The organism is Paenibacillus zeisoli (genome assembly GCF_003994465.1).
GTDB lineage: Bacteria > Bacillota > Bacilli > Paenibacillales > Paenibacillaceae > Fontibacillus > Fontibacillus zeisoli.
On sequence record NZ_RZNX01000008.1, the window covers coordinates 1 to 115,083 of the forward strand.

114 protein-coding genes, 1 rRNA gene and 1 riboswitch (1 of these 116 only partly in view) are annotated in these 115,083 nt (G+C 49.2%); of the genes, 30 read left to right on the plus strand and 85 right to left on the minus strand.

The features are described 5' to 3' along the window. Positions 1-228, minus strand: a 16S ribosomal RNA gene (locus tag EJP77_RS15995); the annotation flags it as partial. Positions 229-562: 334 nt separating this feature from the next. Next, positions 563-1,441: a nucleotidyltransferase-like protein gene (locus EJP77_RS16000; RefSeq protein WP_127200258.1), complete on the minus strand. Its 879-nt coding sequence runs from the start codon at positions 1,439-1,441 to the stop codon at positions 563-565. Between the two features lie 123 nt (positions 1,442-1,564). On the opposite strand from EJP77_RS16000, the gene EJP77_RS16005 reads away from it, so the two are divergent. After that, on the plus strand, positions 1,565-1,951 hold the full coding sequence (locus tag EJP77_RS16005; RefSeq protein WP_127200259.1) for a DUF2614 family zinc ribbon-containing protein: 387 nt from the start codon (positions 1,565-1,567) through the stop codon (positions 1,949-1,951). A 101-nt stretch (positions 1,952-2,052) separates the two neighbouring features. Here the strand turns inward: EJP77_RS16005 and EJP77_RS16010 are convergent, their stop codons facing one another. From EJP77_RS16010 to uptA, 12 genes are all read right to left on the minus strand, one after another. Then, positions 2,053-3,783: a glycosyl hydrolase family 18 protein gene (locus EJP77_RS16010; protein WP_246021915.1), complete on the minus strand. Its 1,731-nt coding sequence runs from the start codon at positions 3,781-3,783 to the stop codon at positions 2,053-2,055. 94 nt (positions 3,784-3,877) lie between these two features. Then, a complete protein-coding gene (perR, locus tag EJP77_RS16015) occupies positions 3,878-4,303 on the minus strand; it encodes a peroxide-responsive transcriptional repressor PerR (RefSeq protein WP_127200260.1) in 426 nt (141 codons plus the stop codon). A 118-nt stretch (positions 4,304-4,421) separates the two neighbouring features. Continuing rightward, a complete protein-coding gene (locus EJP77_RS16020) occupies positions 4,422-6,233 on the minus strand; it encodes a DUF4097 family beta strand repeat-containing protein (protein WP_127200261.1) in 1,812 nt (603 codons plus the stop codon). Positions 6,234-6,424: 191 nt separating this feature from the next. Next, a complete protein-coding gene (locus tag EJP77_RS16025) occupies positions 6,425-6,883 on the minus strand; it encodes a GNAT family N-acetyltransferase (protein ID WP_127200262.1) in 459 nt (152 codons plus the stop codon). A gap of 1 nt (position 6,884) precedes the next feature. Beyond that, positions 6,885-8,324 carry an Asp-tRNA(Asn)/Glu-tRNA(Gln) amidotransferase subunit GatB gene (gene gatB, locus EJP77_RS16030; RefSeq protein WP_127200263.1) on the minus strand — a complete coding sequence of 480 codons (1,440 nt, stop codon included), beginning with the start codon at positions 8,322-8,324 and terminating at the stop codon, positions 6,885-6,887. Between the two features lie 25 nt (positions 8,325-8,349). After that, positions 8,350-9,804 carry an Asp-tRNA(Asn)/Glu-tRNA(Gln) amidotransferase subunit GatA gene (gene gatA / locus EJP77_RS16035; protein ID WP_127200264.1) on the minus strand — a complete coding sequence of 485 codons (1,455 nt, stop codon included), beginning with the start codon at positions 9,802-9,804 and terminating at the stop codon, positions 8,350-8,352. A 27-nt stretch (positions 9,805-9,831) separates the two neighbouring features. Beyond that, on the minus strand, positions 9,832-10,119 hold the full coding sequence (gene gatC, locus EJP77_RS16040; RefSeq protein WP_127200265.1) for an Asp-tRNA(Asn)/Glu-tRNA(Gln) amidotransferase subunit GatC: 288 nt from the start codon (positions 10,117-10,119) through the stop codon (positions 9,832-9,834). A 198-nt stretch (positions 10,120-10,317) separates the two neighbouring features. Further along, positions 10,318-10,701, minus strand: a complete 384-nt coding sequence (locus EJP77_RS16045; RefSeq protein WP_127200266.1) for an ATPase — start codon at positions 10,699-10,701, stop codon at positions 10,318-10,320. Between the two features lie 109 nt (positions 10,702-10,810). Next, complete coding sequence (locus tag EJP77_RS16050) at positions 10,811-11,005, minus strand: hypothetical protein (protein ID WP_127200267.1); 195 nt, start codon at positions 11,003-11,005, stop codon at positions 10,811-10,813. Positions 11,006-11,220: 215 nt separating this feature from the next. After that, the gene (locus EJP77_RS16055; RefSeq protein WP_127200268.1) at positions 11,221-11,847 is read right to left on the minus strand and encodes an MBL fold metallo-hydrolase; all 627 of its coding nucleotides are present in this window, start codon (positions 11,845-11,847) and stop codon (positions 11,221-11,223) included. 3 nt (positions 11,848-11,850) lie between these two features. Beyond that, entirely contained in the window at positions 11,851-12,420 is a 570-nt protein-coding gene (locus EJP77_RS16060) for a thioredoxin family protein (protein WP_127200382.1), read from the minus strand. 2 nt (positions 12,421-12,422) lie between these two features. Continuing rightward, entirely contained in the window at positions 12,423-13,040 is a 618-nt protein-coding gene (uptA, locus tag EJP77_RS16065; protein ID WP_127200269.1) for an undecaprenyl phosphate transporter UptA, read from the minus strand. A gap of 138 nt (positions 13,041-13,178) precedes the next feature. Between uptA and EJP77_RS16070 the strand changes: the two genes are divergently transcribed. Continuing rightward, complete coding sequence (locus EJP77_RS16070) at positions 13,179-13,490, plus strand: dehydrogenase (protein ID WP_127200270.1); 312 nt, start codon at positions 13,179-13,181, stop codon at positions 13,488-13,490. Here EJP77_RS16070 and EJP77_RS16075 read toward each other — a convergent pair. From EJP77_RS16075 to yyaC, 5 genes are all read right to left on the minus strand, one after another. Next, positions 13,468-16,095, minus strand: a complete 2,628-nt coding sequence (locus EJP77_RS16075) for an O-antigen ligase family protein (RefSeq protein ID WP_127200271.1) — start codon at positions 16,093-16,095, stop codon at positions 13,468-13,470. The genes EJP77_RS16070 and EJP77_RS16075 overlap by 23 nt on opposite strands. A 186-nt stretch (positions 16,096-16,281) precedes the next feature. Then, a complete protein-coding gene (locus EJP77_RS16080) occupies positions 16,282-17,454 on the minus strand; it encodes a class I SAM-dependent methyltransferase (RefSeq protein WP_127200272.1) in 1,173 nt (390 codons plus the stop codon). Positions 17,455-17,507: 53 nt separating this feature from the next. Beyond that, a complete protein-coding gene (locus EJP77_RS16085; RefSeq protein WP_127200273.1) occupies positions 17,508-18,152 on the minus strand; it encodes a DUF6483 family protein in 645 nt (214 codons plus the stop codon). A 194-nt stretch (positions 18,153-18,346) separates the two neighbouring features. After that, positions 18,347-19,138: an alpha/beta fold hydrolase gene (locus EJP77_RS16090; protein WP_127200274.1), complete on the minus strand. Its 792-nt coding sequence runs from the start codon at positions 19,136-19,138 to the stop codon at positions 18,347-18,349. Positions 19,139-19,184: 46 nt separating this feature from the next. Next, positions 19,185-19,769, minus strand: coding sequence for a spore protease YyaC (gene yyaC, locus EJP77_RS16095; RefSeq protein ID WP_127200275.1), 585 nt, complete (start codon positions 19,767-19,769; stop codon positions 19,185-19,187). A gap of 118 nt (positions 19,770-19,887) precedes the next feature. Here yyaC and EJP77_RS16100 point away from each other — a divergent pair, with 118 nt between their 5' ends. Next, a complete protein-coding gene (locus EJP77_RS16100; RefSeq protein ID WP_127200276.1) occupies positions 19,888-20,109 on the plus strand; it encodes a DUF1128 domain-containing protein in 222 nt (73 codons plus the stop codon). A gap of 122 nt (positions 20,110-20,231) precedes the next feature. Here the strand turns inward: EJP77_RS16100 and EJP77_RS16105 are convergent, their stop codons facing one another. Further along, positions 20,232-20,951: a pirin family protein gene (locus tag EJP77_RS16105; protein WP_127200277.1), complete on the minus strand. Its 720-nt coding sequence runs from the start codon at positions 20,949-20,951 to the stop codon at positions 20,232-20,234. Positions 20,952-21,197: 246 nt separating this feature from the next. Continuing rightward, positions 21,198-22,211, minus strand: a complete 1,014-nt coding sequence (locus EJP77_RS16110; protein WP_127200278.1) for an asparaginase — start codon at positions 22,209-22,211, stop codon at positions 21,198-21,200. Between the two features lie 224 nt (positions 22,212-22,435). On the opposite strand from EJP77_RS16110, the gene EJP77_RS16115 reads away from it, so the two are divergent. The 3 genes from EJP77_RS16115 to EJP77_RS21095 all read left to right on the plus strand — a co-directional run bounded on the left by EJP77_RS16115 (position 22,436) and on the right by EJP77_RS21095 (position 23,586). Further along, positions 22,436-22,918, plus strand: a complete 483-nt coding sequence (locus EJP77_RS16115) for a YtxH domain-containing protein (protein ID WP_127200279.1) — start codon at positions 22,436-22,438, stop codon at positions 22,916-22,918. Between the two features lie 90 nt (positions 22,919-23,008). Beyond that, positions 23,009-23,332 carry a DUF5665 domain-containing protein gene (locus EJP77_RS16120; protein WP_127200280.1) on the plus strand — a complete coding sequence of 108 codons (324 nt, stop codon included), beginning with the start codon at positions 23,009-23,011 and terminating at the stop codon, positions 23,330-23,332. Between the two features lie 29 nt (positions 23,333-23,361). After that, positions 23,362-23,586, plus strand: coding sequence for a hypothetical protein (locus EJP77_RS21095; protein ID WP_127200281.1), 225 nt, complete (start codon positions 23,362-23,364; stop codon positions 23,584-23,586). An 83-nt stretch (positions 23,587-23,669) separates the two neighbouring features. Here EJP77_RS21095 and EJP77_RS16130 read toward each other — a convergent pair whose 3' ends face one another. The 11 genes from EJP77_RS16130 to EJP77_RS16180 all read right to left on the minus strand — a co-directional run bounded on the left by EJP77_RS16130 (position 23,670) and on the right by EJP77_RS16180 (position 35,633). Further along, a complete protein-coding gene (locus tag EJP77_RS16130; RefSeq protein ID WP_127200282.1) occupies positions 23,670-24,644 on the minus strand; it encodes a magnesium transporter CorA family protein in 975 nt (324 codons plus the stop codon). Between the two features lie 113 nt (positions 24,645-24,757). Beyond that, positions 24,758-25,528 carry a sigma-70 family RNA polymerase sigma factor gene (locus tag EJP77_RS16135; RefSeq protein WP_127200283.1) on the minus strand — a complete coding sequence of 257 codons (771 nt, stop codon included), beginning with the start codon at positions 25,526-25,528 and terminating at the stop codon, positions 24,758-24,760. Continuing rightward, positions 25,525-25,977, minus strand: coding sequence for an anti-sigma B factor RsbW (rsbW, locus tag EJP77_RS16140; protein ID WP_127200284.1), 453 nt, complete (start codon positions 25,975-25,977; stop codon positions 25,525-25,527). Before rsbW ends, EJP77_RS16135 begins: the two co-directional genes overlap by 4 nt. 18 nt (positions 25,978-25,995) lie before the next feature. After that, positions 25,996-26,334 carry an STAS domain-containing protein gene (locus EJP77_RS16145; RefSeq protein ID WP_127200285.1) on the minus strand — a complete coding sequence of 113 codons (339 nt, stop codon included), beginning with the start codon at positions 26,332-26,334 and terminating at the stop codon, positions 25,996-25,998. A 112-nt stretch (positions 26,335-26,446) separates the two neighbouring features. After that, the gene (locus EJP77_RS16150) at positions 26,447-28,117 is read right to left on the minus strand and encodes a response regulator (protein ID WP_127200286.1); all 1,671 of its coding nucleotides are present in this window, start codon (positions 28,115-28,117) and stop codon (positions 26,447-26,449) included. A 28-nt stretch (positions 28,118-28,145) separates the two neighbouring features. Continuing rightward, positions 28,146-29,018, minus strand: a complete 873-nt coding sequence (locus tag EJP77_RS16155; RefSeq protein WP_127200383.1) for a CheR family methyltransferase — start codon at positions 29,016-29,018, stop codon at positions 28,146-28,148. Between the two features lie 72 nt (positions 29,019-29,090). Continuing rightward, positions 29,091-32,729, minus strand: a complete 3,639-nt coding sequence (locus EJP77_RS16160) for a response regulator (protein ID WP_127200287.1) — start codon at positions 32,727-32,729, stop codon at positions 29,091-29,093. Beyond that, a complete protein-coding gene (locus tag EJP77_RS16165; RefSeq protein WP_127200288.1) occupies positions 32,713-33,894 on the minus strand; it encodes a PP2C family protein-serine/threonine phosphatase in 1,182 nt (393 codons plus the stop codon). The genes EJP77_RS16160 and EJP77_RS16165 overlap by 17 nt, the downstream gene beginning before the upstream one ends. 220 nt (positions 33,895-34,114) lie before the next feature. Next, positions 34,115-34,456 carry a YflT domain-containing protein gene (locus EJP77_RS16170; RefSeq protein WP_127200289.1) on the minus strand — a complete coding sequence of 114 codons (342 nt, stop codon included), beginning with the start codon at positions 34,454-34,456 and terminating at the stop codon, positions 34,115-34,117. 107 nt (positions 34,457-34,563) lie between these two features. Beyond that, a complete protein-coding gene (locus EJP77_RS16175) occupies positions 34,564-35,100 on the minus strand; it encodes a hypothetical protein (protein ID WP_127200290.1) in 537 nt (178 codons plus the stop codon). A gap of 35 nt (positions 35,101-35,135) precedes the next feature. Then, a complete protein-coding gene (locus tag EJP77_RS16180; protein ID WP_127200291.1) occupies positions 35,136-35,633 on the minus strand; it encodes a DUF948 domain-containing protein in 498 nt (165 codons plus the stop codon). A 251-nt stretch (positions 35,634-35,884) separates the two neighbouring features. On the opposite strand from EJP77_RS16180, the gene EJP77_RS16185 reads away from it, so the two are divergent. Then, entirely contained in the window at positions 35,885-36,058 is a 174-nt protein-coding gene (locus tag EJP77_RS16185) for a DUF1328 domain-containing protein (RefSeq protein WP_127200292.1), read from the plus strand. 302 nt (positions 36,059-36,360) lie between these two features. On the opposite strand, the gene EJP77_RS16190 is transcribed toward EJP77_RS16185, so the two are convergent. Then, positions 36,361-36,921 carry a hypothetical protein gene (locus EJP77_RS16190; protein ID WP_127200293.1) on the minus strand — a complete coding sequence of 187 codons (561 nt, stop codon included), beginning with the start codon at positions 36,919-36,921 and terminating at the stop codon, positions 36,361-36,363. Positions 36,922-37,073: 152 nt separating this feature from the next. Here EJP77_RS16190 and EJP77_RS16195 point away from each other — a divergent pair, with 152 nt between their 5' ends. After that, on the plus strand, positions 37,074-37,442 hold the full coding sequence (locus tag EJP77_RS16195) for a hypothetical protein (RefSeq protein WP_127200294.1): 369 nt from the start codon (positions 37,074-37,076) through the stop codon (positions 37,440-37,442). A 182-nt stretch (positions 37,443-37,624) separates the two neighbouring features. Here EJP77_RS16195 and EJP77_RS16200 read toward each other — a convergent pair whose 3' ends face one another. After that, on the minus strand, positions 37,625-38,425 hold the full coding sequence (locus tag EJP77_RS16200; RefSeq protein ID WP_127200295.1) for a C40 family peptidase: 801 nt from the start codon (positions 38,423-38,425) through the stop codon (positions 37,625-37,627). Positions 38,426-38,651: 226 nt separating this feature from the next. Continuing rightward, on the minus strand, positions 38,652-39,572 hold the full coding sequence (locus tag EJP77_RS16205) for a cation diffusion facilitator family transporter (protein ID WP_127200296.1): 921 nt from the start codon (positions 39,570-39,572) through the stop codon (positions 38,652-38,654). A 108-nt stretch (positions 39,573-39,680) separates the two neighbouring features. Here EJP77_RS16205 and EJP77_RS16210 point away from each other — a divergent pair, with 108 nt between their 5' ends. After that, the gene (locus EJP77_RS16210) at positions 39,681-39,869 is read left to right on the plus strand and encodes a hypothetical protein (protein ID WP_127200297.1); all 189 of its coding nucleotides are present in this window, start codon (positions 39,681-39,683) and stop codon (positions 39,867-39,869) included. 55 nt (positions 39,870-39,924) lie between these two features. Here EJP77_RS16210 and EJP77_RS16215 read toward each other — a convergent pair whose 3' ends face one another. From EJP77_RS16215 to EJP77_RS16230, 5 genes are all read right to left on the minus strand, one after another. Next, on the minus strand, positions 39,925-41,559 hold the full coding sequence (locus EJP77_RS16215) for an ABC-F family ATP-binding cassette domain-containing protein (RefSeq protein WP_127200298.1): 1,635 nt from the start codon (positions 41,557-41,559) through the stop codon (positions 39,925-39,927). A gap of 140 nt (positions 41,560-41,699) precedes the next feature. Next, the gene (locus EJP77_RS16220) at positions 41,700-42,674 is read right to left on the minus strand and encodes an MBL fold metallo-hydrolase (protein ID WP_127200299.1); all 975 of its coding nucleotides are present in this window, start codon (positions 42,672-42,674) and stop codon (positions 41,700-41,702) included. Positions 42,675-42,809: 135 nt separating this feature from the next. Next, positions 42,810-42,914, minus strand: a complete 105-nt coding sequence (gene cydS / locus EJP77_RS21100; protein WP_425464259.1) for a cytochrome bd oxidase small subunit CydS family protein — start codon at positions 42,912-42,914, stop codon at positions 42,810-42,812. 4 nt (positions 42,915-42,918) lie between these two features. After that, positions 42,919-43,953: a cytochrome d ubiquinol oxidase subunit II gene (locus EJP77_RS16225; protein WP_127200300.1), complete on the minus strand. Its 1,035-nt coding sequence runs from the start codon at positions 43,951-43,953 to the stop codon at positions 42,919-42,921. Continuing rightward, positions 43,950-45,299 carry a cytochrome ubiquinol oxidase subunit I gene (locus EJP77_RS16230; RefSeq protein WP_127200301.1) on the minus strand — a complete coding sequence of 450 codons (1,350 nt, stop codon included), beginning with the start codon at positions 45,297-45,299 and terminating at the stop codon, positions 43,950-43,952. Before EJP77_RS16230 ends, EJP77_RS16225 begins: the two co-directional genes overlap by 4 nt. A gap of 302 nt (positions 45,300-45,601) precedes the next feature. On the opposite strand from EJP77_RS16230, the gene EJP77_RS16235 reads away from it, so the two are divergent. Beyond that, positions 45,602-46,747, plus strand: a complete 1,146-nt coding sequence (locus EJP77_RS16235) for a conserved virulence factor C family protein (protein ID WP_127200302.1) — start codon at positions 45,602-45,604, stop codon at positions 46,745-46,747. 134 nt (positions 46,748-46,881) lie between these two features. Next, positions 46,882-47,078, plus strand: a riboswitch (Lysine riboswitch). A 105-nt stretch (positions 47,079-47,183) separates the two neighbouring features. Beyond that, positions 47,184-48,647 carry an amino acid permease gene (locus EJP77_RS16240; RefSeq protein ID WP_127200303.1) on the plus strand — a complete coding sequence of 488 codons (1,464 nt, stop codon included), beginning with the start codon at positions 47,184-47,186 and terminating at the stop codon, positions 48,645-48,647. A gap of 161 nt (positions 48,648-48,808) precedes the next feature. Here EJP77_RS16240 and EJP77_RS16245 read toward each other — a convergent pair whose 3' ends face one another. Beyond that, a complete protein-coding gene (locus EJP77_RS16245; protein WP_127200304.1) occupies positions 48,809-49,933 on the minus strand; it encodes a transglutaminase domain-containing protein in 1,125 nt (374 codons plus the stop codon). Between the two features lie 296 nt (positions 49,934-50,229). On the opposite strand from EJP77_RS16245, the gene EJP77_RS16250 reads away from it, so the two are divergent. Further along, the gene (locus tag EJP77_RS16250; RefSeq protein ID WP_127200305.1) at positions 50,230-50,427 is read left to right on the plus strand and encodes a hypothetical protein; all 198 of its coding nucleotides are present in this window, start codon (positions 50,230-50,232) and stop codon (positions 50,425-50,427) included. A gap of 161 nt (positions 50,428-50,588) precedes the next feature. Here EJP77_RS16250 and EJP77_RS16255 read toward each other — a convergent pair whose 3' ends face one another. The 15 genes from EJP77_RS16255 to EJP77_RS16320 form a co-directional block, all read right to left on the minus strand. Next, the gene (locus EJP77_RS16255; RefSeq protein ID WP_127200306.1) at positions 50,589-50,822 is read right to left on the minus strand and encodes a glutaredoxin family protein; all 234 of its coding nucleotides are present in this window, start codon (positions 50,820-50,822) and stop codon (positions 50,589-50,591) included. 51 nt (positions 50,823-50,873) lie between these two features. Further along, positions 50,874-51,815: a thioredoxin-disulfide reductase gene (gene trxB, locus EJP77_RS16260; RefSeq protein ID WP_127200307.1), complete on the minus strand. Its 942-nt coding sequence runs from the start codon at positions 51,813-51,815 to the stop codon at positions 50,874-50,876. Positions 51,816-51,994: 179 nt separating this feature from the next. Next, positions 51,995-53,932 (minus strand): heavy metal translocating P-type ATPase, encoded by a 1,938-nt coding sequence (locus EJP77_RS16265; RefSeq protein WP_127200308.1) that lies wholly within the window; start codon positions 53,930-53,932, stop codon positions 51,995-51,997. 587 nt (positions 53,933-54,519) lie between these two features. Next, positions 54,520-55,446, minus strand: coding sequence for a fumarylacetoacetate hydrolase family protein (locus EJP77_RS16270; protein WP_127200309.1), 927 nt, complete (start codon positions 55,444-55,446; stop codon positions 54,520-54,522). Between the two features lie 355 nt (positions 55,447-55,801). Next, positions 55,802-57,094 (minus strand): homocysteine synthase, encoded by a 1,293-nt coding sequence (locus tag EJP77_RS16275; protein WP_127200310.1) that lies wholly within the window; start codon positions 57,092-57,094, stop codon positions 55,802-55,804. A 114-nt stretch (positions 57,095-57,208) separates the two neighbouring features. Beyond that, positions 57,209-59,263 (minus strand): ABC transporter ATP-binding protein, encoded by a 2,055-nt coding sequence (locus tag EJP77_RS21020; protein ID WP_127200311.1) that lies wholly within the window; start codon positions 59,261-59,263, stop codon positions 57,209-57,211. A 73-nt stretch (positions 59,264-59,336) separates the two neighbouring features. Continuing rightward, positions 59,337-60,221 carry an ABC transporter permease gene (locus EJP77_RS16285; RefSeq protein ID WP_127200312.1) on the minus strand — a complete coding sequence of 295 codons (885 nt, stop codon included), beginning with the start codon at positions 60,219-60,221 and terminating at the stop codon, positions 59,337-59,339. Then, entirely contained in the window at positions 60,222-61,163 is a 942-nt protein-coding gene (locus EJP77_RS16290; protein ID WP_127200313.1) for an ABC transporter permease, read from the minus strand. It lies immediately after the preceding gene. 20 nt (positions 61,164-61,183) lie between these two features. Beyond that, on the minus strand, positions 61,184-62,833 hold the full coding sequence (locus tag EJP77_RS16295; protein WP_342773030.1) for an ABC transporter substrate-binding protein: 1,650 nt from the start codon (positions 62,831-62,833) through the stop codon (positions 61,184-61,186). Positions 62,834-62,902: 69 nt separating this feature from the next. Beyond that, entirely contained in the window at positions 62,903-63,397 is a 495-nt protein-coding gene (locus tag EJP77_RS16300) for a DinB family protein (RefSeq protein WP_127200315.1), read from the minus strand. A 175-nt stretch (positions 63,398-63,572) separates the two neighbouring features. Next, complete coding sequence (locus EJP77_RS16305; protein ID WP_127200316.1) at positions 63,573-64,637, minus strand: LLM class flavin-dependent oxidoreductase; 1,065 nt, start codon at positions 64,635-64,637, stop codon at positions 63,573-63,575. A gap of 22 nt (positions 64,638-64,659) precedes the next feature. Beyond that, the gene (locus tag EJP77_RS20730) at positions 64,660-64,827 is read right to left on the minus strand and encodes a hypothetical protein (RefSeq protein ID WP_185897378.1); all 168 of its coding nucleotides are present in this window, start codon (positions 64,825-64,827) and stop codon (positions 64,660-64,662) included. A gap of 70 nt (positions 64,828-64,897) precedes the next feature. Further along, positions 64,898-66,172: a M20 metallopeptidase family protein gene (locus EJP77_RS16310; protein ID WP_127200317.1), complete on the minus strand. Its 1,275-nt coding sequence runs from the start codon at positions 66,170-66,172 to the stop codon at positions 64,898-64,900. Beyond that, positions 66,172-67,500: an LLM class flavin-dependent oxidoreductase gene (locus tag EJP77_RS16315; RefSeq protein ID WP_127200318.1), complete on the minus strand. Its 1,329-nt coding sequence runs from the start codon at positions 67,498-67,500 to the stop codon at positions 66,172-66,174. Before EJP77_RS16315 ends, EJP77_RS16310 begins: the two co-directional genes overlap by 1 nt. A 153-nt stretch (positions 67,501-67,653) precedes the next feature. After that, a complete protein-coding gene (locus EJP77_RS16320; RefSeq protein WP_127200319.1) occupies positions 67,654-68,535 on the minus strand; it encodes a LysR family transcriptional regulator in 882 nt (293 codons plus the stop codon). 215 nt (positions 68,536-68,750) lie between these two features. Between EJP77_RS16320 and EJP77_RS16325 the strand changes: the two genes are divergently transcribed. Further along, a complete protein-coding gene (locus tag EJP77_RS16325) occupies positions 68,751-69,431 on the plus strand; it encodes a GGDEF domain-containing protein (protein WP_127200320.1) in 681 nt (226 codons plus the stop codon). 77 nt (positions 69,432-69,508) lie between these two features. Here EJP77_RS16325 and EJP77_RS16330 read toward each other — a convergent pair whose 3' ends face one another. The 9 genes from EJP77_RS16330 to EJP77_RS16370 form a co-directional block, all read right to left on the minus strand. Next, entirely contained in the window at positions 69,509-69,787 is a 279-nt protein-coding gene (locus EJP77_RS16330) for a hypothetical protein (RefSeq protein ID WP_127200321.1), read from the minus strand. 3 nt (positions 69,788-69,790) lie between these two features. Then, entirely contained in the window at positions 69,791-70,108 is a 318-nt protein-coding gene (locus EJP77_RS16335) for a hypothetical protein (protein ID WP_127200322.1), read from the minus strand. 40 nt (positions 70,109-70,148) lie between these two features. Further along, positions 70,149-71,663 carry a nitrate/nitrite transporter gene (locus EJP77_RS16340; protein ID WP_127200323.1) on the minus strand — a complete coding sequence of 505 codons (1,515 nt, stop codon included), beginning with the start codon at positions 71,661-71,663 and terminating at the stop codon, positions 70,149-70,151. Further along, a complete protein-coding gene (locus tag EJP77_RS16345) occupies positions 71,660-71,848 on the minus strand; it encodes a hypothetical protein (protein ID WP_127200324.1) in 189 nt (62 codons plus the stop codon). Before EJP77_RS16345 ends, EJP77_RS16340 begins: the two co-directional genes overlap by 4 nt. After that, a complete protein-coding gene (locus EJP77_RS16350) occupies positions 71,838-72,407 on the minus strand; it encodes a Rieske 2Fe-2S domain-containing protein (protein WP_127200325.1) in 570 nt (189 codons plus the stop codon). Before EJP77_RS16350 ends, EJP77_RS16345 begins: the two co-directional genes overlap by 11 nt. Before the next feature lie 34 nt (positions 72,408-72,441). Next, positions 72,442-73,005 (minus strand): 4Fe-4S dicluster domain-containing protein, encoded by a 564-nt coding sequence (locus EJP77_RS16355; RefSeq protein WP_127200384.1) that lies wholly within the window; start codon positions 73,003-73,005, stop codon positions 72,442-72,444. Continuing rightward, the gene (locus EJP77_RS16360; RefSeq protein WP_127200326.1) at positions 73,005-75,227 is read right to left on the minus strand and encodes a molybdopterin oxidoreductase family protein; all 2,223 of its coding nucleotides are present in this window, start codon (positions 75,225-75,227) and stop codon (positions 73,005-73,007) included. Before EJP77_RS16360 ends, EJP77_RS16355 begins: the two co-directional genes overlap by 1 nt. Continuing rightward, the gene (locus EJP77_RS16365; RefSeq protein ID WP_127200327.1) at positions 75,214-76,254 is read right to left on the minus strand and encodes a hypothetical protein; all 1,041 of its coding nucleotides are present in this window, start codon (positions 76,252-76,254) and stop codon (positions 75,214-75,216) included. The genes EJP77_RS16360 and EJP77_RS16365 overlap by 14 nt, the downstream gene beginning before the upstream one ends. Positions 76,255-76,578: 324 nt before the next feature. Continuing rightward, positions 76,579-77,343 (minus strand): carbohydrate-binding protein, encoded by a 765-nt coding sequence (locus EJP77_RS16370; protein WP_127200328.1) that lies wholly within the window; start codon positions 77,341-77,343, stop codon positions 76,579-76,581. 420 nt (positions 77,344-77,763) lie between these two features. Here EJP77_RS16370 and EJP77_RS16375 point away from each other — a divergent pair, with 420 nt between their 5' ends. The 8 genes from EJP77_RS16375 to EJP77_RS16410 all read left to right on the plus strand — a co-directional run bounded on the left by EJP77_RS16375 (position 77,764) and on the right by EJP77_RS16410 (position 84,905). Then, entirely contained in the window at positions 77,764-78,225 is a 462-nt protein-coding gene (locus tag EJP77_RS16375) for a GAF domain-containing protein (protein WP_127200329.1), read from the plus strand. Between the two features lie 70 nt (positions 78,226-78,295). Next, a complete protein-coding gene (locus EJP77_RS16380) occupies positions 78,296-78,949 on the plus strand; it encodes a response regulator transcription factor (protein WP_127200330.1) in 654 nt (217 codons plus the stop codon). Beyond that, positions 78,942-80,072, plus strand: coding sequence for a PAS domain-containing sensor histidine kinase (locus tag EJP77_RS16385; RefSeq protein ID WP_127200331.1), 1,131 nt, complete (start codon positions 78,942-78,944; stop codon positions 80,070-80,072). The genes EJP77_RS16380 and EJP77_RS16385 overlap by 8 nt, the downstream gene beginning before the upstream one ends. Positions 80,073-80,354: 282 nt before the next feature. Then, the gene (locus EJP77_RS16390) at positions 80,355-81,248 is read left to right on the plus strand and encodes an ABC transporter ATP-binding protein (RefSeq protein WP_127200332.1); all 894 of its coding nucleotides are present in this window, start codon (positions 80,355-80,357) and stop codon (positions 81,246-81,248) included. Then, a complete protein-coding gene (locus tag EJP77_RS16395; RefSeq protein ID WP_246021916.1) occupies positions 81,248-81,988 on the plus strand; it encodes an ABC transporter permease in 741 nt (246 codons plus the stop codon). The genes EJP77_RS16390 and EJP77_RS16395 overlap by 1 nt, the downstream gene beginning before the upstream one ends. Continuing rightward, a complete protein-coding gene (locus tag EJP77_RS16400) occupies positions 81,989-83,134 on the plus strand; it encodes a sensor histidine kinase (protein WP_127200333.1) in 1,146 nt (381 codons plus the stop codon). It begins immediately after the preceding gene. Beyond that, positions 83,131-83,733: a response regulator transcription factor gene (locus EJP77_RS16405; protein WP_127200334.1), complete on the plus strand. Its 603-nt coding sequence runs from the start codon at positions 83,131-83,133 to the stop codon at positions 83,731-83,733. The genes EJP77_RS16400 and EJP77_RS16405 overlap by 4 nt, the downstream gene beginning before the upstream one ends. A gap of 272 nt (positions 83,734-84,005) precedes the next feature. Next, positions 84,006-84,905, plus strand: coding sequence for an NAD(P)/FAD-dependent oxidoreductase (locus EJP77_RS16410; RefSeq protein ID WP_127200335.1), 900 nt, complete (start codon positions 84,006-84,008; stop codon positions 84,903-84,905). Between the two features lie 91 nt (positions 84,906-84,996). Here EJP77_RS16410 and def read toward each other — a convergent pair whose 3' ends face one another. After that, positions 84,997-85,578: a peptide deformylase gene (def, locus tag EJP77_RS16415; RefSeq protein WP_127200336.1), complete on the minus strand. Its 582-nt coding sequence runs from the start codon at positions 85,576-85,578 to the stop codon at positions 84,997-84,999. Between the two features lie 253 nt (positions 85,579-85,831). On the opposite strand from def, the gene EJP77_RS16420 reads away from it, so the two are divergent. Beyond that, the gene (locus tag EJP77_RS16420; RefSeq protein ID WP_127200337.1) at positions 85,832-86,458 is read left to right on the plus strand and encodes a LysE family transporter; all 627 of its coding nucleotides are present in this window, start codon (positions 85,832-85,834) and stop codon (positions 86,456-86,458) included. 10 nt (positions 86,459-86,468) lie between these two features. Here the strand turns inward: EJP77_RS16420 and EJP77_RS16425 are convergent, their stop codons facing one another. Further along, complete coding sequence (locus EJP77_RS16425; protein WP_127200338.1) at positions 86,469-87,842, minus strand: amino acid permease; 1,374 nt, start codon at positions 87,840-87,842, stop codon at positions 86,469-86,471. A gap of 295 nt (positions 87,843-88,137) precedes the next feature. On the opposite strand from EJP77_RS16425, the gene EJP77_RS16430 reads away from it, so the two are divergent. Continuing rightward, entirely contained in the window at positions 88,138-88,701 is a 564-nt protein-coding gene (locus tag EJP77_RS16430) for a type II toxin-antitoxin system PemK/MazF family toxin (RefSeq protein ID WP_127200339.1), read from the plus strand. Between the two features lie 393 nt (positions 88,702-89,094). On the opposite strand, the gene EJP77_RS16435 is transcribed toward EJP77_RS16430, so the two are convergent. From EJP77_RS16435 to EJP77_RS16450, 4 genes are all read right to left on the minus strand, one after another. Next, a complete protein-coding gene (locus EJP77_RS16435) occupies positions 89,095-89,661 on the minus strand; it encodes a TetR-like C-terminal domain-containing protein (RefSeq protein ID WP_127200340.1) in 567 nt (188 codons plus the stop codon). Continuing rightward, a complete protein-coding gene (locus EJP77_RS16440; protein ID WP_127200341.1) occupies positions 89,654-90,394 on the minus strand; it encodes an MBL fold metallo-hydrolase in 741 nt (246 codons plus the stop codon). The genes EJP77_RS16435 and EJP77_RS16440 overlap by 8 nt, the downstream gene beginning before the upstream one ends. 148 nt (positions 90,395-90,542) lie before the next feature. Next, positions 90,543-91,523 (minus strand): GGDEF domain-containing protein, encoded by a 981-nt coding sequence (locus EJP77_RS16445; RefSeq protein ID WP_127200342.1) that lies wholly within the window; start codon positions 91,521-91,523, stop codon positions 90,543-90,545. 364 nt (positions 91,524-91,887) lie between these two features. Then, on the minus strand, positions 91,888-92,145 hold the full coding sequence (locus EJP77_RS16450) for a YqkE family protein (protein ID WP_127200386.1): 258 nt from the start codon (positions 92,143-92,145) through the stop codon (positions 91,888-91,890). A 141-nt stretch (positions 92,146-92,286) separates the two neighbouring features. Between EJP77_RS16450 and EJP77_RS16455 the strand changes: the two genes are divergently transcribed. Then, the gene (locus EJP77_RS16455; RefSeq protein WP_127200343.1) at positions 92,287-93,027 is read left to right on the plus strand and encodes a YwaF family protein; all 741 of its coding nucleotides are present in this window, start codon (positions 92,287-92,289) and stop codon (positions 93,025-93,027) included. A 1-nt stretch (position 93,028) separates the two neighbouring features. Here EJP77_RS16455 and EJP77_RS16460 read toward each other — a convergent pair whose 3' ends face one another. After that, a complete protein-coding gene (locus EJP77_RS16460) occupies positions 93,029-93,793 on the minus strand; it encodes an MBL fold metallo-hydrolase (protein ID WP_127200344.1) in 765 nt (254 codons plus the stop codon). Between the two features lie 121 nt (positions 93,794-93,914). Between EJP77_RS16460 and EJP77_RS16465 the strand changes: the two genes are divergently transcribed. Beyond that, complete coding sequence (locus EJP77_RS16465) at positions 93,915-94,343, plus strand: Lrp/AsnC family transcriptional regulator (protein ID WP_127200345.1); 429 nt, start codon at positions 93,915-93,917, stop codon at positions 94,341-94,343. 20 nt (positions 94,344-94,363) lie between these two features. On the opposite strand, the gene EJP77_RS16470 is transcribed toward EJP77_RS16465, so the two are convergent. From EJP77_RS16470 to EJP77_RS16480, 3 genes are all read right to left on the minus strand, one after another. Further along, positions 94,364-95,596, minus strand: coding sequence for an MFS transporter (locus EJP77_RS16470; RefSeq protein WP_246021917.1), 1,233 nt, complete (start codon positions 95,594-95,596; stop codon positions 94,364-94,366). Then, positions 95,597-96,049 (minus strand): MarR family winged helix-turn-helix transcriptional regulator, encoded by a 453-nt coding sequence (locus EJP77_RS16475; protein WP_246021918.1) that lies wholly within the window; start codon positions 96,047-96,049, stop codon positions 95,597-95,599. 143 nt (positions 96,050-96,192) lie between these two features. Continuing rightward, the gene (locus EJP77_RS16480; protein ID WP_127200347.1) at positions 96,193-98,475 is read right to left on the minus strand and encodes a PAS domain S-box protein; all 2,283 of its coding nucleotides are present in this window, start codon (positions 98,473-98,475) and stop codon (positions 96,193-96,195) included. 215 nt (positions 98,476-98,690) lie between these two features. Here EJP77_RS16480 and ytxJ point away from each other — a divergent pair, with 215 nt between their 5' ends. From ytxJ to EJP77_RS16495, 3 genes are all read left to right on the plus strand, one after another. Continuing rightward, positions 98,691-99,029 carry a bacillithiol system redox-active protein YtxJ gene (gene ytxJ / locus EJP77_RS16485; protein ID WP_127200348.1) on the plus strand — a complete coding sequence of 113 codons (339 nt, stop codon included), beginning with the start codon at positions 98,691-98,693 and terminating at the stop codon, positions 99,027-99,029. A gap of 146 nt (positions 99,030-99,175) precedes the next feature. After that, positions 99,176-100,303, plus strand: a complete 1,128-nt coding sequence (locus EJP77_RS16490; protein ID WP_221886019.1) for a permease — start codon at positions 99,176-99,178, stop codon at positions 100,301-100,303. Between the two features lie 37 nt (positions 100,304-100,340). After that, on the plus strand, positions 100,341-101,237 hold the full coding sequence (locus EJP77_RS16495; RefSeq protein WP_127200349.1) for a TIGR03943 family putative permease subunit: 897 nt from the start codon (positions 100,341-100,343) through the stop codon (positions 101,235-101,237). 131 nt (positions 101,238-101,368) lie between these two features. Here EJP77_RS16495 and EJP77_RS16500 read toward each other — a convergent pair whose 3' ends face one another. The 3 genes from EJP77_RS16500 to EJP77_RS16510 form a co-directional block, all read right to left on the minus strand. Next, complete coding sequence (locus EJP77_RS16500; RefSeq protein ID WP_127200350.1) at positions 101,369-103,252, minus strand: LTA synthase family protein; 1,884 nt, start codon at positions 103,250-103,252, stop codon at positions 101,369-101,371. A 235-nt stretch (positions 103,253-103,487) separates the two neighbouring features. After that, positions 103,488-104,420, minus strand: coding sequence for a manganese-dependent inorganic pyrophosphatase (locus EJP77_RS16505; RefSeq protein ID WP_127200351.1), 933 nt, complete (start codon positions 104,418-104,420; stop codon positions 103,488-103,490). A gap of 108 nt (positions 104,421-104,528) precedes the next feature. After that, a complete protein-coding gene (locus EJP77_RS16510; RefSeq protein WP_127200352.1) occupies positions 104,529-104,999 on the minus strand; it encodes a GNAT family N-acetyltransferase in 471 nt (156 codons plus the stop codon). A 501-nt stretch (positions 105,000-105,500) separates the two neighbouring features. Between EJP77_RS16510 and thrS the strand changes: the two genes are divergently transcribed. Continuing rightward, positions 105,501-107,423, plus strand: coding sequence for a threonine--tRNA ligase (thrS, locus tag EJP77_RS16515; RefSeq protein WP_127200353.1), 1,923 nt, complete (start codon positions 105,501-105,503; stop codon positions 107,421-107,423). Between the two features lie 80 nt (positions 107,424-107,503). On the opposite strand, the gene EJP77_RS16520 is transcribed toward thrS, so the two are convergent. Together EJP77_RS16520 and EJP77_RS16525 are read right to left on the minus strand one after the other, a co-directional pair. Further along, a complete protein-coding gene (locus EJP77_RS16520) occupies positions 107,504-108,364 on the minus strand; it encodes a VOC family protein (protein ID WP_127200354.1) in 861 nt (286 codons plus the stop codon). A gap of 46 nt (positions 108,365-108,410) precedes the next feature. Further along, entirely contained in the window at positions 108,411-108,812 is a 402-nt protein-coding gene (locus EJP77_RS16525; RefSeq protein WP_425464260.1) for a DoxX family protein, read from the minus strand. A 214-nt stretch (positions 108,813-109,026) separates the two neighbouring features. Here EJP77_RS16525 and EJP77_RS16530 point away from each other — a divergent pair, with 214 nt between their 5' ends. After that, positions 109,027-109,572 carry a helix-turn-helix domain-containing protein gene (locus EJP77_RS16530; protein WP_127200390.1) on the plus strand — a complete coding sequence of 182 codons (546 nt, stop codon included), beginning with the start codon at positions 109,027-109,029 and terminating at the stop codon, positions 109,570-109,572. A gap of 404 nt (positions 109,573-109,976) precedes the next feature. On the opposite strand, the gene EJP77_RS16535 is transcribed toward EJP77_RS16530, so the two are convergent. The 5 genes from EJP77_RS16535 to EJP77_RS16555 all read right to left on the minus strand — a co-directional run. Further along, positions 109,977-110,951 carry a ring-cleaving dioxygenase gene (locus tag EJP77_RS16535; RefSeq protein WP_127200355.1) on the minus strand — a complete coding sequence of 325 codons (975 nt, stop codon included), beginning with the start codon at positions 110,949-110,951 and terminating at the stop codon, positions 109,977-109,979. A gap of 171 nt (positions 110,952-111,122) precedes the next feature. After that, complete coding sequence (locus EJP77_RS16540) at positions 111,123-111,872, minus strand: YheC/YheD family protein (protein WP_127200356.1); 750 nt, start codon at positions 111,870-111,872, stop codon at positions 111,123-111,125. Between the two features lie 105 nt (positions 111,873-111,977). Beyond that, a complete protein-coding gene (locus EJP77_RS16545; protein ID WP_127200357.1) occupies positions 111,978-113,159 on the minus strand; it encodes an aminotransferase class I/II-fold pyridoxal phosphate-dependent enzyme in 1,182 nt (393 codons plus the stop codon). 118 nt (positions 113,160-113,277) lie between these two features. Then, positions 113,278-113,835, minus strand: coding sequence for a glutathione peroxidase (locus tag EJP77_RS16550; protein ID WP_127200358.1), 558 nt, complete (start codon positions 113,833-113,835; stop codon positions 113,278-113,280). 184 nt (positions 113,836-114,019) lie between these two features. Beyond that, a protein-coding gene (locus tag EJP77_RS16555; RefSeq protein ID WP_127200359.1) for a heavy metal translocating P-type ATPase crosses the window boundary here: on the minus strand, positions 114,020-115,083 show its 3' portion. 1,369 nt of this gene lie beyond the right edge of the window; 1,064 of the gene's 2,433 nt are visible here — the last part of the coding sequence; the start codon falls outside the window, past its right edge; its stop codon occupies positions 114,020-114,022.

The following is a 115,083-nucleotide window of genomic DNA, read 5'->3' on the forward strand; positions in this document are numbered from 1 at the left end:
ACAGATTGCTCCGTCTTTCATCAATTCACCATGCAGTGAAATGAATCATCCGGTATTAGCTACCGTTTCCGGTAGTTATCCCAGTCTTACAGGCAGGTTACCTACGTGTTACTCACCCGTCCGCCGCTAACCATCAGGAGAGCAAGCTCTCCATCAAGTCCGCTCGACTTGCATGTATTAGGCACGCCGCCAGCGTTCGTCCTGAGCCAGGATCAAACTCTCCAAGAAAGTTGATAGCTCATTTTGAAACTGACGAGAAACTTAATTCTCTTCGGATGAATTGCTTCATCCTTTATTTTTGAATCTCACCGAAGTGAAATTCACTCACTCGTTGTTCAGTTTTCAAAGATCAAACTCTTCATTTCGTTACCGCGTTGTCTCAGCGGCGACTTTTATAATATATCATGTTAGCCAGCTATCAGTCAAGAACTTTTTTTAATCTCTTTTGAGATGATTATTCATCCAAAAGTTCATGTCCTTTTTAGCAGCGAGTTATAATTTATCATAGATTCAATAAGTAAGTCAACTACCTTAATAAAATCCGTCTCCCCCATGGACTAACTTAATTAGCCCAATAACGGATTTGTCTCAGGGCCGCATTACTGCTCTGATGACCTGAGGGTGTCTCTCTTACTAATGAACGGTAGACAAGTTTTCTTAAAACCATAGGCAGCTCTTCACGGACAAGAACGAGATCAGGATGCTTTAAAAGCTCTTGAATCGTCCACGGCTCATGTCTACTGTTTAAAATTTTGAGCAAATACCTACAGCATTCTGCCATCTTGGACATCACAGAGAATTCACAAGCGAGCAGGACGAGCTGAACTCTTTGCTCCAAGGTCTCCTTGCTCTCAGTTAATTCTTCATAAAGCTTATAGACCACAGAACTGTGATGACTAAGCTGATCCCATACCCTCTGACCTGGCTGGATCCCCTTCTCGATCAGTTCAATGCAGGCATAGTGATACAATGCGTCAACCACACTGCGGTAAGCATCCATGAAATGTCCATCTTCACTGTATCTCTTGGCTTCTAGATATCTGCGAAGAAATCTGGAGAACTCTCTGAACATATATTGCTCCTGCAACGTCTGTTCCAACTCCATTATCTGTGAACGCAGACCAACCACCCTCCTTTGTAAATCCCAAATGATCTCACCCTGCAAAAAACAATTAATGATCTCTTGATGCTCTCCGTCGGCAACCCAGCCTAACAGATCCTCGCTGCTGATGTACATCATCTGATACTTCAAATTACCTTTAATGCCGTGTTCTATCTGCATCCTCAATTCCTCACCACTGCAGATTACGATAACCAGAAGCTCAAAGTCATGCAGAAGCGAACCATGAAATCCTCCGCCGGAATGTCGGTAACCGATGGCGCCTATCGCATGTTGTCCTACCGTTTGCTCATTCACTATAGAAAAAAAGGTAGATTCCACAGCAACCTCCAACCTTGGCGAGCTCTCGCCGATTCGATATAATATAGTTCTACACGCCAATGGAGTTTCCTTCTTCTTGGAATAAAAGTGAATCTAATCTATTTAGAATTGAGGGTATTAACTATGTTGTTTAAATCTAGCAAGATTAATGAGTTCCGGCTATGGGGGCTGCTGCTCACGATGCTGGGAATGGGACTGATGGTTCTAGGTACAGCAGGAATCGTATTCTGGGGGCATTCAGGCAGAATTGTAGCAGCAATTGGACTTGTGGTCGGTCTGATCAGTATGATGGGGAGCCTCGGGATCTACTTTTGGGCGGGAATGCTCTCTACTACAGCGGTTCAGCTTGAATGCCCCGAGTGCCATAAGCTCACAAAAATGTTGGGAAAAACGGACAGATGCATGTTTTGTAAAACTATTCTTACTCTCGACCCTGCCAAAGCCAACATTACCGCTGATGAACTCGAGCTTCGCCAATCAAAATCTGCTCAGGATGTAACAACGAATTAAACAACGAAAGACTACTTTCAATTTCAAATTGTATAAAAAAGGACAGGCTGCAGCGGTGCAGACCTGTCCTTTATTCTGAAGAAATCATTTATAATTGCTGATTACTTTAGTATTTCTTTCAATTCCACCCAAGCTTCTGGAGAGGCAAATCCCCGTGTCCATGACGCCACACCAGCCAAGTTGAGCTCAGCCGCAAGTTCTACCCGCTGCTTGATAGAATAGGAGTCCTCCAACCAAATTTTCTTAAGAATTCCGTTCTCTGTATACTCCACATAGTTCTGGCCGGTAGACTCGTCCAGGGTTGGAGTCAAGCTGAAGTTCTTGACAATATCCTGAGCCTTCTTCATTCCAATCGCTTTAGAGCTAACGGTTGTCTTCCCGTTCTTCGTTTCCTCACTCCAAACCCGTGTATAGAGTGGAACACTCAATATTAACTTATCAGGAGAAACCTCATCTTCTTCGAGCAAACGATCCACAGCTGCACGCGTCCATGGCAGCGAGGCGACCGAGCCTGCTTCCGGACTTGCCGCCCAGTGCTCGTCGTAGGCCATGAGCATCATGTAATCGACCATTCCTGCCAAAGCCTTTCTGTCCATAAATTTGGACCACATCTCACTATTTGACTTGGGCGTAACGTCAATGGAAATCACAAGACCCTGCTCTTTGGCCAGAGGCATGAGCTCCCGAACAAACTGGGTTACATTATCCCCGTCCTTAGTATATACATTCTCGAAGTCGATATTAATTCCGTCTAGTTGATATAGTTTCGCATAATGAAGAATTTGAACTATGGAACGAAGCCGATTCTCAAAGCTGGAGAGGGCTTTGGTTGTTCGGTCAGCATCAAAGGCGTTGCTGAACAGCGCCCAAACATGCATCTTATTCTTGTGAGCCCATTTCACGTAGAGGTCGTCGGCCTTACTTTGAACATTTCCGCTTCCGTCCATAATTTGAAACCAGGTGGGGCTTACAACATTCACCCCTGGCAGACTGCCGATCGCACTTGAATCAGGCTGCTTCTGGTACACAGCTTCCCAGGTAAGGTTCACCTTCTTATTGTTCCACTTCTTGCGGGCAGTATTCGGTATTTCCTTAACTCCAGGAATCTTTCTTGTGCCAGTAAGTGTTAGATTCTTCCCCGGAACATATCCTGCGTAGCCGTTATCCAATTGGATGAATGTCCAATCTCCTTGAATTCTGAGCACCCTAACTTGAGTCCCTGGAATGATGTCCTGCAATATAGGCGAATGAATACTATCTTCTGTTCTAAGAGCAATGGTATCCGATGATGATCCTCCGCTTACTTTTGCCGATTGAATCTCTTCTCCTGCCTTAAACAGCATAACTGCACCTGTAGACTTGTCCTCTATCCATTCAATTCCGTATATTTGCTTGAGTAGAGAGATAGGCAGATACTGTGTTCCCTTCACGGTTACAGGAGCGAACATAAGCTTAATGGGCTTGTTATTGAGTTTGGCATCCTTATGGTCAATCTTGAGATGAACCAGCTCTTTGGAGGTGGTTATGATGACCGACTCTGTCTTCTCCTCATACCGTATATTAGGATCAATCTCCTGCTGGATCACGGGCAGGGGGAGCTTAAGACTGTCACCAGAGCCCGAAGCCGAATACTTCTTGACCGCCCCTTGGACAAAAATAGGCTTCTTCATCGATCTCCAATCCGGCTGGGTATGCTGCCAATTGGGAAACATAAAATATAAAGCTGCCAACGCTATTAAGGCAATGGCCACGAAGGAGAGGAGCACCCTTGCCTTAGACCTGCCCCTTCTCCGGCCGGGCTTGAAGCCTTGTCGATTTGGACCTTTTTTCAATATGTTGTACCTCCATTAATGGTGTAGCTACTGGAAATAAAAAAAACGTGGAGAATTCCGAGTGGAATTCCGCACGTTATATTGGCTGCTGCGCTTAGGGGTTCCTGCAATCATCACAAACACCATAGAACTCCATCCGGTGTCCAAACACCTGAAACCCGGTGCTTTCTTCCGCTTTACGTTCTACTTCTGTCAAAGGTTCATAGGAGAAATCCTTTATCTTACCACAAGTCTCGCAGATCACATGATAATGATCGGAAACATCGGCGTCAAATCGGCTGGAGTTATCCCCATATGTGAGTTCTCGAACCATACCAGCCTCAAGAAACATCTTAAGGTTGTTATACACCGTCGCTACACTCATACTTGGAAAACGCGGCTCTAATGCCCGGTAGATCTCATCCGCAGTTGGATGCCCCATGGATTCCATCAAAAAAGACAAAATGGCGTGACGCTGCGGCGTGATGCGGACACCGTTGATTTTCAGTTGGTCTAGTGCATTCTGAACGCGCGTAGTCATGAAGTCCACCGCCTTATCTACTACTTAAGTCCTGCTTAACTTTTTTTACTATAACTTTATTGTACGTTTACACGAATTCGTTTGTCAACGGAACATGACACACGGCGTAGGCTGCAATTTAATTCGTAAATTTCCGGACATTCAGATCGCTGTTGCCCTCTACATCAATTTTGTACTTCCCCTCTGCCGCCTCGCCCTTAATCGTCTTGTTATCGATATCAAAAGGCAAATTCGTTTTGATCTCTCCATATCCGCTTGATCCTGAGAGAGAATAATCCCCAAGTTCGGGAATCTGCAGATCAATCTCTCCGACTGCGCTATAAATGGTCCAATCCCCACCAACGATAGGGGAGCGAATCACGATTTGACCGTTTAAGGACTCCGCCCGCAGCTTGTAATAGGCTCTGTCTACTGAAATGTTACCATTCCTCGTATTGACACTGATCTCATTATCCGCATGGACGATTGAAATATCACCGATCATCGTATCAAATTTGACGGGGCCAAAAATCCCCATCCCGATCATTTTGCCGCCCAGGGTCTCGAAATCTACCTTCCCCGTGACATTATGAAGTTCAACTCTACCGCTTAGAGTCTTCCCTGTAACATCTCCCGTCACGTTATTCAAGTAGAGATTCCCTCTCCCGGTCTGGAGAGTGATATCGGAGGTGGCCTGAAGGTTAACCAGTGATATCCCTCCATTGGTTGTACTTACATTAAAGTCAAATTTCCGATTCTCCGGAATGACGACCGTTAAATTCACTCGAGGGTGCCGGCTACCAGATGCCCCGTAAGTGCGATCCTTCACCGTTATGTCTACCTTTGCTCCTTCAGAAGTCTGAACTTTGATATCCTTGGCGATTTTCACAGCGTCCTCATCCTGGACACCATCGATCCATATCACAGGTTTTACGATAATATCCTGAACAGGCCCCCGCTCTATGGCAATCCGTCCGTTAATTCCATCGATGACTACTTCAGAAGATTTGATATCAATAGGAATCAGGATAGGGTCCTGGACCTCAGTATATCCTTTCTCATCACTAAACTCGGAGCCTGCTGCTGTCAGGTCCAGGCTGACCCGGTTCCACAGATGCAGATACTGATCCTGCTGAGTAACAGCAAATACAGAGATTCCTAGCAGCAGCGAGATCAAAAGACCACTCAGATCAAAGCGAAGTCTTCGATCCTGATTGGGCCGGCTAACCCTTTTCCATAAATAAAGAGCGATATACTCCATCCCGATCAGGACCAGCACGACAGGCCACCATTTCAACAAGGAAAGGAGGTAATCCTGCTTGATCCATTGATCCAGTATAAGCAGAACTCCCAGTGCTACAAGAATTAATGAGGCCGTGAAGCGGCCTGTGCGAATAAGCCTGCGAGGCAGCTCATGAACAATCATCCACAAGCCCGAGACGATTAACACGGCTGCTGTAAAGTATCCGGCATTATATTGAAAAAAAACATTCAGCCAGGGGGGCTTAAGGTGAAAAGCAAATACCATCAGACCTCCGGCGATCAGCAAAAGCCCGAACCCCAGATGGCTCATGATACCCGACTTGGGTTCTGCCGTATCCTTACGAGTACTTCTCCCGTTCAGTGCATCGGTATTCTGCAAAACGCTATATACACTGTAGAAATATACCACTGGAATGAGGAGCGCCAGCAAAATGAGCAGCGGCACGTTAACCCCAAAGCGCACGGAAGAAAAGTACAAGATTGCGGAGACATCTATCACAATGAAATAAATTAAAAGAATACCTTTGCGAAACATACGCAGATAAAGATGACCGAGGCCTGGAAAAAGTGCTGCAAGGAGTCCGGCAACAAACTTACGCTTACGCCGTCTTGGCTTAAAGCCCGTGCTGCTCTTGGCAGGAAGACCCGTCACTTCTTCTTCAGACAACGGTGGAAGGTTTAAGGACATGCTACTTTACTCCTCTCCCGAGTAATGACTCTCTCTTCGTCTCTCTCCCTATAGATCATACCCGATTGTAATCATGCAAGTAACTTGGAATTCACTGGAGAATATAGAAAAAACCCCGGAGGTGAGCATAACACGGAGTAGTTCAAGTCCTCCTTGCTATATTCCCGCCAGGGAGATTATAGATTACACGCTTATCCATCCCGCTGCATCAAGCTAAGTTCAACGCCCGGTTCAGCCATATAGGATTCAATAGGAGCAAATCCGAATTTCTGATACAGCGCTATGGCTGGAGTATTGCGAGTACCGGCATTCACCATAAACCGCTTGATGTGGGAATGGTGCTCTATCACATGCCGCAGCAGCGCACTTCCAATTCCCTCCCGGAGATGATCAGGCTGAACCATCAGCCTGGTAATCATCAATCTGTCCGGGGATTCCTCAGCAACTGCGATAGCACCCAGTAGCTCTCCATCTTCAGTAATATCACCGTAAAATGTCTCCGCCGACTGTGAAAGCGAATCAAAGGTCTCCGGCAGCGGCGGTATTTGGCGTAATCCAACAGCCTGTGCCTCAAGGCGGAAGGCCAAATGCTGGAGCCGCCAAACCTGCTCCACCATGTCTGGGTCCTGCAGCGAGATTTGGGATATCATGTTAAGACTTCAAGACATCCACCAGAAGCTTATTAACCAGTCCTGGATTGGCTTTGCCTTTACTGCGCTTCATTACTTGTCCTACAAGGAATCCAATCGCTTTATCCTTACCGGCTTTATAGTCTTCAACGGATGCCGGATTCTCGGCAACGACTTCATTCACAATTGCGAGTATCGCACCTTCATCGCTAATTTGAACAAGTCCCTGCTCTTCAACGATAACCTGCGGGAGCTTACCGCTACTGAGCATTTCCTTAAACACGGTCTTCGCGATCTTGCTGCTGATCGTCCCTTTCTCAATGAGTCCGATCATTTCGCCCAATCCTTGTCCGGTGAGCTTCACTTCAGACAGCTCTTGGCCTGTGCTGTTCAAATGTCCGAGCAGATCACCCATGATCCAGTTGGCAACAGATTTAGCGTCGGAGGTATATTTAAGACTCTCCTCAAACAAATCAGCCACAGGCTTGGATGAGGTAATTACCCCGGCGTCATAGCTCGGAAGACCAAGCTCAGTCGTGTAGCGGGCTTTGCGCGCATCCGGCAGCTCAGGAATGGTCGCACGAATCCGGTCTTTCCAATCCTGATCAATATAAATCTTCACGAGATCCGGATCCGGGAAATAACGGTAGTCATGAGCCTGCTCTTTACCGCGCATGGACAGAGTCTTGCCCTGGGCTTCGTCCCAGCGACGGGTCTCCTGAACAATCGCTTCACCTTCATCCAAGGCTTCAGCCTGGCGGAACTGCTCATATTCAAGACCGCGCTGCACGCCGCGGAAGGAGTTCATGTTCTTGAGCTCGGCCTTGGTGCCAAGCTCCTTTTGCCCATGAGGACGAAGGCTGATGTTCGCGTCACAGCGAAGCGATCCTTCCTCCATTTTGACATCGGATACGTCACAGTACTGCATAATTGCGCGCATTTTCTCGAGATAGGCCCGTGCTTCTTCTGGAGAAGAGATCTCCGGCTCGGATACAATCTCAATCAACGGAGTACCTACCCGGTTGAAGTCAACCAAGGAAGCATATCCTCCATCCACATGCGTCAGCTTACCGGCATCTTCTTCAAGATGCAGACGGGTAATTCCAATTCGCTTCGTAGTTCCGTTCACTTCAATATCGATATAGCCATTCAGGGCAATCGGCTGATCGAACTGTGAGATTTGGTATGCTTTAGGTGAATCGGGATAAAAGTAATTCTTCCGGTCAAATTTGCTGACATCGCCGATCTCACAGTTCAGCGCCATCGCCGCCTTAATTGCGTAATCTACGGCCTGACGGTTCAGGACAGGCAGCACGCCGGGATGTCCAAGACATACGGGACACGTATGGGTGTTAGGGGGAGCGCCGAATTCAGTAGAGCAGCCGCAGAAAATCTTGGACTTCGTATGCAGCTCCACGTGAACCTCCAGCCCGATCACCGTTTCATATTTCGATGTTGACATGGGATACCTCCTAAATACCTCTGTATTATAGAACCGGGCGCTTCTTATGGTGCTCGGTGTGAACTTCGTAAGCGTGAGCGGTACGTAGAATCGTACTCTCATCGAACGCCTTGCCGATAATTTGCAGTCCGACAGGAAGCCCGTCTGCAAATCCGCATGGAACACTTAGCGCAGGAACTCCTGCGAGACTCACCGGTATAGTCAAAATATCATTCAGATACATCGTAAGCGGATCATCTACCTGCGATCCAAGTGGGAATGCGGTGGTTGGTGCTGTAGGTCCAATAATAACGTCGTACTTCTCAAACGTCTGATCGAAATCTCTCTTAATTAGAGTCCGCACCTTCTGGGCTTTCAGATAGTAAGCGTCATAGTAACCGGAGCTGAGCGCATAGGTTCCCAGCATAATCCGGCGTTTCACCTCAGGGCCAAAGCCCTGACTTCTGGATTCATGATATAGATCGAGCAGATTGCCGGCATGATCAGCACGAACGCCGTATCTTACCCCGTCGAATCTGGAGAGGTTCGAAGACGCCTCGGAAGAAGCGAGCAAATAGTAAGCGGCAACCGCATATTCGGTATGCGGCAGGGAGACCTCTTCCCATACAGCACCAAGGCTTTCAAGCACACGCAGGGCTTCAAGGACCGTTTCTTTAACTTTCGGATCGATGCCTTCAAGGTACTCCTTCGGCACGGCAATGCGCAGCCCTTTGATGTCTCCGGTTAATGCGCTGATATAATCCGCAACCTCTACGTTCGCAGAGGTGGAATCCTTGGAATCATAACCTGCGATAGCTTGAAGAACGTAAGCGGCATCTTCTACATTCTTCGTAACAGGACCGATCTGATCCAGAGAGGATGCAAAAGCAACCAAGCCATACCGTGACACGCGTCCATAAGTCGGCTTAAGGCCAACTACACCGCAATAGGATGCTGGCTGTCGAATAGATCCACCGGTATCAGAGCCTAGTGTGAAATAGGCTTCACCCGCAGCAACCGCAGCAGCAGAACCTCCGCTGGACCCTCCGGGTACACGGCTTAAATCCCAAGGGTTGCGCGTAGGCTGGAAGCTTGAATTCTCATTCGATCCCCCCATGGCGAATTCATCCATGTTCAGCTTGCCGATCGTGACGGAATCAGCCTGCTTCAGCTTAAGCACGGAGGTAGCATCGTAGATCGGATTGTAATTAGACAGAAATTGGCTGGCACATGTCGTGCGCAGACCTTCGGTTACCATATTATCCTTGATTCCAACCGGTAGCCCAAACAGCAGGCCCTTCTCTTCCCCAGATACGAGCTTATTGTCCAAACGAGCAGCTGCGGCCCGCGCTCCTGCTTCATCCAGCGTAAGATAAGCCTGAATCCGTTCGTCTCTCTCTCCAATCGCAGCAAAGGCTTCCCCGACCAGATCGGTAACAGACAGCTCCTTAGCATGAAGCTTGTTATGTATCTCCTGCAAACGCAAATCAAATAATGACACGTTAAATGCCTCCCTTCATTCTTCCTTCTATTCGAGTACCGCCGGTACTTTAAACTGTCCATCTTCTTCGTCAGGCGCGTTCAGGAATACCTTCTCTGACGGCAGACTTTCCTTCACGACATCCTCGCGCATCACATTGCTGAGATGCAGAACGTGTGTGGTTGCCTCAACGTCTTCCGTGTTCAGTTCATTTAATTTCTCAGCATATTGTAAAATGGAGTTAAGCTGCTCTGTGAATGTCTCTTTCTCCTCTTGAGTCAGATTCAATCTTGCCAGCCTAGCTACATGTTCAACATCTTTTGTCGTGATACTCATTTCGGTCGTTCCCTCCTAATGATTTCTGATCGGCCGAGCCTGCTTCATATTGTACAGCATGTCCATTCTCAAAGTCTTTAGCGCAATCCTTATAATCCGTATAATTATATTGTAGATAAGCCTATTTTTCAATTGAAACCCGCTCTAGTTATCCCTACACAACAAAAAAAGAGCCCGCATCAGCAGGCCCTTCTTAAATTAAATCCAAGCACGCAAATTTACCTGTTTGATAAATTCCGCCTGAGACATAGCTTCCTGTACCGCTTCCTCTTCTTCTTCCGACCGCTCTACCTCTCCATTCATAACCTGAAAGAAAAGTTTCTCATTATGAGTGCTAAGAGCGAAATCAATCAGCGCTTCACGTTCTACGCGATCTACTTCCAGTTGAATCAGATATTGTTCTGACTCAATATCGCTCGATGGAACGAAATAATTCCGATTGGTCTTTGGAGATCGGACGACATAATCGAATGCGTTGTCCGGATTACGATCGTAAGCAATGATATAACCGTATCCTCCGACAGGAAGATTCTGCTCAAAGGCGTCAGCGACGATAACAATTTTCTCTCCTAAACGCAGCATCGTCTACCTCCCTGATATGATGTTCGTGTTATTACATTATCCTACTAAAAATAAATAGGAATGTCCACGAAAAAGGAAGAAAGATGTCGGCTATTTTTTGAACGTTATATTAACGTTTATACGATGGGGCGTTCCGGTTAACCTCCAGCCTCTCATACCATGGCTGTGCAATTCCCTTACTCGTACGAGCCGTCTGCCTCCACCCGGGCATCTGCTTATCCACAGCGGTTGGAACCAATCCCCTGTTCCAGGTCCGATCCATCGCCTTCCGCCAATCAGATGAATATGTTCCTTCAAATTTCAAAATGACTCCCCCAATAGAACATCCATTATTTTACATAATAAAATCTAGACAAAAAAAGAACGCAAACCGGGATTGATTCCACAGCTTGCGTGCTTCGCGTAGTTAATAACATTTAATTAATATACATTCTAACAAAGGATGCCAGGGCTGTCCACCCTTTTTACCCTATTTTGACAAATGAAAGGCGTAAAATGACACCAAACCCCTTTCGTCTGCTAGGAAACATACGGATTATTAGACTTCTCAAAGCCAATCGTGGTCTTTGGTCCATGTCCTGGGTAGACCTTAACCTCGTCCGGCATACGGAAAAGCTTACCTTTGATCGAATCATACAGATCACGCTCACGGCCGCCTGGCAGATCAGTGCGTCCAACGCTCATTTTGAAGAGTACGTCGCCTGAGAACAGATCGTTCCCCGAGAGAAAGCTCACGCTTCCTGGAGAATGTCCAGGAGTATGATATACAGTGAATTCATGTCCAACCAATGTAAGCTTCTGTCCTTCAGCCAGATCAAACTCAGCGGGAGCTGTTGTTATTGGATCCGTAACCTCCGTCCAGCGCATCGACCCGTTCAGCTTGGCATTGATGAGCCATTCGGCTTCCAGCGGGTGAAGATATACCGGACAGTTCTTTGCTTTGCGGATTTCATCGACTCCGCCAATATGATCAAAATGCGCATGAGTCAGCAGAATAGCTTCAATCTCAAGATGCTCAATCCGGCGCACCAGCGCGGCAGGATTCATTCCAGGGTCAATGATAATGGCTTTGTTATCGTCTTCCCCTCGGATAAGGTAGGCATTGGTCTGCAGGGGGCCAAGGGAAAAGCTCTCAATTCTCAGCATGGCTTATAACCCGGATACAAGGTCACGCAGCTCAGAAATAATCACAGCATGGACCTCATTACCTTCCCCGTATTTCTCCAACATCAGCTTGCGGGCCTGTAAAATATTCTCTTCGTAAGTAGGAGCTTCACGGTCCGGATTCTCCTGCTTGAACTTAATCATGACTTCCTGCACATGCTTAGGCCGGGGTCCCCACTGTCCGAGCACATGCCCACCTGTATCTGCAAAGATCACGACTGGCACGGAACGACCGCCCATAGTCAGGAAGTTATCCATGATATCCAAATTTTCTTCAAGGATCAGAACCTCAACTGGCCATTCCGATACTTCAAGCGCCCGAAACACTACTGGAATATTACGTACCACATCTCCGCACCAATCCGCTGCAAGAATCAGCACCCGGATGTCGTCCCGGTAATTCAAGCTTTCAAAAAACTCTTTGTCCTCTTCACTCGGCCATTCAAACTGGTTATACCCGGATTCAAAGGCCTCCTTGTTCTTGGTCATACCCTCCATGAACTGCTGCGGGGTTAAGCCTGTCCGGAATTTATAGCTTACATTATGCTTGTTGATGCTCATACTGCATCTCCTCTCTTCTTCTTATTGGAATACCACTTATAAAGTACATACACGATCAGAATCGCGATCGCAACAAGCAGAATTGGCGTTACGTAAGGTGCAGCCTTCTCATGGATATGTTCCCATTGGTTCCCAAGGGCCTTGCCCAGGTATACAAACAAGAATGACCAAGGAATAGAGGCCAGCACGGTTAATAGGGAGAACCGCAAAAGTGACATTTTGGCGATACCAGCCGGAATTGAGATGACCTGCCGCATGACTGGAACAAACCTAGCGGTAAATACAATTCCCGATCCATACTTATTGAACCAATTCTCTGCAATATCCATATGATGAGGCTTTATCTTGATGTACTTACCGAACTTATCCAGGAAGGGACGTCCCCCGAACCGACCGATAAAGTACAGAATCCACTGCTGTATTAAAGCCCCTACTGTACCAAAAAATACGGCCCAATAGAAGTTGAGGTCTCCCTGATACACCAGGAATCCTCCATAAGCCAGAACAATTTCACTTGGAATGACTTCAATGGCCAGACCCAATACAATTCCAAAGTAGCCTAGTCCCCGAATCACTTCAAACAAATGCTGAATTACGTTAGATATGATATCCACTTTCGACCCACTCTCTCATTATTTTCTATTTAAAGTTTATTCTATCATAGCGCGGTACATGCATTCTACTTCGTAAGCAGGCGAGCGGTATCCACAAGAAAGACGGGCGCATATGCTGTGGAGAGAGGAGTCGATCACATGCCAACTTTCCCCGATAAGCATAAATCCGCCCTGCCTTCTCCGCGCAGGATACGCCGCGGCTGCAGTAAAGAATTGTACCGGACCGTCAAACGAATGAAAACCTACATTCCCGAATCCAAGATTAAGGAAGGCGAAGAAATCTATTATCGTAAAGTCATCGGGAACCTGCTGTGGATCCATGAGAACAGCAGCAACCGGAAGGTGCTGGCCAACTGGTGGGATGAACAAGTCAGCCAGGAGCTTGCAGAACTATGGGAAGTTGACCGGCTGAAGCTGTCTGAGGCATTCAGGGATGCATTTGGCGGATAGCAGGCTGGCTAAAAGGCAGGGGTGCTTTTGAAGAAGAGCTGCTCTCAAGGAGTAACGCTTGCTGCCTTTCCGCTTCCGTTATACGAAATTTGCGGTCATTGCGGACGTTCTTCACAAGTCCAAGTGTATGAGCCAGAAGTTGATCCCGGCGGTACAAAGCAAGACCGGTCTGAGCTGCACAACTGGCCCCGCTTATACGGCCTGCTCTGTTCAGTCTTAGGACCAGTGCGTTAAATTCCCTCAGGACGGCTGTATGCCGACCGCTGTTGTAACGATCCAGCAAGACCGCCTTCTCCAAAGCGAGAATGGCGGCAGGGTTCCCCTGCTTCGATTGAATCCGTCCCATACCCCACCAAAGCTCCGGCTGGACCGGATTATATTTGATCCCCTCACGCAGCAGTTTCTCCGCATCGGCTGAATCCGTTACGGACGAGAGAACAAGCCTTGGAATAGAGCGATAGGGTGCCAGCTGGATAGCTCTCTTGAGCAGGTATACCGCCTCGGGATTATTCTTCATTGTGATTAGTTGAAGTGCCTGTCCGGTTAACCGTTCACTCTGCATCAAGCTTAAGCTCACCATACTTAGCAAAAGAAAGAGCATTGCAGCTGGTCCTGCAATCAGGCGGGGTGCGTAATTCAAGGAACGCTTCCCCTTCACCCTCTCCTGCTCAGGAGGTCTAGGTATGTCCGGCAGGGTATGGGATGGGCTGTTTCTGTTATAGAGCCGGGTGACCAGATGAATCCAGTAGGTGTGGGCAGGAGTAGGAATTTGCCCCGGCAGCAGAAAAATACGGGACTCCATGGACAAAGCTCTCATCCGCCGAACGGGAATCCCGTTCGTTCCAAGCACTGGTATCCAGATCAGGAGCAGCCAGATGAGACCATAGCTCATATCAAAATCGATCCCCGCATGCAGGGTTAGTACAATAAAAGGCGCAAGCCATGGGCTTCTCCTTCGGTACAGCAGAAGTCCTGCTGCTGTTATCCAAGTCAGAATGACGATCAGACCGATGACTCCAAGATTAAGCAGAATATCGATATATCCGCTATGCACCTGGGCACCTACATAGGGCTGGCTCTGGATGCTGCGGTATACTGACCTCCAGACGTCACCTCCGCGGCCCCATAGCGGGGTGTTTCTGATCTGTTCTATGGCGTCACGATACATGAGCAGCCGGGCCGATACCGTACTCGTTCCGGTGCGGACAAGCCCCGCTCCACCGCTGCCCGGCACGGAAAGAGCCAGCGCCAGACCCACCCATGCGCAGCAGGCGGCTGTCACCACCAAGCGGCGCAGGCGCTGGGGCGCGAACGGGCCGGGGCGGCGCGGGCGTAGGGGCGCGAGCAGGCCGGGGCGGCGTTGGCGCTGAGGCGCGAGCGGGCCGAGGTGGCGCGGGCGCTGGAACGCAGGCGGGCCGGGGCGGCGCGGGCGCTGGGGCGCGAGCGGGCCGAGGTGGCGCGGGCGCTGGAACGCGGACGGGCCGGGGCGGTGCTGGCGCTGGGGCGCGAGCAGGCCCAGGTGGTGCAGGCGCTGGGGCGCGGGCCGGCCGGGGCGGCGCGGGCGCTGGGGCGCGGACGGGCAATAGCCCCGCGCCACGAGGGAGAGCGCCAGCGTGCAGGTGGCTGCGCCCGCCAGCTCCGCAAGCCCCGGCAGCTGCGCCGGGGCAAGGCCAGCTCCAGCGAGCTGGCGGTACACCCACAGACCGCCGCCGCCCAGGATGGCGGTCTGAAGCAGCAGCTGCTGCCGGGCTGCGCGCCCGGCAAGAGCAAGCGCGGCGGTCCATCCGGCCGCCGTGCACAGCCAGGCGCCGCGCGACTCCGTCAGCAGCAGGCTGGCGGCGCAGCCCAGCGCAAGTGCGGCGCCGAGCGCCTGGCGAAGCTTTGCAGCGCGGGGATTCGCGCGCGAGAGCGAGGCCAGCCGCTCGAGCAGCAGGGCCCCGAACACAGCGCCCAGCGTGTTCGGGTACTCAAGCAGTCCGCCGAGCCGTGCTCCGGCGGCGGACAGCTCTGCACTTGCGGTGCGCAGCACCGCGTGCGGCAGCGGCAGCAGGCCGTACACCGCCGCAAGTCCTGCGGCGGTAAGGATGGCGGCGCAGGCCGCCGGGCCGGTGCGCAGCACGGCCCGGGCCTTGGGCAGCTTGGCGGCCGAAGCGAGCCCGGCCGCGAAGACGCCATAGAAGGCCCAGCGCAGGGCCTGATCCAGCGTTCCCTGCATAGACACCGGAGAGGTCAGCAGGTGCGCACCGTATAGGACAGCCATGATAAATGGCACTGCCACTACTAGAAGATTGGCATATGAAGCCCGCCGGCTTGGAGTGCAGGCTGAGTCTAAGCCTCGCTTTTGGTCACAGGAGTCCGTACACTTACCGGTATCTGATAATATTCTTTTCTCCTCCAGATCATAAAGGCTCCGCTGTCCTTCGGATCTATGCTTGTCTCTCAGCTTTCTCCCCCAGTGGACTGTCCCCACAGCCGTAATGAGGAATGCGACGGCCATCCACGAGTACATGCCTCTGCCCTCATAAAATCCGGTATAGATACAAGCAACAACCAGAAGAAGTATGTACCCTGCCGCTATCGACACTTGCAGCTGCCTGCTTCCCATTTTACTCCCTCCAACTAAATCTCAACTGAATGTTTCGCACAAAAAAGGCCAACCCTGTTTCCAGTGTTGACCTTAAGCCGGACTCGCAAACGGCGACTCTTATTTCGTTAATCCCGTGCATTACTTCTACTCTACAAGATTAGAACTTTGTTAATTACCTGCATTGTATAACTAGTCATTCGTCGTCTATTGCCCTTCCCCTGGCAGCAAATCACGGCAGGCCTTCTCCAGATAAGGAGAAGCATGCAGGAAGTCACGGAATGCGGTATATTCCGCCCACAGCTTTGCTGTATCTCCAGACGAACCCTTCACGGCACGAATCAGAATATTCTTAGGTGTATGTTCCATGTCAATAAATTCAAGCAGCTGTGTCTTGTATCCCATAATATCCAGCAGCTTCGCCCGAATCGCGTCCGTAGCCAGTGCGGAGAAACGCTCCTTCAATATTCCATGAGATAACAGCGGGTCCAGCACCGGAGAATCGACCTGGGCGAATAACTCATGTTGACAGCAAGGTACCGACAGAATGACTGAGGCATTCCAGCGGATGGCCTTCTCAAGCGCAGCATCTGTAGCCGTGTCACAGGCATGGAGTGTCACAACCATGTCCACCTGGGACAGCTCGTCATATTCGGCAATATCGCCGACCAGGAAACGCAGATTGGAATAATTCAGCCGGGCAGCCAGGGCATTGCAGTGTTCAATTACATCCGCCTTTAGATCAAGCCCCACCACATTCAGGGTTCTCCGCTGTTCTACAGACAGATAATGATATAAGGCGAAAGTCAAATAAGACTTGCCGCAGCCAAAATCGACGATGGTAAGCGGTCGGTCCTCCGGCAGATGAACGATGATATCCTGAACCATCTCCAGGAACCGGTTAATTTGCTTGAACTTATCGTATTTCCTTGCAAGAACCTTGCCTTCCTCGTTCATAATACCGAGCTCGACAAGGAAAGAAACTGGACGACCTTCCTCAAGAATGTACTGCTTCTTACGGTTATGAGCCAGTGAGACGCTTTTCTTGGAAGGCGATTTGGTCAGGATGGATACTTTGAATTTCTTACTGATCAGCACTTGATAATCCGCTTCTTCTGTACAGATCAGACCTTGGCGAAAGGTTTCCTCAAACATAGTAATTAACCGAGGCTCCAGCTCCGCAGCTGGTATATTCTCATGAGTCACTTTATTCTCATAATAAAAAGCGAACTGGTAATGCAGCGACTTCTTAAGCTCTACAGGTTTGATCACTACTTTGGTATAGGCTACCTCCCCCGCTTTGCGGCGCTGACTGAGCGTAGCAGAAATCAGACTCTTATCCTCTGCTAATTGGTGTACAAGTTTCCGCAACGATTCCATTATGATTGACAGCTCACTTTCCCATTATCATTAATTGTATTCCCAGATTATTTCTAAATACGGCTAAGGCCCGCAAGGCCTTCTTCCACCTCGCTCAGCGGCAGTCCTCCGGAGGCCAGCTGCTCAGGGTCAAGCTTAAGCAGGCGTTCATAGAATTCCCGTGCCTCTTCCGGCTGTATTATACTCCGTTCAAGCATACGGTACAATGCATTCTCCGCAAGATCATAACGTCCGCGCTCCTCTTCATATCGCAGCAGCAACAGCTCTGTCTCTGAGGGTAGCCGGTATCCCTTCACCATGGATTCCAGCTCACTTACCTGGTTCTCCAGGTTCCATAAGGTGCGGTCTGCCCCTTCAAGGGCCGCGTAGAGAAACAAATGAAGGGCTTTGATAGAACGGATAAGGCCTTTATCCTTCTCCTGATTGTCTATGTAGACAAGTGCCTCTTCCTTCATTAAAAGAGCTGCACTCTGCAGCTTATCCACTTCCAGAATGCCTCCATAGCGGAAGATGTCGATGAGATCACGGATAGACAGAGAATTCAACAGCTCACTGTTCAGCCGGAAATGCTTCTTGTATTGTTCATCCAGCTGCCAGAGTATTTCTGTGCGCTTCTTCTGCTGCTTCAAACCCAGGAATGTACCCATCACTTCCGACATCTCTTCGATCATCCGAATGAGATAATCTCTTCTCAACATCGCTCTCGTCCGCCTCTCAAGCTCAATCCAATCTGCCCAATACTTTATATTATAAAAATTTTAAGTTATTTTCGCGGTGATTGCCAGTTTCTCAAAACTGCCCTAAATTACAAAAAGCCGGGAACCCCTTCGGGTTACCCGGCTGCCTATGAATTAACCTCATATATCTTGGATTACGTAAACTATTCTTCAGATTAAGCATGGACCTGCTTCATAAATTCCAAAATGACCTCAGCAAGCTTCTCAGGTGCTTCGTACATACTCATATGTCCAGCGCCTTGAATAAGCGCTTCGGTCACATTGCCTCCCTTGGCTGTGAACGTCTTCTCGGAAGGAATTAGATGATCCTTCTCACCTGCGATCAGAAGACGAGGCAATGTCGAGGCGGACAACACGTCCGTACGGTCTGGACGCTCCCGCATGGCCAAAGCCGCACCCGCAGCTCCTTGAGGAGGAGTCCTGTACCCGATCTCTTTGGCCCGGGTTACTTCACTCTCCATCTTCTCCACATTCTCCTGTGCGAATAATCCCGGCACAAGGCCATCGATAAAGGTTGTAATTCCCTCGGTTTGAATCGTAGAGACTGCCTTCAGCCGTTTCTCCTTGGCCTCCTCACTGTCCGGATAACCTGTAGAATGAAGCAGGCCAAATGCATTCAGCCTTGAGGCATATCTCTGAGCAAGTGAAAGTGTAACATAACCGCCCAGCGAGTGTCCGATCAAGGTATACTTGCTTACCCCCAAGGATTCGAGCAGACCTGCAATATCATCAGCCAGCTGCTCCATCGTATAAGCACCGAGAGGGGCATCCGAAAAGCCATGTCCCCGCAGATCGGGAGTGATTACGCGGTACGACTTCGACAGTAGTGGACCAAGTCGTTCAAAGTATGCTGAGCTTCCGCAGAACCCATGAACCAACACCAATACTTCACCTTCTCCACGGTCGTCGTAAGCGATTACTGTTCCGTTCACATTTGCTTTATCCATTGTATATTCCTTCTTTCACTTATAGGTAATGGGATTATGATTACTATTAATCTAATACCGCCGGCTCTGAACCATGCTTGGTTGCCAAATTGGGAATCTTGCCGAAGGCAGATGCCGCAGCAGTGGCAATTTCCTCTGCCATACACATGACTTGATACAGCGATGTCATCTGTAGTGAAGTGTATGGCTTAGGCCCTTTCACATTTACAATCGCAGCAACACTATAATCTCCAACTGGTGGAAGCATACCGCCAACAGACTGAGCAGGCAGCAGGGGCTGCCGGGCCAGAATATAATGGCCTACAGAGGGAGCTGTGCCTAGGCAAGCATCTATCGCAACTATCTGGTGATTCTGCGGGATCGCTTCCAGCCGGTCTTTGAAATTCAAGGAATCACAAGGATGATCCAGGGAACCAATCACATGGCGGAAGCCATATTTAATCAGCTTACTTCCGACCAAGGGACCCAGTGCATCCCCGGAAGATCGGTCTGTACCGATACACAGAAAGGTAAGGTTATCACCCTGATTCTGACTCCATACTTCCTTGAAGAATTCGTTCAATTCGCTTCCCGCCGACCATTTCCGTCCTGCCAGAGCCTCATCCAAGAGGCGGCGTTTGCTTGTTCCCATCCTGTTCTGTTCTCTCCTTAAGCCTGGATCACTATACTGCTATTGTACCTTATCTTCACTGGGTGCCGCAAAAGTGATACAATACCCTGTATTACGCTGCAATGAGAGGATGAGAAGTATGGACTTGACCCAGAAGACCCAGGAGAACGTTGAATATATGATTGAAGCCATCAAGAATAAATTAAGAATGGCTACAGGTGCTGCGATGCAGGCTTCCGCCTTCTCCGTCGAGCGTTACGATGATATTTATGAAGTGTATGAAATCGTAATGAGCAAGGAACGTCTCAGCATTTCGGAAGTTGAAGCGGTGGCTTCTGAACTGGGTAATCTAAGAGGTTGAGTTTGGAAGCATATTAATGAAGCAAAAAAACAAGAGTCCACTCCGAATGTCTTATTTGACAAACCTTGGAGCGGACTCTTTTTCATAGTTATATATCATGAGTGCGTATCGTAAGCTTCGTATTATGGCATGTCCACGATCAGTAAATTGGCCGGACTGTCGCTGCTTGTACCCTTGAAGGTAATTTCGCAGCTTTTTTTGATCCGGGTAGCATCTCCGGGTCTCAGAGACAGCTGCTCATCTCCACAGTTCAAATCTGTATTCCCGTCAATTAGGAACACATAAGTCCTGCGTTCATCCCGATGAGGGAGGCTGACTTCCTGCCCCGTCTCCAGAGTGCTTAGGAAGATGGTTACCTCCTGATTAATAGGGAGCGTACCTTCCGTCCCATTACCGGATATTACAGGAAGCAGCTTGTTGAGTTGATCTTGTCTATCAAAAGAAAGGGCTCTCCAGGCTGGAGACTCACTCCTTTGATCCGGCAAAAACCACATTTGGATAAAACGGACCTCTTCATTACTTGAAGGGTTCCGCTCCTCGTGTTGTACCCCAGTCCCCGCACTCATTACCTGAATATCTCCTGGCTTAAGCTGATGAGAGTTACCCAGATCATCACGATGTTCCAGTGTTCCCGACACTACATAAGTCACTATCTCAAGATCATGATGGGGGTGTCTCTTGAACCCTTGTTCTGGCTTCAAGATATTCTCATTATGGGCGAGCAGGCATCCGAAATGAGCATTACTTGGATCTTCATAGTCAGAAAATGAAAAACTGAATTCACTATGAATCCATCCACGGTCTGAAGTATGGCGTTCATCCGAAGTTATCACTTTAATCATTTTTTTCGACCTCCACGATCCTAGATTAGACTTCATATATGAGAGATGAGAGTCCTGAAATGCTATCTGTAGGGCACTTTCTTGCTATTCCTTACCCTTAAGGCTTAAGGACTAATCATGGGCATTTGACAGCCAGAAAATGCAGAACAGCGCTCCTCCATTTACAGGAGAAGCGCTGTTCTGTTTCGCATAAGGTATGAAACATTCTTACTTGTATCACTTAATAAGGGGCAGCTTACATGCTATTTATAATTGTGCGGCTGTTAATTCAAAACTGGCCTCGGCATATCCCACTTTCCTGCCGGCATCGTTGAAGATATCTTTGCTGAATGCTGTTCTCATCCGTTCCAATGTCGCTTGGTTCTTGTAATTGAGCTGCTCCAATATCCTCAGAACCACCAGCCCCCACTCCTCTTCAGATCCATCCAGAATCTTCAAAGCGACCCCAAGCCGTTCTTTCTTCAAGCTGAAGCAGTAAACCCCTTTGAAGCCGCCTTTCGCAACGATGTTGGAATCCTCCAGCAGGATGGAATCCACTCTGTCCGTACCCCCAACCAGAACGGGGTGAGTGTTCATCGCGCCCGTAATCTGAATCACAGCTTCACGTGTAGCCTCATCCTTAATTAGATCCGGACAAGCCAGCTTCAAATAAGCCATAGCCAAGGAAGATAGAGGAAGCGCAAATACAGGGAACCCGCATCCGTCGGTTCCAAGACCAATCTCTTCACGCTTCATCTCAGCAAACGACGCCAGCGTGGTCAAGATCTCCTGCTGGACCGGATGTTCTAGCTTGTCGTAACCTTGAACCGGATAATCCATCATTTTGGCGTAAGCCAGAACCCCAAAGTGCTTACCTGAACAATTATGGAACAATCTGCGCCGATGACCGTTCGAGCGCAGCAGCTCCTCCTTGGCTATCTCATCTAGCGGCAGGCTTGGAGCACAGACGAGACAGTGTTCTTCAATACCGATTTTGCCGCTTAACCGCTCAAGTGTCTCTACGTGTACTTCTTGTGAACGATGGGAAGCCGTCATAATCGCTACTTCCTCTCGCGTAAGCTGGTAATGGCGGGTCACACCGGCCCGTACAGCCGGAATAGCCTGGAAAGGTTTGGCGGATGAGCGTGTGAAAGCTGTAAAATCAGGATCTCCTGCTGAATAGATCACGTTCCCCTTCTCATTCACTATGCTTATATGACCCGAATGCGCACATTCCAGAATGCCCGCACGAAACTCCTGAACCAGGACAGCTTCTTTCATATCTGTTCGTCTCCTTATCGTCTAGCGCATCTCTAATCCGGCTACTACAGTATATTATACCAATTTGTTTCAGCCAAAGGCATGAAGTTTATATACAAAGTAAGCTGAGCAACAATCAGAGCCCTTAAGACAAAAGCTTCTCAAGATACAGACTGGACTATACCAATCTGGCTCAGATTACTTAGTTCGGCTGTATAACATAAATCCATTAAGGAGTGATTAGAATGAATAAAGCAGAAACAGATTATCCGGTACAAAGCGGTTCGACTTTCACAAAAGGTTTGCTGATTGGCGGTCTTCTAGGTGCAGCTGCAGCTCTTCTCTACGCTCCAAAGCCAGGTCGTGAAATGCGCAGCGATTTGTCAGAAAAATGGGGCACTGTATGCGATAAATCCAAGGATGTAGCATCAGTTGTGACTGAAAAAGCTACAGATCTGGCTAAGAATGTTACGGCTAAAACTACAGATTTGGCTAAAACCGTAGGATCAAGTGCTAGTACACTTGTATCCAGTGTGAAGACAGCCTCTTCCATGGTTGGCGAAGAAGTGAAACAGGCAGCTGCTAATGTATCGGAAGATGCAAAAAACTCTGCCAGTGAAGTAGCTAGCGAAGCAAAGGATACTTCGAACGAGCTTTCGAGCGACATTCGCAAGGCTTCTCAAGACACTGCCCGTGAAGTTCATAACAAAACAAGCGCATCTTATTAATCCTTATAAGATGTTCCTTGTGAAATAGCCAGCCTTCTTCAGCTGGCTATTTCTTATCCCTACTTTTGCAGAAAGGACGTGAATTTCCATATGGGAGAACTGAAGCAATATGATACCAAAGACCATCCCTTTGAGCTCAGGCATGAGGTGAAGCGCCTGAATTCACGCCTGGATGATATTGCAGATGCACTGGAAAGATCTGACTTCAAGGATATTATCGAGAATTATACAAACCCTAAGAAGCGGCTGTTCTCGAACTTCACCGCAGGTCTGGCTCGGGGGCTTGGACTAACGATAGGAACAGCGCTGGTCCTGGCGTTATTCGGTTGGATCACAAGTTTCTTCGTGTCCATGCCGCTGATCGGTGAGTTCCTGGCCAATATTCAGCATTATATGGATGCGTATAAGAAATAACATTTTAACCGGGAAGAGAGGCCTTTAGCATGAGTTCAAATAATCCCAAAGACGAACAAGAGAAGTATACCCGTGACCAGATCATCGATGCGGCAGCAGGTAATGTACCTAAACACAAAGACATTGACGAAGCTGAGAATGGGTCGATGGTTAATGACATGAAAGACCTGAAGCGCCTAGGCAAAGAGATGGATGAAATGAACACGGTCACTGAAGATAAAGAAAAGGGTCTGGAGAATGACCCCAAACAATAAGAAAAGAGCACCTCACTGGTGCCCTTCCTAGGCCTGAGCTACTGCGCAGGCTTAATTTTATTTGTCCCATCGACTAGGTGAATTTACAAATTCGACTCTTCATCTTCAACCTCAAGCAAATCCCCGGTCCATCCCTTGGCTTTCAGCCAAATTCCCAGACCTATCGTACTGAGTAAGATGATAGCCATGATTAGAGCAAATCCCCATACTCCAGTTTTGATCCAGGGTAAATAGTCAAAGTTCATGCCCCAAATAGCTCCAATCACTGTAGCTGGTGTGAATATAGAAGCAATAATGGTAAGCGTCTTCGTGATCTCATTTCCCCGGAATGCCGAGATCGCATCATCAATGGAGATCAAGGTATCGATCTCTCGTTCATAATGAAAGAACAGCTGTTCGACCCTTTCAAGCCGGTAATAATACCTCTTAAAATACATACTGCTGTCAATTTCATCTAAATAGGCTTCGCGCGATGCCGTCAGAAGCTCCTGAAAGGGAATGAACAAATTGTGCCAATAAAGAAGCTCAAACCGGGCATTGAGTATCCGGTCCATAATATTCTTCTTATTCCGCTTCCGCATCGTATCCTCGACCCGCCGGAGATTGGCCTCAAAGTTATCCATTCCAGTATGAAAATAATGAATCAGGGTTCTGCCTAGAATAAACAATCCATCGCTAGGATGAGAACACCTTCTTAGAACTTTCAAGCGCTCTTCCGATGTCATAATGGCGCGGGTATCCTCATCAAGATTGATCGTAATAAATACCTCATCGCTCAGAAAAAAATGAAATTTGCTGCAAGATTCGGAGGAATCAATCTCCAGCTTTACGGAGTACAGCAACGTACCGAATATAATCGGACGGTCATTGTCCGTCAGGCGAACGGATAGATAGCTGGTCTTTACCCGTGGGATCTCATGCAGCCACTCGTCTGCCAAATGATATCGCTCTTCTATTTCCTTTATTTCTGCCGTATCCCAGTTCTCAATGTTCAGATCGATCCACTTCCAGCCTTGCTCCATGGTCCATTCCTGGTGTGCCTTTGATGTTATCTTCATTCCAAGGCGCCCCCTCTCTCCGCTTCCCTATATACTCTCTTCAAAAAAGACACGCCTCATTCTTAAAAAGAATGGCGTGTCTTCATGAGTTATTACAGTCGATAAAGAACATATTAGGAACCCGAATTTGACATGATCTGCTTAAGCTTCTCGGTTGCGCGTTTTTGAATACGGGATACACTCATCTGAGATACTCCAAGCTTCTGGGCAATTGCACGCTGGGACTGACCGTCCTGGAATGCCAGAAGCAGAACACTTTGCTCCTGCTCCTTCAGTTGGCTGAGCGCCTGCTGGAGGTCCATTCTCTTCTCCACCGTATCATAGTCATTGGCATCGGAGCTGATTAATTCTCCGAGTGTTGCCGTACTCTCATCCTGAGAGAGCGGTGAGTCCAATGAGACATAATGGTAGCATTCCCGGCCGGCAAGGACTTCAATCGTCTCCTCCACAGAAAGATCCAGGAATGATGCAATCTCCTTCACATCCGGAGACCGTTCGAGCTTCACGGTAAGCTCATCAATGGCCTGCTGGACCAAAGCACCCTTCTCTTTGATTCGGCGCGGCACCTGGATATACCAGGATTTATCTCTTAGGAAATTCTTCATATGGCCGATCATACTCTTCATGGCATAGGGCTCAAAGGGAATACCAAGCTCAATGTCATACTGCTGAAGAAGCCGAATCAAGGCCATCTGCCCTACCTGATATAGATCCTCGTATAAGTCCGGACGGTTGCGGGCAATCTTACCGGCAGCCATCTTCACCATGGGCTCATATTTCTTGATGAGTACGGTGGCAATTTCATTATCTTTGGTCTGCTGGTATTCCCAGATTAGACCGATTGCTTCGTTCATCGACTCTGGGGGAGTCAGTCTATCCGTCATACCTTCTCCTCACTGCGAGCGAGATTGCGGATGAGGACCACTTTTGTTCCTTTCCCTGCCTCGCTCACTACGCTTACGTCATCCATAAGCGCCTGCATTAAATAGAAGCCGAGACCACCGATTTGGGCATCGTCCAGATTTTTATCGTGAAGTGTTACCCGATCGTCTGTTTTGTCCCACGAATCAAAGCTCTCCCCTTCATCTTTGACCGTAATTGACAATGAATCCGGCTTGACTTCAAAAGTAACTTCAACCGTGCCATCCTCCTGCTTGTAGGCATAAAGAACAGAGTTGTTACAGGCCTCAGAGACCGCAACCTTCATATCTTCAATATCCTCATAGGAGAAACCCATCTTGGAAGCAATCCCGTATAAATTCAATCTAACAATATCGACATAATCCGCTGTTGCCGGTAAGTGTAATATAACTCTTTGAACTTCGTCTTTCATTCTAACTTCGATCCTTTCCTATTGGGGATTCTCCTGTGAAGCAAAAAACTTAGCTATTCCGGTCATGTCAAACAACTTTTGAATTTGGGCCGGAACTTCCCGAACAAGAAACTGTGCACTCATACCATGTCTAGCTTTCAGTATAGATAACAAGATTCCAATACCTGTACTATCAATGTATTTCAGATCTTTAAGGTTAATCACCAAGTCAAGCTCCCCATCCTCGACAAGAGGTTCCATTACCTGTCTGAAGTCCGGGGCCACGGATAAATCTAATTCTCCTCTTAAATAAACCGTGCACGTACCGTCTTCTACCTGGGTAGTCGCATTGAACTTATCATTCTTATTTGTATTCATAGACACTCTCTCCTGAATTATGTTTTCTTTTTTTAAAAATAACAGCCCATTCTACATTCATTAACCCAAAAGTGAGCTTGTGAAACAAAATGAAAAAGGATCGCGCCCCCACTCAGCTGCCTTTCAACTGTTCTAATTCATCCATGGAAACCACCGTTTCCGTATATTTGGTCAGTATCTTCTTCAGGCTGCTAAGCTTGACGGGTTTGCTGACATAGTCGACCATCCCGGCATCCAGACACCGGTTCTTCGTACCTTCCATGACATTCGCGGTCATGGCAATAATCAGCGGTGCGTTATCTTCCTGAGCCTCCGCACAGATCCGGCGGGTAGCTTCCAGCCCATCCATAACCGGCATCTGCAGATCCATAAAGATATAGTCATAGCCTCCCGGCATTTGAGCCATCTTGATTGCACATTCGCCATTCTCGGCAACATCTGCCGTATAGCCAAGCTTTCGCAGCATACTTAGCATCAGCTTCTGATTAATAGGGTGATCATCTACGATCAAGACCCGTCTGGGAGACAGCAATTGGACTACTTCGGCCCGATTCTCCAAATTTTCATTGTTAAAGTCCTCAGGATGATCCTCATACTTCCCCACATTAACAGTGAAAATAAAGGTTGCCCCATTCTCTTCCATCGATTCCACACGGATATCTCCGCCCATCATCTGAACCAGCGTACGACAGATCGCAAGTCCCAGCCCGGTTCCTCCATACTTGCGGGTCATGGAGGAATCAAGCTGAGAGAACGGCTTGAACAGCTTGTCGATCTTCTCAGCCGGAATACCGATACCTGTATCTTTTACCGTGAATTCAAGAGACATACGCTCAGCTTCCACATATTTTGGCGTAACTACCAGATATATTCCGCCATGGTCTGTAAATTTGATTGCGTTTGAGATCAGATTGATCAGGATCTGGCGCATACGGCCCTGATCACCGTAGATCACCGAAGGAATCTGCTCATCTATGAAGTAGACCAACTCTAGATTTTTACGACCTGCATCCACCGAGAACAGGTTGAATACCTCCTGGATGCCGCTCTGAAGCTCGAATGGAGTCTCTTCAAGCTCCATCTTGCCTGACTCCATCTTCGTGAAATCAAGAATATCATTGATCACGGTTACCAGAGCATCCGCACTCTTGCGAATAATATCCGTATATTCTTTCTGTTCGTCCTTAAGTTCAGTCTCCATTAGAAGATCAACCATGCCAATAACCCCGTTCATCGGCGTACGGATCTCGTGACTCATCATGGCGAGAAACTCCGTCTTCGCTTTGGCGGCGATCTCTGCAGCTTCCTTGGCCTTGATCAATTCCTCATTAATCTTCTCAAGCTCCAAGGTCTTCTGGTGAAGCAGCATAGACTGGGTCTTATGCTTCTTATTCGTCAGATACATGCTGACAAAGCCTTCAATTTTGGATCTTAGAATCTGGGGAATGAACGGCTTCACCATATAATCGATAGCACCTGCTGAGTACCCTGCGAACAATTGGTCCGCTTCTTTGCTGTTGGCCGAAATGAAAATAATAGGAATATCCTTCGTCTTGTCACGGGCTTTGATAAGCTTGGCCGTCTCGATCCCATCCATACCCGGCATTTGCACATCAAGCACGATCACGGCGAATTCATCTTTCAGCAAGTGTCTAAGAGCCTCTTCCCCCGAGGTTGCTTTAACCAGATTGTACTGCTCACTATCGAGCACCGCCTCCAGAGCGAGCAAATTCTCGGGGCGGTCATCTACCAGCAATATGTGAATTGGTTCGTGATACCCCATGGAATCCTCCTCAATAATGGTGACAAATTTATTTGATCTTGCGATAAATTTTCTCTGTCATGTCCATTGGCTCATAGCAGTCAGCAAAGTCTGTAAAATGAATAGATTCTTTCGAGCCTAACACCAGAACACCAAAGTGATTTAAACTTTCGTGGAACAATTTATGGACATGATTCCGCAGCTTGTCGTCGAAGTAGATCATAACATTGCGGCAAAAAATAACGTTGAACTCATTAAAGGAACCGTCTGTCGCCAAATTATGTTCGGCAAATATCAAGTTCTTCCTTAAGAACGGTTGAAAAATTACCGAGTTATATTTTGCTGTATAGTATTCTGAGAACGACCGGGTGCCCCCAGCCGCCAGATAGTTCTTTGTGTAGAGCTGCATCTTCTCAATATTGAAAATACCTTCCTTCGCCTGGGCAAGGGAACGGTCATTCATATCGGTCGCGTAAATTCTTGACTTCTCATACAGGCCCTCTTCATGCAGCATAATGGCCATGGAATATACTTCTTCTCCCGTCGAACATCCCGCGTGCCAGATCCGGATATAAGGATACGTTCTAAGGATCGGGATGATTTTCTTACGGAAAGTCTTGAACAGCTCAGGGTCTCTGAACATTTCTGTTACCGGAATCGATAAATTATATACCAGTCTATCAAAACAATCCCGATTATGCAGCACCTTTTCCTGCAGGCTTGAAACAGTCTTCAAATTCTCAGCATGGACGCAGTGCCATATGCGCCGCCTAAGGGAGGGCATGGCATAATTCCGGAAATCATAGCCATAGAGTCGATGAATCCCCTCAAGCAGCAGTTCGATCTCGATGCTCTCTCGTTCATGGATATCTACTTCTAGAGGGGAGTGAATATCACCTTCGAATGAATGGTCTGGTGTCATGAATTTCATCCCCTGCCTCCTAATTCATCTCTTCACCTAATCAAGTTACTCCTTATTACCCTTTAAATCCGCTTACGAATACAACCATACTCTCATTAATGATAAAAGTTGATCGGTCTGAATCGGCTTCTTCATATAATCCGAAGCACCAGCTTCGATACATTTAAAGCGGTCATCCTTCATCGCTTTCGCTGTGAGGGCAATAATCGGGAGCTTCTCGAACTGCGGCATCTCCCGAATAAGGCGCATGGCTTCATAGCCATCCATCTCCGGCATCATCATATCCATTAAGACCAGATCGAAGTCGCCCTGCTCTTCCAGCAGATCAATAGCCTCCCTGCCATTCTCGGCAAAGACAACCTCCATTTGGTATCCTTCAAGCACACTGGAAAGTGCGAATACATTGCGGACATCATCATCGACCAGCAGAATCTTCTTGCCCTCGAACAGCTCCTCCTTGTTATGGAGCTTCCGCAGAATTTCACGTTTCTCCTCAGGAAGATTAGCTTCTACCCGATGCAGGAACAACGTCGTCTCATCAAGGAGACGCTCCGGCGACTTCACGTCTTTGATGATGATGGATTCTGCATATTTTCGCAGCTCTGTCTCTTCCTTGCTGTCAAGTTCCTTCCCGGTGTAGATAATGATCGGCAGATCATGAAGGTTCTCATCATCGCGGATCTGATCAAGCAGAGCAAAGCCGGTCATATCCGTCAGCATCAAATCGAGCACCATACAGTCATAATGCTTGCTATGAAGCTCGCGAATCGCTTCCTCTCCGGAAGAGACAGCCGTAATGATGACATCATCATGTCCGACCAGCTCGATAATCGCCTGCCGCTGTACTTCATCATCTTCTACCACTAACAGGTGTTTCAAACTCTTGTCCATATAAGATTCTATGTGCGAGAACGCCCGCTCAAGACTTTCCCTTGAAGAAGGCTTCTGCAAATAAGCAATGGCCCCCATCTTCATGCCCTGCTTCACATCATCCACAACCGAGATGACGTGGACTGGAATGTGGCGTGTATCCGGGTTGCCTTTGAGCTCTCCGAGAATGGACCACCCATCCATGACAGGCAGCTGGATATCAAGGATTATAGCATCCGGCAGATAGGTTCTTGCCAGCTTCAGCCCTTCATCGCCCTGGGATGTAGTTAAAGTTTTGAACCCATAGGCCTTAGCCATATCGATGAGTATCTTCGCGAAATTGAGGTCATCCTCGACGATGAGCATCACTTTATCCTGGGAGGTAATGCTATTTCGATCATCCGGCAAGCTGAAACCAGCATTTCTCACTTCGTCTTTGCTTCTGTTATCCTTCTCTTCAGGAACTGGCTCTATCCTTGGTGAGCTGGCTGGTTCAGGAGTACGGGATTTCACAACTGGCCTAATCCCGCCCTTCGGAAGATATAAGATGAACTCACTGCCTTCCCCTTCCTTTGTCTTCAAGGAAATCGCTCCGCCGAGCAGAGAAGCCAAGCCCCGGCTGATGGACAATCCGAGACCCGTACCTCCAAATCTGCGGCTGGTAGTGCCATCCGCCTGCTGGAACGCTTCAAAGATCAGATCCGTCTTATCCTTCGGTATCCCAATCCCTGTATCCTTAATGCTTAGAGCCAGGTATTCTTGTTCATGATCCAGATAATATGGAAGCTCCTCCGGCTTAGCTGGAGCTACTTTAAAGCTCACTTCGCCTTCGGTTGTAAATTTAAAAGCATTGGACAGCAAATTCCGCAGAATCTGCTTCACCCGGTGTCCATCTGTATTGATGGCCTCCGGCACATTCTCCTGAATTTCTAAAAGCAGCTGAAGGTTCTTCTTCAGTGCCACTTCACTAAAGTTAGTCTCTACAAACCTCTCCAGCTCAGAAATGCTGACAGATTCCTCATTGATCTCCATCTTGCCGGCATCCACTTTGGACAAATCAAGAATCTCATCAATCATCTTGAGCAGATCCGCACCTGACATATAGATTGTCTGCGCGTATTCCTTCTGCTTGACGGTCAGATTCTCTTCCTTATTCTCAGACAGAAGCTGGGAAAGGATCAACAGACTGTTAAGCGGTGTCCGCAGTTCATGCGACATATTCGCCAGGAATTCAGACTTATATTTACTTGTAAGAGCAAGCTGGCTGGCCTGCTGCTCTAGCTGAATCTTAGTCTTCTCGATTTCTTCGTTCTTCTCTTCCACTTCCTGCACCTGCTCCTGCAGGGCATGTGTCTTCGCAAGGAGCTCCGTATTGAAATGCTCCAGCTGTTCCTCCGAACGCTTGAGAGCTAGGGTCTGCTCCTCCAGATTTTCATTGGAGCGGCGAAGCTCCTCCTGCTGGCTTTGCAATTCTTCTGACTGACATTGAAGCTCCTCAGCAAGGGTCTGGGATTCCCGCAGCAGTTCTTCTACTCTTAAACGACCAATAATATTATTAAGAATGATACCAAGACTTACAGCCAGTTCCTTCAACAGCTGCTTCTGAAGGTGGTTGAAATGAAGGAAATTAGCAATTTCGATGACACCTAGAACCTGATCTTCAAATAAAACAGGGTAGATCATAACTTCCGCAGGCTCGGCCTCACCGAGTCCGGAGCGGATCGAGAGATAGCTTTCCGGCAATTTGACAAGCGTCAGCGGCTCTTTCGAGAGAGCTACCTGGCCGACAAGGCCTTCACCCAGCTTGAACGACTTGTTAGGGCGTCCCACTTCATCCATGGCATAGGCCGCTGCAAGATGAACTTCATTCGGACTGTGTTCATCACTTCGGGTATACAGGGCACCGTATCGGCCCCCAAGAATGGGAGTAAATTCAGTAATGAACATTTGCGACACCTGTTCAAGCGAATTGACTCCCTGGAACAGCTCGGTAATCCGGGCCAAATTGGAATTAACCCAGGCCTGATCCTGCTGGGCCTGCAGATATTTCCTCTCCAGCTCCTGCTTCTCCTCCAAATCCTCGGATAACTCCTGAAATACCCGCGCAACATCTCCAATCTCATCCGTGTTAGCAATCTTTATACGCCTAATCGCCTTAAGTTTACCATTGCTGAAGCTGGTCATCATTTGTGACACGGTATTGAATCCTCTGGTGATGCTCGGTATGATCCACAGCATGACTCCAAGAGCCAACAGCAGGCCGGCGGCCATCACGGCAACGGTAATCTGCACGGACTGTTCGTATGCATCCCGGGCAGATTGAACTTCTTCCTCAATTTTCAGATCTTGATAGGTTCTCAGAGAGTTGACGCTATCTACAATTTTGTTCTGCAGATCTACTCCGTTAGCATTCCGGAAAGTAACCGCCCGGGATCTATCACTCTGGCTCAGTAATGACAGCTGCTTGTCTAAATAAGCTTTGTACTGACCCCACGCTTTACTCACATTAGATAAGATAAGCTTTTCTTCCGCACTGGAATTCTTATTCGTGGTTAGGGCCGCCAAGCTTGCATCCGCCTTACTCACATTGTCCATAATCTCAGGCGTGGTACTCTCTACGGAAAGGGATGGGTTGAGCAGCAGATCCGCCAGCTTCTTGGTCACCTCGTTAACCTGCCCGCGCACATCTCCCGAACTCCGTATGTTCATATATCTTTGTTCATATACTTGATCAATCTGCTTCCGCATGAAATCCATTCGATCATAACCGATAAAGGTTAAGACAAGCAGGATTGCCATAATTGATCCAAAGCCAATGACCAGCTTACTCTTGATTCTCATTCCGGCCTTCCCCTTTTTTTAGTGATATCCATACTAGACATTTATCGTCTTCGCGCTCCTGTGGCCCGCTATCGTCAAAGAACATTTCCTGCATTCTCTGCAGGTCCATTCTATGATTAGACGCAAGATTGGTAACGAGATATTCAATCTGATCATCCTGAGTGCCTTCCACGGCCTCAAGCAGCCCATCCGTATACAGAACAATATGCCCTTCTTCCTCATACGTGATGGAACGGGTCTCCGCCTCGATTTTATCAAACAGCCCCACCGGCGGACATCCGGTCCCCAGCATGTTCACTGACCCGTCCTTCATATAGAGAAGTCCCGGCGGATGTCCCGCATTCACATAATCGATACGTTTGAATTTAGTGTCCACCACCAGATAGATCGCAGTGAAGTAATACTGGACTAACTGACTGTCAATATGAAGCTGGCTGAATCTTCGATTGAGCTCCTGAATGACCTTTTCGGGCTCAACATAAGTATTTACTGTATCTTTCAAGACAGAGGCAATGAACATACAGAATAAAGATGAAGAAATTCCGTGTCCCATCATATCCAGCAAAATAATCCCATATCTGCCCTCGCCCAGCGGATACCAGGCATACAAATCGCCGGCCAGCTCGAATGAAGGCTTATAAATGGCACTGACCCCAAAGAATGGATCATCAATAGGCGCGCTGAGCACTGCATTTTGCACTAGGCCCGCCAGCTTTAGCTCCTCTTGAAGTCGCTGATCGCGTTCTTTGTGCCAATCCTTCTCCTGCTTCAATCGAAGGGCAAGCCGGATACGGGCCATAAGTTCAACTTTATTAATCGGCTTGGTGACGTAATCGACAGCGCCTGCATCCAGCGCTTCGGCTAATTTCTTGGAATCTCCTACAGCGGTAACCATAATAATAGGAATATCCTTAAGCTCCTCATACTGCTGAACAATACGGCAGGCCTCTATACCATCCATTTCTGGCATCATCATATCAAGCAGAATCAAATCTATATCAGTAGGTGCGGTCACCGCTCCCTGCCCGGTATGATCCAGACCTAGCTGCTGGAACATTTCGAACGCGGATGAGACGGCCACCGTATTCCGGTAATCTTCTTTTTTCAGGATTTCACGAACAATGATGATATTCGTCGGATTATCGTCCACAATTAAAATTTTCATATCCCTCTCCTTAGCCTCGGTGAAGATTTGCACAAACCAGCAATTTACTTTCTACCTTGGACATCAATCATTTCAACTATATCATTTTCCCTACAAGCAGCTCAAAAAACTTACGAATCATTAACAGTCAACCACATATATCCCAAAATATAGATAAGGAATGAGGGAAATTCCCCATTCCTTATCTATAAAACGACAAATTTGTCGTCATGCTCTATTCTTATTTCCGGACAGCAATGACAAGCACTTTGCCCAGATCCAGTTCTTTCTCATAAAATTCAGCCTCAGTCTCCGTGAAGCCTAAGGATACAATCTTGGAGCGCAGTTCGTCTCCCCGGGAGCGGAACAGATTCGCCAAGGAATGGAAAATTCCTTCTTCCTTTATCCCAACCTCTTGGGCATCGGCAGCATCAATAATTCGGTCTGTGCGATCCTGATCATGGGCCAGTACATATATATTCTCAGCGAGATAACCGGTGGCGCCAAGCTCTCTGATCGTCTCAACCGCCTGAACCCCGTTTTGCACAACTTTTGCATAAGATTTAGTACTTTCTATACTCATGATTTTTTACGCACTCCTTTACTAAGTACTGTTCATACTCTGAATACCTAAATAGCCATTAACCCAATCTGGCGTAAGGTGAATCACTTTTCCAGCATTTTACTACCTCAATCAAAGGCTGCTGCATCGAACAGATCGATGCCCAGTATAGCTCCTGCAGCGTCCCTGTAAATTTTGATCGCACTATATCCACGGGTATAGACATCGCCATCCTCGGCGGTGTAATCCGCGGGACCGAAAGCCCGGTTCAAAGAGGAGGATTGAAGTGCAATCCACTGCTTATTCACTTTCATCTCCTTAGCATTAGCACCCAGATGTACATAGTAAACCTGGTCATCGTACAGCCCGACTGTGACATCTTTATAATGATACTCGGTATAACCGGTAAGCTTGTCGCGGGTTACCTTATCAGGCTTCCCTTTCTTACTGATTACATCCTTTGTCTGATCACTTAGTGAAATGTCGCTCAGCGTATTGAATTCATTCACCCGTTCATACCTCGTTCCAAGGGGGTTCCATGAAGCCTGAACCACTTGCGAAGATTCCGACTGGGCAAATGAATTCATTACCCTGCCATCAGCTGTGGGCGATGGCCCGTTAAGGGGAGAAAGTAGTCCGATTAGCAGCAGAATTGCATTCAACATAAGCTCACCCTTTCTTTAAGCTGCCAGCCTTACGATTAGTGACGAAATTTGTGCCAGGCGCCTGCAGCAAGATCAATCCATTTCATCCAATTAGCTGAGTTCTTCTTGGAATAGGTCGCCTCATAGCTTTGCACCGTTTTCTCGGAAGGCGTCTGCAGCGCAGCTCGTGCAGCATCTTTAGTAGAAACTCTCACCTCAGTCGGCTTCTTGAATCTCTCAATTAAAGCGGTAGATACTTGTTTGGCGCTGAGTGTAACCTCATTCAAAATTTCGCCAACATTCTTCACCGTTTCAATGACAGGATCAATCTGTTTCATTTTGTACTGTACATCCTCTGTAATCCCGTTCGCATGTCTAAGCACTTCTTTCACTTCATACGTAAGCTCATCAATCGTCTTCTGGACCTCCTGAAGCGTTTGAGATGTTTTATCAAGGGAATTCTCTGCTGCCTTCAACGTTTTGATTAGGAAGATAACCAAGGCTACAAACGCTAAAGCAATAACTGCTACACTAAGCTGCCAAATAAGTGACATCAACATTACCTCTCTTTCTTTCCTCGTAAGCTTTGTTACCCCATAGTTACCCCGAGCCGTTTTGGACGAAACAAAGGAAAATGTTGCCTGAATCCATGCGGCATGCGCAATTGTTTCATTCCTAAACAGCTCGGTTAAAAATCATTACGAGGCGGGAACAACCCGCACCGAAGCGTTCTTGAAAGCCCGGATCCAAACCGGATTCACGAGAAGCGCCTTTACTAATCTTCTATGAAAGAAGGTGGATCTTCATGTTAAAATGGTCCCTTATTTTTCTGGTCGTTGCCTTGATTGCAGGTATCTTCGGTTTCTTCAATCTTGTGGTGGCAGCAACAGCTTCTATAGCAAAAATATTGTTCTTCGTCTTCCTGGTTCTGTTCATTATCTCTCTCTTCACGGGTCGTAATGGACGCAGATCGCTTTAACTTGAAAAAATCGCGGATAGCTCAGTAAGTTGGATTATTGAATTCCTTATAAGGCAGCCGCGTGAAATGTTCTTCCGATCGCTGTTGTTCCCAGATTTCTTATTTGAATTTTTAAGGTAGAAATCTGGGAACAAAGGCGAGCGCTCCGCTTTTCCAGAATCATTTCACACTCTTGCCTAGAGGTAATTCTTAAGTTCAACTTCAACAGCGTATTACATTGCAAAAAGGCGGTAATGACCAAGTATCCCGAGGACCTTGTCATTACCGCCTTTTTGATCTGCTAACCTATCCGATCTTATAAGTTATAATAACCGCATAATTTCCAGCCAGTTCAAGGACAACCTCGCTTCAATGGAGTCCTCATGAAAGATCATATCCTTAACTTTAATCATCTCGGGCAGCTCCTTGCCCGGCGGTACACTCACCTGCTTCAGCCCAAGCTGCTCAGGGGTTAGCTTGATCCCCTTAATCTGCACAGAGACCGGAGTCAATACAACAAGTCCCCCGGAGAAGTCCATATTATAGACTGCTTTTGCTCCGAAGGGGATAATTCCCCACTTTCCGTTGATGTCCGCATCGATCCGGTTTCCATGCTGCTTAAATTCCGCGCCTGTAACATCAACCGGAAGTTCTCCCTTGGCTAAATATTTGACCAGCTTCTGCTTGGCCAATCTGTTGAATTCCTCGGCGTTAATTTGGATCACCGGTTCACGGGTTTCGATCATCTGCGTTATCTTTGCTTTCCAATCGAGCTCTGTGTAATTGAGATCCAGTTCTTGGGTTGGACGGATGTATAGAATAACAGCTGTAACTGCCACAATAATCAAGATGAACGGGATTAGAAACAACCATTTTTTTCTCATACTCTCCACTCTTTCTCTATTAATCTTTACACTCCGTTAACAAAAATCCTTTAGGCTCAAAAAAAATTTTCCATAATTTGATTCTGAGGTCGCTTGGCTGGTTATTTAAAATATACAAAGCAACACCAAACATATCCTAGGGAGGAAATACAATGAAAAAACTAGCAGCCATCACAGCAACACTTGCTCTATCCGCAGCTTTCGCAACTGCAGCTTCTGCTGAGACAGCTCCTGTAACCACAACAAATTCTACAGGAACGTCGACAACTACGTCCACACCTGTAGTCACTTCAACTACGGTAAGCTCACCTATTATCGTTAATGACCTTATTGTAGCTAATCCCCCTAAGAAATGGGAAGTCTTTAAAGTGACTACATTTTATAAAGACCCTAACGGCAAAGCATGGGGCAAGCTGGATCCTCAAGTGCTTGAGCCAACTGGCCAAATCATCGGAGATTGGGTGGAAATCTACACTTGGCTCGGTAAAGGCTGGGTATGGGCACCAAATTATACTAAATAATATAACATAAAGCCAATACCAACCAATAACAGCCTCCCGGCGTTTACATACACTGAAACCAACCGGCCGGCTCCCATAAAGAACGCCCTGCTCTGGCAAGAGACTGAATCTCTCTGCAAAAGCAGGGCGTTCTTTATGAAATACAGATATAATCAATAATGTGAAATTCTATATAAGCTGTACTATTGAAGCACACTTCCTCCAAATAAGAACCGCTTCGCCCACGACCCGGTTAACGTATCGATACGTACGCCTCCCGAGCTGACCGAATAGGTCTGGATCATTTGTCCGTTGCCGAGGTATACCCCCACATGGTTAATCCGTTCTGAATCCTTATTAATTCCCTGATACGCGGCATCCGAGGATCCCTTATAACCCATGAAGAAGATCAGATCACCCGGTTTTAGTTCATTCATATTGTATACAGCTTTGCTGTTCGACTTAATCCACTCGCCCTGTGATCTTGAATCGGCTGGCAGAATAATATTCAGGGCTTCCTTGTATATTTGTCTGGCGAAATCAGAACAGTCGAATGTGGTTGTCGTATTTCGGTCCGAACCAAATTCATAGGGTGTACCCAGATACTTCTTGGCCGTTTGGAAAAGAAGCTCCAGCTTACGGTCCCGCTCAAGCTGAGCGTCTGACTGCTGGGTATCCTCCGATTTGACAACCGTCGTATCAGAGTTCAGCTTAATGTATTTCTCCGATTTACTGACGTATCCCACCTGCCCGCTAGACGTAAGCACTTTATAGAAATAAGGATTATCCTTCGCCGTGATGCTGACAGTCTCTCCGGTCTCCAGCATTTTAATAATACGGGTAGAGGTTGATGGACCCATCCGAAGGTTCACACCATATTGAATGGTTCCCGTAAGTCCGGCCTTCTGGACAGAAGCGGCAGCCTGCACGTGAGATGAAGCAAGTATACCTGAGTTACCTAATAATAGGGTGGTGATAATTCCAATCGCTAAGCTCTTCTTCATGTTGAATCCTCCCGGGGATGTTCTGAGTTGTATGCCTAAAAAGGGGCTTGTCCCCTTTATCGGCATTCCGGAGAGAACTCAATATATGTCTTATTGCACAAAACTCAGGGTAATGCTAACTACCTATCTTCGCACACAAACAGGCCCTAATACCTAACACACAAAAAAAGCTATCCCCCGGTCAAATGACCCGTGAATAGCTTCAGATTGTGTTCCTGCTCCTCATCTATAGCATCTCGCCTTTACCAACACCTGCTGGATCCTCTTCCAGCTGCGCGCCCTCCTGTTTGGGTTCCACATGGACATGAACATTCATGACATTGTGGCGCTCTCCCATCCGCGCTTCAATGAGATCGCTGATCTCATGGCTTTCCGTTACGCTAAGCCTCGGGTCCACCTCAATAACGACATCGACCAGCACATGATTTCCATGCACTCTCGCTTTCACATCCTTAAGTCCCTCCACACCCGGGATACGGGCAATAGAGCTTCGCAGATCCTGCAGCTCATTCTCATCGAAGCCGTCAGTAAGACGATAAGTGGCATCCTTGAAGATATCCCAGGCTGTCTTGCAGATAAGCAGCCCCACGGCAATAGCCGCTACCGTATCCAGCCAAGGCAACCCGAACTGTGCCCCGAAGATCCCGATTGCTGCTCCAATACTTACAAATGCATCCGACAAGCTGTCTTTGGCGGTTGCCATTAGCGCCTGATTGTTAATTCTCTTGGCGAGTCTCCGGTTATACACATAGACTCCGAACATGCCGGCTGCACTCACAAGCGCGATAACCGCTGACAAAGGATCGGGAGCAGCCTTTCTCCCTTCATACAAACCTCTTCCCGCTTCAATCAGCACCTGAATCCCTACCGTGGCCATGATGAAGGAAGCCAGCAGTACAGCAACGGTCTCAGCTCTGAAATGTCCATAGGCATGGTCAGAATCCGGCGGTTTCCTGGAAATACGTAGACCGATCAGAATGGCGGTTGACGCAATAATATCGGTAACATTGTTGAAGCCATCCGCAAGCAGGGCGCTGGAATGAAATAAATATCCACTAATCAGCTTAAGGGCGGACAGCACTAGGTATGCAGCAATACTGATCATTGCGCCGCGCTCTCCCTGCCTGATCTCTTTGTATGTATCCATTCCAATAGCACCTCCAAAATCCAATATAACCATTATTCCCGTTGTCCAATGTTTTAAAAACGTTTAAAATGAGATCAGCGCTCCCATCACGCAAAGGAGATGATAACGATGACAGAAGAGAATAAAGAGCCTAAGAAAATCGACCTCGCAGAAGCCATGCGGCTGAAATTACAGCAAAAGAAGCAGAATCAGGCTTCCAATAAACAAGGCCAAAGCGGCATGAATACCACCAAAACACTCAAAAGCCAAAACAACAAAAAACCGAACAACCAGCGCCGCCGTACTGGCGGATCTTAGGAGCCCTTAAAGAAAATGCTGTCCCTTAATTTAAAGGGGCAGCATTTTTTTATAACTATGAATTCAGAGTTCCTGCCGGGTACATTTCCTTGCGCAGCTGCTGAATTTCTTCATTCTCCAGATACTCATCATAAGACATTTGGCGATCAATTACGCCGTTTGGAGTAATCTCAATGATCCGGTTCGCAATCGTCTGAATGAACTGATGGTCATGAGAGTCGAACAGGATGGTGCCGTCGAAGTCAATCAGACCGTTATTAAGGGCTGTAATGGATTCGAGGTCCAAGTGGTTCGTAGGCTCATCGAAGATTAGCACATTCGCACCGTTGAGCATCATCTTCGCCAGCATACAGCGGACCTTCTCTCCCCCGGAGAGTACACTTGCCTTCTTCAAGGCTTCCTCGCCGGCAAACAGCATACGTCCAAGGAATCCGCGCAGGAAGGTCTCATCCTGGTCATTGGAGTATTGGCGCAGCCACTCGACAAGGTTGAGATCAACACCGTCAAAGTAAGCCGAGTTGTCCTTAGGGAAATACGCCTGGGTAGTGGTTACGCCCCAGTTATACTCACCTGCATCCGCCTCAGTCTCACCCATAATAACCTGATACAAAGTCGTCTTCGCCAGTCCATCCGGACCCACGAATGCAATCTTGTCACCTTTGTTCACCACAAAGCTGACATTGTTCAGCACTGTTTCGCCTTCAAGGGTCTTAGTAACGCTGTCCACCGTCAGAAGCTGCTTGCCTGCTTCACGCTCGGCTTTGAAGTGAAGGAACGGATACTTCCGGTTAGATGGACGAATATCATCCAGCGTAATCTTGTCGAGCTGCTTCTTACGGGAAGTAGCCTGCTTCGACTTGGAAGCGTTAGCCGAGAACCGCTGAATGAACGCTTGTAGTTCCTTGATCTTCTCTTCCTTCTTCTTGTTGGCATCCCGAGTTAATCTAAGGGCCAACTGGCTGGACTCGTACCAGAAATCGTAGTTACCCACATACAACTGGATTTTACCGAAATCGATATCCGCAATATGGGTACATACTTTGTTCAGGAAGTGACGGTCATGGGATACAACTATGACGGTGCCTTCATAATCAAGCAGGAAGTTCTCCAGCCAAGCGATGGAATCAATGTCCAAGTGGTTGGTAGGCTCATCGAGCAGAAGGTTGTTCGGCGTACCAAACAGCGCTTGCGCAAGCAGGACACGGACCTTCTCATTACCGCTAAGCTCGCTCATCTTCTTATCATGCAGATCTTTCTCGATCCCAAGGCCGATCAGGAGTGAAGCGGCGTCAGATTCTGCATTCCAGCCGTCCATTTCCGCGAAGTCCCCTTCAAGTTCCCCTGCACGAAGACCATCTTCTTCAGAGAAGTCCGCTTTGGCATACAGGGCATCCTTCTCTTTCATGATGCTGTACAGACGGGCGTGACCCATAATCACCGTCTCGAGAACCGGAAATTCATCGTATTCATAATGGTTCTGCTTCAGAACCGCCATACGCTCGCCCGGAGTCATATGAACATCACCTGTGTTAGGCTCAATTTCTCCAGACAGAATCTTCAGGAAAGTGGATTTGCCGGCACCATTCGCACCGATCAGACCGTAACAGTTCCCTGGTGTGAACTTTATATTTACATCTTCGAAAAGTGCTCGTTTTCCATAACGGAGCGTTACACCATTTGTACTGATCATTAATCATTACCATCCTTTATATCGATATATCACGCATCTAAGATGGAATGAACTAAAGAGGCAATTCATCACTCAGTCTTTAGTTCATTCCATCTAGCTCACCATTATAGCATAGAAATCCCCTTGGCAGGGAACTAACCTTAGCGGGATGATGTATCGGATGGCTTAAGCTTTGGATAACGAAGTGTCTCCCCATAGAGCAGCACACGAATCGCCTCTTCCGGAATCCCCCGTTTCTTGCGTTCGGCTTCCATACGATCCAGTGCTTCACGGGCCGTATCATCGGCCAGCTTGAAGGTACCGTAATGCATCGGAACCATGGTCTTGGCCTTAACATCCACGAAAGCCTGAATGGCTTCTTCGGGATTCACGTGCTGTGAGGTCATGAACCATTCCGGCTCATAGGCCCCGATCGGCATAAGCGCAACATCAATGTTGTACCGTTCCCCGATATCCTTGAATCCTTTAAAGTAACCACTGTCTCCCGCAAAATAAATAACAGGATCTCCCTGTCCCTTCTGCTCTGGCGGATCGATCTCCATGACAAAGCCTCCCCAGTGGGAAGTGTTCGTATCGAAAGGCGTCCGGCGTGTCCAGTGTTGGGTCGGAACGAAAGAGAATTTCACATTCTTCACCGTCAACTCCTCCCACCACTTCATCTCCTCGCAGCGGCTGAAGCCTTTGCGCTCCATCTTGCGCTTCAGTCCCACGGGTACCAGAATAGTAGTTCGTGCACCGTATAATTTACGAATTGATGAGATATGCATATGATCGTAATGAGAGTGGGAGATCAGAATGATATCCACTTCAGGAATTTCATCAATCGGGATTCCCGGAGATCCAAGCCGCCGCTGAAAAGCCATTCTTGGGGCCCACACCGGGTCGGTCACAATATTGAGTCCGTGATATTGAATCAGGAATGTCGAATGCCCGATCCAGGTAATCGTGGTATCTTCCCGGTTGTTCCTTAAGTATTCAAGCTCTGGTTCCGAGTTAGGAATCACATAGGAGTAATCTTTCTTCTTCCTGCGGCGCTCTTCGCGCCATTGGCTGAACTGCTTGAGTGTTTTATCTGTGCTTACATTATCGATATTGTTAAAACGGTGTCTGGGCATGAAGAGGGCTCCTCCCTTCCTTTTTCCCTGTATAGTCTAAAATAAAAGGTTTCCCTGTTCCATCGCCTTTCCCTCATCTTAACCTACTATTACCCCGTTTTCCAAATTCAATAGCAGGTAATCCCCAGCTTCAAATTAATCCCCTGAATCTTTGTATTTCACTGCGTACACGAACAAGAATAGAATCGCTCCGGCGACAACCAGCTGGGGAGCATACATCATCATAAAATGCTCAATCATATGTCTATGACCCTTTCTTCGGTGAATTCCCGCGAATATACCGGGCATCGAACAGGAACAGCCTCATCAAGAGCACCAGGGAAGGGACCAGCAGAATGAACCCGGCAATAAATGCGGTTAGCATGGCTGTAGCCATAGCTTCGTTCGTAAAGTTCTGATAAATGTTGACATACTTATACAATACGTAAGGCAGATGTGATCTTCCGTATCCATACCAGGCAAAGGCGAACTGAAGCAGGACAAAGATAAAGGACCATCCAAGACTTCGTCTCCGCCATACCAGATATACTGCGGCCAAGAAGCACAACAGAGAAGCCACGAACATCCAAGCGATGTGAAGCATGTTCTGGAAGTGCTCCGGGTTCTGCCGGTTGATCTGGAAGAAAGCGAACACACTGGCAAGAATAGTAGGTCCGCTCCAGAAGAGCGCATACCTCCGCAGAATTTCAAAAGCTGTCCTATCCTCTGCCTTAGAGGCATAATAGCTGAGGAACATCGCCGAGATATACAGCACCGAGACGATGGCCAGCAGAACGACCGACCAGGTATACGGATTGGAGAAGAACGCCCCCCAATTAAGCAGCACCTGCCCCCCTATCTCCTCGATAATCCCGCCTTCCGACAAAGCCAGAACAGTAGAGAGCGCCGCCGGAATCAACAGCCCCGTAGCCCCATACAGCGCCATGTATACGATATTTCCATTGTTTGAGATTCCATAAGTGTTATAGGCATAGTAAACAGCGCGGATCGCCAGCAAAATAATCACAATACTTCCCGGTACAAGCAGCGCAGTCCCGTAATAATAGGCAGACTCCGGAAAGAAGCCGATCAGCCCGATCTCAAAAAAAATCAGGAACACATTCGTGACTTCCCATACCGGAGACAAATACCGCTGAATCACCCGGTGTACCTTGTTCTTATGTCCAGTCGATACACTATAGAAGCTGAAGAACCCTGCTCCAAAGTCAATGGAAGCCACAATCAAATACCCGTACAGAAAGGTCCACAGCACGGTAATTCCTAGAATTTCATAGCTCATTTCATTCCACCGCCTTCCGGATAGAGCTCCCGCAGCTCATCATCTACGTTTTTGTTACGGAACATCTTTCCCAGCACCCTCAGACAAGAGACACACAGGACCAGGTACAGCAGCACGAACAGCACCAGCATCCAGGGTACGTGGGTTGACGTGGTTGCCCCTTCGGATACACGCATATAGCCGCGAAGAATCCAGGGTTGACGGCCTACCTCGGCAAAAAACCACCCCAACTCCACAGCAACGAACGCGAGCGGAGCAAGAGCAACGAGTCCGATTAGCAGCCATTTGGGCACGGCGCCCCGCATTCCGGGGATTCTTTTGCGCAGTATATAGATGAAAGGAATCAGAATCAGCATGATCCCATTCGTAACTTTAAGATCAAACATATAGTGGATACTGAGCGGCGGAATGTTCTCCTTAGGGAATTCATTAAGCCCGATCACGGTCATATTCGGCGAGCTGCCAGCCAGTATACTCAGCGCATAGGGAATCTTTATCGCGTATTTGACCTGATTGTTCTTATCCAAAATTCCTCCATAAATGAGCGGGGCTTTATCCCTTGTATCAAAATGCCACTCCGCTGCAGCGAGCTTCTCGGGCTGATACCTGGCCAGATATTTACCTGAGAAATCCCCTATTATGGCTGTAGCCAAGGCAAATACGAAGGCAGACACCACTGTAAGCTTGAGTGCCTTCTTGTAATAGACATGCCTACGTCCCTTAAGCAGACTGAAGGCGGCGATAGCCACAAGCAGGCAGGCGCTGACGGTATAGGAAGAAGCGATAACATGTGATACCTTCGTGGGCGTAGCCGGGTTGAACATCGCCATCAGCGGATTCACATCCGTAAATACTCCGTTCTTCAGTGTGAACCCCTGAGGCATGTTCATGAAGGCATTCATGGACGTAATGAAGAAGGCCGATGCGGTAGAGCCGATGGCCGTCGGAATCAGCAGCAGCAGATGCAGATATTTGTTGCGGAACCGGTCCCAGGTGTACAGATAGATGCCCAGGAAGATCGCTTCAATGAAGAAGGCGAACGTCTCCATGAACATCGGGAGGGCGATGGCCCTTCCGGCAACGCGCATAAATGTGGGCCAGAGCAGGCTGAGCTGCAGCCCAATCGCTGTACCTGTTACCACACCTACGGCAACTGAGATTACGAATCCGCGCGCCCATCTGCGGGCGAGCAGGATGTAGTGAGGGTCTCCGGTTCGTATTCCCCTCCACTCTGCCAAGGCCATCATGACAGGCAGCCCAACTCCTATTGCTGCCAGATTAATATGTACGAACAAGGTGAGTCCTGTCAGAATCCGGCTCATCATCACCGGGTCATTGAGTGACATCAGCATTCATCTCCTGTTTAACTTAATGGTAATGCAGGTACCTGATCAAGCTGCGGATCGTTCCAGCCAGCATAATTATCGTGACGATGAGACATACCAGGACCAGCTTTCTCTCCTGCTTCAGGAACATATTTCCCATCCACCCTTCACGTTCCATTTGACCTGTTTAAGTTTTCCGCTGGTGTCTCCTATTTATTCCACAAAATTCATGGTTTTACGCCGGGTCTGCGCCCATACTTAGGAATACTTCGGCAATTGTTGTAAAATAGACACAACACCCCAAAAGGAGATGTCATTCGTCTATGAAAATCAAATTTATCGAACCGACCCCAAGCCCTAATACGATGAAGCTTCATCTAGATGAGACCCTGGCCCCCGGCCAGCGCAAAACATATACGTCTGATAACGAACGTTCGGCTCCGGCCTGGATTCAGCAGATGCTGCATATTCCCGGCGTGAAGAGCATCTTTCATACCGCGGACTTCATCGCTCTGGATCGTAAAGGCAATGCCGACTGGTCCGCCATTCTGGCCAGCGTGCAGGAGCAGTTCGGACAGGAAGGCATGGAATCCGCCTGGAAGCCGGATGAAGAAGCCCCCAACACAGGCTACGGCGAAGCGCAGGTGTTCGTTCAGTTCTTCCGCGGCATTCCGATGCAGGTGCGCGTGAAATCCGGCTCCCTTGAGGAGCGGATCTCGCTGCCTAACCGCTTCGTGAATGCCGTGACTGAGGTCGCCAGCGCTACCCTGATCAAAGAGCGCAAGCTCGTCGATTATGGCGTCCGTTATGGCGAGCTTGAACATATTGCCCGCGAGATCGAGCAGGAGATCGAAGCGGCCTTCCCTCCCGAGCGGCTTGCAGATGTGATCCGCCAGGCCATTGCCCATGGCCGCAGCGAGAGCGAATTCGTTGAGGAGCGCCGCGAGCTCAAGCTGGGTGAAGTGCAGGAGCGCATGCAGAGCGGTGACTGGCGCGTGCGCTATGCCGCGCTGGATGCGCTGCAGCCGAGCGAAGAGGCGCTGCCGCTGCTCGCGGATGCGCTGCGCGATGCGCAGATGCAGCTGCGGCGGCTCGCCGTGGTCTACCTCGGCGACATCCGGACGCCGGGCGCCATGGCGCTGCTCTACGAAGCGCTGCGCGACAGCTCCGCCGCCGTGCGCCGGACGGCGGGCGACACGCTCTCGGACATCGGCGACCCGGCCGCTACCGGGCCGATGATAGAGGCTTTGTCCGACCGCAGCAAGCTGGTGCGCTGGCGGGCTGCGCGCTTCCTGTACGAAGTCGGGACGGACGACGCCCGGGAAGCGCTTGAAGCGGCAGCAGATGACCCCGAATTCGAGGTCAGTCTGCAGGCGCGGATGGCGCTTGAGCGGATTGAGTCCGGCGAGCAGGCAGCGGGAACCGTCTGGCAGCAGATGGCCCGCCGGGGAGAAAGCGGAGTGTCATAAATACGCCTTTATTTTGCATAATTTGTCTGTTGCTGTTCAGTTTTTGTTGATTTATACTGAATGAAGTTTCAGATTCAGATGATGATAGTTGATGGAAGATACAATTGAATATTACCTCATCATTTCTAATTTCAAGGTGAGGTAGAGGTCGCGGCAGTTGAAGAGTAGACTGGGGAAAGCGTATAAGGACGCTGTTGATCCCGGAGTGAAAGGCAGTGCCGCCGAAGCAGAGTTGTTCCTCTATGCCAATTCTGCTGGGGCTGTTACCGAAAGGGACAGAACTGTCACGTTCATCTATACCAACGGATGAACGTGTTGAGCTATCTTGATTTGAAGGTTGATGCGGGTACTAGATACGAGCCGCGGAAATTTCTTCCGTGGCTTCTTCGCGCTTCCTTTAGACTTATCTCTTCACTCTATATTAAGGAGAATTCTTATGAGCAACCGTAAAGTAGCTACTGTATCGCTCAAGGCCGGACTCAAAGCCCGTCATATGACGATGATTGCCCTCGGGGGTTCCATCGGAACAGGTCTGTTCCTGGCGAGCGGCGGAGCCATCGCCTCTGCAGGTCCTGGAGGAGCCCTCCTCGCTTATGCCGCAGTGGGCATCATGGTGTACTTTCTGATGACTAGCCTTGGGGAGCTGGCCACGTATATGCCGGATTCCGGATCGTTCGGTACCTATGCCACCCGATTCGTAGATCCTTCACTCGGCTTCGCGCTGGGCTGGAATTTCTGGTATAACTGGGCGATTACCATAGCGGCCGAGCTTTCAGCGGCGACCTTGATTATCAAATACTGGTTCCCGGACAGTAACTCATTCTGGTGGAGCCTACTGTTCCTTGCCGTTATATTTGCCCTGAACATCTTGTCTGTCAAAGGCTATGGAGAATCCGAATACTGGTTCGCCATCATCAAGATTGCTGTCGTTATTATTTTCCTCGCAGTCGGTGTATTGATGATCATCGGAATTATCGGCGGCGAGACCGTTGGATTCAAGAACTTTACGATTGGAGATGCTCCGTTCCATGGCGGATTCTTCGCCTTCCTCGGCGTGTTCATGGCTGCGGGCTTCTCCTTCCAGGGCACCGAGCTGATCGGGGTTGCCGCTGGAGAAAGTGAGAATCCTCGTCAAAATGTACCGAAAGCCATTCGCCAGGTGTTCTGGCGTATTCTGATCTTCTACATTCTGGCGATCATGGTGATCAGCTTGATCATTCCGTACACCAATCCGGACCTGCTGAAGAGCGGTGTAGATAACATTGGGGTCAGCCCGTTCACGCTGGTGTTCGAGAAGGCGGGGCTTGCTTTTGCGGCTTCGGTCATGAATGCCGTTATTCTCTCTTCCGTGCTCTCAGCCGGTAACTCGGGCATGTATGCATCCTCCCGTGTCTTGTATGGTCTTGCCAAAGAAGGAAAAGCTCCTAAATTCCTGGCCAAGCTGAATCACCGGGGAATTCCGGTGAATGCGCTGCTGCTTACAACTCTGGTCGGTATGGCTGCATTCCTGGCCTCTATGTTCGGAGACGGGGTCGTCTACTCTTGGCTGCTAAATGCCTCGGGGATGTGCGGCTTTATTACCTGGCTCGGCATCGCAATTTGTCATTACCGCTTCCGGCGGGCCTATGTGGCTCAGGGCCTGGATCTGAACAAGCTGCCTTACAAAGCTCGGTGGTTCCCGTTTGGCCCGCTGTTTGCTTTTGTACTCTGCTTCATCGTTATTATTGGTCAAAGCTACAGCGCCATCTCGGAGAACGGAATCGACTGGTACGGGATTCTTGTCTCTTATGTCAGCATACCGCTGTTCCTGATCGTATGGCTTGGATACAAATGGACTAAGCGTACCAAAGTCATTCCACTGGATCAGTGTGATGTGACCACAGGAGCCCATTTAGACTAACGAGCGCATCAACTGCACCACTTTAAGAAAAAGGGAATGTCCACGGGCTGCAAGCCCGTAGACATTCCCTTTTTTTATACGAATCGCACCATTACGCCCGCCGATTATAATTCCTATAGCACAAATCGCCTGATCACCTGCGGGCTATCGGTTCCCATCGACTATTCCCAGTCCACTCTGACCTTGAGGTCTGAGGTGTCTTCAAGAGGTTCATTGTAGTAGGTAATATGGCTAATATTTAACTCATACAAATATGGAAGATCATCTGCCAGCTGTTCCGCTGTACCGGAATAACGAATTGTCGCCGTATGCTTCCCCTGCTTGATGGCCTGCTGTACTTTCTCCTTCATTCCATCCGCTGAATTCACGGCCATTCCTGACTGATACAGAGTATATCCGAGCTCCTCCTGAAGGGATTCAAAGAACGCTTTGCTAGCTCCGCCTGCTGATCTCAAGAGCAGTAGCAGTGTATCCTTATAAGCAGTTCCAGCACCCGGATAAGAACGAGTCCAGCTATGATCCTGCTTCATCTGCTTGTCCGTCCGCAGATAATAATTGTAATGCACCTGCCCGGCTAGGTCCGGTGTGGGATCATCCCAGGTGGTATCCATGTGATACCACTTTCCCTGCAGCTTTAGCAGATTCCAGGCATGCAGCTGGCCTCCAGCTGTTCCTTCCACGATTAGATTCGGAATTCCCGCCTCAAGCAGCAATTTATAAGCCAAGAGAGAGTATCCCTGACATACCGCCTCTCCTGTCTTCAGGCCTTCATAGGCTGTATATTTACGCAAGGTCTTGTCATATTTGAGATGAAGAACAATCCAGTCGTGCAGGGCTTTGACCTTCTGATGATCATTCATTTCTGGCTTGACCACATTTTGTACAATTTGCTTCACACGGCTGTTCACATAATTCGTCTGAGCTGCCGATTCCCTGTATACGAATCGCACCGTTACAGACGCGGAAGTCGCTGTGCCCCGCCAGCTGAACGAGTAGCTGTCTGTTACATATTTGGTGTATACATCCGATTCAAGAGCCTGGGTAAGGGCCTTGCTAAGCAGTGAGCGAAGGGCGGAAGTCTGGCCTTTATAGGTAAAAGTAAGACTGCTGAGGCGGGCCTTCGCAGCACTCGCCAGCTTGCCCTGAATCTGGTCAGCAGTGACCACTGTACCCTGCTCAGAACCTGCATATACGACGGTTCCAAAGTCGGCTGCCGATGGAACGAATCCAAGAAAAAGAGAGCCTGCTAACACAATCATTGCACATTCCATCCAGCGTTTCTTCATTGCCGATTCCGCCCTTCTTCAGACTGCTGTCTTCCACCATTCATGCTGAAGCTGTCCCTCTGGGAGAGCTCATCTTGGCCCTATTGTATCATAGCTTGGCTGGTCAAAGGCCTTCTACTTTTGTCGATTGCTCGGGACAGGCTCGTATAATTTGTTCATACAATAGACGTATTTCAGCTTAATTTCGAGTTGAAAATACGTCCCAAAAAACCTGATTTTCGTTATAATAAAGTTAAAAGTGTGATTTATTTCATTGCACAAGTCTCATACTTGTAGAAATGGAGAGAAGAGAGCCAATGACGATCCCGAATATTTCCGATATTTCCGTGCAAATGTTCGTTACTGTATTTTTCTTTCTGCTGATTATAGCGCCGCTCTTCAGCCTGGGCGCTCTTCGTCTGTTTCAATCCAGAAAGAAAGCCGGGTTCACCTTGATCGGAGCCGGTGTAGTAGGTTATTTGATTTTTATGCTTGTTATCAACCTCATAACCTGAATGCGTTTGCAGCAGGTATACCCGTATAACACAAAGGGGATAACTCCACGATCCATCCTGGATCTGTGAGCTATCCCCTTCTTGCCTCAATTGCCAAATAAAAAGGGCGCTTCCAGCAGAGAAGTCTCCATCTGCATGGGAAGTGCCCTTTTCACATATGATTAATTGGCTGCTAGCGCCTTATCGAATTGCAGCTTGTTCATCCCTACAATTTTGAAATCGCCGATCAAAGTAACCGGAACTGCACGCATGCCCATATCATAAACCTGCTGTGCATATTCTTCATTCGTCTCCACATTGCGTTCCTCGAAAGATACACCCTTCTCGGTCAGAAAGCTCTTTACCTGCTTGCAGTGCGGGCAGTTCGTACTTGTATATACAATCGCTTGTTCCATGTTCATTCACTCCTGTTCCTGTTCTATTATAGTTATTGATCTAAACTTCTGTTACCGAACTGCAGCTTCATGCTCCAGACTCTCAATATATTTCTCCGCGTCCATCGCAGCCATACATCCGCTGCCAGCCGCAGTGATCGCTTGACGGTAACGGGTATCCTGAACATCACCACATGCGAATACGCCTTTGACATTCGTCTCGGAGGTTCCTGGATTTACAACGATATATCCATTCTCATCCGTTGTGATTTGGCCGCCAAGGAAGCCGGTATTCGGATGGTGCCCGATGGCTACGAACACGCCGCTCGCTTCGATAATCTCTTCTTCGCCAGTAACGTTATTAAGCACTTTCAGACCCGTGACTCCGCGTTCTCCGGCGATCACTTCAATCGGAGTGCGGTTCAGCGCCCATTCCACCTTCTCATTCGAGCGTACGCGGTCCTGCATGATCTTCGAGGCGCGCAGCTCTTCGCGGCGGTGAACCAATGTTACCTTAGAGGCAAATCGGGTAAGGAAGCCCGCTTCCTCAAGCGCCGAATCGCCGCCTCCAACGACAATAATCTCTTTACCGCGGAAGAAGAATCCATCACAGGTTGCACATGTGCTGACTCCACGTCCCACATTGTCCTGCTCTCCTGGAATACCCAGGTATTTCGCAGTAGCTCCTGTAGACAGAATCAGAGTTTCTGTGACCAGTTCTCCAAGGCCCTCTACCTGAAGCTTGAACGGACGGCTGCTTGTGTCCACACTGTTCACCCAGCCGGTACGGAATTCAGCGCCGAAGCGTTCGGCCTGCTTGCGCATGTTGTCCATAAGTTCAGGACCCATAATGCCTTCAGGGAATCCAGGGAAGTTCTCCACTTCTGTAGTTGTAGTAAGCTGTCCTCCCGGTTGAGGTCCTTCAATAATAAGCGGACTGAGATTCGCACGTGCCAAGTAGATCGCGGCAGTCAAGCCGGCAGGTCCAGTTCCAACAATAATAGATTTATACATAAGAATCGTCTCCTTCATATCGCTTCGGTCTAAGTACGCATTCAGCTAGGTTTGTATAGGAATTCGGAGTAATTATGAGCTGCTTACTTTATATCATAATTATCTTAAATCCCCTGTGGATCGTCAACATTCCTAGCGGACACGTTCAGTGAAGGTTAAATGAAGGTATGATGAAGATGCTATCTCAGCAGCCTAAGACCATTCAGAATCACTAGAATCGTACTTCCCTCATGACCGATAACCCCCAGCGGAAGTGGGATTCCTTGTATGAAGTTGCCTGCAATCAGAAGCAGAATCACACTAATCGCAAAAACAATATTCTGCTTCATAATCCTCCGTGCCCGGCGGGATAAGGTGATGGCCTCGGCAATCCGCTCCAGGTCATCATTCATCAGAACCACATCCGCCACCTCCAGGGCAGTGCCGCTTCCACTTGCCCCCATTGCTACGCCTACCGAAGCCGTCGCCAGGGCCGGGGCGTCATTGACCCCGTCACCGACCATGATAACATGGCCATACTTCTCACGCAGTGATTTAACATGCTCTACTTTGTCAGCAGGCAGCAGATCGCCGTAAATTTGGTCCACCCCGGCTTCGCGGCCAATGGCTTTGGCTGTTGTGTTGTGGTCGCCTGTAAGCATGGCTGACTGTACGCCCAGCTTGCGCAGCCGTGCAACAGCTTCTCTGGCCTGAGGACGAATATTGTCTCTTAGCGCCAGGAGGCCGACTGGAATCTCCCGGTGTACAATGACGGACACCGTCTTCCCTTCCGATTCCAGCTTAAGCACCTCTTCCCTGCACCACTTGGGCAGCTTCTCTTCTATGGCCGAGGGCTTGCCGATCTTCCAGACGTCGCCGCTGATCCGGGCTTCAATCCCCCAGCCAGCAACGCTCTTCATTTCTTCCGCAGGCAGCAAATCCATTCCTCTGATCCCGGCCTCCTTCACAATGGCCCGAGCCAGCGGATGATCGGATAAATTCTCAGCCGAGGCGCAGTGCTGCAGAACCTCATCCGGTTCATAACCCTCTTCTACGACTAAATCTGTCACTTCGGGATTCCCCATCGTCAGTGTCCCCGTTTTGTCGAAAGCCACAACGGAAGCATACCCCAAGTTCTCCAGATGAGCACCGCCCTTGAACAGCATCCCCTTGCGGGCTCCGTTCGAAATGGCGGACAGCATGGCCGGCATGATGGAAGAGACAAGCGCACACGGTGAGGCGACAACAAGGAAGACCATGGATTTGTAAAAGGTCATCTCCCACGACCAGCCCAGCAGCAGGGGTGCCAGTACAATCAAGCACACGGTAGCTCCCACGACAATTCGGGCGTATATCCCTTCGAACCGCTGGATGAACCTTTGCGTGTGGGGAACCTCACTCTGAGCTTCTTCAACGAGTGTAATAATCTTGGAGAACAAGGAGCCTTCAGATGGGCTGGTTACCTCGATATACAGAGCCCCCTCCCCGTTCAAGGTTCCTGCATAGACGCCTTCACCCGCTATCTTATCCACCGGAATGGATTCCCCGGTAATGGAAGCCTGGTTCACGGCAGAGCTTCCGCTCTCAATGACCCCATCTGCCGGGATGACTTCCCCGGGCTTAACAAGCAGCAGATCCCCGACTTGAAGCTCGGATACAGGCACCAGCCTCATCCCTCCTTCTTCAATACGAAGAGCGGTCTCCGGCTTCAAGGAGATTAAGGCGGAAATATCCTTGCGGCTTCGCTCGGAAGCGAACGACTCCAGAGCCCCGCTGAGAGCAAAGATAAAGATCAGCATGGCCCCCTCGTTCCAATACCCAATGGCGGCAGCACCCATAGCAGCGGCAATCATCAGCAGATTCACATCCAGATCACGATCTTTCACAAGTGTCTCAATGCCGTCTCTGGCCTTTCCCCAGCCGCCAACCGCGTAAGCTGTGATATAGACAATGATAGACAGCAGCGGCGCCCAATTATGCATCCCCCAGGCGATTAGCATTAGCGTTCCGCTTCCTAGCGCTTGAAGCATTTCCTTGTGGCGAAGCAGACTTAGCAGAGTCTGCCGTTTGTTGCGCCGTGGATTGGGCTGATTAGCCATCTTGTCCGCGGCGGGAATCGTTTTGTGAATAGCTTGCATATGAATCACGTTCCTTTCTGAATTAAGTTGATTCAAGGTATACACGTGGGGCAGCCGTGTGAAATGTTCCTCCGTTCTTCAAATCCAGTCACTTTGGCGAGCGCCTTGGTCTGGCAGCGTCTTTACACACTCTTGCTTGGAGTAAACCTTCAGTTCACCTCTTCTAATTGAGAATGAGAGCCGTTATTAATACCCCTAAAACAGCACATGCTGCTCCGGGAACCCCCGAAAGCAGCATGCTCATTGAGAATGATAATCATTTTTGTACTGATACAATATTGTTTCCTAGTTGCAACTTTGATTTTATAGTAATCCTTTCCTCTTAATTTGTAAAGGGCATGGATCACGGTCCAAATTGAGGTCAAGTCCCTTAACGATGGAGATAAATCCGAAATCTTTATCGTTCTCCAAAGGGAGGGGTATGTGCCTTAACACTGAGCAGGCTTAAAGTTAAGAATGCCCCGGAAGGATTCCCTGGAGCATTCTTTATTGATCTATTTTTTAAAAGGCGAACGCTTCGCTTCTCCAAAATCCTTCACACTCTTGACCATTGTCACTCTTAAGCTCAATTGATATAAGAATCCGTCTCAAAGGGCCTTGTTCTTAACCTCATCTACCATACGGTTACTCAGCGAGCCCAACTTCTCAATCTCGATGGTCACAAGGTCCCCATTCTTAAGATACACCTGCTGCTCCGGCGGATAACCCAGCACGACGCCCTCCGGCGTGCCGGTCAGAATAATGTCACCCGGCACCAGTGTCATATGCTGGGAGATGTAGCTGACGATTTCACTGACTCCAAAAATCATATCCGACGTGTTCGAGTTCTGGCGTACCTCCCCGTTCACCTTACATCTAATATCCAGGTTGTTCGGATCACCAACCTCATCAGCTGTAACGAGGTAAGGTCCAATCGGAGCAAACTTGTCACAGGATTTGCCCAGCAGCCACTGCTGGGTTCGCATCTGCAGATCACGCGCAGACAAGTCGTTGGCGGCACAATAGCCGAATACATAATCCAGAGCCTGTTCCTGTGGAACATATTTGGCTTCCCTACCGATCACAACGGCAAGTTCAGCCTCATAATCCACCTTGTCCGATACTTTGGGAAGAGGAATATCCTGACCATTGGCCGCTAATGCATTATTGAACTTATTGAATAGAATCGGGTATTCCGGAACCTGAGCATGAGTCTCTTCCGCATGCTTGCAGTAATTCAGTCCTACACAGATGATTTTGTTCGGGTTCGTCACACTTGGCGCCCACTCCAGCTCCTTCTCCAGAAGCCATAATGCGGAGTGGTCAGACTCACCCGCAGCCAGTTGTTCGATATATCCTTCCAGAACACGTACCGCTTCTTGACCGCCTTCAATCACTTCATGTATAGAGACTGGAATAGGCGCATCTGACCCTGCAGGAAATGTATCCAGTGCCTTCGCTACATCCAGCACTCCCCGCTCAGTCAGAACGCCTAGCCGTATATCGTTGTCTGTTTTGAAATTTAGCAGCTTCATTTAATTAGCCTCCTCAAGTGTAATGCCGGGCAAGATCTAACCACCGCTCACCGAAAAATAAAAGTGATGTTCGCTATGTACGATGACTGTAGCGCTTTCTCATGCAAATGACAAGCCGATAGCTCCGGCTACCGTCTATTATGCAGATATTTACTCCGAGGTTAATAAGCAGCTAAGTGTTATTAAGTCTTACTCTAGGTTATAAAGTTGTACCTTGGGGTTATTAAAACCTACTATGGGTTAATACATGCACTTTAGCGGCACTTTAAGGGCACTTTAAAAGTTAAAAAAACGCCGCTCTCCTATTCAGGGGCTGCGGCGTTTTGCGATTAATTATATGAGTCCAGTCTGTACCCTAAGCCTGGCTTGCCTTGATGGCCTGTTCCAGATCATACAGGATATCATCAATGGACTCCGTACCGATCGATAAGCGGATTAGGCCTGGCGTTACCCCTGCGCTAGCTTGCTCTTCTTCCGTAAGCTGCAGGTGAGTTGTACTTGCCGGATGAATAATCAAGGATTTGGAATCGCCGACATTAGCCAGGTGAGAGAACAGCTTCACACTGTGAATCAGCTTGCGTCCAGATTCAATGCCGCCCTTAATTCCAAAGGTGAGAATGGCCCCTTGACCTTTAGGCAGGTACTTCTTGGCGAGCTCATAAGATGCATGGCTTGGCAGACCTGCGTAGCTTACCCATTCTACATCTTCATGTGCTTCCAGATATTGTGCAACCTTGAGTGCGTTCTGGCTGTGACGCTCCACTCTTAGGTGAAGAGTCTCAAGTCCTTGCAGCAGCAGCCATGAGTTGAACGGAGATAATGAGGCTCCGAGATCGCGCTGGAGCTGCACACGAGCTTTGATAATATAAGCAAGAGGTCCAACCGCATCGGTATAGACAACCCCATTGTAGCTTGGATCCGGTTCAGTCAGACCCGGGAACTTGCCGCTTGCCTTCCAGTCGAACTTGCCGCTGTCTACAATGACGCCGCCGATGGTCGTTCCATGACCGCCAATGAACTTGGTGGCAGAATGGACAACAATGTCAGCTCCAAATTCAATCGGACGCAGCAGATAAGGGCTTGGGAACGTATTATCCACGATTAGCGGAAGGCCGTTCTCATGAGCGATCGCAGCAACCGCTTCGATATCCAGCACATCACCCTTCGGATTACCGAGGGTCTCTGCATATAGAGCCTTGGTCTTATCCGTAATTGCTGCCCGGAAATTCTCCGGATTGGAGGCATCCACGAAAGTAACCTTAATGCCAAGCTTCGCAAGCGTAGTTGAGAATAAGTTATAAGTTCCGCCGTAGAGTGTCGATGAAGATACAATCTCATCTCCTGCACCGGCAATGTTCAGAATGGAGAATGTGATCGCAGCCTGGCCAGAAGAAGTTGCAAGCGCCCCTACTCCGCCCTCCAGCTCGGCAATCCGCTTCTCAAACACATCATTCGTCGGATTCATGATACGGGAATAGATATTGCCGAATTCTTTTAGCCCGAACAGATTGGCTGCATGCTCGGTATCACGGAAACCGTAAGAGGTCGTTTGATAGATCGGAACCGCACGGGATTGCGTAGTTGGATCGATTTCTTGTCCACCGTGAATGGCCAAGGTTTCAAAGGCGAGTTTGCGTTCTTCTGACATGAATAAAATCCTCCTTTTCAAGTAACAAAAACCGTAGAATGAATTGTATTTTCCATATTCTCTCACACAATGTGTTATTTGAAAAGACTATTCCGACAAAAATAGTGTGTTTTTTTATAAAGGATAATGACATGCAACAGAATGCTCGCTCCCGATCATAGAGAGCTTCGGTGCCTGCTCCCGGCACAGGGCCGTTGCAGCCGGGCAGCGGGTGTGGAACCTGCACCCTTTGGGCGGGTTAGCAGGAGATGGAATTTCCCCTTGAATCGCTGAGAATTCCTTTTTCCTCGAGGGGTCCGGCCAAGGAATAGATGAGATTAATGCCGCCGTATAATGATGGGCTGGATGGAGGAACAGCTCTTCAGCAGGGGCAACCTCGACCAGATTACCGAGGTACATGACACCTATTCGAGAAGATACGTGTCTGACAATGTTCAGACCGTGCGCAATGAATACATAGGTCAGTCCCAGCCGGCTCTGCAGCTCCTGCATCAGATTCACAATCTGGGCCTGTACAGATACGTCCAAAGCGGAGACCGCTTCATCTGCAAGGATGAAGCTCGGATGAAGCGCGATAGCTCTGGCTATGCCAATCCGCTGGCGCTGTCCTCCGGAGAACTCATGCGGGTAGCGGCTGGCCCATGCCGGATTGAGGCCGACCCAGCCAAGCAGCTCCTCCACCCGGCTCTTACGCTCTGCGGCGCTTAGCTTCTGATGCACTTCCAGCGGCTCTGCAATGGTATCTCCAATCGTCCAGCGGGGATTAACCGACCCATAGGGGTCCTGGAAGATCATCTGCATTTCGCGTCTGAGCATCTTGCGGCGGGCGGGCTTCATCCCCGCAAGCTCTTCTCCCTGAAAAAATATCTGTCCGCCCGTAGCCTGCTCCAGCTGGATCAGGACACGGCCGAGCGTGGATTTGCCGCTGCCGGATTCGCCGACAAGGCCGAACGTCTCTCCTCTATGAATGGAGAACGTCACGTCATCCACGGCGTGGATGACGGCCTTCGTCAAGCCTAACGCGTTCTTGACGGGATAGTGCTTGGTAAGCCCAACCACATCGAACAGCAACTCTTGTTCAGTCTCCGGCAGCGCCGCCTTGGCTTCACCTGCTGACAGCGGTGGCTGAATACCTGAGCTTTGCGGTTCTGGGCTTAGCTTCTCTGATTGAGGAGACGGAAGCGACAGCTCTTCAAGCAGTTCGTCCGTATGCCAGCATGCAGCTTCATGACCGTCACTCCCCAGCAGAGGAGGAGCCTCCTCCCTGCACTTGGCCGTAGCGAGCGGGCAGCGCGGATGGAACCGGCAGCCTGACGGAAATTCCGTAACGTTCGGCGGGGCGCCTTCAATCGTGTACAGCGGAGCGCTGCGATCGCTGTCCATGGTCGTGATGGAGCGCAGCAGCCCTGCGGAATAAGGATGCCTTGGCTGTGCGAAGAGGCGATCGGCTGGAGCCTGCTCGACAATTCTGCCGGCATACATGACGATCATGCGGTCTGCGATCTCGGCTGCAATGCCAAGATCGTGGGTAATGAGCAGGATCGACATGCCAAGCTCGGTCTTAAGCTCACCCAGCAGGTTCAGAATCTGAGCCTGAATGGTGACATCGAGCGCTGTGGTCGGCTCATCTGCAATAAGCAGCTCGGGACCACAGGCAAGAGCCATCGCGATCATTGCACGCTGAAGCATGCCACCCGATAGCTCGTTTGGATACTGGTCCATCCGAAGCTTCGGTTCAGGCAGGCCCACTCGCTGCAGCAGATGCACAGCATGAGCCCGCGCTTCCCGAAGCGTTCGCCTGTCATGACGGCGAATCGTCTCCACCAGCTGGGCACCTATTGTGAATACAGGGTCAAATGCCGCCATGGGCTCCTGAAAGATCATGGATATTCTTTTGCCTCGAAGGGACCTAAGCAGACTGGCAGGAAGGGTTGTAAGCTCTTCACCATCCAGCTTGACGCTGCCTGATTTGATTCGGCCGCGTTCGAAATCAATCAACCGCATAATCGCCTTGGATGTGATCGTCTTCCCGCTGCCCGATTCTCCTACAAGGCAGACGGTCTCACCCCGGCCAATGTGAAAAGACACGTCCGATACCGGTTCAAGGAATTTCCCGGATTTCTCAAATTCCACCGACAAGCCCTGGGTGGCTAATAAGGGTTCTGTCATAGGCTGCCTCCTGCAATATTACGGAATGTTCTAATGGTGCATCATGTTTCCTGCCCGGCCCACTCATGTACACTTAATCGCCGCTTTTTCTCGGATCCAGGGTGTCACGGACTCTATCGCCGATTACATTCACAGATAGCACAAATAGCGCGATGGCTGCGCCAGGAAAGGTACATATCCACCAGGCTACCGTCAAATAACCTCTCCCCTGTGACAGAACGGTTCCCCAATCGGGAATCTCCTTGATCACCCCAAGCCCCAGAAAGCTAAGACCTGAGCTCGTCAATATGGAGCTCCCGATCCCCACTGTAGCCATAACCAGGAACGGAGACAGCGAGTTAGGGAGAACATGCTTCAGGAAGATACTCAGCTCTGAGCTCCCAATGGAACGTGAAGCCAGCACATAGGGCTTATTCTTCACCGTCAGGACCTGACTTCTCATCACTCTCGCATAATTAGGGATAACGCCCGCTGAGACTGCCAGTACAATATTGAACAGACTGGGCCCCACTGCAGCTGCGATGGCCAGCGCAAGCAGGATGCCCGGAATGGACATCAGGATTTCGATCAGCCTCATCACAATGACGTCCACCCATCCCCCGATATATCCAGATAGAGCGCCGATTACGCCCCCAAGTCCGCCTCCCACAAGAACCGAAGCGACTCCGATCAGCAGGGAATCCCGGGCACCATATACCACCAGACTAAAGACATCTCTTCCAAAGTAATCCGTTCCGAGCAAATGGACCGCCCCGGGAGGCTGCAGCAGCTGATTGGGATCCATAACCTCAGGTGAATAGGGGGCAATCCACTGGGGTGCTATCGCACACGCGGTCATAAATATGACGACCAGGCAAGCTGCATATAAGAAGACCGAGGATGCGCTAATGCGTCTTAATGACACACTCGCTTTCCAGGTTATTTTCCTAATTGGCTTAAGCGCCGTTGCTTCCTTCATCTACACTCCTCCCTTAAGCTGCGAGCGTCTAACCCGGGGATCGATGAATGAATACGAAATATCCACGATAAGATTGGTCAAGACATAGATCATGGCCGTGAAAAAGATAACTCCCTGCACAACCGGGATATCCTTGGACAGGATAGCATCCGCCAAGATCCTTCCGATTCCCTGCCTGGCGAAGACGGTCTCGGTCACCACAGTCCCGCTGAGCAGCTCCCCGACTGTAAGCCCAATCATGGTCAGGGCCGGAATCAGGGAGTTGCGCAGAGCATGACCATACATGACAGACCTCTCGGAAAGCCCTTTGGCCCGCAGCGTCAAAATATACGGCTCTCCAAGCACTTCAAGCATCGTATTACGCACCATCCGGACGATGAATCCTGCACCGATAAGCCCCAGGGTGAGTCCTGGGAGGACCAGTGTCTTCCAGCCGTCAGAGCCCATGGCGGGGAACCATCCAAGCTGGATGGAGAACAGCAGCAGCAGCAGGATTCCCGTCCAGAACGCAGGCATCGAGATTCCGAACAGCCCAATGAACCGGGCCGCGAAATCAATGACACCATTCCGGTGTATCGCAGAGAGAACACCTAGAAGAATCCCTACAACCAGCGACACGGACACACTGACAAGGGTCAGGGTCAGCGTAGCCGGAAGATGTTCCAATATCTTCGGAAGAACCAGATCCCCATTTACTCTGGAGACCCCGAAATCCCCCTGGAGCAGATGGATGAAATACCTGTAGAACTGAACATAGAACGGTTGGTCAAGCCCAAGGTGGCTCTTCAAGCTGGCGATGGCTTCCGGTGTAGATGCATTACCGTCAAGCATGATCAGCACCGGATCACCGGGCAGCAGATACATAATAATGAACACCAGCATTGATGAGCCAAGAACAACAAGCAAGGAGGAGAACAGACGGGTTGTGATGGCTCCAGTCATTGGATTCGCTCCCTGCCTGTCTATTTGCGAATCGTTACGTCGTAGAACTGCGGATAGCCCAGGAGATCAAACTTCAATCCTTCTACGCTGCTCGAATGGGCCACGGTATAAGGAAACACATAGATCGGTAGCGCGAGCGCATTCTTGATCACATACTGCTGAATCTGCGCATAGGCCGCTTTCCGCTTCTCCGGATCGGTCTCCTGATAGCCTTGATTCAGCAGCTTATCGATCCCAGGGTCATTCAGCTTCACGTAATTGTATCCGCCCTTGCCGTATACTCTATCCGAGCGGAACAGATTGCGCAGAATATCCGGATCAGCCTTAACCTGAGAATTGCCGACTAAATCATACTCGCCTTGGGTCAGCGGCGTAACAGTATCCTTGGTAATCGTCAGCTTGACATCCACCCCGACCTGCTTCAGCTGCTGCTGGACAATTGCGGCAATATCATTGCGCTTCTCCCGGTTGGGTGAAGATTCCAGGTACCGAAGCGTCAGCTTCTTGCCGTCCTTCTCACGGATACCATCTGCACCCTTCGTCCAGCCAAGCTCATCCAGCAGCTGGTTCGCTTTTGCTGCATCAGCCTTCACGCTATTCTCGAGTGACGCATCATAACCAAGGATACCAGGAGTCAGAACAGACCAAGCCCTTTGATAAGTACCCAGATACAGGGTCTTCACAATCGTATCCACATCCACAGCGGATCTCACAGCATCCCGCAGCTTGAGGTCGCTCCATGGCGCATTGCTTGTGTTGAAATATAGCGTGTACGGTGTACCATTGGTTATAGCCGTATCCAGCTTAATATTAGGATCGTTCTTCAAAGTCAGAATGTTCTGCGGGGGCACCGTCTCTGCGGCAAGTACCTGTCCGCTCTGGACACTGCCTATGCGGGTTGCCTCTTCAGGCACAATTTTGAAAGTCAGCTTATCCAGATGTGAAGCTCCCTTGTTGTCCGCAATCGGCGGTCCCCAGTTATACTCTGCATTCTTCTCAAGCACAATCTGGTCGTTCTCGGACCAGCTTACGAACTTGAACGGGCCAGTTCCCACAGGGTGCTTGCCGTATTGTTCACCATACTGCTGAAGTGCCTTAGGTGAGGATATCCCGAGAAATGCGGAGCTTAACCCGCTAAGCAGCGGCTCAAACGGTTCCGTGAGGTTCACTTTGATCGTATCCTCGCTAATGACCTCGGCGGATTTGAACGGACCAATCAGCGTGCGCGCCTGCCCGGTCAAGGTCTGGGTATGATCGAGGGTGGCCTTCACCGCTGCCGCGTTAAAAGGAGTCCCGTCATGGAACTTAACGTTGTGGCGAAGCTTGAAGGTATAGCTCTTGCCATCCGCCGACTTCGTCCAGCTCTCAGCCAGCCATGGCTTGAAGGTGCCGTCAGGCAGCTCGGATACCAGGCTGTCATAAATGTTGCGGAACACTCTGTGAGATACAGCGTAACCGCTCTTGCCTGGGTCCAGAGAGTCCGGTGAGGTGGCCAGCGCATAACTCAGCTCTCCACCTGATGAAGAACTGCTGCCGCTCCCTTCAGCCGCAGCTTTGGGCGTTCCGGTATCACCTGCTCCTTTACTTGAAGCGCACCCGGTAAGTACAAGTACAAATGCGGCAGATACTAAAACAAACTTCATCCAATTCGAAGCTCTTCTCTTATTCAATATGTTCTCCCCCTCTTGATAAATCTGAATGTGAACAGCAGCAGATCCTCAGTCTACTTCGCAGATCTGTTAGACCTGAGGAACCTCGTCCTGAGTAGACCTGGCTGCTAACGCCTCTTTGATCCGGTTAATCTGACCGAGATGATGATGCACATGTCTGATGAACCCGGATACGATCGCTTCGGCGGTTACCGTCTCCCCTTTGAAATTCACCCCGGTCTTCTTCCAGTCACTATCCGTCAAGCGTTCAAACAGCAAGCTGTTATACTGAAGCAACGCCTGATAAACACCCAAAATGTCTTCAATACGGCTCTCGTTCGCCTTCTGACCGTATACCCAGGCATCCTGATCGAAAGCAGGCAGCTGAGCTGTCGTGCCGGCAAGCACATCACGAATCCGGAAAGACACAACGAAGTTGTGATCGGCCAAATGGGCCAGCACTTCGGTAATGCTCCACGATTCGGGTGATGCTTTCCATTTCAGCTCTTCAGGGCTAAGGTCCGTGGTGGCTTGTTCTAACACTCGGTAAGTATCCAGATAGTCTGGAATATGGATAGTACTCATGGTAAGTTCCTCCTGAAATATAATATAATTTAATTTTATTTAACTCATAGATTTAGTCGGATTAATTAGAGCACTGGGTGCGCTGAGCTAAAAGATCACCTGTCAGCAAGAATGTGAAATGATTCCCGGTGGGTGAAGGTGTGAAATGATTCCGAATATCACTTAGCTGGCTCACTTAGTTCAAGCTTGGTTCCAGCACCGGCGAAGAATCCCATACCGTGCTCGGGATTTCCCGCTTCAGCACGGGAATAACTTCTGAAGCAAACCGTTCAACCTGCTCCTTCTGCTCAGCCTCGGTCAACCCGTCTACGCTGATGCTGAGCACTTGATGCCCGTAGGCCTCATGATATTTCAGAATTTTCTCTATAACTCGGTCTGCACTTCCGACCAGGGCGGGTCCATTCGCGATATTGTCCTCAAGGTCTTTGAAAGGAGACTGGTTATGTTTGGCGGAATCGGTGGATTGGAAGGAGTCATAATAAGGTCGATATCGCCGGATGGCTTCCTCATTTGTATTCGCAAGGTACAAGCTGCCTCCGCCAGCACCGACCACAGCAGCCTTGGGATCATGCCCATAGTAGGCCAGCCGCTCCCGATAATGGTCAATTAAGTCTTTGTACTTCGCCATGGGGTGAAAGGTATTGGAAGAAAAGATGGGCTCCCCGTACTTCGCTGCAAGCTCCGTAGATCTCGTGCTCGATGCGCTGCCATGCCATAGCGGAATTGTCTTCTGGTATGGTCTTGGCTGTGTGGTAACCTGATCCAGCGGCGTACGGTATCTTCCCTCCCAGCTGACATCCTCCTCTCTCCACAAGCGCCGCAGCAGCTCATACCGCTCGGCAAGCGAGTCCCACTGCTCCTCTTCGGTAATCCCGAACAGCGGATAGTGGCGCGGGTCATTCCCTTTGCCAATAATCATCTCGAGTCTTCCTCCTGAGAGATGATCTAGCGTTGCATAATCCTCGGCTACCCGAACAGGGTCAAGCACACTCAGAACGGTCACGGTACTGAGCAAACGGATCCGCGAGGTTCTTGTAGCTATGGCTGTCAGCACCAATGGCGGAGAAGAGGACAGAAAAGGAGCCCCGTGGCGCTCGCCAACTCCGTAGGCATCGAATCCCAGCTTTTCAGCAAGAACTGCCTGGTTCAGCACGTTCTGAAATTTCTGCTGTGCCGTCAGCGTTTCCCCGGTTACTGAATTGGGAATGTTCATCATCAGGCTGAACAGGGCAAACTTCATATGGTCTATTCCCCTTTAGATATCAATATTCGCTTCTTATAGGAACTCCAAATTCTGCTTTAAGTGCCACCTTTCTAAAATAATCAAAGCTTGGGTTAGTGTCTCTCCATGTCTCAGGCTGGGTACGGGTAAGCTCGTTCTTGTCATTGTCATAACCAAAGATCGGACGTGCTGACTTCCTTCTTCGCATGGTTGTAGACTCCCTTCCTTCACAAGATTGGCAATTCAATGCTTAAAAGCGCTAAAGAATCCATGTAGACTTAAGGATTCACATACCGCTCAAACGGCAGTGCTGCTGTAAACGCGACCTCCCGCTCTTCCTGTTCTTCCCCCAAAGCCTCAAACACGAACTGTACATGAAGCTTCGCACCCAGAGTAAGTATCGATTCATCCAGCTCGAACTTCGAGTGGTGTATCGGATAGATTGGGTGGCAGCCATCCCGCGATGATCCCAGAAAAGCGAATGTGCCCGGAACCTGTTCGGTATACAGCGCGAAATCTTCCCCGGCCAGGATCGGTCTAAGCTCCTGAACACCTGACTTCCCGAACACGACATGTCCGGCCTGTTCCGCCAGCTGGCGAACATGGCTATCGTTGCTCAGTAGCGTGCCGGTACGCTGAATCACCTCAGACGTACCTCCATGCTGCAGTGCGATCAGCTCCGCTGTTTTTTGAATCTTGTGTGTGATTCGATCCACTACATCCGGATGGAAGGCCCGGAATGAGCCTTTAATCTCACTATGATCTGCAATGGCATTCAAGACAGTACCTGCATTCAATGTTCCAAAAGACAGCACGGCAGGCTCCAGCGGATCCACCATGGTGGTCATAGCCAGCTTGATCTCATTAATGAATTGGGCAGCCATGAGTATGGCATCCGCCGCCAGGTGCGGCGAGCTGTGATGCCCGCTCACGCCATGGAAGCGGACCGTGAAATGCGAGGAAGCCGCCATGGCCTCCTTCTTGTGCAGCCCGAGCGTGCCCGCCGGCAGATCCGGCCAGACATGCATGGCGAAGCTCATGTCCACGCCCTCTAGGATGCCGGCCTCAATCATGTCCCGGCCGCCGCTGATCAGGCGGCCGTCAGACTCCAGCTGGCGCGTGCCCTCCTCGGCCGGCTGGAACACGAACTTCACCGTACCGTGGAGTTCGTTCCTGAACCGGCTGAGCGCTTTGGCTGCGCCCAGCAGCATGGCTGTGTGCGCATCATGCCCGCAGGCATGCATGATGCCCGCGTGACGGGAGCTGTATGCTGCTCCCGTCTCCTCCTGGATCGGCAGGGCGTCCATATCCGCCCTCAGCAGGACCATCCGGCCCTCCCCGCTTCCACGAAGGAGGCCGACAACCCCGCTGCCGAAGTGGCGGCCTACCTGCCGCTGCACTTCAAGACCATACTGCTCAAGCAGCTCGGCTACCATGTCCGCCGTTCGCGGAACATCGAACAGCACCTCCGGATGCTGATGAATATCCCGGCGAATCCAGGTAAGCTCCTCCTTCAGTGTATCGATATAGGCAAGAATAGGTGCCGAGTCCATCAGCTGTTCACTTTTTGCTTGGCATACCGGTTCTCAGGAATCGGAACCTCCAGATTTCCTCTTAGCGTATCGGCTTCGTAATCCAATCTGTAGAGGCCGCGTTCTTGCAGAATAGGAACGACTAGATCTACAAAATCGCTCAGTCCGCTTGGCAGCTCGGAATGAATAATGAACCCGTCAGCAGCACCCTCCTCATGCCAAGTCTGGATTTTATCTGCAACCTGCTCCGGTGTTCCGATAAATCCGGTTCTCGGAGTTGCGGCCTGCAGGGCAACCTGATGAAGTGTTAAATTCTGCTCTTTCGCCTTTTGCTTGATCTTGTCTGTTCCGCTGCGGAAGCTGTTGGAGCCGAAGTCTCCCAGGTCCGGGAACGGCTCATCCAGCGGATATTGCGAGAAGTCATGATGCTCGAAGAACCGGCCCAGATAATTAAGCGCATTCTCTATAGTCACAAGCCCCGCGAGCTCCTGATATTTGCGCTCTGCCTCTTCTTCCGTTCTGCCTACAATCGGCCCGATTCCCGGTAGAATGAGAATGTCTTCCGGAGACCGCCCGAACCGGACTGCACGCTCTTTGACATCCTTGTAGAACGCCTTGGCTTCCTCCAGGTTATCCTGTCCGGTGAATACGGCATCTGCTTCCTTGGCCGCCAGATTCTTCCCGTCTTCCGAAGACCCGGCTTGGAAGATTACCGGCTGTCCCTGCTTGGAGCGGGCAATGTTCAGCGGGCCCTTCACCGAGAAGAACTCTCCCTTGTGATTGAGCGTGTGCAGCTTCTCTGGATCGAAGAAGACGCCCGATTCTTTATCCCGAACGAACGCATCATCTTCCCATGAATCCCACAGCCCTCTGGATACCTGCAAATATTCTTCAGCGATTCTGTAACGCTGTGGATGGGAAGGATGCTCCGACTTGCTGAAATTCAGCGCTGAGCCCTCCAGTGGAGATGTGACCACATTCCACCCGGCCCGCCCGCCGCTGATATGGTCCAGTGAGGCAAACTGCCTGGAGACGGTGAACGGTTCACTATAGGAGGTAGACAGGGTCCCAACCAGACCGATCCTCGAGGTGACTGCAGCAAGTGCGGATAGAATGGTAATAGGTTCAAATCGGTTCAGGAAATGAGGAATCGATTTCTCGTTAATATATAGACCGTCAGCAATAAAGACCAAATCGAACTTACCTTCCTCTGCCTTTAGTGTCTGACGCTTATAGAACTCAAAATTTACACTGGCGTCTGTAATCGCCTCCGGGTGCCGCCAGGAGGATACTGAACCTCCTACCCCATGTACAAGTGCGCCGAATTTTATTTTTTTAGAACTGGCCATTAACTTCTCCTCCTTTTGAAAATATAATTTCTATAATTCCGATGAGTTAAATCGTATTTATGGCGATAACTATACCACCCAATTTTTAACTCCGTCAATCAGGCAGCTAATCAACTCTTTCTATTCGCTAATAGATAACTTTGATATGAATAATTAATGTATTAAAGCTTCTCTTCCAGCCGTAAGGAAAGCTTGGGCGAGTGAGGTACTCTCCCCTATGCGCGAGATAATATGAGTGTGCAGGGCGTTGCCCGAAATCTCCGGAACCTGAACAGGTATCAGACGGCCCTCTTGGACCTCCCTCCTCGCGCACAGCTCCGGCAGAAAGCATATCCCGGCACGGTTCATGACGAGCTTCTTGGCCGTCTCCAGGTTATCAACCTGATAGTTAATACTTGGCGGCTCAGTCAAGCTTTCAAAGGAACGCTGAATTCTAACCCAGTCCAGTGATCCGCATTCAAAAAAGATAAAGGGCTCACGACTGAGAAGCTCGGCAGATACATGCTCCAGCTTGGTAAAAGGATGATCCTCATAGACAAATAGCTTGATCGGGTCTTCCAGCAGCTTCAAGGAATGAATATGCGGATGAATTACATTCCTCACCAGCCCTAGATCGCTCTCGCTGCTCAGAACCCGGTGCAGGATGGTATCACTTGGAGCCGTTGTGAGCCTGATATTGACTTCCGGGAATTCTTCTTTGATCCTGGGCAGAATCTGCGGAATTATGTAGTTAGATGCCGATACCGTGCAATCAATTCTCAGCTCACCCGTCACTTCTGCCGCCCGGTGAAGATGCTGCTTGGAACTTTGGTAGAGACGGAGAATCTGCTGCGCATCCGGCAGGAAGCGCTGGCCCTTGTCTGTGAGATTAATTTTCTTGCCCATACGGTCAAACAGCTGGCAGTCCAAGTCCCGTTCCAAGGACTGAATACGGGCGGTTACCGAAGGCTGGGATAAGAATAAAGCATCCGCAGCCTTATTAAAGCTTCCATAGTGTACGACATATACAAATGCCTCAAGATTATCAAGGTTCATCCTTTTCGACCCTCCCCATTCAACAATACATATTTAACATATTAGTTAACTCGGATTTAAATGTGCATGGTTTTGTTTAGGGACGAGTATACGTCACACGGTTTGCATGCGTCAATTAAAATCTCCTAATTTTTCTATTTATCTTGCCTGGGAGATACTAGAAGTAATATGATATACATAGGTCTAAAGTCCAATTCCAAAATGAGGTGTCATCGGTGGGGTGCAAAGGTAGGATTGCCGCAGCTTCAATTACATTCTGCTTTCAAACAGTGTTCGTTCTTTACGACGCAGCCAAGTATGGACGCCTCGATGCTTTCGTACTGGCAGGTTACTTGCTGGTTCTTCCTATCGCCTACTGGGCTGGCCTTCATTTCGACAGGATTAAGGCCGAATCTGAAAAAGACCCACTCACACGTCTGTATAATCGGCGTTATGTTATGGATTCTTATGCCAGGCTTACGATGCGTGCCAGCAGACAATTAGGCAAATTGTTCGTGCTCATGATTGACTGTGATAACTTCAAAACCATCAATGACAAATTATCACATGAGAAAGGTGATCTAGTTCTTCAGAGAATCGCGGCTCTCCTGAGGGCGCATACCCGATCTACGGATATTGTATCCCGCTGGGGCGGTGACGAATTCCTGGTTATCGGTGAGTATAATGGATCGGAAGCCCTAACCGCCATGCTCAAGAGGATTGCAGGTGAGCTTGAGAACCTCTCTCTTGAAATGGGTATCCCTATCTCCGCCACAATTGGTTCAGCCGTTTATCCAGATGACCATCACCACATTAATGAACTGATCAAGATTGCAGACCGGGAGATGTATTCCTATAAGCCCCGTACGAAGGAAGAGGATGCATTCCTGTCCTATGATCTTCCTGAGCAGCATTGATAGACTTTGCATTTTTTAATATAAAAAGACGCTCTCCAGAGTTCATCCTCAGGGAGCGTCTTCTTTTTTATTTAAACCTATAAACGTTTAATGCTGTATACGAGCTTTCCTTCCGAATCGGTAGAAGTGAACTCTTCCTCCGTAAGCTCTGTCAACTGCTCGAATACAGGAACGGCCACGAACTGCCAGTCGCTGATATAAAAGCGGATATATCCGCCATCGGAGTCAAGTTCCGTGCGTGCCAGATCATACGTCTTGGGTGGTGCAACTGGATCAAGTCCGAGCCTGTCGGTAATCTTTACCTCTATAGAATGACCGTGCCATTCTACCAGCTTGTTAACCATGATAGGGTCCATTCGCTACGCCTCCTTCATCCTGCAGCCGCCTGCATCTTCTTGGGGAATCACCTGCAAAGAATACCCGCTGAGCCAATCCCAGCAAGGGGAATTCAACTTAGGGTCTATGAAATTTAAGAATTGGTCTTCGGTTTCGCACACTGTGAGGCCCTTGCCTTCGGCGACAGCTATAAGGAGTCCATCCTGTCTCTTCAGTTCCACATACCAGGTGATATGTTCATCCAGCCCGGCAAGCTCATCTTCAATAATATCCTGCATATCCGGGTGAGCTTCCTCATGGGTTATGAAGACCAGATCCCAATTCAACTGGCTTACGTTCACAGAAGATCCCCCCCTAGGCTTGTCGTTCATTGGGCAAGCCTTAGGCAAGCTTTGCCCTGCTGGCTGTAATATCACTGAACATTCCAGAGTAGTTCGTGACTTCACCAGCATCATTCTTCACGGCACTAATCGTTAACCATTCGAGATAGATCTCTCCATTCTTCTTCCGGTTCCAGATTTCACCCTGCCAGTATCCATGTTCACGAATGTTCTCCCACATGTCGTTGTAGAACTCACGTGACTGCTTTCCGGATTTAAGGACACTTGGCTTCTTACCGATTACCTCAGCCGCAGTATATCCGGTTAATTTAGTGAATGAAGCATTAACGGAAGTAATGGTTCCCTTCTCATTCGTAACCATGATCCCTTCCACCGTATTCTCGATGATTGAGGCGGACAGTCCGAGCTTCTCTTGATAGAACATCCAGATGACCAGGATCAAGCTGGCTAGCGCAACTTCAGATAAAGCCATGAACCCGATTGCGTAATGTCCAGTTGCCTTGAACAAGAGGGTAAGCATCAGCGGCGGGAAGAAGCCCCCGAGACCGCCCATAGCTGAGATAATTCCGTTAGCGATACCTGCCTGCTTAGTGAAGTGAAGCGGAACCAGCTTGAAGATCGCTCCGTTCCCGGTTCCTGCACAGAAGGCTACAGTCAGACAGCCGACCGAATACAAGCCAAGTGTAGGAGCGAATGAGAGCAATACTGCCGAAGCAGTCAAGCCTGCAAATACAAGCATAAGCAGCTTGTATGGATTCATGATGTCGCCCAGCTTACCTCCGATTGGGCGCATCGCGGTAGCCAGTGCGATAAAGCCTGCTGTACGGAGTCCTGCGTCCACCTTGGACAGATGGAAATTAGTGACCAGGAAGTTAGGCAGATACACGGTGAAAGCAACGAATGAACCAAAGGTAATGAAATAGAACAGACATAACAGCCACAGTTTCTGATTGCGTGACACTTCCTTCACCTGCTTAACAAGTGAAGTCCTTACTTTCGCCTGCGGTTCCTTGCGGTCGCCAAGCGTAAAGTTCAGCGCAGCCATCCCGATCAGCAGAATGCCGTAAGCCAGAATGGTCTTGGACCAACCGATTTGAGTGGCGAGCAGAGGAGCGCCGAATGTCGAGAAGGCGGTACCGATATTACCCACCCCGTAGATCCCATTAACGAAGCCGTGCTTTTCCTTACCATAATATTTAGGCAGTGAAGTGACGCCAACCGAGAACACGGCACCTGAGGTTCCCAGGAAGAAGCCGCCAATGATCAGATCCCAGAAGGAGTCGGCCTGGCTGACCCAATATAGTGGAATGAGCAGCAACACGAAGCTGAAAGCGAACATTTTGCGGGCACCAATAACATTGGTCCAGTAGCCGAACGGAATTCTCATAATAGAGCCCATCAGCACGGGTACCGCGGTGACCCAAGTCAGCTGAGTCGCGGTAAGATGAATATCCTCTTTGATGAAGGGCATTAAGGAAGATATGATGACCCAGGTCATGAAGCCGGTGATCAGACTGACCGTCTGTATAGGTAGTTGAAGTTTTCTAATATTCATTTGACGTCACGCTCCCGAAAGTAGATCCATATTGCAATTGGAAATAACACGATATTAAGTACTGCGAAAAGAACTACACGCTCATAGCGCTCATAGAAATAGGAATTCACTGCCTGCTGGGTACAAATAATATTGAGCAGCAGTACGAAGCAGAGCAGAATGACACCACGGTAACTACGTTTCATACCGTTTCACTCCTGTCGCATAGATTGCCCCCTGCTCTTTGGAGAGCACTACTTCAGGAAGGGGGCGCTGCGGAGGACCCGCCGTCGGCTTCCCTGTCTTCACATCAAAGAATCCATGATGACACGGGCAGACCAGTCTGCCCTCTTCCTTGCTCCAGAACACCGGACACTTGAGATGCGTGCACGCGTTCTGATAGGCCTTGTACTCATTCTCTCCCAAGCGGACCAGCAGTGCGGCATCATGCTCCCCTGGGTAAGCAAATTCAATGGCTTCCCCAATCTTCAAGTCATTCGCGTTAGCCAGCTTTTGCTTAGGGTGAGACTTGCTGCCAAGTCCGCTCAGCTCCTTCACGGCAAGTGCTCCCCAAGGGAGGGTAGACACCGCGAAGATCCCTGCCGCGCCGACCATGGTCTTCATGAACCCGCGGCGGTCCAATCTCCGTTCTCCAGCCTTGCGTATATTATGGGTATAGTTATTTTCCTCAAATGGAATCTTGTCGTTGTTATGCTTGGTACGATTGATATCTGCTTTCTTGTTATTCTTGATATCCTCACCCATGGCGATCCCTCCTTCTTCAGCGGTACATTCTTGATCAGAACAACTTCTCTGTGCCTTGTAAAATGCCCGGCAGATTGATCTTCACGTGGGTCTCCCCTTCAAGCGGGTTCTCCGGCATCCGGGAAGACATCCATTTGCCCAGCCGATGCTTCTCCTGCTTGGCCGCGAACTCTTCCTCTGTAATCCACTGGAGTGTATTGGTCGGGCAGACGGAAGCACACATTGGAGGAATCCCCTCTTTGGTACGGTCGTAGCACAGATCGCACTTGTACATCAGGTTCTGTTCTTCGTCAAATTTAGGAATTCCGTAAGGACAAGCAATCGTACAGTTCTGACATCCAATACATTTCTCTACGAGAGCTGACAGAACCGCGCCTTCCTCAGTCACTTGAATCGCCTGGGCCGGACAACTCCGGGCACAAGCCGGGTTCACACAGTGCAGGCACATCAGCGGAATAGTCTGACGGTTCACAAGCGGATTGACATCATATACATAGTTACGATTGCGTTCATCGTGTCCGCCGCACTGCGTGCAGGCAGCAAGGCAGCTCCGGCAGCCGATACAATTGTCCATTTCAATATAGAGCAGCTGTTTCATCATAGGTGAACGGCCTCCTTCTCTGCCTTTTTACTGCCTGCTGTATCCGCCTGCCCATTAGGACGTTCAACTCCAAGCTTATCGATCTCAGCTGCACATACTTTGAACTCCGGCATCCGCGACATCGGATCAAGGGCTGGAATCGTTAGTAGGTTCACGGAATCTTCATGACCGAAATGGTACGGAACGAACACGGTATCCTTACGAATGGCTTCGGTAATCTTTACTTTATATATACACTCACCGCGGCGGGTTCTAAGCCGAACTCTTTCTTCATGCTCAATTTCATACTTTGCAGCCGTCTCAGGATGAACTTCGACATAAGGTTCAGGACACATATCCAGGAGGAACGGAATTCGCCTGGTTTGGTTACCGGATAGATAGTGGTACACAACCCGTCCTGTAGTTAAGCGAAGCGGATAGGTTTCATCCGGCTCCTCTGCTGGAGGACGATAAGGAAGGGCACACAGCTTGGCTTTGCCATCCGGATGATAGAACTTCTTATCAAGGAACATATGCGGTGTTCCCGGATCATTCTCATCCTTGCACGGCCAGAAGACACCATCTTGCTTCTCGATTTTGTCCCAGGTTGCCCCGTAGTAATCCGCATATCCGCCTTTGGAAGCCAGCCGGAATTCATCAGCTACGTCGCTGGCTGTCTTCAAATGACTGAAGTATTTACCGCGGCCCAGCCGTTCAGCCAGCTCCACGGCGATCTGCCAGTCGGGCTTACTCTCACCCAAGGGCTCCTGTGCCTTGTTGATTTTGATGATACGGCCTTCAAGGTTAGTGACGGTTCCCTCATCCTCTGACCAAGTCACGGATGGAAGAACTACATCTGCAAATTCAGCAGATTCGGACAAGTACATATCCGAGCAGACCATGAAATCAAGTCCCTTCAGCACTTTCCGAACAAAATTCAGGTTCGGCGCCGATACAGCCGGATTGGAGCAGAGCAGGTACAGTCCGCGAATCGTCTTCTGTTCCATTAGCTCGAACATCTCGTAAGCGGATACCCCGGGCTGTGGCATTTCCTCCGGTGTGATTCCCCATACCTTACATACTTCTTCCACATGCTTCGGATTCGTAATCTTGCGGTAGCCTGGGAGCAGATCCGATTTCTGACCATGCTCACGGCCGCCTTGCCCGTTGCCTTGACCAGTAAAGGTGGCTACCCCCGACTTCGGACGGCCGATCTTGCCGGTAACAAGCGGCATATTCGTATAACCGGATACATTGTCGGCTCCCTTGTGCTGCTGCTCAATTCCCCGTGCGAAAAGAACAACGGCTTCCGGAGCCTTACCGTAGATCTCTGCTGCGCGAATCAGCTTCTCTGGTGCAACTCCCGTAATCTCACTTGTATATTCAGGCGTGAACTCCTTCACGACCTCTACCATTTCTTCAAATCCGCCTGTATGCTCTCTGATGAAATCTTCATCTGCGTATCCGCCTTGAATCAGCAGGTTCACCATACAGTTGGCCAGTGCCAAATCCGTACCCGGACGCAGATCCAGATGAATGTCGGCTCTTCTTGCAAGCGGAGTCTCCCGCGGATCAGCTACAATGAGGTAACCACCGCGGCTTTGAACTTCCCATACTCGGAACATGGACGTAGGGTGACACTCTGCCGTGTTGCTTCCAGCAATGAAGAGGCAGTCTGTCTCGTGGAGATCTGTCCAAGGCAGGGTTGAGCCCCGGTCAACTCCGAAGGTCCGAAGGAATCCTGCCGCAGCACTCGACATACAGAACCGGCCATTGTAATCAATGTATCTGGTCTGCAAAGCTACACGGGCGAACTTCCCGGTAAGATAACATTTCTCATTAGTCATGGATACGCCGCTGAAGACGGACAAGCTATCCTTACCATACTGTGCCTGCATCTCCTTGAACCGGCGGGCAATCAGATCATAGGCTTCATCCCAGCTGGCTTCCCGGAAGCCTTCCTTGGTTCCCTTAAGAGCCGGATTGTCGCGGATAAGCGGTTTCAGTATGCGGTCTGGATGATTCGTCTGCTGATAGGCGGTTACGCCTTTCGGACACATTTTCCCCAGAGTTACAGGCCAATCATAACGCGGTTCAACCCCGATAATCGTGTTCGACTTGGTATCGACGCGCAGGTTCATCCCGCACTGCATACCGCAATATGAACAGTGTGTTGGAACCAGCTTCTCACCCGGGTGAACCTTGTTCTCTATAACCTTAAAGAATTTATCCTTTGGCATTCTGGTTGGCCTCCTTTACAGGGATCTTGTGTGTCTGAATGCCAGTGAACCGAGACATCCGGTATTTACGGCGGCAGGGCAGGCACAGCTCAGCAAGATGGTATCCCTCTTCCGTCTGAAATTTGATGTCGTTCTGTCCAAGCACGTTAATTACATCGTTCGACTGTTCAGCAGAGACAAATCCGGTACCGCATACCGCACATTTCTTCGTCTCCTGCTCCGCATAATGCTCACGGTAATTCCTCGCAAAAACACTGAGCGGCCGGAATGGAATATGAGCGAGCTTGCCAAACGGGATATAGATCATGGTCAATATTACGGACCACTGATGAATCATAGTAATAATCGGATGCCCTTTACCATGAAGGAACATATTAGAGAAGGTCAGTGCAAGACCGGTAACACATACGAACAACAGCAGATAGAGCGGCAGGAAATCATAGGCAAATGACTGTTCGGCTCTAGCCTGCATGTTCTTGACTCTGCGGTACAACGCCATGCACACGCCACCGATGACCATGAAAGCCGAGATGTTCAGAGCGTTATAGAACAGATAACCGAGCAGCCCATCCGCCTGAATATGCAGCACATCAATTCCGAAGAAAACGACCCAGTAATATCCGTTCTCCGCCATGGTGAAGTACATCCATCCGAACACGAGCGGGAAGGTAACCAGGCAGGAAATGATGCATCCCCAGCCAAGCAGAACGTGCTGAGTCCAGCGGTACCAGCCCCGGTTCCAGATGAATTTGTAAGTCACTAGATGGTTGGCTGCTGTCTTAGGCGTACTCTTACGGAATAACAGCCTGATCCCCTTTTTGATGATGATCTTGGTCGGAGGTCTTTCCCCCCAGGCAATGAACCGATAGAAAAATCCACATATAAATACCAATGTTCCAACCATGTAACCGTATAAGGCCAAATCCACATGAGTAAAAAATCTTGAGCCGATATAGATCAGCACCAATAGACCTAACACGGTGAGAAATACCGATTTTGCAAATTTGGAAGCGAATGCCCGATCCATCCTGTTCATATCCCCTTTCGCGTCTGTTCCTCGGAACCTATAAGTTCTCAATTCAGCCGCTTCATTCACGTACGCTGCTTTTTTCTTATTCATCATAGCTTGGATAACGAGAACACGTTATCGGGGGAATACCTGATCTTTGAGGGGGAAATTCCCCTATTTGGCTGCATAACAAGCCCCTCCAAATTTATGATCAATGGACGCAGCAAAGAAAACTCTTGGATCAGCATGTATGCCCTGAGAGAACAACAAATCGCCCTCCAGCATGCCTAGAAGGCAGCTGAAGGGCGATTAGAGGTCATTTAAGTATGTTATTATTACGGTTTATCTTTTAACTGTGTAGTTATGACCGTAATTGTTATCCCAATAGGTTTGTCCATTTACAGTGTAGGAAATGGCATATTTGATTTCGGATACATTAGAGCCGATATTGTTGAAGCTGAACTGCCAATCTTGTACGCTCTCCTCCGAGTTGGCCGGCCGGGAGTATGTGGCATAACCTTCTTTGGTTGTATTCCAGTTATCTGTGGTATACACGATTTTAACCGTTTTGCTGTAGGCCACGTTCTTGACAAATACATCCCCTGCAAAGGTGTTCTCGTAAATCGTATCGGAAGCGCGAAGGACATACGGTTTGCCTAGAATGGTTGAACTCAAGTTGAAACGGCTGATGGAATAGTTCTGCCCGTTGTTGTTATCCCAGTACGTCTGACCGCCTACTTCGTACTTGATTGCAAATTGAATTTTTTGGGCATTGGAGAGCTGCGGATTCGAGTTGTTTAAGTTACTGGTTGAAACAGCGAAGTTCCACTTCTCACGCGCAGCCTCTGTAGGACCCTCATAAGAAGCACTTGTATCATACCACTTGCCATCCCCAGGAGTGTAGTGAATGGTTACATTCTTTTGATAACTCAGATTGCTAACTTCGACACTGCCGCTAAATCCAACATATCCATACTGGTAAGCATAGAAATTGGCTGAAATCAATTGAGCCGGCTGATCACTTGCAAATGCTGACTGTGCAAACGTTAGCGCAAAAATCGCTACAAAAGCCAAACCCGAGACGTACCTCTTCATTCTTCTTAACATCCCTACCCTCTCCTATCATTTCAATTTGTTTACTTAGCAAAAATATCATAATATCTTCCAAAAATAAACACTTTATTGTGAATATGTGTAAATTTAGTATATTTCAGGTTTGGATTACAAAAATGATTTGAGTTTACAGCTTATTCTTCATCCAAAATAGTTGAATCATGAGAAAGTTGTCAACTTTCTTTTTCATATGGGTCTGTTACCTAGTGTGTTACAATCCTACATATTCAAGGTGGAGATTCAGTGACTGCCTCTTAATAAATAGGGGGATTCCCCGACTTACAGGGCGGGTATGGAGAGAGTACAATAATAGCAGACTTGATAACACAACAAGACGGGGAGCTTCATCCCCATGATTGGTTTTGTAATGGTTGATTGAAGTGTTCCTATATATTCTCAAGGAGGCGCAAGCCGATGATCACAATAAAAGATCATATCGAGCAGGTACTTGACTCCCTGCGTGCACGAACAGGCAGCGATTTCTCCGGTCTGCTCCTCATGGATAACCCGGATGCAGGGCTTCGCTGGAACTTTGTCTCCGGGAACCGGAGCATTCGCAGCAAGCAGATTATTCTCCGGCCGGGACAAGGACTGCCGGGCTTAGTGATGAGGCTCGGCCGGCGGGTAATCCTGGACGACTCCATCCCCGACATCCGGAAGCTCCGCTTTGACAATCCGATTATGCTGGCTGAGAATCTGCATGCCGTTGCCGTTATTCCCATTCTGAAGGAACGAGACATTCTCGGCCTGCTCATGATTGGCAGCCGTAAGCCTACACTCTACTCGTCTCAACTAATTGAAATGATAGAACAGGAAGCTGAAATGTTAAGTCCTGTAATTGAAGGACTGAAATCAGGCCCTATCTCTTCGCGGTGAACCCTTTGCTTGTTGCTGGGGTTCATTTTTTTTTATATGATACAAAGTAACGAGGGGGTAAGCTCATTAAATGATTAGAATTCTGGTAGTTGACGATCATATCGTTGTCCGTTCCGGGCTTATGGCCCTCTTGAACGGCAAGAACGGGATGGAAGTAATTGGAGATGCGGCTGATGGGCAGGAAGCCATCCAGAAAGCGCAGGAACTGAAGCCCGATGTGGTTCTGATGGACTTTAGCATGCCGCAGGGTATGGATGGACTCACAGCAACCCTTGAGCTGAAGAAGCTCCTTCCTGATATAGCGGTGCTGATTTTGACTATGCACGATGATGAAGAATACTTGTTCCGGGCGATTCAGGCCGGGGCATCGGGTTATATTCTAAAAAGCGCGCCCCATGATGAGCTCGTAAGTGCTATCCAGTCTGTGGCCACCGGAAGCGCTTATCTCTACCCTTCCGCAACCAAACGCCTGATGAATGAATACCTGGATGCGATGAAGAATGGAGAACCCCAGAGCGCCTTCGATACACTCTCCGAGCGGGAACGCGAGATTCTGTCCTGGGTTGCCAAAGGTTATTCCAACAAAGAGATTGCCGAGCACCTTATTATTAGTGTGAAGACGGTAGAAACCCATAAAAGTAATTTGATGGAGAAGCTCGGTCTCAAAACAAGGCCTGATCTGGTGAAATATGCCATGAAGAAGGGGATGCTGAATTTTGAATAAAGATCGCTCTTATCGTGACACGGGAGATATTTTGGGCAAAAGTGTGAATAATCTTCTGAACCAGCTTGAAGATCATCTGCAGGATTCGGCCTTCGCGGCACAGCTTAAGGATTCTCTTCAAATGCTCTCCGATCTCAAATTCGCACTGGATGAATCCTCTATTGTTGCCATGACGGATAATCAGGGAGTCATTATCTATGTGAATGATAAATTCTGCGATATTTCCAAGTATTCGCGGAGTGAACTCCTTGGACAAGATCACCGCATCATTAATAGTGGTTATCATGACAAAACATTCATACGTGATCTCTGGCGAACTATTAACCGGGGCCAGGTATGGCGCGGTGATATTAAGAACCGGGCCAAGGATGGCTCCTACTACTGGGTGGATACCACGATTGTTCCTTTTCTCGGGGATGACGGGCGGCCTTATCAATTCCTCGCTATTCGTAATGAGATTACGAAGCAGAAGGACTCCGAGGAAGCTCTTCAGTTCATGGTCACCCAAGTGATGAATATTCAGGAGAATGAAAGAAAACGTTTCTCTAGGGAGCTTCACGACGGAATAGGACAAAGTCTCTTCTCTCTTGTTATACAGCTTGACCAGCTTATCGAAGCCGGGCATTCCCCGAACGAGCTGGAGTCGCTGCGCAAATTTGTGACAGGAATCATGGAAGATGTTCGCGGAATGGCTTGGGAGATGCGTCCCTCCGTTCTCGACGATCTTGGAGTTGTACCTGCACTTCGGACTTATATCGATAATTATTCCAGACATTATGGCATGTCTGTAACCTTTAACTGTACGCTCAAAAGGCGGCTGAATGTGGACGTGGAGACCACCATTTACCGTGTCATTCAGGAAGCACTCACCAATATTGCCAAATACGCGGACGTGTCCGAAGCAGCCGTATCCCTCCTTGATGAAGGGCATGAAGTACTGGTGCTCATTCGCGATGAAGGCATGGGCTTCGCGAACCGCCATGAAGGTGGCGGAGTCGGTCTGCTGAGCATGGAGGAACGAGCGCGCAGTGTGGGCGGGACTTTGACGATCCAGTCTGAGCCTGACAAAGGGACTACAATTGAGCTGGGTATCCCGAATCATACACCTGATTCTACAAATTAACCCCCTATCCTATGGGGAACCAACCGGAAGCTGACAGCTTCCGGTTTTTTTGACGTTCATCTCCTTTCCCTTTCCGTTCATCTCCTTTCCCTTTCTCAGCGACCGAAAGTCCGAACATTCCCCGTAGTTTACGACCGTACCCCAAATGTAAAAATCTTAACTGCGCCTAATGTAGCTAACACCTGACAAATGTCATATCCAGATTGTGACATTCATGAATGTTGGCCTCTGGGAAATCCAGGTAACATAAAAGCATGAAATGACACACGGGAGGAAACAAAGATGCCATCAGTAATCACTATGGAACATGTAGATAAGGAATACAAAGGAACGCACGCGGTTAAGGATTTGTCACTACATATTGAAGAGGGCACCGTCACCGCCCTGCTCGGTCCCAATGGGGCAGGCAAGACAACCACTGTATCCATGCTGCTGGGGCTGCAAAAGCCAACCCGCGGACAAATTCGTATCCTCGGGGGCTCGCCGGATCAGCCAGAGGCGCGGCAGTCGGTCGGCGCCATGCTGCAGGATATCAGCGTGATTGACCGCCTTACCGTCCGCGAGACTATGGATCTATTCCGCAGCTACTATGTGAACCCGCTTCCGCTGGCCCATTTGCTCGCGATATCAGGACTTGAGAAAGAGCAGAACAAATTTGCAACCTCCCTGTCCGGCGGGCAGAAGCGCCGCCTCGACTTCGCCCTGGCGATGGCGGGTGATCCCAAAATCCTGTATCTGGATGAACCTACTGTAGGGATGGATGTCGGCTCCAGACAGCTGTTCTGGGAAAGTGTCCGGGCCATGGCCGGCAAAGGCCGCACCATCATCCTGACTACCCACTATCTGGATGAAGCGGACAGCATCGCAGATCGCATCATAGTGATTAACCAAGGGAAAGTGATCGCTGACGGAACTCCAGCCGAGATTAAAGCCGCACAAGGACACAAAATGATTACTTTTACCGCGGGAGAACAGCTTCGTCCGGATTCCTTGGAAGGACTACCTGGAATCGCCGACACGGTATGGAGCGGCCGCAAAGTGAAATTAACCAGCACGGACACCGACCAGCTTATCCGCACACTCATCCAGCACAATTTGGATATTCGTGATATCGAGATCTCAGCAGGTGGACTTGAAGACGCCTTCCAAACTTTAATTCAAGGAGATGCTAAATAATGATGAAATCTATGATTGCTCAGTGTAAAGCCGAAATTCTTCGTACGGTCCGTAACCGTAGGTTCATTGTCTTCTCCATCGTCATGCCGGTCATGTTCTACTTCATCTTCACCAGCACCTTGGGAGATATAAAGGTAGGCGGAGTGGACTGGAAAGCCTACTACTTGATGTCTATGACCGCATTCGGCGTCATCGGAGCCAGTATCAACACGCTCAGTGTAAGATTTGCCCAAGAAAGAACTCAGGGCTGGGTGAGATTGATCCGAATCACGCCTTTGCCGAATGGTTCCTATGTGCTGTCCAAAATTTTGTCCCAATCCGTAATTAACTTGGGAACGATTGTCTTTATGTTTCTGATCGGTCATTTTGCCAAAGGAATTGACCTTACCCTCGGAGAATGGATCACCTGCGGCCTGTGGATTTGGATCGGTGTACTGCCTTTCATGGCTCTTGGCACACTCCTTGGCACTTTCAAAAGCGTTGAAGTCGTACAGGTTGCAGCCAATATTGTCTACATGTCCCTTTCCGTTCTCGGAGGACTGTGGATGCCGCTGACTACGATGCCAAAAATTATGCAGGATATTGCCCAGTACCTCCCCTCCTACCGATTCGGTCAAGGAGCATGGAACGTGCTTGGCGGGGTCGGGCCCGACTGGACCGGAATTGCCATCCTGGCTGCTTACGCCCTGATCTTTATGATATTATCAACCTATATCCTAAAGAGACAGGAAGCGGTATAAATGTCCAACTCGTGGGGATCGCCTATTCCCAAAAGGTTTAATTATTTTCCCCTGATCTGGCTGGTCTATCTTATCTATCCAGCCGTGAGTCTGGCCGATGAGCCATTAAGGGATATGCTCATCGGCTACGCCGTGCTAGCCCTGTTCATCGCCAGCTATCTCAGAAGCTTCTGGTACGAACGAGGCAGACTGGTCTTCGCCACCGTGAACATGATTCTTACAGGATATTTCTGTATCCTGTTCAGTAATCCAGGGTTCCTGACCATGAATTTCTTCTCTACCGCCATGCTCAGCATGCTTGTATCCACAAGACAATTCTGGTCTGGAATGGGCTTTCTCATTTGCACCTCAGCCATCGCACTCTGGATTAGCGGCAGTCATACCGGTGCTGCAGAATGGGTGAACATCCTGCCCCCATTAATTGTCCTGTTCGTCTTCCCTTTCTTTCTACGGATGTTCCAGAACACGAGGAACCTCAAATCCGAGCTGAATGTAGCCCATGAGGAGATCGCCAGGCTGAGCAAAAATGAAGAGCGCCAGCGGATCGCCAGAGACCTGCATGATACGCTGGGCCATACGCTCTCCCTCATTACGCTCAAGAGCGAGCTCGCTGAGAAGCTCGTTCTGAAGAAACCTGAACAGGCTATTCAGGAGGTGAAGGATATTCAGGCCACCTCACGGGCTGCTCTTAAGCAGGTCAGGGAGCTGGTGTCCGGTATGAATGCCTTATCCATCCAGGGGGAGCTGAACAATACCAAAGCCATTCTTGAAGCTGCCGGAATCAGGATATCCGTATCCGGCGAGCCGCAGAAGTTAGGAGCCCCTCCGCTGGTTCAGAATATTCTGGGGCTGTGCCTCCGGGAAGCCATTAACAATGTGGTCAAGCATAGCGGGGCGGACACCTGCTCCATTTTACTGGGCGAGGATACCCATAAGATTACGCTAACCGTTACGGATAATGGAACTGGGGCTGAGCTGGGCAGACCCGAAGGCGTATCCTCCGGACGCGGTCTTCTGGGCATGAAGGAAAGACTGGAGCTGATCCAAGGCACGTTAATCTACAGCTCTATACCAGGCAAAGGAACAACCCTGAGTGTAAAGGTGCCTAAAGTCGTGAAGAACCAACAGCTTGGAGGTGTGTCATGAAAGTAATTATTGCGGAGGATCAGAGCATGCTGCGCGGAGCACTCAGCGCCCTGCTTGATCTTGAAGACGATATCGAGGTCATTGGACAGGCCGAGAACGGCTCGAAAGCGCTCGATTTAATTCTGCAGCTATCTCCCGACCTATGTCTGCTGGATATAGAAATGCCGGAGATGACAGGTCTGGATGTGGCTGAGAAGCTTCAGGAACTGAAGCATCCATGCCGGGTGATTATCCTCACTACCTTCTCCAGAGCCGGTTATTTCCAGCGGGCAATGCGGGCTGGAGCCTATGGATACCTCCTCAAGGATGCTCCGGTCAGTGAGCTTGGCGAAGCTCTCCGCCGGGTTAATTCCGGCGGCAGAGCGATCAGTCCCGAGCTGTCCATGACCTTCTGGCAGACAGCCAACCCGCTTACAGACCGTGAGCAGGAGGTCCTGAGCCGCCTCTCCACCGGTCTCTCTGTCAAGGAGATTGCTTCCGAGCTGTTCCTCTCTTATGGAACCGTACGAAATTATGTATCTGAAATTATTCAAAAGCTCGAAGCCAAGAACCGGATCGATGCCATAAGTATTGCCGAGAAGATGGGCTGGCTGGGGTGATTCCTGCTGGCCTTTTTTCTATATTGGCACCAGCTTCCCTCAATTAAAGACCGCACGTCCGCCAGCGGCCCTAAAGTACCCTACACTTCGGGGCTCGCACGTCCGCATCCCTCTGAAAGGCTCTTCAAGGCCCTGCCCCTCTTCAGGTTCTGCCCTCTCCATAATCCATCCCTGCACACTTCCCCCGAAGTCATGCTTGGACAGCTGGCATTATCTCCCCCAAATGAACATAAGGAAGAGAAGAACCTGCAAGAGGAAAGGATGAAGATGACGTGCTGGATTGTATTATTGTGGGCGGAGGGCCCGCAGGGCTGAACGCCGCCCTCGTCTTGGGCAGAGCCCGAAGGAAGATTCTCCTGTTCGATGATAACCGCCCAAGGAATGCCGTTACGCAGGAATCGCACGGGTTCATTACAAGAGATGGAGCGACCCCCGCTGAATTCAGGCAGTTGGCCCATCAGGACATCCAAAAGTATTCCTCCGTGGAATTCCGTACCGAGCGGATCGCCACAGCCGCCAAGCATGCGGACTTTCTAGAGATTACCACTTCCTCAGGGGCGGTATATCACACCAAAAAGCTGCTTCTCGCCACAGGGCTTAAGGAGGTGCTGCCAGGCATCCCCGGAATCGAGGAATACTACGGCAGGAGTATATTCAGCTGCCCTTATTGTGACGGCTGGGAGCTGCGTGATCAGCCGCTTGCCATCATCTCGGAAGATGAAGATCATGCCCTTCATCTGACCCGAGTCCTGTGGAATTGGAGCCGGCAGCTTCTAGTCTGCACGAATGGCAAAGCCGCTCTGTCACCTGAATTCAAGCATGTTCTGCGCAGCAGGAATATCGCCTATAGCGAGCATCCGATTACCCATTTGATAGGCCGCAGCGGGCGGCTGGAGCGGATCAGGTTCAGCAATCAGGAAGAAGCCAGCCTTACGGGAGGCTTCATTAAGCCAGACTGGTTCCAGTCTTCCGAACTTGGGCGTTCGCTCGGCTGCGCCATGAATCCCTCAGGCGGTCTTCTTACCGATGAATTCGGCAGAACAAGCGTTGCGGGCGTCTATGCGGCTGGTGATACCTCGGTCATCTCCCCCTCCCAGGTCATTATTGCGGCTGGAGAGGGCAGCCGCGCGGCCATCGGAATCAATACAGATTTAGCGCATGAGGAATTCTAATTTCAACAGGCATGCCAAAAAAGGGCTATCCCCGCGGGTCTAATACAGACCTGGCTGGGATAGCCCCTTTGCTCTTAATAAGACGTATCCATTAATAAAGGCTTGAAATCTGCACATTGGCCGGCAGCTTGAAAGGATTGTCCGGGTTAATCCGGTCATAGAACATGATGCCATCAAGGTGATCAAGCTCATGCTGCATCACGATGGCAGGAAAGCCCTTGAAGCGAAGCTTCAGTTCATTGCCCTCTTCATCATAGGCTTTGATCTGAATCTTCTCATAACGGGGAACAAACCCCTGAATAATACGATCCACAGACAGGCAGCCTTCACTTTCGGGCAGATAGGTCATCGCTGCAGAGTGACTAATCACCTTGGGATTGAACAAGGCATATTCCTTGGTCTGCCCCTTCTCATCCGTTAAATACGCGGCGAACATCCGCTTGTTCAGGCCAATCTGATTGGCCGACAAGCCAACTCCGGCCCGCAGCTTATATTTCTTCGCAATTTCCTCATCCTGGCTGTTCTTCAGGAACTGCATCATCGCCGCCATCTCAGCCCGGTCCTCTTCACTTGGAGGAATGCTGACCGGCTCTGTCTTCACGCGAAGAATCGGATCACCCTCACGTACAATATCATCCATCAATATGAAATAATCGCGGGTAAATTTACTCATAGAAACGACCTTCATCCACCTTTTCCTACTGTTTTTATGCGTCATCCGTATCACTTGTGACACACCGTACCGAACCTTGAGCATTTTAAACCTATCACTTCAAGCTGCTCCTTGTCAAAATATGCAGATGCCCGTCAACAGCACGAACACTATTAATATATTCCCCCCATCCTTGTCCTATTTCTCTTCCTTCTTGAATAAGCTGTACAAGCACATTAAAGTGAATGCTCATGGCAGGAGGAATTATAAGCATATGGATATTTTCAGCTGCTTGTTACTCGGACTTTCTTTGTCCGCACCGATCGGACCTATCAACGCGGCCCAACTCGACCGCGGGATTCGCGGCGGCTTCTGGCCTGCCTGGCTGCTCGGCCTGGGAGCGGTTATGGCAGACATCGTCTACATCCTGCTGGTCTATTTCGGAGTTGTGCATTTCGTGGATACCCCATTCATGAAATCATTTCTCTGGCTGTTCGGATTCTTCGTTCTTCTGTATATCGGAATTGAGAGCCTGCTCACCGCACAAAAAATAACGCTTCAGGAAACCCGAAGCGCCGAGTCTTTATCCAAATCTTTTGTTGCCGGATTCTTCATGTCCCTCTCAAATCCCATCTCAATCCTGTTCTGGCTGGGCATTTACGGATCTATTCTTGCGGAGACAGCTGCAACCTATGCCCCTAAGGAGCTCATGATCTTTAGCGCTGCTGTCTTATCCGGTGTTCTTCTGTGGGACGTCACCATGGCCTCACTGGCCAGCGCTTTCCGCAGATGGCTGACGGTTCCCCTTCTGAAGGCGATCTCGATCATTTCCGGTCTGTCCCTGATTGGGTTTGGACTTTACTTCGGGTTTGAAGCCGCCAAGGTTCTATTCTTCCGGTGACACACGGAATTTAGTGGGCTCCGCCGCGCTTTCTTCTCAGCATGACTCTGCGGGAGTACCGCTTCTGCTTCTTCCAGACAACGGTCTGCAAAATCAGGGTTACGCCGCCAATAACACCCACAAAAATTAGACTGCCCCAGAACCCGGGACGGCTGGTCTCATGCAGCAGAGTACCGCAAACGGCAAGCCCGATTAGCGCCATGCCCAGAAATCGCTTAACCTGCCCGAATGCGGTTAATTTCAGCAGCTTGCCAGAGGTGATAAGGATAAATAACCAATTGTACAGCAGCAGCAGCCCTGCTGCTGTTGTTACGTATTCATAGATTTTGCCCGGCATAACCAGAGCCAGTATAATTGAAGCAACCAACCCTGCAGCTGTAAGGGAAATGGCGAACAGCGGTTGCTTTCCCTTCACTTTCTTGGCGAACAGGGGCGGTGCATCCTTGTCTTCAGCGAGTGTGACCAGCATGGTTGTAACCGCAAATAAAGAAGCGACCATGGTGGAGAAGCCCGCAATAATCAGCACCGCATTGAACAGGTGCGGAATAAAGGGCAGCGGGTAATTAGCCAATGCAGTTATGAAAGGGCTCTTCTTCGGTGTAAATGCTTCCCAGGAGACGATCGTGACGGCCAGTCCGAGCGACAGAATATAGAGGCTGGTGAGCAGCAGCAGCATCACTCTCCCCGCTTTGGGAGCATCCTCCAGATTCTTCAGACGAATTGCCATTAAACCTAACACTTCAATACCGCCGTAGGCATAGAACGCGAATATAAAAGCCGACCAAAGTCCATTTATGCCATGCGGCAAAAAGCTCTGCCTGGTATGCGGGAAGACAGGGGCTCTGCCCGTTCCCTTGATCCAGCCCATTAAAGCTATAACGGCAATTACGATGAACATGACTATGGCCGCGATCTTGATAACCGACAGAATATTCTCTAGAGAATCGAACCCCTTGCTGCCGAGCATGATGACCACGAGTCCGAGTACTGCATAACCTGAGGCGAATACCCACATCGGAATAGCCGGGAACCAGAACCTTGTGAATATGGAGAGAGCCGTAAGCTGGCTGCCCATTATGAGCAGCTCTGATCCCCAGTAGACCCAGCCGCTGCTGAAGCCAGCCCACCGACCGAAAGCTTTTTTGGCATAAGAACGAAATGAGCCCTTCTCCGGATGTTCCGCGGTCATCTTGGCAAGCACATCATATACCGTATACGTACCCACAGCCGCCAGGGCGAATACGATGAGAACCGAGGGCCCTCCCATATGCAGCGCCAGACTGGACCCCAGGAAATAACCGGTCCCTATAGTGCAGGCGACTCCAAGCAAAGAAAGCTGCCACCACTTCAGAGTTGCTTCTTCATTTGAGCTTTGTTTAGCCATAATTACCTCTCAGGTCGTGTATTTAACTTCTAGTGTGATCTATAGTGTTGCGAAACCTAGGTAATTTTATGTACGGTACCGGGCTAGAACTGGACAAGCCATGGAGACAAGGTGAGGCGAAAGCCCCCCATGGTGTATATACTTTTCTCCTATTTTGTATGCATGTTAACCGCTTTATGATAAGAAATGTAGGAATTTACAGATTTCTTGTTTAATAGCCCCACAAAGAAGTGTAAATCATATAGAAAAGCTAAATTTTCAGACACCTAACTAGATCGTACCAGGAGAGGATTAAATGAACACAGAACGGGAGAACAAAATGGCCCATGTCATATCTAAGTCCGCAGAGAAACGGATCCTGGCTGAGAAAGCGTTAAAAGAGCAGCAAATCATGGCCTGGATGCCCATTAAAGTGAAGATGGCTCATCATTGGATAGAGAATGAGAAGAAACAGCTAAGTCGGAAAATGGTTCGTGGAGCCATTCATTTCTGTCATTTCGGGGAAAATGTAGGATGTGAGCAGAATGAGGAACGTCCTGTTGTTATCATTTCCAATAATACGGTTAATTCGACTTCCGGCAATGTTATTGTCGTACCGTTGACCAAAAACCTGAAAGCCAAAACGAACTTCAAAACCAAGCAGCCGGTCCTCACCCGCGATGGCAAACCGGTGCCCAGATTTCAAAGTCATTACTTCTTATTCACCAGTAAATATGACTTTCTGGCCTTCGACTCGGCCGCCAAGACGGAAGAAACGACTTCAGTAAGCAAGGTTAGACTTAAAGAACATCTTGGGAATTTGGACGAGGAAGACATCAATCGGTTGGAGACCCGGATGAAATGGACGCTCGGTCTTTAAAAAAAAACGTGAAAATTGTATTGACACTAACTTACGAAATAGGTTACTATAAGTTCAGAGATTGAGTTGTGACCACAGTAAATTATGTCATCCACCTCGTCGTGGATAAATTCACACGTTTCACGTGTCTTGAGTCTGAAAGAGGAGCCTTCCGTGCTCCTCTTTCCCTTTTGCATGATTAAATAGACCTATTGTCGAACGTACTTCGAGCATAGATCATTTCATATAACTGGCATAAATTTCGATACTACAGATAGGATATTAATATGTCGCCCACCTCGTCGTGGGCAAATTCACCCCGTCCGGGCTCCGGTCGGGGGTTATTTTTGTTCAGAGACCTAAAGCTTGCTGCGCTAGATGCTGTTGCAATCTTTTTACCCGCTGGGGGGAGATTTAATCAGTTTTCGAGGGAAGTCCCTGCAAATAAGCGTGTAAAATGAACTGCAGGCTGTCCTCAAGCGACGTCGGCAGACCAAACCCACCCTTCTGCTCCAGTGAGCAGAATCCGTGAAGGATGCTTCTCAGTCCTCTTACCGCATGAGTCTGTTCATCCGCGTTTAGTCCCCTTCCATTCAGCAGTTCAACAATTAATTCCACCATTGCATGACCGGCCTTCTGCAGCTCATAATCCTGCGAATCCGGTGCACGCAGTGTACTCTCATATAGGCCAGGATGCTGATGAGCAAAATCAACATAGGCCCGGCTGTAGGCCAGCAGCGCTCCATCGCCGATCATATCTGCGGCAGCGGCTTCCAGCTTGGAGTGAAGCAGCTTTAAAGAGTAGGCGGCCAGTCTGTTCCGAAGTCCTGGCAGGCCGTCAATGTGGTTGTACAGCGAGGGCGAGCGAATGCCCAGCTTCTGAGCCACCGACGCCAGCGTCACGGCTTCCAGCCCGTGACGATCGGCAATCTCCGCGGCCGCCTGCGTCACGGCCGCGGCATCCAGGCCGGCCCTAGGCATGACGGCCGCCCCCTTCCTGAGCGCCGCCCGCAAGCTTCCGCGCGGCGCTTAGGATGGCCCGGTCCATTACGGGGACCGGGCTCTCCAGCATCTCGCCGTGGCCCACGGCCAGCAGCGACGGCGCCAGGTCCCGCAGCTTCTGCGCGGACCCGAGCGAGGTGCTGCTGCTCCAGGTGCCCCAGGCGGGGAACGGGAACAGCGGGCGGAGCTGCCCTGCGACGGCTATGCCGCCGCGCACCTGGAAGGCATCGCCCGCGATGAGCGCCCCGCTGCGCGAATCCAGCAGCGCAATGGAGCCGGGCGTATGGCCCGGCGAGGCGATGACGCGCAGGGAGCCGACGAGGTCCCCTTCTCCCAGCAGCACGTCCGGACGTGTCTTCAGCTTGGATGACACACCACCGTTTATGGGCTCCTTACTTTCTCCAGGATCAAGGCTCCGGTCACCCTCAAGGAGCCGTGCATCCCGTTTAGAGATGAAGACCTTGGCCTCCGGCAGAGCCTCCTTCAGCTTATCCAGTGCTCCTACATGATCGTCGTGTGCATGGGTAAGCACAATCCGGGTCAACGGCTTGCCGATTCGTTTGACGGCTTCGAGGATCGCTTTGGCGCTATAGGGAAGCGCCGCATCAATCAAGGTGAGGCTCTCTTCCTCTTCAACGAGATAACAATTTACCGGGAACATCCGGGGAAGAAACGTCAGTTGATATAAATAATGATTACGCCGAATACGCATAAGATCACTCCATTCATAACCTTAACTAATATGATTAGTTTCATTATAACTAATTACATTAGTTTTGCAATAGTCTCTTTACATTTATTCATTCTATGCACTCTTATCCACGCCTGTTATATAGACACCAAAAAACCCGCGTTATTCATTAGGCTCTCGCGAGTTTCTTGGTGTTCTTGGATCGGTACATTTCCCGGTCCGCCTCCAGGAACAGGTAATCCATCTGCTGCAGGGAATGTTCACTATAAGCATATCCGAGCGAAATATCCATATTCAGATCCGGACGTTCCATCCGGAAGAGAACTACTCTTTGCTTCAAATCCTGAACCAGCTTGTTCACTTGATAAAGCGTCTTGTTAACAACCAATATGGCAAACTCATCTCCGCCTACCCGGCAGACCATGACCTCTTCAGATACCATTTTGCTGAGCAGTCCTGCAGCTTCTTTGATATACAAGTCGCCCATAATATGACCAAAATTATCATTCACATACTTCAGATTATCCATATCGCAGACAATGATCGCCGCTGGCGCATCTACCTTCACATCATAATGGGAGACCAGAATTTCGAAATGCTCCCGGTTATAAAGGCCTGTCATGGAGTCATGAGCGATCCGGTATTCCAAATACTGCTGGTACTCCAATCTATCCTGAGCAGGCCTGACAATTCCCTGAATGGCTGTAAGCTTACCCTCGTCAAAGACAGGGGTTGCCAGCTCCTCATACCACATATATTGGCCATGGCAGTCCCTGATTCTATACAGAATTGGCTGCTCGAAATCAAATTCCCCATTCAGCTTCTGGTAGAACTGATTCATATCCTCCGGATGTATCCTGAGAAATACCAGCTGCGGGTTATCCAGACTTGAAATTTGTTGTTCCGGCTCCATCAAGCGGTCAAGCGGGGCATATACATATCTATATCGGCGCACAGGCTCAAGCTCCAAATAGTACACAATATCCCGGGTACCTTCAAGGAGTTCGACTGTTCTCGTGTCATGGGTAGAGCGACTTCGGCTTCTTCCTGCCCAAATTCTCATTAAAGCTCCCATCAAAAGGACACTAATGGACATACCTGATAGAAAAGAGATCCACCACATTTCATCACCTTCTGCAATCGATTTCACTTTATCGCTTTCTCAAAGAACATCCGCAGATCTAGTTAGATGACATCTTCTGCGGTTCCGACGTTGGAGTAGTGGGTCTGCATGAGCACGGCGGGTAATCCTAATCTAATTTGTTCAACGAGGAGGTCGAACTGGGTCTATTAGAGGACAGTATATCGTTTGATTTACATAATTTTCGGGCTCATCTTCATCAAACTTTTGAACTAATCTCAAATGGTTAGTACTATATTCGACCTATAACCAAGGAATTCCTCGTCTTTTTTCATACAAACATTAATTTTTTTAATTTTTCCTTGAGACAAAAAAAAAGAGAGGCTCCCCAATCGGAAGCCAATGCTTCTCCAAGGACAGTCCCTCTCTCAGGCTATTTGAATTTCTTCCAATCCATACTGCTGCTGCTTAGCAAATGCTCAAAGTCATTCTCCAGACGCTTCTGCTCCGCTTTGCGTGCATCTTCTGCCTGCTGCCGTGCTTCCTCCAGGCGTTTCTGCTCATCCGCCTTCATCTCGGCCGCTTGAGCCTGAAGTTTGCCTACAACCTCACTGCTGAGGAGGTCCCTCAGCGTAGCAGGTTTGTCTTCGGTACGTGCGGGCGCAGCCGGACGGCTTTTCTTTTTGGCCATCATAATTCACCTCGTTAAACAAAGCGTTGATAACATTGTCCCATATCCACCTGTTTTTTTCAAAGAGGGGGTTTCCCTTTTTCCTAAATAAAGTAAAATCAATTCAGAAGTCTATTCCACCAGTAAAGGGAAGGTGTTCAGTTGATTGCTTATTTCAGCGTGGACGAAGCAGGTTCGTTCGAAGCTTTCTCTGCTTCTCACTTGATTATTCTGGCTATGTTCCTCCTCAGCCTTGTACTTCTCTACGGATGCCGGAAATGGCTCCAGAGACCTTCAAGAAGCCGAACCGGGCGGTATGTACTGGCTGGAATTCTGATCTTGTGTGAACTCTCACTGAATGTTTGGTATATCTGGGGCAAGAGGTTCGATGTGAAGGACACCCTGCCGCTGGAGCTGTGCAGCATATCCTTGTATTTATGTGTATTTATGCTGCTGTACAAGAGTCGGTTTATCTTCCAAATCGTCTATTTCACAGGTATAGGAGGAGCTCTGCAGGCGATCCTGACTCCGGCATTGTCTTATCCTTACCCCCACTTCCGGTTCATCGAATTCTTCCTGGCCCATATTGCGATCATTCTGGCTGTCCTTTATATGGTGTGGGTAGAAGGATTCAGGCCAACTCTAAAGTCGGTCGGTATCACGATGGTCTTCTTGAACATCCTGCTGGTGCTGATTCTGTTCATCAATCATCTGACAGGCGGCAATTACATGTTCTTATCCCATAAGCCGGCGACAGCGTCCCTGATGGACTTTCTGGGCCCATACCCGTGGTATATTGTCTCTCTTGAGACAGTCGCCTGCATTCTGTTCCTCTTGCTGTATATGCCCTTCGCCTTCTCTGCCGCCCGCGGCAAGAGGAACAAGCACCAGCTGAATTCCTAATCTATTCAGACTTCCCGTAGTCCATCCACTCCCCATCAAGCGGAATATGGACCGAGGAGCCGAGTCCCTCAGAGGACAATCGTGTCTTAAGATCTTCCCGGGTGATCAGACAATGGTTAATCGCCTCCATATGTACAGCGACAATCCGGGTGTAGGGAGCACAGCGCGCAAGTTGGATCACATCCTGCTCATCCATAATGATCGGGTCTCCGGTTACGAACCTGGCTCCGCCCGCATGAACTACCGTAATCTGAGGCCGATACTTGACTAGTGCCGCCTCCACTTCGTCACACCAAATGGTATCCCCGGCAAGGTATAGGTCCGGCTCTCCCTCTGCTTGGAGAACATAACCGGATACCTGTCCCATCCTCACACCGATCTCTCCGGTTCCGTGCCGACCTGAGGTCCGGTGTATCTGAATCCTTTGGTAATCAGCCGAGGATTCCACGGGCTGCACCTGGCTGAATCCGGCTGCTTGAAGTGTCTCCTCATCACCAGGCTGACAGAATACAGCGGCTGATTTACTCACCGCCTTGGCAGCAGCCGGATCCCAGTGGTCCAAATGCAAATGGCTGACCAGAACCAGATCAGGATCAGACAGCAGGCCCTGGTCTACTGGCAGAGGAACTAGGGGATTTCGCCTGTCGTTAGAAGAGTTGATGATAGGGGGATTAGCTCCCGCTTCACTGAACATAGGATCAACCAGAATTGTAAGCCCCGCATACTCAATCCATAGTGTCGCATTCCGGATCAGTTGTATTCGCATTTTATATCGACTCCTTTTCAGTGGGTATGCTTCAATTATAGGAATAAGGGCATCGCTGGCCTATAATCGGGTGAAATGAATCTGGTGTTTATTTTTTCATGATGAAAGGAATTTATCTGTTATGACCTTAAGCTCTATCGATGAGATCGATCTGAAGATTCTGAATTGTCTCCTGCACAATGCAACACTCTCCCATCGCGAAATTGGGGAGACTGTTCATCTGACAGGCCAGGCTGTAGGCAGCCGGATACGCAAGATGCAGGATCATGGAATCATTGAAGGTTATACCCTGCTCTGGAATCCAGAGAAGATTGGCTTATCTGTACACGCCTTCGTCACCGTGTTCCTGAAATCCGCGCCCGCTCATCAGACATTCCTGGAATTTGTCCAGCAGCGTGAAGACATTACCGAAATGCACCGGGTCAGCGGAGAAGGTTGCTACTGGCTTCGAGTACGTACAAAGACCCAAATGGAGCTTGGCAATCTGCTCGATGAACTGCTGGCTTACGGGAATTACAAATTAAGTCTCTCCATCGGACAGATCAAATAACGCAAAAAAGCCCGGATATCCTAATTGGATTCCGGACGAGGATGCGGGGTGGAATGTACGGCATGCACCTTCTTCTGGGCACGTCTGAATATAACAAACACCAGCAGAAAAAGGATCATTACAAAAGAAGAATATCGGTACATCTGGGAGTAGCTCGTCGCGGAGGCAAGTACGCCAAGCAGCATCGATCCGACCGCCACGCCCAGGTCGAGTGAATTGTAATAGAGGCTGTTAACCATGCCGTGCTGCTTCGGCGGGGTCTCTCGCAGCATCCAGGCCTGCGTTGTCGGCTGAATGGCTCCAAAGCCGAGCCCATACAGCAGCGCTGATACAATGAGCAGCGGGATTGAGTGCGTGAACGAGAGCAGCATCAAGCTTGCGAAGACAATTAGCGAAGCTGGAATAAGCACAGCCGCCGGCCCTTTGCTGTCGAATATACGACCGGATACCGGTCTGATCACAAGCACCGTGAAGGCATTGAACAAGAAGAACAAGCCGATTTGAGCCAGATGGATCTCCGCACCGAATAAAGCGAGGAAGCCAAGTAAACCACCATAAGTAACGGATATGAGCATATTCAGCCCTGCGGGAAGAATAATGGTCTTCGGAAAAGGAAGCTTGGCGGCTTGAGTATCCCCTCCCGCTGGTGCTGCAGCCGGTTGAGGAGGTATGCTTCTTGTGAACAGAAGCAATGGAATAATTAGCCCTACAGCCACTGTACCGAGCAGGGTGAGCGTGGGGAATCCAAACCCTGCAAGCACAGATAATCCAATCATAGGTCCAATGGACATGGCCAGACTCGTGGATAATCCGAAATATCCTATTCCCTCACCAATCCGTTTCTTAGGAATAATCTGGGATACAAGTGTGGGCATTACCGTGCTTGCCATCCCGAACCCGACTCCAAAGGCTATGCGCAGCAAGAGCAGCAGGAACATGGTATTAGCATATGAATACAGCGCTGTGGCTGCACCTGCAATGACTATCCCCGTGATGAGCACCGCATTCCGATGGACTTTGCGCATAACAGGAATCATGACGAACCGGGTTACAATTGCCGCTAGGGCAAACAGACTCGTCACCAGACTAACGGTGAAATCGTTCGGATGGAATTGCTCCTTCGCGTAGGTAGGGAACGGAGCCAGCAGCATTTGAAGACATAAGAACAGCAGTAGATAACTTATTGTCAGCATGATGAACGACTTCGTCCACAGCTTTTCTCTTTGATCATCCTGATCCATATTGATTGTCATTCACTCCTTCTTCTCTCTCTCTATCATAAGGTCCGCTTTCTCGCTGATCTGCCGCAGCAGCTTCAATAACAGCTTGGACTCCTCCTCTGGAATCCCTTCTGTTATTTCCCTCAGCACTTGATGTTCTATCGGTTCCGTATGTCTGATCACCGACCTCCCAGCGTCGGTAATGAAGATGAAGAATGAGCGGCGATCGTTCTCCCCGCTCACCTTACGTATAAATCCTTTCTCCTCCAGAGCGGTAATTATCCGGGTTGTCGTTGGTTTGTCCTTCCCTGAACGTTCCCCGATCTCTTTCTGAATCTGGCCATCCTTCTCCCATATCCGGTACAGTACAGACCACTGTTCCGGGGTTATCTGGTAATCCCGCATACGCTGCTGCAGAATGAGGGACAGCTTGCGATAAGCAATCCCCATGTGAAAACCGATAGATTCATCAAGCGGACTATTCAAGATATTTCTCTCCATCCATAATAGTTGTCATAACAACTATATTACGAACTACGCATGTTGTCAATCTGGGCTGACGGACACGCAGCACACAAAAATCCGCATTTCTTATAGGAAATGCGGACTCATCTCGGTATTATTCACCATTATTTCAAGAAGTATTTATCTATCATTTCGGCAATAACCTGACTTTTGATCGGCTTAGTGACATAGTCCTGCATCCCTGCGGCCAGGCACTGTTCCCTGTCATCCTTGAGTACATTTGCTGTCACCGCGATTATAATGGGGACTGTGCCCGCAGGCAGGGTCTCATGTAAGATCCTGGAGGCATCCAGTCCATTCATTCCCGGCATGTGCATATCCATAAAGATCAGATCGAAGGTCTTATATGCAACCATCTGGATAACCTCAAGTCCATTGTTCACTACCTCAACACTGTGACCCATATTCTCAAGCATTTTCCTCAGTACCAGCTGGTTAATGTCGTTATCTTCAGCTACAAGAATGTTCAGTTTCAAATGGGAGTGTACCTCGTCTGCTTCACCCTCCCCGAACTCCATGCTGTCCAAGCTGCCCTTCACTCGCTGAAAACTCATAGTGAACACAAATGTGGCGCCGGGCTCATCGCTTGGCTCAACGCGGATCTCTCCCCCTAGCATTTCAACCAGCTTTTTGGTGATCGCAAGGCCCAGGCCTGTGCCCTCATATTTACGATTCATGAAGTTATCCAGCTGATGAAACGGCTGGAACAAGTACTGAATCTTGTCCTTTGGAATTCCGATTCCGGTATCCTTCACCCTGAATTCAAGAAGTACATGTCTCTCACAGCTGGAATGCAGATCGACATCTACGGAAACCCCGCCGTTGTATGTGAATTTGATCGAGTTGCCTAACAGATTCACCAAGATCTGCTTCAGTCGGTCAGGATCTCCTATTAGCTTAGCTGGAACATTCTCCGAAACGGATAGGTTCATTCGAAGTCCCTTCTGATCCGCTCTCGCCCGGAGCATGTCCATCGCTTCCGTTATCACGTCCTTGAGTCCGAACTCGGACTGATGAAGTACCGTCTTCCCGGACTCAATTTTGGCAAAGTCCAGAATATCATTGATAATGGCCAGCAGGGAATCCCCGCTCTTGCGTATGATTTCAACAAACTCCCGCTGGGTATCGTCAAGTTCCGTCGTCTCCAGCAGAAGATCTGTCATCCCGATCACGCCGTTCATTGGCGTCCGGATCTCATGACTCATCATCGCCAGGAATTCACTCTTGGCTTTATTCGTATTCTCCGCTGCTTCTTTGGCCGCTATAAGCCTCTTCTGCTCGGTCATATCCTTCGCAATGATATAGAATCCCACATTCTTGTTGTTAATAATAATGGGAGCAATGGTCGTCAGCACTTCGGTTACATGACCGTCTCTATGAGCGATAGTATCAATCTTTCTCTCCACAGAGGCATCATTAAGGGCATGATGAAGAATGTCTCTCAAATGCTGGAGTCCGATGAAGCGGGCGAGACTCGTACCTGCGATCTCCTTGATCTTGTAACCGGTCAGCTGTTCCGCCACCGCATTACAATTAATAATATTGCCTTCCAGATCCAGTGAGATTACAGCATCATGATTATATTTTTTCAAAGAGTTATATCTCTCTACACTCTCTTGTAATTTAAGCTGGTCCAGCTTGCTATCTGTAATGTCCTGAACCGTTCCCATAATGGTCTTTGGAAGCCTGCCATCAGGACCATAGGTAACAATGCCGCGCAGATCCAGATACTGAGCCTTCCCATCGGGCCTGATCAGATTAAGCTCAAATTTAAATTCCCTGTTCCGAATCGCATCATTAAAAATCCCCTTAAAGCGTTCCCTCTCTTCTTTGGGGACCAGATCCATGACCTCATATACCTTCAAATGATCCTTGGTATAGGGGATGCCGCATATCGAATACACCTGTTCCGAACAGATGATGGTGTTTCTATCAACATTCCACTCCCAGCTCCCTATGGAGGCGATCCGCATCGTCTGGGCTAAGAGCTCCTCCCGGTCCTGCATGTTCTTGCCAGCATGATAATCAGAGGATACAAACATAATAAAATATGGCGGGTGATCTTCCTCTTCCCTCTGAATCAAGGAGACAGCTATCTGAGCCAAAATAACGCTTCCATCTTTACGAATAAGCTTGTGTTCCAGCTTGAGAGAAGTCCGCTCCTCATGAAGCAGCTTGCACAGCTTGGCATAGCTATCGGCATATTCTTCCTGGTAGGTAATCTCCCTCATGCTTAAGTTAAGCAGCTCATCCTGCGTGTACCCAAGGAGCGCGCAAAGGGACGGATTGACCTGAAGCCACCTTCCATCCACCGAGACAAATGCAATGCCTGTTGGTGATAAAGCATACACCTGTTCATAATCAGGGTATTGTAGTTCATTATGCATAATATGCCTCCAACCAATGAAGTGTATAGAATGAGCTGATGGGGCTAGACAAGTTCACTTTGTCTAATAGATATCAGACAACACCTGAATTGTCAATTTACAATTTCTATGTAAAACGTATCCGTCCTCACTTGAATAACCCTATGGATAGATGCTACTATAGAAAGGAAAGTAACTTCTCATAAACAGATGAACCCAAAGGAGCGTGAAGCGAAATGAGTTGGACAGAAATTTCAACTATAGATGAATGGAATCAAATCCTGGAGCAATCCAGCAGCCGGGGGCAATTGGTGCTGAAGCACAGCACTACCTGCCCGGTTAGCGCGAATGCCCTTAAGGAATTTAATCAATTTGTTGACGCCAATCCAAATGCAGACGTAGATTACTATCTGGTCAAAGTTATTGAGTCACGTCCTGTCTCCAATCAGATTGCCGAGGATCTGGGCGTCAAGCATGAATCCCCTCAAGTTATATTTGTGAAGGATAAAGCGAAGTATTGGACGGCTTCCCACTGGTCTGTAACGAATGCTCATATTGAAGCAGTATTGAATTAATCTTTAGCTTGATTATCATCATTACACATTTGAAAGCCTTAGACCAGAACTTATCAATTCCGGTCTAAGGCTTTCCTTGTTATTATAGAATACAGAGAACAATTAGGATGGATAATTCCAATATATTTTAGCAAGGAGAATCAGCAGTGAATCCCACAACACCTCCCCCTCGGCGGTATTCCACAAACCCGGGGCGCATTTTATTTATAATTGCTCTTCTAGCGGCACTAGGGATCACCGGTATTCTTCTTCTTCGTGGTAATGACATAACCTCCTTACCTAACTTGTTAACGAACTTCAAGGCCTTGTTCATCAGTATCATTCTTGAGGCACTTCCCTTTATGCTCCTCGGTGTTCTATTCTCCTCAATACTGGAGGTCTTCGTCTCCGAGGCCACAGTCAGACGGCTGATTCCCAACAATCCGCTGCTTGCCGTCCTCTTCTCCTGTGTGCTCGGCTTCATCTTTCCGATCTGTGAATGCGGCCTGACTCCGGTTGTAAGAAGACTTATTCATAAAGGCATGCCTCTGTATACAGCCATTGTCTTCATTCTGGCAGGTCCAATTGTGAATCCTGTTGTATTCGCCGCGACCTATATGGCTTTTCGGACAGAACCTCATCTGGCTTACTATCGGCTCCTTCTTGCCACAGTGGTGGCCTCAGCAATCGGGCTGTTCATCTGGCGGGTAGTGAAGACGGATCCGCTCCGCCCAGCGCCAAGCGGTGTGTCCGGACAAGCCCATGCCGGTTCATTGACGGCAGTAAGGAAGCTGCCTGTTCGCGTTCATTCAGGAGCCGTAATCGGGCAGACTTCCAGATTCGTACTGAGCAGGGTCCGCTCCCCCCGCAGGAGCGTCATTCGTGGACGTATCAGCTCATCTTTAAGTCATGCCATTGAAGAATTTTTTGAAATGGGAAAATATCTGCTGCTGGGCGGAGCGATTACAGCCCTAATCCAGTGCTTGTTATCGAGAGATAGCCTTATAGCTCTAGGCGGCGGGCCCCTCAGTTCCCATATATTCATGATGGGAATGGCATACCTGCTATCCCTCTGCTCAACATCGGATGCCTTTGTAGCCTCCTCCTTCGCTTCCGCGTTCCCAGCAGGAGCGCTGCTAACGTTCATGATCTTCGGTCCAATGCTTGACCTGAAAGGTACGATTATGCTGCTGTCTGTATTCAAGGCCAAATTTGTCCTGCTGCTTGCAGTCCTCATTATCGTGACTGTGTTTATCGTTGCCCTCATTGCCGGACAGACACTCCCTATGTCGTAGAGAGCAATGAACTGACCTAAGGAAGGAGAGGATTCACTTGAACCAGCCTAAAGCCACTCTATTCAGACACGCTGTTATGCAGACCTTGATCCTTCTCGGTTTCGCAATCTATATTAGTTACTTGTCTCTATCCGGACATATTAATTACTACATCGCTCCGCGTATGCAATCTTATGTGGAGTTGTCTGCAGCGGTGCTCTTCCTAATGGCCGCCTATCATGGATATCATACCTATCGGCAGCTCCGCGGCCTTCCTTCTTCCGCCCATTTCCATCACAAGCCGCCACGTTCAGCACTGGCAAGAGGAGTGCTTAACTCGCTCTTCCTCTTCCCAGTCCTGCTCGGCTTTCTAGTCCCGGACAGCTTTATAGGCAGTGCTCTTGCTTCCAAGAAGGGCCTCAGCCTGGCGGGCCCTATCCATACCAGACAGATCCCAGTCACCTTGAGCAGCTCTGTAAAAGTCTCCGGTACAAGCCTCGCTAAGTTGTTCCCTTCGGACAAGTATACCGGGGAGTACGCCAAGCTTGGTATGAAGCTGTATCAAACTGACCATATTCAGGTCAAGGATCATGGATATGTTGAGATACTCACCGCGCTTCAGCTATACCCGGGGAATTTCGGCAGCAAGCCAATCGACATCAGCGGCTTTATCTACCGGGAGCCTTCGATGAAGCCGAACCAGTTCGTCATCGCCCGGTTCAATATTCAGTGCTGTACGGCTGATGCCATGCCTCTGGGGATTCTAGTGGAAATGAGCGGCGGGGATCAGCTTAAGACGGACAGCTGGGTGCACCTGTCCGGTAAGCTGGGCGAGACCTCCTATGAGGGGAATCCGGTGCTCAAGCTGGATGCCGAGAAAGCTGAACCGATCACTGCCCCGGATAATGTATATGTGCAGCCGTCTCTGGATTTCAGTTTTGAAGACCAACTGTAGGTTCTACCCATGCAGCGAAGCCCAAGATTATGAAGATTACCCTTTCGGCAGCACACCAAAAAAGCCCGGCATCTGTGTAAGTGAGATGCCGGGCTTTCCTATTCTCTTATTGCGATTACTTGAAGCTCTCCCTATCGCGTGGGAAGAAGCTTGACATATTCATCAGATAGACTCATTAGCTTCAGTATATAATCATAATCCTTTTTGTAAGGTGAAATATCGCTGACCGGCTGCATAGTCTTCAAGGAGACCGCCGTCCCGTCATCGAACCCTTGTCCAGGAACGAAGAGAATCTCATTATTGAAGAAGGAGCCGGTCGGTAGATAATATCTCATACCCACGACGTTCTTGTCGATATTCAGCAGATCATGGCCGAAAGCTGTAAACTTCTCATCCTTCAGCGAAATCCCGAGCAAATTGGCTACCGTTGGCATAATATCGAGTTGACCCCCCACCTGGTCAATCACCTTACCCTTAGTCTCACCGGGCAGATGAATAAGCAGCGGAATGTTGAACCGGGTGATTCGGGGATCGTAGTTAATCCCGAGCTGCTGGCTTACTACAGCAGGATCATTGTCCTGCGGCTGCAGCCCGAAATGGTCTCCGTATAACACAAGAACTGTATTATCCCATAGCCCATTTGCCTTTAAACGGTCAATCAGAGTACCTACCGCATAATCGGTATAGTTCACAGCCTGAATATAATCACCGAGCTGCGTTCCCTTCATGGAATCCGGCACGGTTATCCGAACACGGTCCTCCGGTACCTTGAAAGGAAAGTGGCTGGACACAGTAACAAACTGTCCATAGAACGGCTTACCTGATTGGCTAACTGCTGACAACTTGTCAACGCCCACCCGGTACAGTTCCTCGTCCGAAGCTCCGAACTCATTGAAATGGTCATTAGTATAAAAAGGCTTATCATAATAATGATCAAAATTCAGTGCCGGATACAACTTGATCCGGTCCCAGAAGCCGACATCGTTCACGTGAAAGGTGTTCGCCTCGTAATTATATTTCTGCAGCAGTCTGGGCAGACTGGGCAGCTTCCTGTCTCCATATCCTGTTGACATCGCTACAGTACCTGTCGGGTAGATCGATGTATTAGACATAAACTCGGCATCCGAGGTATTGCCCTGGCCTATTTCCTGGAAGACATGTGGGAAATACATCCCCTCCGCAGCCAGCTTATTCAGTACAGGGGTTACTTCCTGTCCCCCCAGCTTGAGATGGATCGGGAAATTCTGAAAGGCCTCCATCTGCACAATAATTACGTTCTTCCCCTTGGCGGCACCGAAATAATCCGGCTTCTTCCCCGCTGTCTTCTTGTCTGAGGACTGGTAAGGGTAAGTCGATTGCAGCTGGTTGATCCTGCCGATCGTGTCATTAATATTCCCATTCTCGATCGCCAGGTTCTCCTCCCTCGCCTTCAGAGCGGCCGCAACCTGGTAATCGAAGAATCCCAGGTTCTCAGCCTGCACCAGCTCATTCGTAATGGACTGGCCCAGCTGGATGTATCTTGCTGATACAAGCAGGCTTATTACCAAGGCAAGGGTGACCCCTATCTTCCAGACTGATCTTCGCCCTGCAACCCGAACTCCCCTTACCCGGCTCACCATCCATATCAGAGCGAACACGAGAACATCCAAGAAATAAACAAAGTCGATCCAGCGGATCGTCGATTGAATGCTGGACTGAATCTTGGTTACCTGATGCAGCTCATTTAGTGCGGTATAGGTTGGCACGGAATTAAAGTGCTCAAAGTATAACGTGGATGAGAATAAGAGCAGGGAGAAGATCAGGTTAAAACCCCAATATACTGGCCCCTTAATTCTAGCGGGCGTAATAAGTTCCAATATAGAAAGCAGCGCCAGCAGGGCAAGTGCATCCGTTGTCAGTCTGGTTACCTCAATACCGGCAAACAAAAAATAGCGTAAAAGTACTAACTTTAGAAATAGCAGAATAAATACGACAAAAAAAGGCGTTCTGTGATAAGCGCCCCTGTTCTTCTCCATACTAACTACCTTAACCTCTCTAACTAGGATGAAATCTAGTATACCACTAAATAGATCATTAGAGCTACTTTCCAGTACATAGAACCCACATAATTCCACACAGCATAAAGCCCTCTGTGAATACCTGTTCAGCAATCTTAATTCCGGAAACTGCTAAACTACAGTAAAAAAGCCCCTTCTACCCGGCTGACGCAGGAGGTCTGCCAGGGATAGGGGGCTTTTGATTATAAGCTGATTAGTTCTTGCTAAGAACGTCTGTGAGAACAGGAACGATCTGGGATTTACGGGATACTACACCTTTCAGGATAGCTTTGTTGTCGTCCAGCTTCACATTGTAAGCTTGCTCAACAGCTGCTGCCTGCTTGCCTAGTGCAATACCGACTGAATCATTGTTCAAGATATCTGTTACAACAAACAGGAACAGATCTAGACCTTTTTGCTCGATTACACTGTTCAGTGCAGCTTCAACTTCAGCTTGACGGGACAATACATCGTTAGTGTCCACAGCATTGACTTGAGCAATTTCAACCTTGGAACTGCCCATTTGGAACTCTTTGGAGTCAATGGTAATCAACTGCTCGATCGTTTTGTCGCTAAGGTCCGCGCCCGCTTTGAGCATATCAAGACCATACTTGTCCGCATCTACACCTGCAATCTCAGCAAGCTCACGGGCAGCAGCCACGTCCTGCTCAGTGCAAGTAGGCGACTTGAACAGCAAGGAGTCAGAGATAATGGCAGACAGCATAAGACCGGCGATTTCTTTCTTAATTGTCTTGCCGTTCTCCTTGTACAATTTGTTAAGAATCGTTGCTGTACAGCCAACCGGCTCTGCACGGTAGTACAAAGGACCGCTTGTCTCAAAATTGGCAATACGGTGGTGGTCGATTACTTCAACAACGCGAACCTGATCGATGTCGCTTGCACTTTGTTGACGCTCATTGTGGTCAACCAGGATCACTTCTTCAGCTTCATTCGCCACAGTCGCTACTTCACGAGGGGCTTCCACTTTGAAGAAATCAAGCGCATACTGAGTCTCCGAGCTAACAGCACCAAGACGCACAGCTTCAACTTCAAGACCCAGCTGCTTCTTCAGATCAGCGTAAGCAATTGCGGAGCAGATTGTATCTGTGTCCGGATTTTTATGACCAAAAATCAAAGTTTTTCCCATTGTAAAATACCCCTTTGTCAGTTATTAGGCGTAAGTTCCTGCCCCAGTCTTGCATATCTATATAGATTATAGCGATAAATCCGCCTTATTCCAATGCCTTTACCCATATTACTTCAGAATCTGCTTCTCCATACATAGACTGCTCTCACATTCTGCGTATTCTCCGTACCTTTCTATGACCGTATACCCATGCTTGAGATAAAAGTTAACCGCCTCTACCTGCGGCTCCCCCGTCTCCAATCGGATTGTACCGAAGCCCCTTGTTACGGCTTCTTGCTCCAAATGGCCCAGCAGCTGCCGGGCGATGCCGTTATTACGGTAAGCGGGATCTACGAAGAAGCGCTTCAGTTCAGCATATCCCTCCTCGGGATAGGGCAGGAATCCCCCGCAGCCCACCGGGGTCCCGTCTTCGTATGCGACGGCAAAATACCCCTTCTGGATCGACGGATCGCTCAAATCTACTGTATAGATTTCTTCTGGGGGATATTTCGTGAGCAGGTACTCATCCAGCTTCTGGATTAATTCAGTAAGGTTCTCATCAGGTGGCAGTACCTGTGTTATTAGAGTTCCAACTCCCATATCGTCTTCCTCTTTTCTATGTATATTTTAAGTGGATTTGTTCTTCTCGTCTGACACCTTCATCCTTTCAGTATTATACATGGCAGCGCTGAGTCAAACACCTACTTGACGTCCTCCCATTCCGTCACTATAATAAAAAACCAAATACAGGAAGAAGCGAGTATCAAAGACATGATTTGTTTCAAGGCCTGCCCAGAGAGAGAAGTGAGTGGTGTAAGCTTCTCCTGAGACCGGAAGCGAGTTACCCCTTTGTAGCTGTGAATTGGAACCTGCCGATGCGTATGCGGTGGTACTACTTTTCACCGATTGATCCCCGTTAACGGATTCTAATTAAGGATCTGCATATCCATGCGGCTTCGGTGATGCCGGGCGTAATGGACGAGTGCAGATTGAATTAGGGTGGAACCACGAGCTGAACGCACTCGTCCCTTTGCTGGGAAGAGATGTGTTTTTTTGCGTTCAAACCTTGTTGTATCCAAAAAAATATTGGAGGTATCCACCATGGACAAGAAAGAAATTCAAGTATCCCTGCCGGACGGTTCCGTCCGAGTCTATCCGAGTGGAATCACGGTTGAAGAGATTGCCGCCAGCATTAGCCCAGGTCTTAGAAAGGCAGCCATTGCGGGTAAGGTGAACGGCCAACCCGTTGATCTATCCCGGCCTGCCCTTGAGAATTGCGGAGTGGAAATTTTGACTTTGGATAGCGCGGAGGGCCTTGAAATATACCGCCACAGCACAGCTCATCTGATGGCGCAGGCGATCCGGCGCATCTATGGCTCCGAAGCAGTAAAGCTGGGGATTGGTCCCGTCATTCAGAACGGGTTCTACTACGATATTGACCTGGATAAGCCGCTGTCTGTCCATGATTTGGAGCAAATCGAAAGTGAGATGGAAGCCATCATCCGTGAGGACCTGCCGATTAAACGCCGGCAAGTCAGCCGAGAGGAAGCCATTCAGCTGTTCAGTGAGCTGCAGGAGCCGCTGAAGCTTGAGCTTATTCACAGCCTGCCAGCGGAGGCGGTCATTACGCTCTATAAGCAAGGCGAATTTGTGGATTTGTGCCGCGGCCCTCATCTTCCATCTACAGGCCGGATCAAGGCCTTCAAGCTGCAAAGTGTAGCCGGTGCCTACTGGCGCGGAGATTCCAAGAATAAGATGCTGCAGCGGATCTACGGCACGGCGTTCCCTAAGAAAAGCCAGCTGGATGAGCATCTCCATCTGATTGAAGAAGCGCGTAAGCGGGATCACCGCAAGCTTGGCAAGGAGCTGGAGCTGTTCATGTTCTCGGAGGAAGCTCCGGGCATGCCTTTCTATCTGCCGAACGGTATGGTCATTCGGACCGAGCTTGAGAATTTCTCCCGTGAGGCCCAGCATCACTATGAATACGATGAGGTCCGGACTCCCTTCATGATGAACAAGATGATGTGGGAGCAATCGGGCCACTGGGATCATTACAAAGACAACATGTATTTCAGCAAGGTGGATGACACCGAGTTCGCGCTGAAGCCGATGAACTGTCCTGGCCATATGTTAATCTTCAAGAACAGCCTGCGCTCTTACCGCGACCTCCCTATCCGGCTCGCTGAATTCGGTCAGGTTCATCGCCACGAATTCTCGGGCGCGCTGAATGGCATGATGAGAGTCCGGACGTTCTGTCAGGATGATGCGCATATCTTCGTTCGTCCAGATCAGATTGAGGATGAGATCAGTCAGGTCATCGCACAGATTGGCCATGTCTATCAAGTGTTCGGATTTGAGTACAGGATTGAATTGTCTACTCGCCCCGAGGACTCTATGGGTTCCGAGGAACTGTGGAATCAGGCCGAGCAATCCCTACAGAATGTACTTGATGGGAAAGGTATAGACTACCGCCTTAACGAAGGCGATGGCGCCTTCTATGGACCGAAGATCGATTTCCATATTCTCGATGCCCTGGGACGCAGCTGGCAGTGCGGAACGATCCAGCTGGATTTCCAGATGCCTGAGAAGTTCGATCTGACTTATATCGGGGAAGATAATCAGAAGCATCGCCCTGTCGTGATTCACCGCGCCGTGTACGGCTCCATCGACCGGTTCATGGGCATTCTGACTGAGCATTACAGCGGCGCTTTCCCGCTCTGGTTGGCACCGGTTCAGGCCCGGATTATCCCGGTCTCCGAACCCTTCACAGATTATGCCCTTCAGGTAAAAGCTGCACTTGCAGCAGCCGGCATCCGCGCCGAGGTGGATATCCGTAACGAGAAGCTCGGCTACAAGATCCGCGAAGCCGGCATGAAAAAGGTCCCTTATACGCTCGTTCTCGGAGAGAAAGAGCAGAATTCCGGCACGGTGTCGGTCCGCCAGAGAGCGGCGTGTGCGATTGGCGAGAGCTCGCTTGATTCTTTTATCCAGCAGATGAAGGATGAAATAGCCTCCAGGAAATAAACTTGCAGCTACAAAAAAGAACGGTACCCTCGCCTTGAAGCGAGTGTACCGTTCTTTGTGTTAACCGTGGTCCGTTAGTGTCAGCTTAGGGCTGTCAGCTTAACTTGAATGTTGAACGGATCCTTGGCGAACCAGTCCCCGTTCTTCTGCTGCAATTCAGCCCCGGATTCTTGCAGCCGCTGAACTACGGCCTCCACCTCGGAGTGATTAGGAAGAATAAGTTCGTAATAATCCAGACCCGCTGCATTCTCAGGAACCGGCGCGGCTCCTTCCCCTGCCCAAGTATTAAGACCAATATGATGATGATAGCCACCCGCGGAGACGAACAGCGCGGAGCCTCCATAATTGGCAACTATATCAAAGCCAAGAACCTTGCAGTAGAATTCTTCCGCCTTCTTCAGATCAGATACATGAAAATGCACATGTCCAATTCGCGTACCCACCGGAAGTCCAGCCCACTCTATTCCTTCCGATGCAGCAAGAAGACCATCGATATCGACCGGGTCAGTCGTCATCACATAATGACCTTGTTCATCACGCTGCCAAGTTTCACGCGGACGATCCGCGTAAATTTCGATGCCATTATTGTCCGGGTCATTAATATAGAGGGCTTCGCTGACATGATGATCGCCCTGTCCCACCGGAATCTGATGCTTGACCAGGTTGCGTACAGCCAACCCAAGGGAAGCCCGATCTGGCAGCAGAATGGCAAAGTGATATAGTCCTGCTCCTGCTCTTCTTGGCAGAACATCCGCCTGGTCCAGCTCCCGTAGAATGACAAGAGGATGAACACCATCCACCGTAAGCTCTGCTGTATTTCCCTGCTGATAAAGCACTTTCAATCCTACTACTTCCTGATAAAAAGCAACTGAGCGCTCCAAGCTGCTCACTTTTAGCTTTACGACTCCAATTTCAGTGGCTGGGTGTAATTGTACTGACATCTTACTCATCCTTCCTATGGGGTTCTCTTGGATATATGAATTCGTCTTATTGCTCACGGTTTCTTGTAAATAGAGCATCCAGTGACAACGGAGTTGTCTCTGTGAAGACCAGGTGCAGGGCAATCAAGGCGAAGGCGATATCGAGCTCATACCCTGCCATTTGCCCATTTCCGAGAAGTCCGACAGACAGCTTGGCTGTAAAGATGGCCCCGATCATAAGCACAATAACGATTGCGGATACATACCGAGTCATGAAGCCAAGAATAAGGGCAATTCCTACAATAAGCTCCGTGTACGCAACAACATAACCCAGGGCACCGGGTAATCCCAAACTTTGGAACCAACCTGAAATATTCGGAAGCCCTGTCTGGAATTTATTGATTGCATGAGCAACGAACAGTATGCCCAAAACCACACGCAAAATAGTAGATACACTTTTGTTCATCATAAAAGTTTACTCTCCTTTTGAATTAAATTATTTAAATAATTAATTTATATTACTAATATACTGGATGCAATAACGGTCCGTTTATTACTAATATAAATAATTATTTTGTATTTAGAATTTATCATACGAGTGATGTTGATGTCAATAATTTATTTGTTATAATAAATATAAATTTAGTATTTGTAATACAAGGAGACATTTAACTATGGACAATATGGACATTGGCTCAAATATCCGGTCTATCCGGAAAAGCAAAAATTTGTCGATCGGACAAATCTGCGAGAAAACAGGTTTATCCCAAGGTTTTATGAGCCAAGTGGAGAACAACAAAACTTCCCCCTCCATTGCCACTCTCGATAATATTGCAGGGGCACTTGATGTTCCGCTTGCCTTCCTACTGCTGAAGAAGGATGAAAGGATGCATATCATCCGCAAAGAAGAGCGCCGCAAAACGATCTACGGCAAGGAACAGTTCCAGGTTGAGCATCTCAGCGATCGGGGCAATGTTAAAATGATGCTCGTTGAAATGCCGCCAGGCGCTTCAACGGAAGAGGCTCATGCGCATGCCGGTGAGGAAATCCATTTCGTCATCCAGGGTACCGTCTATGCCGAGCAAGGCGAAGTCTCCGCCACGCTAAACGCAGGTGACGCCTTCAGCTGGAAGGCCTGCTTCCCCCATTATGTGAAGAACATTGGGGAGGGGCCTGCGGTTATACTCATTTCGGTGCACCGGGATGGGGGCAGTGAAGATCAGGAATAGTGAGGCACTGGTGAGCACTGGTGAGCACTGTGAACACTGTGAACACTGTGAGCACTGCGAGCATTGATGGCCGCTGCGCTGCCGGATCGCCTTTCGATCGCTGTTATCCCCGGATTCTTTGAATTGGCTGAGTAGTATGAATCCGGGGATAGCGTATGCTTCCGAGGTAGCTTTCTTTCAGAAAGCTTTTAGGCGAACGCTCCGCTTCTATCAGGCGATTCCGGCCGCTCCGCTGGGTCCGTGCTTGAGTGGTCACCCCTAACCTCACTTAGGTTTGGGGTAATAAAAAGAGGGCTGACCTTTAAGTGGGTCAGCCCTCTTAGGCTTATTTACTGGGGGGACCAGCGTTTCGTATGTGCTTGTTATCTAGCAAATATGAACTGCATGGTCCTTGATCCGTGTATTTACTCAGGCTTGGTATTCAAAGGCTTGAGATTCGCCTCAATCTGGGCGCGCTGGGGTTCCAGGAATGGTGGGAGGGCTAGAGACTCGCCTAGGTGCTCCATATCTTCATCCGTAGCGAAGCCGGGGCCGTCCGTTGCGAATTCGAACAGAATACCGTTCGGCTCCCTGAAATAGAGCGAATGGAAGTAGAAGCGGTCCACATAACCGGAGTTCGGGAAACGGCCTTCGCTGATTTTGGAGATCCAGGCATGAAGCTCCTCATCATTATCTACCCGGAACGCCACGTGATGTACTCCGCCCCTTCCGAGCCGTTCGCGGGGAAGGTCATTCCTCTCCTCAATATGCACCTCTGCTCCGCTGCCGCCTTCGCCTGTCTCAAATACGAGAATGTCCGGCTGGCCAGCTGCATCGGCAGGATATGTGCCTTTGGCCCGGAATCCAAGCAGGTCCTGAAGTACGGCAATCGTCGGCTGCGGATCTTGAACCGTCAGCTTAACCGGACCCAAGCCTACAATCCCGTACGCCTGCGGGACGGGGCTCTTCGTCCAAGGGTTACCGCCGGCAACACCGTGATTGTTCTCGTCAGACACCAGGATGAAGCGCTGCCCCTCCCCATCTCTGAACGCTAATGCAGAACGGCCAGCCACCTGCTTAATTTCATCATGCTCCACGCCGAACTGATCAAGCCGCCCCTTCCAGTATACAAGCGCCTCATCACTAAGGACGCGCAGGGACAGGGCCGAAATACTGCTGACGCCTTCACGATTGCGTCCGGCCATTGGAATCTCGAAGAAGGTCAGCTCTGTGCCCGGGCTCCCCTCTTCATCTCCGTAGAATAGGTGGTATACGCGGGTATCATCTTGATTGACGGTTTTCTTAATAAGACGAAGTCCAAGCACTTCGGTATAAAATTTAAAGTTCTCTGCTGCGTGAGCTGTTATGGCGGAAACATGGTGGATGCCTTTGAGTTCCATAACTGCACCTCCGATTTCTGTAATTGTAAATTGTTAAATTTATTGTACACCAAAACTCAGTAATTTACAAAATGTAAGTTACTTATCAATAAAAAAGATAACTAGTTCTTTCACCTAGTTATCTTGTCAATGAATGGAGGAAAGTATCCTCCAAGTCCATTCCCTATCCTTTTATTTCTTTATGGGCTGCTTTTTCGGCGCAATTCTCCCATATCTTATGATTTTACGAAACATCCGTTTGTCCTGGAGCGCATTGAAAATATACTTATCCGGCCGGCTGTTGACCTCGATGATCCAGGGCTTTAGATCCTTATCCATCCCGATGTCTACCCCATAAGCCCGAAAGCTTGGAAAAATACCGCCAAAGTGGCGGCTTACCCGAATACCGAGCTGATTCAACCTGTCGATATAACTGCTGATCTCCGCTTTGGACATTAAAGGGGCGAGCAGTTCTTCAATCGGCTTGGGCTGACCGCCATTATGGTAGTTCGTTACGACTTTGTTCGGCTGGGCTACCCGCCCCACAATTCCAGTGACCTCCCATTTGTTCTGCGGATTACGCTGGACCATCACACGCAGATCGAACGGATTTCCATGATAGCGAAGCAGCGGGATTCCCTTTTGGACCAAGTAGAATCGGCGACCTTTACCTTTCTCAAAGGCAGCAAAGGCACCCTCAAACGTCTTAAATGTGCGGCTCTGAGTCCCTCCCTGCAGGCAGTAACCTTCATGCGTATGCGACAGCCGGTAAATTCCGTATCCCCCAGTCCCCAGATTGGGCTTGAGGTACACCGTGCGATATCGTCCTAGCATTCCTCGCACATTCTTATGGTCTGCTGGGGCTGTATGGGGCAGGTGTCTGGCCAGCTCCTTCTCATTAAGCATCGCTTGGTGCTTGCCAAGCTTATTATTCCAATACACCCAGGATCACCTCATTATCTAACATCATCATGGATTAGATATATGCGGGATTTTGCCTCCTGTGTGGACGTAGTAACTATAGCTTCAAGTATATCTGCTGCCACATTAGAATACCGGCCATACCTTCAGAATTCCGCTGGCTTCCACAGCTTGAACCGCTTGTGCAAGCAAATCTTCATTCTGCACCAAAGCCAGCCGGACATGTCCCTCACCGGATGGGCCAAACGCACTTCCCGGCGTAACAATAACTCCCGCCTTGCTCACCAGATCCATGGCAAAGTCCTCCGATTTCTCATAATGAGGCGGAATTCGGGTCCAGATAAACATCGTCGCTTTCGGTTTCTCCATATTCCACCCGATGCTTGTGAACCCCTCGCAGAGAATGTCTCTGCGTCTTTCGTAGGCCCTCGCCGTCTTCACTACACTGCTCTGATCCCCGGTTATGGCTGCAATCGCCGCTTGCTGAATGGGAATGAACATGCCGTAGTCCATGTTGGATTTTAATGTTTTTAGCTTGGATACGACTTCTGAATTCCCCAGGCAAAAGCCGACCCTTGCCCCAGCAAGGCCATAGGTTTTGGATAGGGAATTAAATTCCACGCCAACCTCCATCGCTCCTGGATAGGCAAGAAAGCTGCCGCCGGTTCTGCCATCGAACACCAGCTCGCTGTAGGCATTGTCATGAAGGACGATAATGTCATATTTTCTCGCGAAATCAATCAGTTCATGGTAGAAGCTGTCCGGTGCCAGGGCCGCCGTGGGGTTGTTGGGATAGGAGACAATCATAAACTTGGCTTTTCTCGCGATATCGGCGGAAATATCTTGAAGACGGATCACATAGTCGTTCTCTTTCTTCTGCGGCATGAAATAGAGCTCGGCGCCTGCCAGCAGCGGCCCATCTGCGAACACAGGATAACAGGGATCCGGGACAAGAACCAAATCCCCTTCATCAACGATGGACAATGAGATATGAGCAAGGCCCTCCTGTGAGCCTAATAAGGAGCAAATCTCGGTCTTCGGATCCAGCACGACCCCGTATCTGCTCTCATACCAGCTGCTAACCGCCTCCAATAAAGCACTCTGGTCATTGACTGCATAAATATAATTGTTCTCATCGGCCGCCGCCGTACACAAAGCTTCTATAATGTGGGGTGCCGGAGGAATGTTGGGCGTCCCCACACTGAGGTCAATGACTGGCTGTCCATGATCCAGCCTCCTTCTCTTGATCTCAAGTAATTTGGTGAAGATGCCTTCTCCAAAATGGTCCATTCTTTTCGCAAACTTCATGATGGATGCTCTCCTACTTTCTTGTAAGCGTATAAATAAGATTATAGCTTATTCCCATATCGATGGAACCCATGTGGTGGTCATCTTCTCCATAAATCAGCTTTCGTCCAAGATCTTCTTAAGCCCGCCGATGAAGAAGTGCTTCAATCCCAGGATCGAGATCCATCGGCTCCACGATAGATTCAAATCTCCCGCTTACTTGACCCTCGCGATCAATCAAGAACTTGGAGAAATTCCACTTTACTCCGTTACCGGCATAGATCTGCGGGTGTTTATCCCGTAGGAAGTGATCCATCCACTGGCCTTCCTTGGTCTTAGCATCAAAGCCTTGGAACGGAGCCTGCTGCGTTAAATATTCAAATAAAGGATGTGCGGAAGGCCCAATAACGTCTGTCTTCTCAAATAACGGAAAAGTGACTCCATGGTCTGTCTGGCAGACTCCGAGAATTTCGGTGCTGCTTCCAGGCTCTTTCTCATTGAATTGGTTGCATGGAAATCCAAGAATCTCAAATCCTTGCTCCCTCCTGCGCTCGTACAGCTTCTGCAGATCAGCGAATTGACGGGAATAGCTGCACCGACTTGCCGTGTTAACAATCAGAAGCACCTTTCCGCTGTACCTGGATAGAGGGATCACTTCTCCTAGAATTGAGGTGGCTTGATAATCGTAAATAGACATCTCAGCATTCCTCCTTTGGGCGAATAATCGATTTTATCATTTAATTCATCATAACTCTCCTCCTCTTATTGTTCTAATATATAGTTCAAATAGACTTTATAGGCTAGCGATATAACTCGAATACAAAAAGAAAGAGACAGTTATGAACGGATTCATAACTGCCTCTGGTTATCCAACTGTATCCTTATAATTTAATTCTTTGCAACCGCAGCGCGTTCAGCACGACCGAGACCGAACTCAGAGCCATAGCGGCACCCGCAAGCCACGGGGCGAGGAAGCCGAGCGCAGCAACCGGAATCCCGATCACATTATAAGCCAGTGCCCAGAACAAGTTCTGTTTAATGTTCAGCATCGTCTTTCTGCTCATGAATATGGCATCTGGTATACTGTTCAAATCTCCGCGCATCAGGGTCACATCCGCAGCTTCCATGGCCACATCTGTTCCTGTACCCATCGCCATTCCGATATCGGCTGTTGCCAATGCAGGCGCATCATTGATGCCATCGCCAACCATGGCTACCTTACGTCCACCCTCTTGAAGCTTCTTCACCTCAGCAGCCTTACCTTCAGGCAGAACCTCTGCGAGTACATGGTCAATGCCTACCTGGGCGGCAATAGCTTTCGCCGTACGCTCATTGTCTCCTGTAATCATCACAACGTCGATACCCAGCTTCTTCATTCTAGCAACAGCTTCGCTGGAAGTCTCCTTGATCGTGTCGGCAACAGCCACCATTGCGGCATACTGGCCGTTCACCGCTACCAGCATCGCGGTCTTCCCTGCCTCTTCCAGCTCATTCATCTGTGCAAAAGCAGCCTCGGCATCAATCTGATGCTTGTTCATCAGCTTGCGGGTCCCGATCAGCAGCTCCTGACCTTGTACGGTGGCACATATCCCGTATCCCGGTATAGCTTCGAACTGTTCCGCATTTGGCAGTTCAATTCCTTTTCGGCGGATTCCCTCCACAATGGCTTCTGCAAGCGGATGCTCCGAGTTCTTCTCGGCAGCTCCAACCCATGTAAGCAGCTCGGTCTCCGAATAGCCTTGATCCGCGATAAGTACATCGGTAAGTTCAGGTGTCCCTTTGGTCACTGTACCTGTTTTGTCGAGAATGATAGCACTGATCTTGTGGGTAGCCTCAAGGTGCTCCCCGCCTTTGAATAGAATCCCCAGTTCAGCCGCCCGTCCCGATCCGGCCATAATGGAAGTCGGTGTAGCCAGACCCAGCGCACAAGGGCAGGCAATGACAA

Excerpts from the sequence above, each read along its gene's own strand:
- EJP77_RS16005 (WP_127200259.1), top strand. The coding sequence starts at position 1,565 with ATGTTGTTTAAATCTAGCAAGATTAATGAGTTCCGGCTATGGGGGCTG.
- perR (WP_127200260.1), bottom strand. The coding sequence starts at position 4,303 with ATGACTACGCGCGTTCAGAATGCACTAGACCAACTGAAAATCAACGGT.
- EJP77_RS16020 (WP_127200261.1), bottom strand. The coding sequence starts at position 6,233 with ATGTCCTTAAACCTTCCACCGTTGTCTGAAGAAGAAGTGACGGGTCTT.
- EJP77_RS16025 (WP_127200262.1), bottom strand. The coding sequence starts at position 6,883 with ATGATATCCCAAATCTCGCTGCAGGACCCAGACATGGTGGAGCAGGTT.
- gatB (WP_127200263.1), bottom strand. The coding sequence starts at position 8,324 with ATGTCAACATCGAAATATGAAACGGTGATCGGGCTGGAGGTTCACGTG.
- gatC (WP_127200265.1), bottom strand. The coding sequence starts at position 10,119 with ATGAGTATCACGACAAAAGATGTTGAACATGTAGCTAGGCTGGCAAGA.
- EJP77_RS16045 (WP_127200266.1), bottom strand. The coding sequence starts at position 10,701 with ATGCTGCGTTTAGGAGAGAAAATTGTTATCGTCGCTGACGCCTTTGAG.
- EJP77_RS16055 (WP_127200268.1), bottom strand. The coding sequence starts at position 11,847 with ATGCTGAGAATTGAGAGCTTTTCCCTTGGCCCCCTGCAGACCAATGCC.
- EJP77_RS16070 (WP_127200270.1), top strand. The coding sequence starts at position 13,179 with ATGCCAACTTTCCCCGATAAGCATAAATCCGCCCTGCCTTCTCCGCGC.
- EJP77_RS16075 (WP_127200271.1), bottom strand. The coding sequence starts at position 16,095 with ATGGGAAGCAGGCAGCTGCAAGTGTCGATAGCGGCAGGGTACATACTT.
- EJP77_RS16080 (WP_127200272.1), bottom strand. The coding sequence starts at position 17,454 with ATGGAATCGTTGCGGAAACTTGTACACCAATTAGCAGAGGATAAGAGT.
- EJP77_RS16085 (WP_127200273.1), bottom strand. The coding sequence starts at position 18,152 with ATGTTGAGAAGAGATTATCTCATTCGGATGATCGAAGAGATGTCGGAA.
- EJP77_RS16090 (WP_127200274.1), bottom strand. The coding sequence starts at position 19,138 with ATGGATAAAGCAAATGTGAACGGAACAGTAATCGCTTACGACGACCGT.
- yyaC (WP_127200275.1), bottom strand. The coding sequence starts at position 19,769 with ATGGGAACAAGCAAACGCCGCCTCTTGGATGAGGCTCTGGCAGGACGG.
- EJP77_RS16100 (WP_127200276.1), top strand. The coding sequence starts at position 19,888 with ATGGACTTGACCCAGAAGACCCAGGAGAACGTTGAATATATGATTGAA.
- EJP77_RS16105 (WP_127200277.1), bottom strand. The coding sequence starts at position 20,951 with ATGATTAAAGTGATAACTTCGGATGAACGCCATACTTCAGACCGTGGA.
- EJP77_RS16110 (WP_127200278.1), bottom strand. The coding sequence starts at position 22,211 with ATGAAAGAAGCTGTCCTGGTTCAGGAGTTTCGTGCGGGCATTCTGGAA.
- EJP77_RS16115 (WP_127200279.1), top strand. The coding sequence starts at position 22,436 with ATGAATAAAGCAGAAACAGATTATCCGGTACAAAGCGGTTCGACTTTC.
- EJP77_RS16120 (WP_127200280.1), top strand. The coding sequence starts at position 23,009 with ATGGGAGAACTGAAGCAATATGATACCAAAGACCATCCCTTTGAGCTC.
- EJP77_RS21095 (WP_127200281.1), top strand. The coding sequence starts at position 23,362 with ATGAGTTCAAATAATCCCAAAGACGAACAAGAGAAGTATACCCGTGAC.
- EJP77_RS16130 (WP_127200282.1), bottom strand. The coding sequence starts at position 24,644 with ATGAAGATAACATCAAAGGCACACCAGGAATGGACCATGGAGCAAGGC.
- EJP77_RS16135 (WP_127200283.1), bottom strand. The coding sequence starts at position 25,528 with ATGACGGATAGACTGACTCCCCCAGAGTCGATGAACGAAGCAATCGGT.
- rsbW (WP_127200284.1), bottom strand. The coding sequence starts at position 25,977 with ATGAAAGACGAAGTTCAAAGAGTTATATTACACTTACCGGCAACAGCG.
- EJP77_RS16145 (WP_127200285.1), bottom strand. The coding sequence starts at position 26,334 with ATGAATACAAATAAGAATGATAAGTTCAATGCGACTACCCAGGTAGAA.
- EJP77_RS16150 (WP_127200286.1), bottom strand. The coding sequence starts at position 28,117 with ATGGGGTATCACGAACCAATTCACATATTGCTGGTAGATGACCGCCCC.
- EJP77_RS16155 (WP_127200383.1), bottom strand. The coding sequence starts at position 29,018 with ATGACACCAGACCATTCATTCGAAGGTGATATTCACTCCCCTCTAGAA.
- EJP77_RS16160 (WP_127200287.1), bottom strand. The coding sequence starts at position 32,729 with ATGAGAATCAAGAGTAAGCTGGTCATTGGCTTTGGATCAATTATGGCA.
- EJP77_RS16165 (WP_127200288.1), bottom strand. The coding sequence starts at position 33,894 with ATGAAAATTTTAATTGTGGACGATAATCCGACGAATATCATCATTGTT.
- EJP77_RS16170 (WP_127200289.1), bottom strand. The coding sequence starts at position 34,456 with ATGAGTATAGAAAGTACTAAATCTTATGCAAAAGTTGTGCAAAACGGG.
- EJP77_RS16175 (WP_127200290.1), bottom strand. The coding sequence starts at position 35,100 with ATGTTGAATGCAATTCTGCTGCTAATCGGACTACTTTCTCCCCTTAAC.
- EJP77_RS16180 (WP_127200291.1), bottom strand. The coding sequence starts at position 35,633 with ATGTCACTTATTTGGCAGCTTAGTGTAGCAGTTATTGCTTTAGCGTTT.
- EJP77_RS16185 (WP_127200292.1), top strand. The coding sequence starts at position 35,885 with ATGTTAAAATGGTCCCTTATTTTTCTGGTCGTTGCCTTGATTGCAGGT.
- EJP77_RS16190 (WP_127200293.1), bottom strand. The coding sequence starts at position 36,921 with ATGAGAAAAAAATGGTTGTTTCTAATCCCGTTCATCTTGATTATTGTG.
- EJP77_RS16195 (WP_127200294.1), top strand. The coding sequence starts at position 37,074 with ATGAAAAAACTAGCAGCCATCACAGCAACACTTGCTCTATCCGCAGCT.
- EJP77_RS16200 (WP_127200295.1), bottom strand. The coding sequence starts at position 38,425 with ATGAAGAAGAGCTTAGCGATTGGAATTATCACCACCCTATTATTAGGT.
- EJP77_RS16205 (WP_127200296.1), bottom strand. The coding sequence starts at position 39,572 with ATGGATACATACAAAGAGATCAGGCAGGGAGAGCGCGGCGCAATGATC.
- EJP77_RS16210 (WP_127200297.1), top strand. The coding sequence starts at position 39,681 with ATGACAGAAGAGAATAAAGAGCCTAAGAAAATCGACCTCGCAGAAGCC.
- EJP77_RS16215 (WP_127200298.1), bottom strand. The coding sequence starts at position 41,559 with ATGATCAGTACAAATGGTGTAACGCTCCGTTATGGAAAACGAGCACTT.
- EJP77_RS16220 (WP_127200299.1), bottom strand. The coding sequence starts at position 42,674 with ATGCCCAGACACCGTTTTAACAATATCGATAATGTAAGCACAGATAAA.
- cydS (WP_425464259.1), bottom strand. The coding sequence starts at position 42,914 with ATGATTGAGCATTTTATGATGATGTATGCTCCCCAGCTGGTTGTCGCC.
- EJP77_RS16225 (WP_127200300.1), bottom strand. The coding sequence starts at position 43,953 with ATGAGCTATGAAATTCTAGGAATTACCGTGCTGTGGACCTTTCTGTAC.
- EJP77_RS16230 (WP_127200301.1), bottom strand. The coding sequence starts at position 45,299 with ATGTCACTCAATGACCCGGTGATGATGAGCCGGATTCTGACAGGACTC.
- EJP77_RS16235 (WP_127200302.1), top strand. The coding sequence starts at position 45,602 with ATGAAAATCAAATTTATCGAACCGACCCCAAGCCCTAATACGATGAAG.
- EJP77_RS16240 (WP_127200303.1), top strand. The coding sequence starts at position 47,184 with ATGAGCAACCGTAAAGTAGCTACTGTATCGCTCAAGGCCGGACTCAAA.
- EJP77_RS16245 (WP_127200304.1), bottom strand. The coding sequence starts at position 49,933 with ATGAAGAAACGCTGGATGGAATGTGCAATGATTGTGTTAGCAGGCTCT.
- EJP77_RS16250 (WP_127200305.1), top strand. The coding sequence starts at position 50,230 with ATGACGATCCCGAATATTTCCGATATTTCCGTGCAAATGTTCGTTACT.
- EJP77_RS16255 (WP_127200306.1), bottom strand. The coding sequence starts at position 50,822 with ATGGAACAAGCGATTGTATATACAAGTACGAACTGCCCGCACTGCAAG.
- trxB (WP_127200307.1), bottom strand. The coding sequence starts at position 51,815 with ATGTATAAATCTATTATTGTTGGAACTGGACCTGCCGGCTTGACTGCC.
- EJP77_RS16265 (WP_127200308.1), bottom strand. The coding sequence starts at position 53,932 with ATGCAAGCTATTCACAAAACGATTCCCGCCGCGGACAAGATGGCTAAT.
- EJP77_RS16270 (WP_127200309.1), bottom strand. The coding sequence starts at position 55,446 with ATGAAGCTGCTAAATTTCAAAACAGACAACGATATACGGCTAGGCGTT.
- EJP77_RS16275 (WP_127200310.1), bottom strand. The coding sequence starts at position 57,094 with ATGTCAGAAGAACGCAAACTCGCCTTTGAAACCTTGGCCATTCACGGT.
- EJP77_RS21020 (WP_127200311.1), bottom strand. The coding sequence starts at position 59,263 with ATGACAGAACCCTTATTAGCCACCCAGGGCTTGTCGGTGGAATTTGAG.
- EJP77_RS16285 (WP_127200312.1), bottom strand. The coding sequence starts at position 60,221 with ATGAAGGAAGCAACGGCGCTTAAGCCAATTAGGAAAATAACCTGGAAA.
- EJP77_RS16290 (WP_127200313.1), bottom strand. The coding sequence starts at position 61,163 with ATGACTGGAGCCATCACAACCCGTCTGTTCTCCTCCTTGCTTGTTGTT.
- EJP77_RS16300 (WP_127200315.1), bottom strand. The coding sequence starts at position 63,397 with ATGAGTACTATCCATATTCCAGACTATCTGGATACTTACCGAGTGTTA.
- EJP77_RS16305 (WP_127200316.1), bottom strand. The coding sequence starts at position 64,637 with ATGAAGTTTGCCCTGTTCAGCCTGATGATGAACATTCCCAATTCAGTA.
- EJP77_RS20730 (WP_185897378.1), bottom strand. The coding sequence starts at position 64,827 with ATGCGAAGAAGGAAGTCAGCACGTCCGATCTTTGGTTATGACAATGAC.
- EJP77_RS16310 (WP_127200317.1), bottom strand. The coding sequence starts at position 66,172 with ATGGACTCGGCACCTATTCTTGCCTATATCGATACACTGAAGGAGGAG.
- EJP77_RS16315 (WP_127200318.1), bottom strand. The coding sequence starts at position 67,500 with ATGGCCAGTTCTAAAAAAATAAAATTCGGCGCACTTGTACATGGGGTA.
- EJP77_RS16320 (WP_127200319.1), bottom strand. The coding sequence starts at position 68,535 with ATGAACCTTGATAATCTTGAGGCATTTGTATATGTCGTACACTATGGA.
- EJP77_RS16330 (WP_127200321.1), bottom strand. The coding sequence starts at position 69,787 with ATGGACCCTATCATGGTTAACAAGCTGGTAGAATGGCACGGTCATTCT.
- EJP77_RS16340 (WP_127200323.1), bottom strand. The coding sequence starts at position 71,663 with ATGAATATTAGAAAACTTCAACTACCTATACAGACGGTCAGTCTGATC.
- EJP77_RS16345 (WP_127200324.1), bottom strand. The coding sequence starts at position 71,848 with ATGAAACGTAGTTACCGTGGTGTCATTCTGCTCTGCTTCGTACTGCTG.
- EJP77_RS16350 (WP_127200325.1), bottom strand. The coding sequence starts at position 72,407 with ATGGGTGAGGATATCAAGAATAACAAGAAAGCAGATATCAATCGTACC.
- EJP77_RS16355 (WP_127200384.1), bottom strand. The coding sequence starts at position 73,005 with ATGAAACAGCTGCTCTATATTGAAATGGACAATTGTATCGGCTGCCGG.
- EJP77_RS16360 (WP_127200326.1), bottom strand. The coding sequence starts at position 75,227 with ATGCCAAAGGATAAATTCTTTAAGGTTATAGAGAACAAGGTTCACCCG.
- EJP77_RS16365 (WP_127200327.1), bottom strand. The coding sequence starts at position 76,254 with ATGGATCGGGCATTCGCTTCCAAATTTGCAAAATCGGTATTTCTCACC.
- EJP77_RS16370 (WP_127200328.1), bottom strand. The coding sequence starts at position 77,343 with ATGTTAAGAAGAATGAAGAGGTACGTCTCGGGTTTGGCTTTTGTAGCG.
- EJP77_RS16375 (WP_127200329.1), top strand. The coding sequence starts at position 77,764 with ATGATCACAATAAAAGATCATATCGAGCAGGTACTTGACTCCCTGCGT.
- EJP77_RS16380 (WP_127200330.1), top strand. The coding sequence starts at position 78,296 with ATGATTAGAATTCTGGTAGTTGACGATCATATCGTTGTCCGTTCCGGG.
- EJP77_RS16390 (WP_127200332.1), top strand. The coding sequence starts at position 80,355 with ATGCCATCAGTAATCACTATGGAACATGTAGATAAGGAATACAAAGGA.
- EJP77_RS16395 (WP_246021916.1), top strand. The coding sequence starts at position 81,248 with ATGATGAAATCTATGATTGCTCAGTGTAAAGCCGAAATTCTTCGTACG.
- EJP77_RS16400 (WP_127200333.1), top strand. The coding sequence starts at position 81,989 with ATGTCCAACTCGTGGGGATCGCCTATTCCCAAAAGGTTTAATTATTTT.
- EJP77_RS16405 (WP_127200334.1), top strand. The coding sequence starts at position 83,131 with ATGAAAGTAATTATTGCGGAGGATCAGAGCATGCTGCGCGGAGCACTC.
- def (WP_127200336.1), bottom strand. The coding sequence starts at position 85,578 with ATGAGTAAATTTACCCGCGATTATTTCATATTGATGGATGATATTGTA.
- EJP77_RS16420 (WP_127200337.1), top strand. The coding sequence starts at position 85,832 with ATGGATATTTTCAGCTGCTTGTTACTCGGACTTTCTTTGTCCGCACCG.
- EJP77_RS16425 (WP_127200338.1), bottom strand. The coding sequence starts at position 87,842 with ATGGCTAAACAAAGCTCAAATGAAGAAGCAACTCTGAAGTGGTGGCAG.
- EJP77_RS16430 (WP_127200339.1), top strand. The coding sequence starts at position 88,138 with ATGAACACAGAACGGGAGAACAAAATGGCCCATGTCATATCTAAGTCC.
- EJP77_RS16435 (WP_127200340.1), bottom strand. The coding sequence starts at position 89,661 with ATGCCTAGGGCCGGCCTGGATGCCGCGGCCGTGACGCAGGCGGCCGCG.
- EJP77_RS16440 (WP_127200341.1), bottom strand. The coding sequence starts at position 90,394 with ATGCGTATTCGGCGTAATCATTATTTATATCAACTGACGTTTCTTCCC.
- EJP77_RS16450 (WP_127200386.1), bottom strand. The coding sequence starts at position 92,145 with ATGGCCAAAAAGAAAAGCCGTCCGGCTGCGCCCGCACGTACCGAAGAC.
- EJP77_RS16460 (WP_127200344.1), bottom strand. The coding sequence starts at position 93,793 with ATGCGAATACAACTGATCCGGAATGCGACACTATGGATTGAGTATGCG.
- EJP77_RS16465 (WP_127200345.1), top strand. The coding sequence starts at position 93,915 with ATGACCTTAAGCTCTATCGATGAGATCGATCTGAAGATTCTGAATTGT.
- EJP77_RS16470 (WP_246021917.1), bottom strand. The coding sequence starts at position 95,596 with ATGACAATCAATATGGATCAGGATGATCAAAGAGAAAAGCTGTGGACG.
- EJP77_RS16480 (WP_127200347.1), bottom strand. The coding sequence starts at position 98,475 with ATGCATAATGAACTACAATACCCTGATTATGAACAGGTGTATGCTTTA.
- ytxJ (WP_127200348.1), top strand. The coding sequence starts at position 98,691 with ATGAGTTGGACAGAAATTTCAACTATAGATGAATGGAATCAAATCCTG.
- EJP77_RS16500 (WP_127200350.1), bottom strand. The coding sequence starts at position 103,252 with ATGGAGAAGAACAGGGGCGCTTATCACAGAACGCCTTTTTTTGTCGTA.
- EJP77_RS16505 (WP_127200351.1), bottom strand. The coding sequence starts at position 104,420 with ATGGGAAAAACTTTGATTTTTGGTCATAAAAATCCGGACACAGATACA.
- EJP77_RS16510 (WP_127200352.1), bottom strand. The coding sequence starts at position 104,999 with ATGGGAGTTGGAACTCTAATAACACAGGTACTGCCACCTGATGAGAAC.
- thrS (WP_127200353.1), top strand. The coding sequence starts at position 105,501 with ATGGACAAGAAAGAAATTCAAGTATCCCTGCCGGACGGTTCCGTCCGA.
- EJP77_RS16520 (WP_127200354.1), bottom strand. The coding sequence starts at position 108,364 with ATGTCAGTACAATTACACCCAGCCACTGAAATTGGAGTCGTAAAGCTA.
- EJP77_RS16525 (WP_425464260.1), bottom strand. The coding sequence starts at position 108,812 with ATGATGAACAAAAGTGTATCTACTATTTTGCGTGTGGTTTTGGGCATA.
- EJP77_RS16530 (WP_127200390.1), top strand. The coding sequence starts at position 109,027 with ATGGACATTGGCTCAAATATCCGGTCTATCCGGAAAAGCAAAAATTTG.
- EJP77_RS16535 (WP_127200355.1), bottom strand. The coding sequence starts at position 110,951 with ATGGAACTCAAAGGCATCCACCATGTTTCCGCCATAACAGCTCACGCA.
- EJP77_RS16545 (WP_127200357.1), bottom strand. The coding sequence starts at position 113,159 with ATGAAGTTTGCGAAAAGAATGGACCATTTTGGAGAAGGCATCTTCACC.
- EJP77_RS16550 (WP_127200358.1), bottom strand. The coding sequence starts at position 113,835 with ATGTCTATTTACGATTATCAAGCCACCTCAATTCTAGGAGAAGTGATC.